This window comes from Deinococcus cellulosilyticus NBRC 106333 = KACC 11606, from assembly GCF_007990775.1.
In the GTDB taxonomy this organism is placed as follows: Bacteria; Deinococcota; Deinococci; order Deinococcales; family Deinococcaceae; genus Deinococcus_C; species Deinococcus_C cellulosilyticus.
Map to the genome: position 1 here is coordinate 1 of NZ_BJXB01000012.1, position 114,064 is coordinate 114,064.

The 114,064-nt window shown below is 56.8% G+C and carries 117 protein-coding genes and 1 pseudogene (1 of these 118 cut by a window edge); 74 read left to right on the forward strand and 44 right to left on the reverse strand.

Annotation, left to right across the window (positions count from 1 at the left end):
* On the reverse strand, positions 1-424 hold a 424-nt coding region (locus DC3_RS13625; protein ID WP_146885176.1), incomplete at its 3' end, for an ABC transporter substrate-binding protein.
* Positions 425-646: 222 nt separating this feature from the next.
* Here DC3_RS13625 and DC3_RS13630 point away from each other — a divergent pair.
* A complete protein-coding gene (locus DC3_RS13630; protein WP_146885178.1) occupies positions 647-1,657 on the forward strand; it encodes a LacI family DNA-binding transcriptional regulator in 1,011 nt (336 codons plus the stop codon).
* An 84-nt stretch (positions 1,658-1,741) separates the two neighbouring features.
* Here the strand turns inward: DC3_RS13630 and DC3_RS13635 are convergent, their stop codons facing one another.
* Positions 1,742-2,146, reverse strand: a complete 405-nt coding sequence (locus tag DC3_RS13635; protein ID WP_146885180.1) for a winged helix-turn-helix transcriptional regulator — start codon at positions 2,144-2,146, stop codon at positions 1,742-1,744.
* Between the two features lie 155 nt (positions 2,147-2,301).
* Between DC3_RS13635 and DC3_RS13640 the strand changes: the two genes are divergently transcribed.
* The 3 genes from DC3_RS13640 (at position 2,302) to DC3_RS13650 (ending at position 5,498) form a co-directional block, all read left to right on the forward strand.
* Complete coding sequence (locus tag DC3_RS13640) at positions 2,302-3,360, forward strand: zinc-binding alcohol dehydrogenase family protein (protein ID WP_246130666.1); 1,059 nt, start codon at positions 2,302-2,304, stop codon at positions 3,358-3,360.
* Between the two features lie 190 nt (positions 3,361-3,550).
* A complete protein-coding gene (locus DC3_RS13645) occupies positions 3,551-5,206 on the forward strand; it encodes an AfsR/SARP family transcriptional regulator (protein WP_146885182.1) in 1,656 nt (551 codons plus the stop codon).
* A 7-nt stretch (positions 5,207-5,213) separates the two neighbouring features.
* Complete coding sequence (locus tag DC3_RS13650; protein ID WP_186816030.1) at positions 5,214-5,498, forward strand: cupin domain-containing protein; 285 nt, start codon at positions 5,214-5,216, stop codon at positions 5,496-5,498.
* Positions 5,499-5,554: 56 nt separating this feature from the next.
* Here the strand turns inward: DC3_RS13650 and DC3_RS13655 are convergent, their stop codons facing one another.
* Entirely contained in the window at positions 5,555-6,013 is a 459-nt protein-coding gene (locus DC3_RS13655; RefSeq protein WP_146885185.1) for a PA2169 family four-helix-bundle protein, read from the reverse strand.
* A 201-nt stretch (positions 6,014-6,214) separates the two neighbouring features.
* Here DC3_RS13655 and DC3_RS13660 point away from each other — a divergent pair, with 201 nt between their 5' ends.
* Positions 6,215-7,417 (forward strand): NAD(P)/FAD-dependent oxidoreductase, encoded by a 1,203-nt coding sequence (locus DC3_RS13660; protein ID WP_146885187.1) that lies wholly within the window; start codon positions 6,215-6,217, stop codon positions 7,415-7,417.
* 26 nt (positions 7,418-7,443) lie between these two features.
* Here the strand turns inward: DC3_RS13660 and DC3_RS13665 are convergent, their stop codons facing one another.
* The 3 genes from DC3_RS13665 to DC3_RS13675 all read right to left on the reverse strand — a co-directional run bounded on the left by DC3_RS13665 (position 7,444) and on the right by DC3_RS13675 (position 10,342).
* Positions 7,444-8,523, reverse strand: a complete 1,080-nt coding sequence (locus DC3_RS13665; RefSeq protein WP_146885189.1) for a hemolysin family protein — start codon at positions 8,521-8,523, stop codon at positions 7,444-7,446.
* On the reverse strand, positions 8,520-9,812 hold the full coding sequence (locus DC3_RS13670; RefSeq protein WP_146885191.1) for a hemolysin family protein: 1,293 nt from the start codon (positions 9,810-9,812) through the stop codon (positions 8,520-8,522). Before DC3_RS13670 ends, DC3_RS13665 begins: the two co-directional genes overlap by 4 nt.
* A 137-nt stretch (positions 9,813-9,949) precedes the next feature.
* Positions 9,950-10,342 (reverse strand): response regulator transcription factor, encoded by a 393-nt coding sequence (locus DC3_RS13675; RefSeq protein ID WP_146885193.1) that lies wholly within the window; start codon positions 10,340-10,342, stop codon positions 9,950-9,952.
* A 315-nt stretch (positions 10,343-10,657) separates the two neighbouring features.
* On the opposite strand from DC3_RS13675, the gene DC3_RS13680 reads away from it, so the two are divergent.
* Positions 10,658-12,427, forward strand: coding sequence for a M23 family metallopeptidase (locus tag DC3_RS13680; protein WP_246130668.1), 1,770 nt, complete (start codon positions 10,658-10,660; stop codon positions 12,425-12,427).
* A gap of 120 nt (positions 12,428-12,547) precedes the next feature.
* Here the strand turns inward: DC3_RS13680 and DC3_RS13685 are convergent, their stop codons facing one another.
* The 8 genes from DC3_RS13685 to DC3_RS13725 all read right to left on the reverse strand — a co-directional run bounded on the left by DC3_RS13685 (position 12,548) and on the right by DC3_RS13725 (position 21,996).
* The gene (locus tag DC3_RS13685) at positions 12,548-14,299 is read right to left on the reverse strand and encodes a M1 family metallopeptidase (RefSeq protein ID WP_146885195.1); all 1,752 of its coding nucleotides are present in this window, start codon (positions 14,297-14,299) and stop codon (positions 12,548-12,550) included.
* Positions 14,300-14,677: 378 nt separating this feature from the next.
* A complete protein-coding gene (locus tag DC3_RS13690; RefSeq protein ID WP_146885196.1) occupies positions 14,678-16,045 on the reverse strand; it encodes an Nramp family divalent metal transporter in 1,368 nt (455 codons plus the stop codon).
* 184 nt (positions 16,046-16,229) lie between these two features.
* Positions 16,230-16,940, reverse strand: a complete 711-nt coding sequence (locus tag DC3_RS13695) for an ABC transporter ATP-binding protein (protein ID WP_146885198.1) — start codon at positions 16,938-16,940, stop codon at positions 16,230-16,232.
* Positions 16,937-17,659, reverse strand: a complete 723-nt coding sequence (locus DC3_RS13700; RefSeq protein ID WP_146885200.1) for an ABC transporter ATP-binding protein — start codon at positions 17,657-17,659, stop codon at positions 16,937-16,939. The genes DC3_RS13695 and DC3_RS13700 overlap by 4 nt, the downstream gene beginning before the upstream one ends.
* Positions 17,656-18,570 (reverse strand): branched-chain amino acid ABC transporter permease, encoded by a 915-nt coding sequence (locus DC3_RS13705; RefSeq protein WP_222594764.1) that lies wholly within the window; start codon positions 18,568-18,570, stop codon positions 17,656-17,658. Before DC3_RS13705 ends, DC3_RS13700 begins: the two co-directional genes overlap by 4 nt.
* A complete protein-coding gene (locus tag DC3_RS13710; RefSeq protein ID WP_146885202.1) occupies positions 18,567-19,427 on the reverse strand; it encodes a branched-chain amino acid ABC transporter permease in 861 nt (286 codons plus the stop codon). Before DC3_RS13710 ends, DC3_RS13705 begins: the two co-directional genes overlap by 4 nt.
* 337 nt (positions 19,428-19,764) lie before the next feature.
* Positions 19,765-20,928 carry an amino acid ABC transporter substrate-binding protein gene (locus DC3_RS13720; protein ID WP_146885206.1) on the reverse strand — a complete coding sequence of 388 codons (1,164 nt, stop codon included), beginning with the start codon at positions 20,926-20,928 and terminating at the stop codon, positions 19,765-19,767.
* A 24-nt stretch (positions 20,929-20,952) separates the two neighbouring features.
* A complete protein-coding gene (locus DC3_RS13725) occupies positions 20,953-21,996 on the reverse strand; it encodes an alpha/beta hydrolase (protein WP_146885207.1) in 1,044 nt (347 codons plus the stop codon).
* A gap of 298 nt (positions 21,997-22,294) precedes the next feature.
* Here DC3_RS13725 and DC3_RS13730 point away from each other — a divergent pair, with 298 nt between their 5' ends.
* Positions 22,295-23,272, forward strand: coding sequence for an alpha/beta fold hydrolase (locus tag DC3_RS13730; RefSeq protein WP_146885209.1), 978 nt, complete (start codon positions 22,295-22,297; stop codon positions 23,270-23,272).
* Between the two features lie 144 nt (positions 23,273-23,416).
* Complete coding sequence (locus tag DC3_RS13735) at positions 23,417-24,676, forward strand: hypothetical protein (RefSeq protein WP_146885210.1); 1,260 nt, start codon at positions 23,417-23,419, stop codon at positions 24,674-24,676.
* 22 nt (positions 24,677-24,698) lie between these two features.
* On the opposite strand, the gene DC3_RS13740 is transcribed toward DC3_RS13735, so the two are convergent.
* Entirely contained in the window at positions 24,699-26,366 is a 1,668-nt protein-coding gene (locus DC3_RS13740) for a glycoside hydrolase family 9 protein (protein WP_146885212.1), read from the reverse strand.
* Between the two features lie 99 nt (positions 26,367-26,465).
* Here DC3_RS13740 and DC3_RS13745 point away from each other — a divergent pair, with 99 nt between their 5' ends.
* The 7 genes from DC3_RS13745 (at position 26,466) to DC3_RS13775 (ending at position 33,763) form a co-directional block, all read left to right on the forward strand.
* Complete coding sequence (locus DC3_RS13745; RefSeq protein WP_186816031.1) at positions 26,466-27,383, forward strand: carbohydrate kinase family protein; 918 nt, start codon at positions 26,466-26,468, stop codon at positions 27,381-27,383.
* Positions 27,384-27,605: 222 nt separating this feature from the next.
* Positions 27,606-28,943 carry an ABC transporter substrate-binding protein gene (locus DC3_RS13750; RefSeq protein ID WP_146885215.1) on the forward strand — a complete coding sequence of 446 codons (1,338 nt, stop codon included), beginning with the start codon at positions 27,606-27,608 and terminating at the stop codon, positions 28,941-28,943.
* 9 nt (positions 28,944-28,952) lie between these two features.
* Positions 28,953-29,843: a carbohydrate ABC transporter permease gene (locus DC3_RS13755; protein ID WP_146885217.1), complete on the forward strand. Its 891-nt coding sequence runs from the start codon at positions 28,953-28,955 to the stop codon at positions 29,841-29,843.
* Positions 29,843-30,913, forward strand: coding sequence for a carbohydrate ABC transporter permease (locus tag DC3_RS13760; protein ID WP_146885218.1), 1,071 nt, complete (start codon positions 29,843-29,845; stop codon positions 30,911-30,913). The genes DC3_RS13755 and DC3_RS13760 overlap by 1 nt, the downstream gene beginning before the upstream one ends.
* Positions 30,910-32,454, forward strand: a complete 1,545-nt coding sequence (locus tag DC3_RS13765; protein ID WP_146885220.1) for a beta-N-acetylhexosaminidase — start codon at positions 30,910-30,912, stop codon at positions 32,452-32,454. The genes DC3_RS13760 and DC3_RS13765 overlap by 4 nt, the downstream gene beginning before the upstream one ends.
* A gap of 132 nt (positions 32,455-32,586) precedes the next feature.
* Positions 32,587-33,594: an ROK family transcriptional regulator gene (locus DC3_RS13770; RefSeq protein ID WP_146885222.1), complete on the forward strand. Its 1,008-nt coding sequence runs from the start codon at positions 32,587-32,589 to the stop codon at positions 33,592-33,594.
* A gap of 25 nt (positions 33,595-33,619) precedes the next feature.
* On the forward strand, positions 33,620-33,763 hold the full coding sequence (locus DC3_RS13775; RefSeq protein ID WP_146885223.1) for a DUF1697 domain-containing protein: 144 nt from the start codon (positions 33,620-33,622) through the stop codon (positions 33,761-33,763).
* Between the two features lie 62 nt (positions 33,764-33,825).
* Here the strand turns inward: DC3_RS13775 and DC3_RS13780 are convergent, their stop codons facing one another.
* The 5 genes and pseudogenes from DC3_RS13780 to DC3_RS30140 all read right to left on the reverse strand — a co-directional run.
* Positions 33,826-34,998: a tyrosine-type recombinase/integrase gene (locus DC3_RS13780; protein ID WP_146885225.1), complete on the reverse strand. Its 1,173-nt coding sequence runs from the start codon at positions 34,996-34,998 to the stop codon at positions 33,826-33,828.
* Between the two features lie 172 nt (positions 34,999-35,170).
* Positions 35,171-36,160: a DUF3800 domain-containing protein gene (locus tag DC3_RS13785; protein WP_146885227.1), complete on the reverse strand. Its 990-nt coding sequence runs from the start codon at positions 36,158-36,160 to the stop codon at positions 35,171-35,173.
* 9 nt (positions 36,161-36,169) lie between these two features.
* The gene (locus DC3_RS13790) at positions 36,170-36,625 is read right to left on the reverse strand and encodes a LexA family protein (RefSeq protein WP_146885229.1); all 456 of its coding nucleotides are present in this window, start codon (positions 36,623-36,625) and stop codon (positions 36,170-36,172) included.
* 14 nt (positions 36,626-36,639) lie between these two features.
* Complete coding sequence (locus DC3_RS29775; protein ID WP_246130670.1) at positions 36,640-36,942, reverse strand: hypothetical protein; 303 nt, start codon at positions 36,940-36,942, stop codon at positions 36,640-36,642.
* A 141-nt stretch (positions 36,943-37,083) separates the two neighbouring features.
* Positions 37,084-37,320: pseudogene (locus DC3_RS30140) on the reverse strand (helix-turn-helix domain-containing protein); the annotation flags it as partial.
* A gap of 105 nt (positions 37,321-37,425) precedes the next feature.
* Between DC3_RS30140 and DC3_RS13800 the strand changes: the two are divergent.
* The 47 genes from DC3_RS13800 (at position 37,426) to DC3_RS14015 (ending at position 70,057) form a co-directional block, all read left to right on the forward strand.
* Entirely contained in the window at positions 37,426-37,662 is a 237-nt protein-coding gene (locus DC3_RS13800) for a helix-turn-helix domain-containing protein (protein WP_146885232.1), read from the forward strand.
* The gene (locus DC3_RS13805; protein WP_146885234.1) at positions 37,659-37,976 is read left to right on the forward strand and encodes a helix-turn-helix domain-containing protein; all 318 of its coding nucleotides are present in this window, start codon (positions 37,659-37,661) and stop codon (positions 37,974-37,976) included. The genes DC3_RS13800 and DC3_RS13805 overlap by 4 nt, the downstream gene beginning before the upstream one ends.
* A gap of 110 nt (positions 37,977-38,086) precedes the next feature.
* The gene (locus DC3_RS13810) at positions 38,087-38,317 is read left to right on the forward strand and encodes a hypothetical protein (RefSeq protein WP_146885236.1); all 231 of its coding nucleotides are present in this window, start codon (positions 38,087-38,089) and stop codon (positions 38,315-38,317) included.
* Positions 38,317-38,664, forward strand: coding sequence for a hypothetical protein (locus DC3_RS13815; protein ID WP_146885238.1), 348 nt, complete (start codon positions 38,317-38,319; stop codon positions 38,662-38,664). Before DC3_RS13810 ends, DC3_RS13815 begins: the two co-directional genes overlap by 1 nt.
* Positions 38,661-38,843 carry a hypothetical protein gene (locus DC3_RS13820; protein ID WP_146885240.1) on the forward strand — a complete coding sequence of 61 codons (183 nt, stop codon included), beginning with the start codon at positions 38,661-38,663 and terminating at the stop codon, positions 38,841-38,843. The genes DC3_RS13815 and DC3_RS13820 overlap by 4 nt, the downstream gene beginning before the upstream one ends.
* Positions 38,840-38,998 carry a hypothetical protein gene (locus tag DC3_RS29165; RefSeq protein ID WP_186816033.1) on the forward strand — a complete coding sequence of 53 codons (159 nt, stop codon included), beginning with the start codon at positions 38,840-38,842 and terminating at the stop codon, positions 38,996-38,998. Before DC3_RS13820 ends, DC3_RS29165 begins: the two co-directional genes overlap by 4 nt.
* A complete protein-coding gene (locus DC3_RS13825; protein WP_222594765.1) occupies positions 38,998-39,633 on the forward strand; it encodes an ASCH domain-containing protein in 636 nt (211 codons plus the stop codon). The genes DC3_RS29165 and DC3_RS13825 overlap by 1 nt, the downstream gene beginning before the upstream one ends.
* Complete coding sequence (locus DC3_RS13830) at positions 39,630-39,902, forward strand: hypothetical protein (protein WP_146885244.1); 273 nt, start codon at positions 39,630-39,632, stop codon at positions 39,900-39,902. The genes DC3_RS13825 and DC3_RS13830 overlap by 4 nt, the downstream gene beginning before the upstream one ends.
* Before the next feature lie 49 nt (positions 39,903-39,951).
* Positions 39,952-40,581, forward strand: a complete 630-nt coding sequence (locus DC3_RS13835) for a hypothetical protein (RefSeq protein WP_146885246.1) — start codon at positions 39,952-39,954, stop codon at positions 40,579-40,581.
* Positions 40,578-40,871: a hypothetical protein gene (locus DC3_RS13840; RefSeq protein WP_146885248.1), complete on the forward strand. Its 294-nt coding sequence runs from the start codon at positions 40,578-40,580 to the stop codon at positions 40,869-40,871. The genes DC3_RS13835 and DC3_RS13840 overlap by 4 nt, the downstream gene beginning before the upstream one ends.
* Positions 40,868-41,824 carry a helix-turn-helix domain-containing protein gene (locus DC3_RS13845; RefSeq protein WP_146885250.1) on the forward strand — a complete coding sequence of 319 codons (957 nt, stop codon included), beginning with the start codon at positions 40,868-40,870 and terminating at the stop codon, positions 41,822-41,824. Before DC3_RS13840 ends, DC3_RS13845 begins: the two co-directional genes overlap by 4 nt.
* A 7-nt stretch (positions 41,825-41,831) precedes the next feature.
* Positions 41,832-42,263, forward strand: coding sequence for a hypothetical protein (locus DC3_RS13850; RefSeq protein ID WP_146885251.1), 432 nt, complete (start codon positions 41,832-41,834; stop codon positions 42,261-42,263).
* Entirely contained in the window at positions 42,260-42,751 is a 492-nt protein-coding gene (locus tag DC3_RS13855; RefSeq protein ID WP_146885253.1) for a hypothetical protein, read from the forward strand. Before DC3_RS13850 ends, DC3_RS13855 begins: the two co-directional genes overlap by 4 nt.
* Entirely contained in the window at positions 42,748-43,065 is a 318-nt protein-coding gene (locus DC3_RS13860) for a hypothetical protein (RefSeq protein ID WP_146885255.1), read from the forward strand. The genes DC3_RS13855 and DC3_RS13860 overlap by 4 nt, the downstream gene beginning before the upstream one ends.
* On the forward strand, positions 43,062-43,442 hold the full coding sequence (locus tag DC3_RS13865) for a hypothetical protein (protein WP_146885257.1): 381 nt from the start codon (positions 43,062-43,064) through the stop codon (positions 43,440-43,442). The genes DC3_RS13860 and DC3_RS13865 overlap by 4 nt, the downstream gene beginning before the upstream one ends.
* Complete coding sequence (locus tag DC3_RS13870) at positions 43,439-43,765, forward strand: hypothetical protein (protein WP_146885259.1); 327 nt, start codon at positions 43,439-43,441, stop codon at positions 43,763-43,765. The genes DC3_RS13865 and DC3_RS13870 overlap by 4 nt, the downstream gene beginning before the upstream one ends.
* Positions 43,762-44,046 carry a hypothetical protein gene (locus DC3_RS13875; protein ID WP_146885261.1) on the forward strand — a complete coding sequence of 95 codons (285 nt, stop codon included), beginning with the start codon at positions 43,762-43,764 and terminating at the stop codon, positions 44,044-44,046. Before DC3_RS13870 ends, DC3_RS13875 begins: the two co-directional genes overlap by 4 nt.
* On the forward strand, positions 44,043-44,345 hold the full coding sequence (locus tag DC3_RS13880) for a hypothetical protein (RefSeq protein WP_146885262.1): 303 nt from the start codon (positions 44,043-44,045) through the stop codon (positions 44,343-44,345). Before DC3_RS13875 ends, DC3_RS13880 begins: the two co-directional genes overlap by 4 nt.
* On the forward strand, positions 44,342-44,527 hold the full coding sequence (locus tag DC3_RS13885) for a hypothetical protein (protein WP_146885264.1): 186 nt from the start codon (positions 44,342-44,344) through the stop codon (positions 44,525-44,527). Before DC3_RS13880 ends, DC3_RS13885 begins: the two co-directional genes overlap by 4 nt.
* 391 nt (positions 44,528-44,918) lie before the next feature.
* Positions 44,919-45,332 (forward strand): hypothetical protein, encoded by a 414-nt coding sequence (locus DC3_RS13890; RefSeq protein WP_146885265.1) that lies wholly within the window; start codon positions 44,919-44,921, stop codon positions 45,330-45,332.
* Positions 45,313-46,086: a terminase small subunit gene (locus tag DC3_RS13895; protein ID WP_146885267.1), complete on the forward strand. Its 774-nt coding sequence runs from the start codon at positions 45,313-45,315 to the stop codon at positions 46,084-46,086. The genes DC3_RS13890 and DC3_RS13895 overlap by 20 nt, the downstream gene beginning before the upstream one ends.
* A gap of 9 nt (positions 46,087-46,095) precedes the next feature.
* The gene (locus DC3_RS13900) at positions 46,096-46,428 is read left to right on the forward strand and encodes a hypothetical protein (protein WP_146885269.1); all 333 of its coding nucleotides are present in this window, start codon (positions 46,096-46,098) and stop codon (positions 46,426-46,428) included.
* 63 nt (positions 46,429-46,491) lie between these two features.
* Positions 46,492-47,856 carry a phage terminase large subunit gene (gene terL, locus DC3_RS13905; protein ID WP_146885270.1) on the forward strand — a complete coding sequence of 455 codons (1,365 nt, stop codon included), beginning with the start codon at positions 46,492-46,494 and terminating at the stop codon, positions 47,854-47,856.
* The gene (locus tag DC3_RS13910) at positions 47,853-49,250 is read left to right on the forward strand and encodes a phage portal protein (RefSeq protein WP_146885272.1); all 1,398 of its coding nucleotides are present in this window, start codon (positions 47,853-47,855) and stop codon (positions 49,248-49,250) included. Before terL ends, DC3_RS13910 begins: the two co-directional genes overlap by 4 nt.
* A 2-nt stretch (positions 49,251-49,252) precedes the next feature.
* Positions 49,253-50,932, forward strand: coding sequence for a putative phage head morphogenesis protein (locus DC3_RS13915; protein ID WP_146885274.1), 1,680 nt, complete (start codon positions 49,253-49,255; stop codon positions 50,930-50,932).
* Positions 50,914-51,075, forward strand: coding sequence for a hypothetical protein (locus tag DC3_RS29170; RefSeq protein WP_186816034.1), 162 nt, complete (start codon positions 50,914-50,916; stop codon positions 51,073-51,075). Before DC3_RS13915 ends, DC3_RS29170 begins: the two co-directional genes overlap by 19 nt.
* Positions 51,076-51,534: 459 nt before the next feature.
* Positions 51,535-52,014: a hypothetical protein gene (locus tag DC3_RS13920; protein ID WP_146885275.1), complete on the forward strand. Its 480-nt coding sequence runs from the start codon at positions 51,535-51,537 to the stop codon at positions 52,012-52,014.
* Position 52,015: 1 nt separating this feature from the next.
* Entirely contained in the window at positions 52,016-52,741 is a 726-nt protein-coding gene (locus tag DC3_RS13925) for a hypothetical protein (RefSeq protein WP_146885277.1), read from the forward strand.
* Positions 52,738-53,031 carry a hypothetical protein gene (locus tag DC3_RS13930; RefSeq protein ID WP_146885279.1) on the forward strand — a complete coding sequence of 98 codons (294 nt, stop codon included), beginning with the start codon at positions 52,738-52,740 and terminating at the stop codon, positions 53,029-53,031. The genes DC3_RS13925 and DC3_RS13930 overlap by 4 nt, the downstream gene beginning before the upstream one ends.
* A 67-nt stretch (positions 53,032-53,098) precedes the next feature.
* Entirely contained in the window at positions 53,099-55,426 is a 2,328-nt protein-coding gene (locus tag DC3_RS13935; protein ID WP_146885280.1) for a hypothetical protein, read from the forward strand.
* 60 nt (positions 55,427-55,486) lie between these two features.
* Positions 55,487-56,098, forward strand: coding sequence for a hypothetical protein (locus DC3_RS13940; RefSeq protein WP_146885282.1), 612 nt, complete (start codon positions 55,487-55,489; stop codon positions 56,096-56,098).
* On the forward strand, positions 56,098-56,640 hold the full coding sequence (locus tag DC3_RS13945) for a hypothetical protein (protein WP_146885284.1): 543 nt from the start codon (positions 56,098-56,100) through the stop codon (positions 56,638-56,640). The genes DC3_RS13940 and DC3_RS13945 overlap by 1 nt, the downstream gene beginning before the upstream one ends.
* A complete protein-coding gene (locus tag DC3_RS13950; protein ID WP_146885286.1) occupies positions 56,634-56,948 on the forward strand; it encodes a hypothetical protein in 315 nt (104 codons plus the stop codon). The genes DC3_RS13945 and DC3_RS13950 overlap by 7 nt, the downstream gene beginning before the upstream one ends.
* Complete coding sequence (locus DC3_RS13955) at positions 56,945-57,520, forward strand: hypothetical protein (protein ID WP_146885288.1); 576 nt, start codon at positions 56,945-56,947, stop codon at positions 57,518-57,520. The genes DC3_RS13950 and DC3_RS13955 overlap by 4 nt, the downstream gene beginning before the upstream one ends.
* Positions 57,510-57,950: a DUF1795 domain-containing protein gene (locus DC3_RS13960; protein WP_146885290.1), complete on the forward strand. Its 441-nt coding sequence runs from the start codon at positions 57,510-57,512 to the stop codon at positions 57,948-57,950. The genes DC3_RS13955 and DC3_RS13960 overlap by 11 nt, the downstream gene beginning before the upstream one ends.
* 16 nt (positions 57,951-57,966) lie before the next feature.
* The gene (locus DC3_RS13965; RefSeq protein WP_146885292.1) at positions 57,967-58,764 is read left to right on the forward strand and encodes a hypothetical protein; all 798 of its coding nucleotides are present in this window, start codon (positions 57,967-57,969) and stop codon (positions 58,762-58,764) included.
* Positions 58,754-59,098 carry a hypothetical protein gene (locus DC3_RS13970; protein ID WP_146885294.1) on the forward strand — a complete coding sequence of 115 codons (345 nt, stop codon included), beginning with the start codon at positions 58,754-58,756 and terminating at the stop codon, positions 59,096-59,098. The genes DC3_RS13965 and DC3_RS13970 overlap by 11 nt, the downstream gene beginning before the upstream one ends.
* A gap of 22 nt (positions 59,099-59,120) precedes the next feature.
* A complete protein-coding gene (locus DC3_RS13975; protein ID WP_146885296.1) occupies positions 59,121-59,312 on the forward strand; it encodes a hypothetical protein in 192 nt (63 codons plus the stop codon).
* Positions 59,313-59,385: 73 nt separating this feature from the next.
* A complete protein-coding gene (locus DC3_RS29575) occupies positions 59,386-59,589 on the forward strand; it encodes an excalibur calcium-binding domain-containing protein (RefSeq protein ID WP_222594766.1) in 204 nt (67 codons plus the stop codon).
* Between the two features lie 39 nt (positions 59,590-59,628).
* Positions 59,629-59,787, forward strand: a complete 159-nt coding sequence (locus DC3_RS29175; RefSeq protein ID WP_186816035.1) for a hypothetical protein — start codon at positions 59,629-59,631, stop codon at positions 59,785-59,787.
* A gap of 65 nt (positions 59,788-59,852) precedes the next feature.
* Entirely contained in the window at positions 59,853-64,877 is a 5,025-nt protein-coding gene (locus tag DC3_RS13985; RefSeq protein WP_146885298.1) for a phage tail tape measure protein, read from the forward strand.
* Positions 64,874-65,281 carry a hypothetical protein gene (locus tag DC3_RS13990; protein ID WP_146885300.1) on the forward strand — a complete coding sequence of 136 codons (408 nt, stop codon included), beginning with the start codon at positions 64,874-64,876 and terminating at the stop codon, positions 65,279-65,281. Before DC3_RS13985 ends, DC3_RS13990 begins: the two co-directional genes overlap by 4 nt.
* Positions 65,278-66,858 carry a hypothetical protein gene (locus DC3_RS13995; protein ID WP_146885302.1) on the forward strand — a complete coding sequence of 527 codons (1,581 nt, stop codon included), beginning with the start codon at positions 65,278-65,280 and terminating at the stop codon, positions 66,856-66,858. Before DC3_RS13990 ends, DC3_RS13995 begins: the two co-directional genes overlap by 4 nt.
* Complete coding sequence (locus tag DC3_RS14000) at positions 66,855-67,637, forward strand: hypothetical protein (protein WP_146885303.1); 783 nt, start codon at positions 66,855-66,857, stop codon at positions 67,635-67,637. The genes DC3_RS13995 and DC3_RS14000 overlap by 4 nt, the downstream gene beginning before the upstream one ends.
* Positions 67,638-67,713: 76 nt before the next feature.
* Entirely contained in the window at positions 67,714-69,117 is a 1,404-nt protein-coding gene (locus DC3_RS14005; protein ID WP_146885305.1) for a hypothetical protein, read from the forward strand.
* A gap of 116 nt (positions 69,118-69,233) precedes the next feature.
* Positions 69,234-69,611: a hypothetical protein gene (locus DC3_RS14010; RefSeq protein ID WP_146885307.1), complete on the forward strand. Its 378-nt coding sequence runs from the start codon at positions 69,234-69,236 to the stop codon at positions 69,609-69,611.
* Positions 69,608-70,057 (forward strand): M15 family metallopeptidase, encoded by a 450-nt coding sequence (locus DC3_RS14015; protein WP_146885309.1) that lies wholly within the window; start codon positions 69,608-69,610, stop codon positions 70,055-70,057. Before DC3_RS14010 ends, DC3_RS14015 begins: the two co-directional genes overlap by 4 nt.
* Before the next feature lie 110 nt (positions 70,058-70,167).
* Here the strand turns inward: DC3_RS14015 and DC3_RS29180 are convergent, their stop codons facing one another.
* The 3 genes from DC3_RS29180 to DC3_RS29185 form a co-directional block, all read right to left on the reverse strand.
* Entirely contained in the window at positions 70,168-70,308 is a 141-nt protein-coding gene (locus DC3_RS29180) for a hypothetical protein (RefSeq protein ID WP_186816036.1), read from the reverse strand.
* A 234-nt stretch (positions 70,309-70,542) separates the two neighbouring features.
* Positions 70,543-70,941, reverse strand: coding sequence for a hypothetical protein (locus tag DC3_RS14020; protein WP_146885310.1), 399 nt, complete (start codon positions 70,939-70,941; stop codon positions 70,543-70,545).
* A 113-nt stretch (positions 70,942-71,054) separates the two neighbouring features.
* A complete protein-coding gene (locus DC3_RS29185; RefSeq protein ID WP_186816037.1) occupies positions 71,055-71,210 on the reverse strand; it encodes a hypothetical protein in 156 nt (51 codons plus the stop codon).
* A gap of 121 nt (positions 71,211-71,331) precedes the next feature.
* Between DC3_RS29185 and DC3_RS14025 the strand changes: the two genes are divergently transcribed.
* The 3 genes from DC3_RS14025 to DC3_RS14035 are packed head-to-tail and all read left to right on the forward strand — an operon-like array spanning position 71,332 to position 73,838.
* On the forward strand, positions 71,332-71,796 hold the full coding sequence (locus DC3_RS14025) for a DUF1697 domain-containing protein (protein WP_186816038.1): 465 nt from the start codon (positions 71,332-71,334) through the stop codon (positions 71,794-71,796).
* A gap of 57 nt (positions 71,797-71,853) precedes the next feature.
* Positions 71,854-72,804 (forward strand): hypothetical protein, encoded by a 951-nt coding sequence (locus DC3_RS14030; RefSeq protein ID WP_146885314.1) that lies wholly within the window; start codon positions 71,854-71,856, stop codon positions 72,802-72,804.
* Between the two features lie 38 nt (positions 72,805-72,842).
* Positions 72,843-73,838, forward strand: coding sequence for an HD-GYP domain-containing protein (locus DC3_RS14035; RefSeq protein WP_146885316.1), 996 nt, complete (start codon positions 72,843-72,845; stop codon positions 73,836-73,838).
* Between the two features lie 48 nt (positions 73,839-73,886).
* On the opposite strand, the gene DC3_RS14040 is transcribed toward DC3_RS14035, so the two are convergent.
* Both DC3_RS14040 and DC3_RS14045 read right to left on the reverse strand, forming a co-directional pair.
* A complete protein-coding gene (locus tag DC3_RS14040) occupies positions 73,887-76,181 on the reverse strand; it encodes a WD40/YVTN/BNR-like repeat-containing protein (protein WP_146885317.1) in 2,295 nt (764 codons plus the stop codon).
* Positions 76,182-76,898: 717 nt separating this feature from the next.
* Positions 76,899-77,924 carry an NAD(P)-dependent alcohol dehydrogenase gene (locus DC3_RS14045; protein WP_222594767.1) on the reverse strand — a complete coding sequence of 342 codons (1,026 nt, stop codon included), beginning with the start codon at positions 77,922-77,924 and terminating at the stop codon, positions 76,899-76,901.
* 82 nt (positions 77,925-78,006) lie between these two features.
* Here DC3_RS14045 and DC3_RS14050 point away from each other — a divergent pair, with 82 nt between their 5' ends.
* Positions 78,007-78,702 (forward strand): TetR/AcrR family transcriptional regulator, encoded by a 696-nt coding sequence (locus DC3_RS14050; protein ID WP_146885319.1) that lies wholly within the window; start codon positions 78,007-78,009, stop codon positions 78,700-78,702.
* Between the two features lie 11 nt (positions 78,703-78,713).
* Here DC3_RS14050 and otnC read toward each other — a convergent pair whose 3' ends face one another.
* Genes otnC through DC3_RS14130 form a run of 16 tightly spaced genes read right to left on the reverse strand, consistent with a single transcriptional unit; the run spans position 78,714 to position 100,560 of the window.
* Positions 78,714-79,340, reverse strand: coding sequence for a 3-oxo-tetronate 4-phosphate decarboxylase (otnC, locus tag DC3_RS14055; protein WP_146885321.1), 627 nt, complete (start codon positions 79,338-79,340; stop codon positions 78,714-78,716).
* Positions 79,337-80,566: a 3-oxo-tetronate kinase gene (gene otnK / locus DC3_RS14060; protein WP_146885323.1), complete on the reverse strand. Its 1,230-nt coding sequence runs from the start codon at positions 80,564-80,566 to the stop codon at positions 79,337-79,339. Before otnK ends, otnC begins: the two co-directional genes overlap by 4 nt.
* Positions 80,567-80,569: 3 nt before the next feature.
* Complete coding sequence (locus DC3_RS14065) at positions 80,570-81,214, reverse strand: ThuA domain-containing protein (protein WP_146885324.1); 645 nt, start codon at positions 81,212-81,214, stop codon at positions 80,570-80,572.
* On the reverse strand, positions 81,199-82,083 hold the full coding sequence (locus tag DC3_RS14070; RefSeq protein ID WP_146885326.1) for a carbohydrate kinase family protein: 885 nt from the start codon (positions 82,081-82,083) through the stop codon (positions 81,199-81,201). The genes DC3_RS14065 and DC3_RS14070 overlap by 16 nt, the downstream gene beginning before the upstream one ends.
* On the reverse strand, positions 82,080-83,378 hold the full coding sequence (locus tag DC3_RS14075; protein WP_146885329.1) for an amylo-alpha-1,6-glucosidase: 1,299 nt from the start codon (positions 83,376-83,378) through the stop codon (positions 82,080-82,082). The genes DC3_RS14070 and DC3_RS14075 overlap by 4 nt, the downstream gene beginning before the upstream one ends.
* The gene (locus DC3_RS14080) at positions 83,375-84,727 is read right to left on the reverse strand and encodes a protein O-GlcNAcase (RefSeq protein WP_146885331.1); all 1,353 of its coding nucleotides are present in this window, start codon (positions 84,725-84,727) and stop codon (positions 83,375-83,377) included. Before DC3_RS14080 ends, DC3_RS14075 begins: the two co-directional genes overlap by 4 nt.
* A complete protein-coding gene (locus DC3_RS14085; protein ID WP_146885333.1) occupies positions 84,720-86,171 on the reverse strand; it encodes an MBL fold metallo-hydrolase in 1,452 nt (483 codons plus the stop codon). The genes DC3_RS14080 and DC3_RS14085 overlap by 8 nt, the downstream gene beginning before the upstream one ends.
* A 2-nt stretch (positions 86,172-86,173) precedes the next feature.
* Positions 86,174-87,244 (reverse strand): Gfo/Idh/MocA family protein, encoded by a 1,071-nt coding sequence (locus tag DC3_RS14090; protein ID WP_222594768.1) that lies wholly within the window; start codon positions 87,242-87,244, stop codon positions 86,174-86,176.
* Positions 87,241-88,041 (reverse strand): sugar phosphate isomerase/epimerase family protein, encoded by an 801-nt coding sequence (locus tag DC3_RS14095; protein WP_146885334.1) that lies wholly within the window; start codon positions 88,039-88,041, stop codon positions 87,241-87,243. The genes DC3_RS14090 and DC3_RS14095 overlap by 4 nt, the downstream gene beginning before the upstream one ends.
* Positions 88,038-91,385, reverse strand: coding sequence for a glycoside hydrolase family 38 N-terminal domain-containing protein (locus DC3_RS14100; RefSeq protein WP_146885336.1), 3,348 nt, complete (start codon positions 91,383-91,385; stop codon positions 88,038-88,040). The genes DC3_RS14095 and DC3_RS14100 overlap by 4 nt, the downstream gene beginning before the upstream one ends.
* Positions 91,351-92,007: a DUF624 domain-containing protein gene (locus tag DC3_RS14105; RefSeq protein WP_146885338.1), complete on the reverse strand. Its 657-nt coding sequence runs from the start codon at positions 92,005-92,007 to the stop codon at positions 91,351-91,353. Before DC3_RS14105 ends, DC3_RS14100 begins: the two co-directional genes overlap by 35 nt.
* Positions 92,000-94,420 (reverse strand): glycoside hydrolase family 2 protein, encoded by a 2,421-nt coding sequence (locus DC3_RS14110; RefSeq protein WP_146885340.1) that lies wholly within the window; start codon positions 94,418-94,420, stop codon positions 92,000-92,002. The genes DC3_RS14105 and DC3_RS14110 overlap by 8 nt, the downstream gene beginning before the upstream one ends.
* Positions 94,402-95,313, reverse strand: a complete 912-nt coding sequence (locus tag DC3_RS14115) for a class II fructose-bisphosphate aldolase (protein ID WP_146885342.1) — start codon at positions 95,311-95,313, stop codon at positions 94,402-94,404. Before DC3_RS14115 ends, DC3_RS14110 begins: the two co-directional genes overlap by 19 nt.
* Positions 95,310-95,945, reverse strand: a complete 636-nt coding sequence (locus tag DC3_RS14120; protein ID WP_146885344.1) for an aspartate/glutamate racemase family protein — start codon at positions 95,943-95,945, stop codon at positions 95,310-95,312. Before DC3_RS14120 ends, DC3_RS14115 begins: the two co-directional genes overlap by 4 nt.
* A complete protein-coding gene (locus DC3_RS14125) occupies positions 95,942-98,794 on the reverse strand; it encodes an alpha-mannosidase (RefSeq protein ID WP_146885345.1) in 2,853 nt (950 codons plus the stop codon). The genes DC3_RS14120 and DC3_RS14125 overlap by 4 nt, the downstream gene beginning before the upstream one ends.
* On the reverse strand, positions 98,791-100,560 hold the full coding sequence (locus DC3_RS14130; protein WP_146885347.1) for an alpha-amylase family protein: 1,770 nt from the start codon (positions 100,558-100,560) through the stop codon (positions 98,791-98,793). The genes DC3_RS14125 and DC3_RS14130 overlap by 4 nt, the downstream gene beginning before the upstream one ends.
* 99 nt (positions 100,561-100,659) lie before the next feature.
* Between DC3_RS14130 and DC3_RS14135 the strand changes: the two genes are divergently transcribed.
* From DC3_RS14135 to DC3_RS14170, 8 genes are all read left to right on the forward strand, one after another.
* Positions 100,660-103,158, forward strand: coding sequence for an alpha-mannosidase (locus DC3_RS14135; protein WP_146885349.1), 2,499 nt, complete (start codon positions 100,660-100,662; stop codon positions 103,156-103,158).
* Positions 103,151-104,929, forward strand: a complete 1,779-nt coding sequence (locus DC3_RS14140; RefSeq protein ID WP_146885351.1) for a glycoside hydrolase family 2 protein — start codon at positions 103,151-103,153, stop codon at positions 104,927-104,929. Before DC3_RS14135 ends, DC3_RS14140 begins: the two co-directional genes overlap by 8 nt.
* A 100-nt stretch (positions 104,930-105,029) precedes the next feature.
* Positions 105,030-106,433, forward strand: coding sequence for a family 4 glycosyl hydrolase (locus tag DC3_RS14145; protein ID WP_281292535.1), 1,404 nt, complete (start codon positions 105,030-105,032; stop codon positions 106,431-106,433).
* 55 nt (positions 106,434-106,488) lie between these two features.
* The gene (locus DC3_RS14150; RefSeq protein ID WP_146885355.1) at positions 106,489-107,679 is read left to right on the forward strand and encodes an ROK family transcriptional regulator; all 1,191 of its coding nucleotides are present in this window, start codon (positions 106,489-106,491) and stop codon (positions 107,677-107,679) included.
* A gap of 148 nt (positions 107,680-107,827) precedes the next feature.
* Positions 107,828-108,928, forward strand: a complete 1,101-nt coding sequence (locus DC3_RS14155) for an XRE family transcriptional regulator (RefSeq protein ID WP_146885357.1) — start codon at positions 107,828-107,830, stop codon at positions 108,926-108,928.
* Positions 108,925-109,677: a molybdate ABC transporter substrate-binding protein gene (gene modA, locus DC3_RS14160; RefSeq protein ID WP_146885359.1), complete on the forward strand. Its 753-nt coding sequence runs from the start codon at positions 108,925-108,927 to the stop codon at positions 109,675-109,677. Before DC3_RS14155 ends, modA begins: the two co-directional genes overlap by 4 nt.
* Positions 109,678-109,702: 25 nt before the next feature.
* Positions 109,703-110,497, forward strand: a complete 795-nt coding sequence (locus DC3_RS14165) for an ABC transporter permease (RefSeq protein WP_146885361.1) — start codon at positions 109,703-109,705, stop codon at positions 110,495-110,497.
* A complete protein-coding gene (locus tag DC3_RS14170; RefSeq protein WP_146885363.1) occupies positions 110,494-110,976 on the forward strand; it encodes a hypothetical protein in 483 nt (160 codons plus the stop codon). Before DC3_RS14165 ends, DC3_RS14170 begins: the two co-directional genes overlap by 4 nt.
* Positions 110,977-111,140: 164 nt before the next feature.
* Here DC3_RS14170 and DC3_RS14175 read toward each other — a convergent pair whose 3' ends face one another.
* The 3 genes from DC3_RS14175 to DC3_RS14185 all read right to left on the reverse strand — a co-directional run.
* A complete protein-coding gene (locus tag DC3_RS14175) occupies positions 111,141-111,536 on the reverse strand; it encodes a GNAT family N-acetyltransferase (protein ID WP_146885364.1) in 396 nt (131 codons plus the stop codon).
* Between the two features lie 27 nt (positions 111,537-111,563).
* Complete coding sequence (locus tag DC3_RS14180; RefSeq protein WP_146885366.1) at positions 111,564-113,516, reverse strand: acetoacetate--CoA ligase; 1,953 nt, start codon at positions 113,514-113,516, stop codon at positions 111,564-111,566.
* A gap of 312 nt (positions 113,517-113,828) precedes the next feature.
* Positions 113,829-114,064, reverse strand: the 3' portion of a protein-coding gene (locus DC3_RS14185) for a GntR family transcriptional regulator (RefSeq protein WP_146885368.1). 436 nt of this gene lie beyond the right edge of the window; the window shows 236 of its 672 coding nt (coding positions 437-672); its start codon lies beyond the right edge, outside the window — the gene reads right to left on this strand; the stop codon is at positions 113,829-113,831.

Sequence of the window (114,064 nt, forward strand, 5' to 3'; positions counted from 1 at the left end):
TCGATTCTGCATAAAAAGGCAGGGCATAAAGTTTCTTGTTGTAGGAAAGGCCAATGCGCACAGGTTCCAGAACGTCGTTCAGGTCGTAGGATTTTGCAATGTCCTGGTTTTTGCTGAAGAGGTTTGAGAGGTCTTCCAGCCAGCCGTTCTTGGACCAGATGGGGACTTCGTAGGCTCCGACGGTGGCGATGTCAAATGTCCCTGCACCAGAAGCGACATCCAGGGTAATCTTTTGACGGAGCTCGTTTTCAGGGAGCACCACCCATTTCACCTTGATGTCCGGGTTTGCTTTTTCGAACTCGGGGGTGAGTTTCTGCATGGTCACCATGTCCGGGTTGTTCACGGTGGCGATGGTGATGGTGGTGGCGGCAAAAGCGGATGATCCCAAACCCAGCATCAGGCTGAGTGCGGCAAACTTCTTCATATTTTCCTCCCGAACCTTTTGGCGAGACGGCAGCATACAGGCAGAACAAGGACTTTGTTCTGATGACGAATATTCTGTGCTGTATGCTTATGGTCTCGTGTCCATAGTTAAGCACAAAGCCTGAGGCTTGTCTAGTGGGTGGACACGTGTCCAAATTTTATACCGGGCACACTTGATGTGTCTGGCCTCGGAATTGCACAATGAAACCCGCAGGAGACGAATGTGGCCACCATCAACGATGTTGCAAAACTTGCCGGAGTATCCCCCACCACCGCCAAACGGGCCATCAATGAACCCCACAAGTTGCAACCCCAGACGCTTGAAAAAGTGCAGTGGGCCATCCAGCAACTCGATTACGAGCCTGACCTCACCGCAGGGGCACTCCGCAGAGGGCGCAACCTGACGGTGGGTCTGCTCGTGGCAGACATCGTGGAGCCCTTCTTTGCAGAACTTGCCCGTGAAATCGGGGTGAGGCTGCGCAACTCCAACTACGGTCTCCTGCTGGCAGACAACGAATACCAGACGGAAATCGAACTGCACAACCTCAGGCACCTGGCAGGTCAACGGGTGAGTGCCCTGATCATGCGTCCGTCTTACGGCCCAGGAAACCGGGAGTACCTGCTGAAAATGCAGGACAAGGGCACCTACATCATCGAGGTGGACCACCACATGCCAGACAGCCCTTTTGATTACCTCATGCTGGACCATGAGCAGTGCATCAGGATGGGCCTGGAGCACCTGTGGAAGCTCGGCCACACCCGCATTGCAGGCCTGGGCACCCACCACCCGGAACTCTACCCCGAGTGGCGTGCCCATCATTTTGACCGCATCATGCGGGAACATGGTCATCCGGTGCTCTCAGCGTACCGGGAAATCATCCGGTACAACGAGCAGGACGCCTACGAGTTCACCCGCTACCTTTTAAACCTCCAGGAACGTCCCACTGCCCTTTTTGCCTTCAACGGCACGGAAGCCATCGGAGCGTACCGCGCCATTCAGGAAGCAGGGCTCTCCATCCCTGAGGACATTTCCCTGCTGGCCTTTGACAACCTCCCCTGGACCGCTCTGGTGAAGCCAGGAATTGATGTGATTGAGCAACCCATCCAGCAAATGGGAGAACTGCTGGTGCATCAGGTCCTGAAAAACATGGACGGCCCCAGAACGCCCCTGCACAAACTGCTTCCAGGCAAATTGATTGTGCGTGGAAGTTGTGGTGGGCCTTCCGGGAAGTGACCCGACGAAAAGCACCAGGGCAGGTCTGGAACCGCTTCAAAGGCTGGCCCCATCACTGGATGGGGCTTTGTGCTGTCGGTTTCCTCAGCTTGCCGTGTTTCTCCCCCGCAGGCCATACACATAGTCCTGATGCTCGATCCCCCACTCCAGCATCGCGTGAATGATCGGCTGTAAGGTGCGCCCGACATCACTGAGGGCATACTCCACCCGGGGAGGAACCTCCGGATAAACGGTGCGGTCCACCAGACCGTCGGCTTCAAGTTCACGCAGTTGCAAGGTCAGCATGCGCTGGGTGATGCCAGGAATCAGGCGTTTCAGTTGCCCAAACCGCAGGGTGCCTTTGGTGAGGTGGTACATGATCACCCCTTTCCAGCGGCCTCCGATCACTTCCAGAGTGAGTTCCACAGGACAGCCCAGCTTGCAGTCCCACTTGCGGTCCAGGGCTTTGCGTTCTGCTTCAGTCAGCACAGGGTTTTGCTGGTCACTCATGACATCCTCTTGCTGGACGCAATGGTTACATTCTTGTGGCTACGTTTCATTTTTGTAAGTACTTGTGACAGCTGCATAAATGCACGATACTGCAACTCAGGAGCGGGGGCAAGGTCCAGCAGACCCCACGCTGCATCTGAAACTGGAGGATTTCCATGACCAGCACCCACACCCAGAACCCTGAAAGCACCGTCAAAAGCACCATGAAAGCCGTGGTCATCAAAGCCCACCATCCGATTGAACATCCTGAGAGCTTTCTGGATCTGGAGCTCGCCACCCCTGTTGCCACCGGGCATGACCTGCTGATTGCCGTGAAAGCCGTCTCGGTGAACCCGGTGGACTTCAAAGTGCGTGCTTCCAGACCGGGCGTCGAGCTTCCCGAGCCCAGAACCCTGGGCTTTGACGGTGCAGGCGTGGTGGTGGCCGTTGGGGAAAACGTGACCCTGTTCCAGCCTGGAGATGAGGTGTACTGGTCCGGTTCCATCGTCCGGGCAGGCTCCAACGCCGAATACCAGCTTGTGGACGAAAGAATCGTCGGGAAGAAACCCACAACACTGGACTTTGCGGAGGCTGCTGCCCTGCCCCTGACTGCAATCACCGCCTGGGAAAGCCTGTTTGATCGACTGCGCATCTCTCAACGGGACCAGGGGAAGAGCATCCTGATCATTGGCGGAGCAGGAGGGGTGGGCTCCATTGCCATTCAACTGGCGAAACATGCTGGACTGAAAGTGATTGCCACGGCATCACGACCTGAAACCCAGACCTGGGTGAAAGAGCAGGGCGCAGATGTGGTGATCAGCCACAGCAACCCCCTGGATGAGAAACTCACTGCAGTGGGCCTCCCTGAAGTGGATTTCATTTTCAACACGGTCAACACCGTGCAGTACTGGGAGGTCAGTGCGAAGGTCATCAAACCCCAGGGGAGCATCGTGGCGATCAATGGCACCCCGGAGAAACTGCCCATTGGAATCCTTTTCTCCAAGAGCGTGAGCTTCCACTGGGAACTGATGTTCACCCGCAGCACCCATCAGACCCCAGACATGATCGAGCAGCACCACCTGCTGAACAAAGTGGCCGACCAGATCGATGCAGGCACCCTGAAAACCACCCTCAAAGAAAATGTGGGAACCATCAACGCAGAGAACCTGAAAAAGGCCCATGCTCGCCTGGAATCAGGCCAGGCCATTGGCAAGGTTGTGCTGAGCGGCTGGTGAATTTTTGAATGCAGACTGCCCTGAAGATCAGGGCGGTTTTTTGTTGGAGCGGGGCCGTCTCACATGAACACAGCCTCTTTGTAAAAATTTCTGAACATCCTCTGTAAGAATTTGTCCCTGACAGAAAATTTATAATTGATGTACAGTGATTTCCAACCATGTTCTGCCCTTCCCGGTCCCAGGAGCTGATGTGAATACACCCGCCGTACAATCCGTGCTTCAATCCCTCAGCTGGGCCACCGGAAGGTTGCTGCAGACCCCGGAGCATTTCTTTCAGATTTTGAAGGTTTTTCTTTCCGACCTGCGGCAACACACCAACATGGATTCGGCGGAACTCTTTCTGGCAAGCCCACAGCAGACCCACCTGCTCCTCACCTCCTATGACGGCAAGCACCGCAGTGCTTTTCTGGAGAAACTGGTGTTCCGTTTTGGGATGGGGTATCCGGGCATCGTGGCCGAAACCCGGGCACCCCTCAAAACCAGTGAAGTGCAGCAGGACCAGCGTTACCTGCGGGACGAGGTGAAAAAACTCGGGTACCAGAGTTACGTCTGTTACCCTCTGGTGCTGCCCCACAAGGTCATCGGGGTGATCAATCTGGCAAGCCGCAGCACCCACATTCCTGCGGAAGCCGAGCGCATCCTCAGCCATGTGGCCCCTTTGCTGGCGTCCAGCCTGTACTCGGTGCTCACCTCACTCAGTGAGGGGGCGTTTCAGCAGATCACCGATTCGGTGCACAGTGGCACCAACACCGAAGGAATGTCCACCTTGCTTGAACAGGGCATCCGCATCTCTGGTGGGCAGTGCGGGGTGATTCACCTGCTGAACGGTCAGCGCATTGAGTCCCACCCGGAGCAGCTTCCGGCCTGCAGTCACATCTGCCATTGCCCTGCCGTGAAGGGCCGCATCCTGATCAACTCGATTCCGGGCATGAACTGCGAACACCAGTCCAAAGTGACCCGCACGGTGTGCCTGCCCCTGTGGTCTGGCAATGAGGTTTCTGGCGTGCAGACCATGCATTTTTCCAAAGGCTGGGCTCCCTCCACCCAGGCCGTTGCCCCACTTTTGTGGTTCAACCGTCTGGCCTGGCAGGCCCTTGCCCCCAGAAGCGAAGCCGCCCAGAAAACAGCAGATGTGCCGTGGCTGGAGATCGAAACCTTTGGGGCCTTCCGGGTGAAGAAGCAGGGCCAGATGATGGGGCCCACCGAGTTCGGACGCAGACAGGCGTACCTCCTCTTGAAAATTCTGGTGTCCCGCTGGGGAAGACCCATCACCACCGAAGAACTGCTGGACGTCCTGTGGCCCGAAGAAGACCCGGACAGAGCCCTTCCCCGTTTGCATGTGGTCCTGAACGCCCTTCGCAAGGCCATCGAGCCTGATCCGGCAAAACCCTCGGTGATCCTGCGGGACGGAAATACCTACCGCTTTGCCCCTGAAGGGGCCCATCATCTGGATGTGGAACGGTTCGAGCAACTGGTGGGTCAGGCCGACCAGATGCAGGGCCAGGAAGCGATTCAGCAGTACCGCATCGCCCTGAAACTCTACAAGGGAGACTTCATGGCCGATGAGGCATACGCAGACTGGTGCGCTCTGGAAAGGAATTACCTGAAGGAGCAGGCCGTGAGGGTGATGTTCCGCATGGCCGACCTGTTGCAGGAACTGGACCAGCAGGCCGACGCGCAGGAGATGTATTACCGCATCCTCTCCATTGACCCCTACCAGTTTGATGCCTACGAGTCACTGATCGACCTCCTGAACAGCGTCAACCGTGTCCAGGATGCACAGCTCTGCTGGGAGCAATACCGCACACAGTACGGCGAGCATCCCCCCATTCCCCGGCCTGCCTGAGGACTGCATGCTGCAAACCATTGATAAAACAGGCGTCGTGTACCAGAACCCCAGCTGCAAACTGGTGCGCAAGAAACTTTCAAAAGGGCAGGCCCTGCCCACCCACAACCACCCCGGTGAGGACGTTCTGATCAGTGTGGTCTCTGGAAGTGTTTCTGGAAAACTGGCAGGAGAGGCTTTTGCGCTGACTGCAGGAGACCTTGTGCGCTTCGATGGAGCGTTGATGGTGGACCTTGAAGCCACCTCAGATGGCACAGAGTTTCTGGTTTATGTGGTGAAGAAAAACGGTTGAAAAGCAGGCAAAAACCCCCGAGGACTTCACGCTCGGGGGTCTTTTTTTGAGACAGATCAGGAACGGGATGCCTGAAGGGCATGCTTCAGGTCACGCACCCGGTCGTGGGCCGCTTTCACTTCGGTGTACTGCTTCTCGATCAGGGCGCGGATGTCGCTGGGGAGCTCTTCTTTCAGCACGTCCTGGTAGTTCTGGATGGCGGCATCTTCACCACGTTCGGCCTCGGCGATCACGGCGTAATCGTCTTTGCCGGTGATGGCATCACGCACGTTGATCCAGGCACGGTGCAGGGCTGCACCGACGCTGCTGTGCTCTCTGGGCTTGTCGCCGAGACGACTGATGGCCTGTTCGATCTCACCAATCAGGCGGGCGCGCTGGGCAGCGTATTCGTTGAACATTTGTTTGTATTCTGCGCTGGTGGCTTCATCGGCAGACTCGCGGTAGCCTTTTTCGCCGTCCTTAAGGGTGCCCAGAATGAATTGCAGTTTATCGAGTACCTGTTCATTGTTTAACATGATGTTCCTCCTGCCCCTCAAGGGGGGTGAATTACCCGTAGGCTATTCAGTTTGCAGGTGAATTTAAGGCACAATTGACACATTCTTAAGAACATGATGGTCTCTTCGAGATCCAGATGAGAAGGCAAAGGACAAGATCACAATGTAAAATCGATGCAGCATGCAGTTTCTGTAAATGACCTGTGTTCATAATAAAGACATATGGACCTTCGATCAGGCAAGGCCTTCTGGCCCATTCAAAACGGACTCATTCGACCCTATCCCCCTTTGCAGGAACACCAGACCACCGACGTGGTGGTGCTTGGAGGGGGCATCACCGGAGCCCTTGTCGCGTGGCACCTGACCCGGGCAGGCATCGACTGCGTGGTGCTGGACCGGCGTGATGTGGCTTTCGGGAGCACCAGTGCATCCACAGCCATCCTGCAGTACGAGATTGACACGCCCCTGACCCAGCTCAGCCGCCTGCTGGGAGAAGAACATGCAGCGCGGGCCTACCTGCTGTGCCTGAAAGCCATTCGGGACATCGAAACCCTGTGCCACGAACTTGGCGAGGATGTGGGCTTCCAGCCCAAGCACAGCCTGTATTTCGCTTCTAAACCTGCAGATGTACGGGGGTTGCAAAGAGAGCACGCCCTGAGAAGAAAACATGGCATCCAGGTGGACTTCTGGGACGAGGAGGAGATCTCCAGACATTTCCCTTTCCGCAAAAGTGCCGCTCTGTATTCCCAGACCGCAGCCGAGGTTGACCCATACCGTCTGTGCCATGCCCTCCTGAAGGCGGCCACAAAGAAGGGCCTGAGGGTGTTTGACCGCACAGAGGCCCAGTCATGGGACACTGATGATTCGGGAGTGACCGTCAGAACCGACCGTGGCTTTGATATCCGGGCCAGCAAGATGGTCTTTGCCACCGGATACGAGGCCCAGAGCCTCCTCAGGCAGAAAGTGGTGCGCCTGCGCAACTCCTACGCCCTGGTCAGTGAACCCGTCACCGAATTCACCGGATGGCATGAGAAGGCCCTGATCTGGGAAACGGCACGTCCCTACCTGTACGCCCGCACCACCCAGGATGGCCGCATCATGATGGGTGGAGAGGATGAGACCTTCAGGACCCTTCCCATCCGGGAGAGGCGCATTCCAGGCAAGCAGGCCCGTCTGGAGGAGAAGTTCAGGGACCTCTTCCCGGAGATTCCCCTGGAAACCGCATTCGCATGGGCCGGAACCTTCGGGGAAACCCGGGATGGTCTGGCCTACATCGGGGAGCACCCTGATTTCCCGAAAGCCTACTTCGCACTGGGTTACGGCGGAAACGGCATCACCTACAGCCTTCTGGCCGCCCAGATGATCCGCGACATGATTCTGAAGGGGCACCATCCAGACTGGGATGTGTTCCGTTTTGACCGGTGACGGACTTGTGGTGTCAGACCGTCCGTTTAGCCCTCGACCCCCGGCTCTCGGCCCTCGGCCTCATCCCGATCATCCGGGGCCAGCACCTCCTCGATGATGTCCTGTAGTGTAATGATCCCTGCAGTTCCCCCCAGTTCATCCTCCACCACCGCCAGATGGGTCTTGCGCTTTTTCATCATCACCAGGGCATCGCTGAGGCGGGTGGAGTCCGGGAAGACAATCACCGGGCGCAGGATGTGCGAGATGCGGATGTCCTGCGGAGACACCGAAAAGGCCCGGATGGCATCTTTGATGTGGATGTAGCCGAGGGGCTGATCCAGGTAGGTGTCCACCACCAGAAATCTGGAGTAGGTGCCTTCGTGGATCAGCTGTTCAAGTTCTTCTGCGGTGGCCCGGATGGTGAGGGCACGGATCTCGGTCCTGGGGGTCATCACCTCATTGACCCAGCGTTCTCCGAAGTCAAAGATGCTTTCGATGAACTGCTGGTCCTGGCGGTCAAATTGGCCTCCCTCTGCACTTTCCTCCACCAGGAATTCGAGTTCTTCGGAGGTGTAGAGGCGGTCTCCTGAACCGGTGTCCTTGATCTTCAGGGCACGGAGCAGGAAAAGAGCGGTGCTGTTGAGCACGAAGATCACAGGACGGAACACAAAGCCAAAGATGCGAATGGCCAGATCCACCCCGTAAACGGTGCTTTCAGGACGTTGCAGGGCAAAGGCTTTGGGGATCATCTCTCCGAAGACCACATGCATGTAGGTGATGAGGGCCAGGGAGATCAGGGTTCCGAAGGTGTGCGCGAGGGCATGGCTGAACCTGAAGGTGTGCTCCAGTGGGCCATACAGCCAGGAGGCAATGGTTTTCTCGCCATACATGCCAAGCAGGATGCTGGCCAGGGTGATGCCCAGCTGACAGACGGCAATGTAACGGTCTTTGCCTGTTGCTGAACGCAGGAGGGTCAGAATCCTCTGGGCCACCCCACTGCCTTTCTCGGCGTCCTGTTGCACCCTGGGGGCTTTGCTGGCCACAATGGCAAACTCAGCAGCCACAAAAAGACCATTGAGCAGGATGAGGACCACAATCACCACAATGGGAAAAACCACGGCCATCATGGGGCACCTCCGGCAGATCCATCCAGTTTCAGGCGCACCAGCATCACCTGTTTGCCCTCCACCGATTCCACCCTGAGGGTGACCCCAGGAAAATTCAGCACGGTGCCCACTTCGGGGACCTGTTCGAATTCAGACCACACCAGACCGCTGATGGTGTAGGCGTCCTCGTCGGGGAGGTTCATGTCAAGCTGGTTGTTGACCGTGTGAATCGAGACATCTCCCCGCACCAGAAAATCATTGCCCTGCCTGCGGATGGCGGTTTCCTCGGCATCGAATTCGTCCTGCAGTTCTCCGAAGACCTCCTCGAAGATGTCTTCTAACGTCAGCAGGCCACTGATTCCGCCGAATTCATCGGTGAGGATCACCAGGTCTTTGCGTTGCTGTTTCATCTGGTCCCAGGCATCCCGCACGTTCAGCACATCTGGAACGAAGTACACCGGGTGCAGCAGGTGCCGGATCGAGTCCTGTGGACCGTTCTGCAGGTCCAGAAACAGATCCCGGACATTCAGAATCCCAATGATGCGGTCAATGTTCTCCTCAAACACCGGAAAGCGGGTGAAAGGGGTCTGGACCACTTCATCCATGACCTCCTGGGTGGAGCGGTTCACGTCCAGGGCCGTCATGCGCACCCTCGGGACCATCACTTCACGCACACTCTTGTCTTCGAGGCTGAAGACCCCACGCAGGAGTTGCTGCTCGTCCTGATCGATGAGGCCGCCACGGGCACTTTCCTGAAACAGGATCTCGAGTTCCTCAGGAGAGTGGACATGCCCGTGCTCCAGGGTGGGCTGCATGCCCATGCGCCTGAGCAGAAATCCAGCAGAACCATTGAACAGGTGAATCAGGGGCGTGAAGAGCCACACCGAAACCTGCATGGGTTTCAGGGTGATGAGGGAAATCTGCTCCGGGTACCGGATGGCAACCGTCTTGGGAAGAAGCTCTCCAAGGACCACCTGAAGCGCGGTCAGCGCGACAAGCACAATCAGGGTGGCAATGGTGGCTGCTGCTGCCACATCCCCAAACAAAGGCGTAAGCACCGGGGTGAGCTGTGCCTGTCCGTAAGCACCCACCACCAGGCTCGACAGGGTGATCCCGATCTGGCAGGCCGCCACATACCGGTCCAGTTCTGCAGGGCTGTTCAGCACATCCAGAAGCTGGGATGCCGGACGGTTTCCGTCATGGACCATTTCCACCAGACGGCTTCTGCGGCTGGACACCAGACCAAACTCGGCGGCAACATAAAGGGCGTTCAGGGCCACCATCAGGACCACCACGACCAGCACCAGCACGGTGTTTATGACGACCACCTCGAAAGAACATCAAAAAAAGACAGCGTCGACCACGGGGGGTCCTCATCTGTCCGGTCAGACCAGAGTTTCATATTAATGTCCAAGTATAGGGATTTCACAGGGTCAGTGCAAGAAAATCAGGATGCAATGGGGGCGTATTTCACAAGGTCGGACTCGACCCGGACGAGCAATTCACGCAGGGAACGGGGCCGCAAGATGATGTCCTCCACCCCGAAACGCCTGATCCATTCGCTGACTTCTTCCTGCCTGAGGCCAGAAACCACAATGACAGGTGTGTTCGGATGGCGTTCCCGGCAGGCTTTGAGGATCTGGAAGGCCCGGTCCAGACGCACCCCCAGGTCCAGCAGGATCACATCAAAGGGCTCTTCCTGTTCCAGGACCGTCTGGGCCTCCTCCGGGTCACTGACCTCATGCACCAGATAGCCCAGCTGGTTCACGAAACGCCTGAGCATCATGGCCTGCACCGCCTCGTTCTGAAACATCAATATGCGTTGGGAAAGATTTTTCATCTCTGGCTCCTCGTTCTGTATGATTTCAGGTGCACTGCACAATCAGGTGATGCCGGGGCAAAACGGACTTCACAAAACATCCCGGGTCAGAGTAGAAAAATAAAGGTCATTTTGAACCCTGGCGGAGAAGAACAAAGTTGTGCGGGGAAAACCATGCTCATTGTCGGTGATTTTGCGTTTTGAGACTGTACCAGATGACAAAAATCGGCCTTCATTTTTCATAAGCTGTGGTTCAGATGGGTCTTGGTCCGGCTTCAGGTGGCCTGTCTGCATGTCGTTGCAACAGCAAACACCTTCCCGTGTTACCCTCCGTGAATGGAGCGGAGCGCAAGGCGTGGGGATGGAGCAAAATTCTCCGTTGGTTTTCGCAGGATCAGGAGGCGCACCTGGGAACCTGTGCCATCCATTCGCGTTTCCCTGCAAAGCATCTCCTTGCTGGTGCTGGCCCTGGGCATGTCTGCAGCGGCCCACAGTGGAACACCCCTGAAAGACAGCCAGTTGCCGAAACCCTCCGGGCTTTTCGGCCTGCCTTTTGCAGGCCCTGCTGGCCCGGACACCTGGATGGTCGGTCAGGTGTATGGGAACACCACCGGAGCCTACCGCATGCGCAACACCGATTACCGTTCTGGTCAGGGCATCCATTTCGGGCTGGACCTTGCAGCACCCTGCGGCACGCCTGTCCTGGCCATCGGAACTGGGGTGGTGCAGGAAGTGGACGGCCCTCACGGATCTCCACCCCACAATCTGGTGATTGACCACGGGAATGGCCTATCGAGCCTGTATGGTCACCTGCTCAAAAAACCCACCCTGAAAGTGGGGCAGCGGGTGAAGAGGGGACAGGTGGTGGCGGTCAGTGGAGACAGTGAGTTGACCTGCCACAGTTCCCAGCATCTGCATCTGGAGATCAGAGACACCAGCCACATGCGTTTCTTCAATCCCACCCAATACATCCAGGCAGATTGGGACACACTTTACCTGCAGGGGGCTTTCTACCGGGGATTTCAGCGGGATCTGGGCAACATGCGCAAATGGCAGTTTCCAGAAGACCAGCCTCAGGTTTTCCGGGGAGGTCCACTGCTGAACCAATTTGACCTCAGCTGGCCTCCCGATCAGGCCCAGCACACACCCCAGCAGGGGGTGTTTGCAGGATACCAGCCTGTGAAGATCGAATGGCCCGGCAAAGAAATCCGTCTGACCTCTGGAGGGTGCTGTGTGCAGCCTGAGTTCACCCCGGACAGCAGTCGGGTGATGTTCATGGACAGACCCGACACAAAAAGCCCACTGGGCTGGTATGCCGTGCAGCCTCAGGGCAAGCCGCAGGCCCTGCTGCCTCTGGGGTGGTACAGCCCGGACCTCCAGCAGCAGGTGTTGCCGGGAGCCCTTTTCATGCATCCCCAGCACCCGGAGCAGGAAGGTCTTGTGCACACGGTTCCCGCAGGGGTGGGTGAGGTGTTCTGGGCTCCAGACGGCAGCAGCTTTGCCTGGAACGAAATTGAAGAGAAAGGAACCAGTGACGTGTGGCCCAGCACCCTTCAGCTCTCCAGTTCCCAATCCAGTTCATTCAAACCTGTCACCCTGTATGGGGGGTACGCTGGTGGGGTCAGAGGCTTTCTGGACAGGGACACCCTGATTGTGGTGGGCCGCAAGGCCCTTCAGCAAAAGCTGCAGACGATGTACACCCTGAACCTGCACACCCAGCAGACCCGCACCCTGGAAACTGCCCAGGAAATCCGTGGTGTGAGCATCAGCAAGAATGGTAAATGGGTTGCCTACTTGCTGTCTTTCAGCCCGCATCACAAAAACGGCCTGTTTGTGGTGAACCGCGAGGGAAGAAGGTTGCAGGTGCCCGGATTTGGCTCCTACCGCTGGAAGGACGAAGACACCCTGCTGCTGGTTCCCATGAAAGACACCCCCCAGAGGCACACGGTGCATCACTGGACGGTGGGAGACCCCGAACTCCGACCTCTGGTGCAACTGTCCGGCAAAATCAGCAATGACCAGTGGGTGGTGTCTCCAGATGGGAAAAATCTGGCTTATGTGCAAAGCCAGGACCACAACATTTACGGTTTGAAGCTTCCAGAGTGAACCAGATCGGTGAGGGGCATGTCCGGTTTCAGGCTGATGGGCTGGCCTCGACAGGTGGGAGCCTGGGCCACCAGAAAAAACCCTGCATTTGCAGGATCTGAGGGTGCAACAGACCAGGGCTCAGCGGTACAGTTCAGGAAAATCCGGGACCAATCGACCATAGATCCAGCTTTCCAGAAAAGCCTTCAGGTCTGTCTTTCCTGAGGCTTTGACCACCGTCTGGATGAAGTCTTCACTGCTGGCATTGCTGAATTTGTAGGTGTTGTAATACACCTTCAGAATGCGACGGAATTCTGCATCTCCCAGACGGTAGCGCAGAGCGTGCAGGACCAGAGCCCCCCTCTGGTAGGCCCGCTGGCTGAACAGTTCCTCCCGTTCTTTGATGTAAGGAGGTTTCATCTGCTGGGTCCTGTTGCGGGTGTGGCGGGTTTTCAGGAAGGCTTTCAGGTCGGCTTCCCTGGGATACTGGTAGAGGTCCTGAAAGAAGGTGGCGAAGCCTTCATTGAGCCACAGGTCCGACCAGGTTTTGGGGGTGATGCTGTTCCCGAACCACTGGTGGGAAAATTCATGCAGAAATCCCCAGTCTTTGAGGGGCCTGTTCGGGAAGGTGGAGAGGGTCTGGGTTTCCAGGGCGTAAGGGGTGGGATGCTCCGTGAAAATCACCCCGTATTCCTTGAAGGGGTAAGGTCCAGCCCAGCTTTCCATGAAACGCATCATGTCGGGCAGTTTGGCAAGTTCTGCTGCCTGAAAGGTTTTCGAGATGCCCACTGGACGGTAATTCCGGACCTGCACTCCGCCATTCAGGGTGGAGCGTTCAACATTGTACTGGTTGATGTGCACGGTGGTCAGGTAGGTGGCCATCGGCTCAATACTCTGGTAGGTGTAGGTGGTCTGGTTGCCCGTGTTCCTGCTGCCCTGAGCTGTGCCATTGAAGACGGCCAGGTACTTCGAGGGCACGGTGATGCTGACCTTGAAGGTGGCCTTGTCACTGGGGTGGTCGTTCCCAGGGAACCAGGTCATGGCCCCATTTGGCTCGTTCAGCACGAAAATGCCATTTTTGTGCTTTTTCCAGCCAATCCCATCTTCATAGGTTTCACCCGGTTCCAGCACAGGTCTGGGCACCCCACTGTAGGCAATGTCCAGGGTAATGGAAGTGTTTCTGGGCACCGTCTTTCCAAGCTGGATGGTCACTTTGCGGCTCTGCTGATCGAATTTGAGAGAGGTGTTCCCCTGTTTGACACTGCTGATCTTCAGGCCATAGAAGGCCAGATGGATGCGGCTGACCGTCTGGGTGGTTTTCAGCTGAATGCTGGCGGTGGCGTCCAGCTGATTCTGCTCTGGCTTCACCCGCAAATCCAGGGTGTAGTTCTGCACATCGATGTTGGGATCAAGCGAATCGGGATAGAGGGTTTCCGGGTTGGGATTGCCTGAAGCCTGCTGGGGTGCCGTGGATTGAGGTTCAGAAGGCTGCGGAGATTCCACCCTGGGTTCTGTGGTGGGGTTGCTGGGAACGGCACTGCCAGATCCCTCTTTCGGCAGGTCCACAATCAGGCGGGCTGCCATGCCACCACTGGCAGGCAGATATGAGACCATCGGCATCTGGGTGTAGGTGGGCGCAAAAACCAGTTGCAGGGTGGTGGAGGTGCTGGAGTAATTTTGAATGAAGGGCAAACCCAGGCTGCGGTTTTCCACAGGCAGCACGGCCTTCTGAAATTCAATGGTCAGGCTGCCTTGCGCATTTTTCACCTGATAGGTGCTGTCCGTTCCCAGATCGAAAACCAGACGGTATTTGTCAGGGTGTTCTCCGATGCGGGGAGCCGCCTGACTGACCGCCAGGGTCAGGGCTGCAATCAGTGCAAAAGGTTTAAACATTCCTTCTCCTTCAGTGGGCAGCCTGAGGTGAGGTACGAACACACCTGGAGGCCACCATCAGCAGAGTGTAACATCAGGTTTACATTCGGAAGGCAGGATGTCTGGGCCATCCCCAGGGTGAACGCAAAGCCGCTGATGGGTCGGTGTCCTTGCGGAAAGCCGTCAGCCCTCAGCTTTCAGCCGTCAGCAACACAACTTCGCTTTCACTTCAGCCAGACCAGACGAAAATTTGACCTTCCAACACAGTGAAAATCTTTCTGTGGCCTGTTGCGAAAGCATCAAGACCTCTTTTGCTGATCGCTGAAAGCTGACCGCTGAGCGCTCTACACCAACTGCATGGCCAGACTTTGGGCTGACCCTGATGGCTGTTGAGGGGGTTCAGCCCCCGCTTTTGACGACCCCGAAAGTCACCAGCAACAGGTAGATGTTGAGAGCGGCAATGATCACTCCAGCGGTCCAGCCGAGGACTTTCAGCCAGGTGGGACTCACAAAAATGCCCATTTTGCGGCGGTCCGAGGTGAAGATCAACAGGGGGAAGACTGCAAAGGACAGTTGCAGGCTCAGGATGACCTGGGAGAGCACCAGCAGGTCTGTCACCCCTTTGGCCCCGTACAGGTAGGTGACAATCACTGCAGGTGTCACAGCGATGAGTCGGGTGATCAGCCTGCGAATCCAGGGTTTGATCCTGAAGTTCAGGAAGCCTTCCATCACGATCTGGCCGCTGAGGGTTCCGGTGATGGTGGCGTTCTGTCCACAGGCAAGCAGGGCCACCCCGAACAGGGTGCTGGCAACCGCAGTGCCCAGCATGGGCGAGAGGAGTTCATAGACCTGGGTGATTTCAACGATGTTGGTGCGGCCACTCCTGTAGAAGACACTGGCTGCCAGGATCAGCATGGCCGAGTTCACCAGCAGGGCCAGCATCAGGGAAATCACGGTGTCCAGGGTGGCAAACTTGATGGCTTCTTTTTTTCCGGATTCAGTGCGCTTGAAGGCACGGGTCTGGACCAGACTGGAATGCAGGTACAGGTTGTGGGGCATGACCGTGGCCCCCAGAATGCCAATGGCGATGTAGAGCATTTCAGGGTTGGTGAGGATCTGGGCACTCGGGACGTAACCTTTCAGCACCGCACTCCACTCGGGTTTCGCCAGCAACATCTCAATGCCGAAACACAGAAAGATGGTGACCATCAGGGTGATGACAAAAGCCTCCAGCCAGCGGAACCCCCTGTTCTGCAGGGCAAGCAGCAACAGCACATCGAATGCCGTGAGGATCAGGCCCCACATCAGGGGAAGACCAAAGAGCAGGTTCAGGGCCACTGCTGCCCCGATCAGTTCTGCCAGATCGGTGGCCGCAATGGCAATCTCGGCAAGTATCCACAGGAAAATGGAAACGGGCTTCGAGTAATGGTCGCGGCAGGCCTGCGCAAGGTCCCGCCCAGTCGCGATGCCCAGCCTGACTGAGAGGGTCTGCAAAAGGATGGCCATCAGGTTGGAAATCAGGATCACACTCAGCAGGGCAAAGGCGAACTTTGATCCTCCTGCGAGGTTGGTGGCCCAGTTTCCAGGGTCCATGTAACCCACAGCAACCAGTGCACCCGGTCCCACGTAAGCCAGGAATTTCCTCCAGGGTGGGCGGTGGTCATGCACGGGAATGGTGCTGTGTGCCTCTGAAAGGGAAGCTGTGGAGTTCTCCTGTTTCCATCCAGAGTCTGGTGGGTTCTGCTGCGAATTGGAATTGGTGCGCATGACGTTCCTCAATTTCTGCACCTGCACAGGACCACTTTCCGTAGCCTTGCAGGATTCCAGTGGTATTATTAGGCGTGCCTAAATTTTTTTCAATACGCACTAAAGATTAGCCTCGACTGAAACCACAGAGAGGCCCATTATGGCCTCCCTGTGGGTGTGTTTCAGTGTCAAAAATACAAAAGGTTCAGAATGCCAGATAGGCCTGCTGCACCTCAGGATCATCCAGCAGGGCCTGTCCAGAACCGCTGCGAACAACCTGACCGTTTTCCAGGACGTAAGCCTGATCGGCAAGCTGCAGGCTCTGGCGCACGTTCTGTTCAACAAGCAGCACCCCCACCCCCTGCCTGTTGATCTCTTTGAGGGCCGAAAAAACCACCTTGGTCAGCAGTGGGCTCAGGCCCAGCGAGGGTTCATCCACCAGCAGCACCTTTGGCAGGGCCATCATGGCCCGTGCGATGGCCACCATCTGCTGCTCCCCTCCTGAAAGGGTTCCCGAAAGCTGGCTCTTGCGTTCTTCCAGCCTGGGAAAGAGGTCATACACCCTGCGCAGGGTCTGGTCTTTCACCTGCCATGCTGCAGTGCGCACCTGGGCACCCAGTTCCAGGTTCTCCTGCACCGTCATGCCAGGAAAAAGCTGTCTGCCTTCTGGCACATGCCCGAGGCCCTGCTGGACCCGCTGGGCACTGGGCATTCTGGAGATGTCCTGGCCCTCCAGCAGCATTTGCCCGCCCTTCAGGGGGATCAGGCCACTCACCGCACGGAGGGTGGTGGTCTTCCCTGCCCCGTTTGCACCAATCAGGGCCACAAACTGACCCGCTTCAACGGTGAGGGTCACATCCCAGAGCACCTGGATTTTGCCGTAGGCTGCCTGCAGGCTGCGAAGTTCCAGCTTCATGCGCCCTCCTCTCCCAGGTAGGCTGCAACGACCCTGGGATCACGCACCACACTCTGGTACGTCCCTTCTGCAAGCTTTGACCCGTACTCCATCACCACCACCCGATCTGCCAGGTCGCGCACGACAGGCATCACATGCTCGATGAACAGCACACTCACCCCACTGTCTCTGACGCTTTTGACCAGTTGCACGGCGTCCTGGGCCTCATTCGGACGCAGCCCTGCCATCACCTCGTCAAGCAGCAGCACACTGGGACGGGTGGCCAGCGCACGGGCCACCTCCAGACGTTTGTCTTGCATCAGGGTCAGGTCGTGGGCGTTCTTGTGGGCATGCTGCTCAAGTCCTGTCAGGTGCAGCACCTGCTCCGTGTGCTTCCAGGCCTCTGCCTTGCTCACCCCATGCTTGCCGAACATCGCCCCGACCATCACGTTCTCGAACACCGTCATTTCCAGAAAAGGCCGCACCACCTGAAACGCCCGGCCAATTCCCAGATGACAGCGCCTTTCGGGTGTCGCACGGGTGATGTCGTGACCAGCAAGGGTGATCTGGCCCGCATCTGGCAGAAAAAGACCAGAGAGCAAATTCAGCAGTGTGGTCTTCCCTGCCCCGTTCGGACCGATCACGGCCAGGATCTCTCCCTGATCGAGGTGCAAACCCATGTCCTTCACAGCCATCAAACCCCCGAAGGACTTCTGAAGGCCCCTCACTTCCAGAATCATGATTTCTTCCTTTCCAAGAGGCCCATGATGCCTCTGGGCAGGTACAGGATGGTCAGGACCAGCATGATGCCGTAGACCACCAGGTACCCATTGGGGATTCTGAGGCGCAGCAGTTCTTCCAGCGTGGTCAGGATCACCGATCCGATCACCGGGCCGAGGGTGGTGTAAAGGCCCCCGAATATGGCAGTGGTCAGGCTGCTCACGCTGACAGACAGGCTGAAGGTCTCACCAGGAATGATGAAAAAAGTCTTGCTGGCGTACAGCACGCCGGCAAGCCCTGCCAGCACACTGCTGATGAAAAAAGCCGTCAGTTTGTACCTGCTGGCAGAAACCCCGAGCACACGCGCCACCTGCTCCCCCTGCCGGATGGCCGTGAACGCATAATGCATCTTGCTGTTTCTGACCCAGATGCTCACCAGCAAAGTCACTGCCAGCAGCACCACCGCAGCGTAATACTGGGCGTTGGCCTGACCATTGAACAGGGCAGGAACCAGCATCCCGGTGGACCCCCCCGCAAAAGCATCTGGCAGGTTCTGGATGACGGTCTTGATCACCTCGGCAAAGGCCAGGGTCGCAATGGCAAAATACATGCCCTGCAGGCGCAAAGTCACTGCACCCAGAATCAGGCTGAGCAGGCCAGCAATCAGGCCCGACAGCAGAATGGCAAGCCACCAGGGTGTGGCGTGGGCCATCAGGATGGTGTAGCTGTACGCCCCGATGCCATAAAACGCCGCGTGGGCCAGAGAAAGCTGACCGGTGCGGGCCAGAATGTCCCAGCTCAGGGACAGGACTGCAGTGATCACCGTGAAGTTGGCAATCTGCAGGATGAAAGCGGCCCTGTCTCCCAGGGGCAAGAAAGGAAACACCACCGCAAGCACAGCCAGCACGACGGAAAGGACCTTGCGAATCACTTCGCACCCCTGTAAGCCCGGAACACCAGGGTGCCGAAGATCAGCAGGAAGAACACCGCTTCACTGAGGCGGCCCCCGTTGGGCACGTAAGTCTGCACGTAAGCTTCAGAGAGGGCCAGCAGCAGGCTCGCCCACAACACGCCTGTCATGTTACCCAGTCCGGCCATCACAATGATCGCAAAGGCCTTGAGGGTGTACACCAGACCCACCGTGGGGCTTGCAAACAGCAGCACACTCACCAGCACCCCTGCCACCCCTGCCAGGGCAGAGGCAATTCCAAAAGCAATCAGGTAGATCCGGTGCACATCCAGCCCAATGATCTGCGCCCCCAGACGGTTCTGTGCCACAGCCCGCATGCTGCGACCCAGACCAGAACGGTAAAGCATCAGATACAGGCCAATCAGCAGCACCAGGGCCAGCCCAAAGGCCATCAGTTTGGTGAGACCCACCGACAGGCCCAGCACTGCCACAGCCTCCCCCTGATAGGGGGTGTTGACCAGACGGGTGTTCCCCCCAAAAATCAACAGGGCAAGGTTCTGCAAAATGATGCTGATCCCAAATGTCAGCAGCATCTGGTTCAGTTCAGGGGCCAGCAGCACATGCTTGATCGTGGTCCGGTAGGTGAGGGCCCCACCCGCAAACATGGCAATGGCCGCCACAACAGCAGACAGCAAAGGGTCCATCCCCAGCCAGGTGAAAAGCCCCCAGGACAGGAATGCACCCACCATCAGGAATTCCCCGTGGGCAAAGTTCACAATGTGAATCACCCCCACAGAGAGCGCAAGTCCAGAAGCGACCAGCGCATAGATTCCGCTCTGCAGCAGACCTGCAAGGAAGGTTTCAAAAAAGAGGTTCAAGGTGGGTTCTCCGTGTGGGAATGAAATGGTTTCGAAGGGTTGGCCAGGCCGAGAGCCGAGAGCCGGCGGCCCAGTGCGACCCAGCCGCCTGGGGAGCACGTATTCAGGGCCAAGACAGAGCCGAGAGCCGAGAGCCGAGAGCCGAGAGCCGAGAGCCGAGAGCCGAGAGCCGAGAGCCGAGAGCCGAGAGCATAGTGATTCAGTGACACTGGACTGTCAACCCATCAAACAGCCTTGCAAGCCGTTCTTCCTGGCCTTCCATCCCTTGCTTTTCAGCTCAAAGCTGAAGCATTGGCTTTTCTGTTTGCCCTCGGCCCTCGGCTCTGGGCCCTCGGCCTTATGGCATCGGATACAGCACAGTCTTCTTCGCCACCTTCAGGGGAAAGATGGGAATGCGTTTCTCATCCCGGAACTGGAAGGTAACCCAGTTGGAGCCCTTGAAGCCCTGGTATTTGATTTTCTGGCTGGGGGTGAAGGACAATTTGCCCAGTGGGGTGTCGAAGGTGGTTTTCGCCATCACTTCGGCAACCTTGTCCTTGTTGGTGCTTCCAGCCTTGTTGATGGCCTCTGCCAGGGTTTTGAGGTTCAGGTAGGCCAGAGGGGCAAAGTATTCATCGGTGATGCTGCCGTATTTGGCCTTGTAGGCCTTCACGAAGTTTTTGGAAGCCGTGGAGGGAAGCTCCGGGGTCCACATGGTCAGGCTTGCCACGCCCTGTGAGAGCTTGTTCTTCTCGAAGCCGATGGGCCAGCTTGGGGGTGCACCGTACACCAGACCAACATCCAGATTCGATTCTTTCATCTGCTGCACGAGGGGCAGGGCGTCCACGTCGTAGCCGATCCAGTAGAAGATGTCCACTTTCTGGGTTTTGGCCTTGTTGATGAGGGGGGCAAAGTTGCCGCTCCCTGCCTTGAAGGCCTCCGTGAGGACCACATTGAATCCCGCTTTTTTGAATGCAGCGACAGTGTCCTGCAGACCCGTGGACCCGAATGGACCGTCTTCGTAGGCGATGGCGATGTTTTTGGCTTTCTTGTTCCCTTTGAGGTTCTTGAAGAAGGCCAGAATGGCTTCAAAGTTGTAGTAGGCCCAGGGGTGGTAGTGGAAGAAGTAGGGGTAGTCTTTCATGGCGTCTTCCACCAGTGGGGACGCTGCACCAGACCAGGCCATGAAGGTGTTGTACTGCTTGGCGGCCCCGGTGATGGCCAGGGTGGTGCTTGAACCCAGCCCTCCAACCATGAAATCCACACGGTCCACCGTCACCAGTTTGGTGAAGGCAGGCACGGCTTTTGCCGGGTTGCTCTGGTCGTCCTCGATGATCAGTTCGATTGGCTGACCGAGCACACCACCCGCTTTGTTGATTTCATCCACAGCAAGCAGCAGGCCGTTTTTCTGGGCCTGACCGGACACACTGGACGCCCCACTGAGGGGGATGAGGGCTCCTACTTTCACGGCACTGGCAGAGGACACCAGGGTCAGAAGGGTCAGCATTGCGATTTTTTTCATGGGGACTCCTGTGGATTTTGAAGCTCAGGATTGAGCTGGAGAGGTTTCGAGCTGGGTGCTTTTCAGGTGGGCCACGAATTCAGCCATGAATTCATCGGGCTTTTCGATGTAGGGGGTGTGCCCCACATCCTGAAAGACCACCTCTTTGAAAGGGCCATATGCTTCAAGCACATGGCGGGTCTGGGAAACCATGGGTTGTGGAGGATACGCGTCCTGTCCAGGGTATCCGGGCACTGCACCCAGAAGTCCAAGCGTGCCGAGTTCAAAGAGGCTCTGGTCTGAGACTATCTGGTCGCTGTCCCCCCGAATCCACAACACTGGAGGCTTGTGGGTCTGGGCCAGCAGGCGCTGAACGGTGTCACCCACGTACTTTGCAGAGATCGCATTGATGGGACCGTGGATGCCAGGGGCCATTCCAGGCCAGTTTTCTGAGGCCACGAAATCACCGGGGTAACGGTCAGGCCCGGTTTTCTCCCTGAGCAGACCTTCGAGCAGTGCATCTTCCCTGGCCGCCCGGAAAGGAGGCTTCCAGTAAAAGCGGTTCATGATGTCCCTGGGAGAACCCCCCTCATCACTGGTGTCCTGGCGGGCAATGCGGGCCGGGAAGTCGGGGTTCACGGTGCCACCACCCGAACCTGCAAAGTCTGGAGTGGTGGGGTTGCCCTCTGCATCTCTGGTCCCACCAAAGCCAAAGGGAGATCCCGGTGCAGCCAGGGTCACACTGAGAATGCGGGGGGCATCTGCGGCAAGCAGGCCCCAGATCACAGCACCCCCCAGGCTGTGTCCCACCACGTGGTAGCGGTCCACATTCAGTTCTTTCAGCAAGGCCAGCAGGTCATCCACCCAGTCCATCACACCCCGGGTGGCATCAATCAGCACATCCTCGGTCTGCCCGTACCCCCGCAGGTCTGGAGCGATGGCCCGGTACCCCTCAGGCAGAGCCAGCATCACCTCTTCCCAGTACACAGAATCACTGGCGTTCCCGTGGATGAACAGCACCGCTGTTCCCTCTCCATGTTGTCTGACCCACTGCCGGAGTCTTGAAGTCTGAACCGCGAATTCTTGCATACGGCTCCTTTCCAGTTTGTTGGTGACTCTACCTTATCGGGTGGGCGTCACAGTGGTGTTACAGGAAGGGGCAGAAGGTCAAAGGCAGAAGGCAGAAGGCTAAACTCTGCACAAGGGGTTGCTGACACAGATCAGAAAAATCCGCTCTCAACCAGTTCAAACCCTGGCATGTCATTTTCTTCATCAGAAACACCAACAGCCAGGGCAACAGCTTTCTGATGCAGTTGGCCCTCTGCCCTCTGCCTTCTGCCTTCTGCGGTGTAACAGCACCGTGATGCCCCCCTTCTAAGCTGAACCCATGCAAACAGGACAGGGCGTCCTCAGGGTGGTGCACACCTTTGAGGCAGGCAGCACATTACCTCTTTCGCTGGGGTATGAGACCTACGGCGAACTCCGGCCAGAGCGCGACAACGCCATCCTGGTGTGCCATTATTACACCGGAACCATGCATGCAGCAGGAGCCTATCCGGAAGATGGCCTGACCGGGTGGTGGGACCCCCTGATTGGAGACGGAAAGTCCATCGACACCCGGAAATTCTTTGTGGTGTGCATGAACGCTCCTGCGAATGTGCAGGTGAAAGATCCACGAATCATTGCATCGGGTCCAGAAACGGAACCAGATTTCCCCACGGTGGACCTCAAAGACATCACCCGCCTGCAGTTCCAGTTGATGCAGAAACTGGGCATTTCCAGGTGGCATGCTGTGCTGGGTCCCAGTTACGGGGCCATGCAGACGTTGATGTGGGGAGCACTGTATCCGCAGCATCTTCAGAGGCTCGGGGTGATTGCAGGGTCCCCTCAGGCTGGGATTGCCCTCAGGCACTTTTTCACCCCTGTTCTGAAGCATCTGGCTCGCACCGAAGAGGGCTTGCATGAGGCCCTCAGGCTGATCACCTTCTGTGGTCTGGGGTCAGATGGGATGGAAGTGCAGTTTGATCAGGTGGATGTGGACGCCTACATCTCGGGGCGCAAGCACTTTGCCAGCCTGAAACACATCCTTTCGGTGGGAGAAACCGTGAGCAGGTACGACATCTTCAAACACTGCCCATTGGACCGGATCACCCGAAACTGGCTGGAGCAGGGCATCAGGGTGCTCAGTGTCAACATCCTGGGAGACCAGTTCTTTCCCAGCCGTCCCATGAAGGTGTTCGCAGGTCACATGCAGGAGGCAGGGGTGAACCACCAGCACCTGGAAATCGAATGCCAGCTCGGGCACCTGGGCTGTGTGTATGAGACAGAGAAATTTGAGAGGGCCATCAGGGAACTGCTGGACTAACAGTTCAATGGTCCCAGCATCAGGGTCACAATCATCCTGCTGAGCAGGACAGGAACCAGAACCCAGCCATTTTGCTGTCGCGTTCGTTACTGGTTTTTGCCACACTCTGGTGATGCAACAAAATATCATCCTACAGGACATGTTTTGACCTTAAAACCTCCATCGTTTGCTGTGGCCCTGAAAAGAGGCCTGGGAAGGGCCCTGGTTCATCTGGAGCACCATCAGGATGAATCCACACGCAAGGTTGTCTGGGATGCCTTGCTCCATTGCCAGAGACATGACCCACAGGTTGAAGGGCTGGGCATCTGGTACCTCCTGGAAGCTGCCCGGCGCACTGGAATCTTGCAGGAACTGGCCCCCAGACTCATTCAACTTCTTGACGAAGAAGACAGCTGGGACACGATTCAGCATGTCCTCTTGCTGGGGGCACTGGGTGGAGCAGGCGACCCACTGGCAGTGAAGCGCCTCAGAGAACACTTTGTGGTGTGTCTACAGGGCCAGGGCCAGTTGCTGAACTGGTTGATCCAGGCTCTGGTTGAAGCCCAGGGAGAAGAAGGACTGCGCTTTGCCCTGTCAAAGCTGGGCTGGGCCCATCAGCAAGGCCTGAAAGCTGCTCAAAATGCCTTTTCCCTGAATGAGGCAGCATTCCTTATGGACTGTGATATGCAACCTGTCATTGAAGCCTGGGCCAGAGAAGACCCCCTCATACAACAATTTCTGAATGATTGCTTGCTGGCAAAAACAGTGCACAAACCTATCGGGGCGCTGGATACCAGTTATGAAAACATCAGCAAGCGGCTTGAGGACACACGGGCAGGTCTGATGCAGCTTGCCCGTCATGCCACAGAGCAGACCCTCCGGCGTCTGGCAGAGGATCTTCTTCAGGAAACCGACGCAAGACGTCTTGAGAGGTATTTGCTCCTCTTCCAGAGGCAGCCTTTTCCAATGGGACCTCTGCCTCTGCTGCCCCTGGCCAGACATGATGATCCAGAGGTGAGATACAGGGCTCAGAGAGGATTGAAGCATTTTCAAAGCTCTGAGGTCAGAAAGCTGGCCCTGGAGCTTCTGCAGGACCCTCAGAATGCTTCAGTGGGCATGGAGCTTCTGACTCTGAACTTCCAGTCCGGTGATGAACGGATGTTTCGAGATGTTCTGAACCAGCTGGTTTTGCAAGAGGATGAAGATCATCTGTGGTCCTTTCTTTTTGAACTGAGACAGGTGGCCCATCAACACCCCACCCCTGCTTTGCTCGACCTGATGGCTCAGGGTTTTGAGCATCTGCCCTGCTCCCACTGTCGCCACCAGATGGTCTTGTTGTTGAAGGCACATCAGAAGTTGCCTCAATGGCTGGAGGAGGAGGCCAGACTGGACCTGAATGAGGATTTGAGAGAAGAATTCCTGTGATCCGAATGCAGCAAGGGAGACTTCACCCGTTCATGCAGATCGCCAGAAAAAACCATGATGCGTGGGGAATCCATTGTTCTCCCCACCGCCAGGAGTGCTCTGGCCCGATGTCTGGTGCCTGCAGGAAGTCAATGTCGTCCTCATCGTGCAGGCCGGAGGTGATGCCGTTGCAGATGCCTCCCGGTGCATTGTCCATGCCAGGTTCGTAGTGGGGGTTGTTGTGCCCGAATCCTTGCAGCATGCAGGTATCAAAAGGGTTGAAGCCCAGAATCCAGTCCAGAGGGGCCTGGGCAAGTTTTTGCAAACCTTCCAGATCTGGCATGTATTCTGATGCCCATTGTGCTGCGACAGAAAGGGAGGCCAGTCTGGCGTTTTCACCCTGCCACCAGTATCCCGAGTCGTTCTGGTGGGGAATGAAGAACTGGGTCCGGTCCTGACCGGGCATGAGAATGTACTGTCTGGGATAACAAAAAGGGTTGTTCACTGCTGTGTCCAATTTCAACTGGTGGACCAGGGAGGCTCGTACAGTTTGTAGTGTTTTGTGTTTTGCGTCTGGGTCAGGAAAAACCGTGATGTACCTGAGCAGGGCAACCACTGGAAGACCCGCTTCTGCAGCGTGCCAGAAGGACCTTTCTCCATTTTCGTCTGCACGCCACCAGCCTGCACCTGTCATGCGATTTCTGAGGTTTTGAGCCCGCCTGTGGGCTGCTCCTGCAAAGACTTCCTGATGGGTGGCAGCATAAAGCTCTGTTGCGGCCAGCAGAGCACAATAGTCATCAATGATGTTTTCAGTGCCGTCTGGAAGATATTCATGGTTGCGCACTTCAAGATGCTCGAAGCCTTTGATGGCTTTTGCGAGGTAATTGTCTGGCGTGAAGGCACCTTGCTGCCTCAAGGTGGATGCCCGTGCCAGTGCAGCAATGGCCATCCCTCCCCCCTGCCTGTACGCCGCCTGAAATTGGTCGCTCTTGATGCCCTGCTGGGTGCTGTAGGCACAGACGGTGCGTTCTTCAGGATCTTTGGACCAGCGGTCAAAGACCGTCTGGTAGAAACATCCTTCGGGGGACTGCATGCGCACCAGAAAGTCCGCCCCGTGCAGAATTTCATCGGTCAGGCGTTCCCGAAACACCTGGGACTGGGTGTCTCCGAGCCTGTGATGGGCTTCCAGGAAATTCCAGACCACCATCGGGGTCTGCTGTGGATTCAGGAAGTTGGCATAACTCAGGTGGGAGAGGTATTTGCTGACATCTCCCGAGGCGTCGTACCATCCACCTGATGCGTCCATGGTCTGGTCGGTGCCATGAATGGGGATGTTCAGGTCCCGTTTTTCCTGTATGCCCGAGTTGCGCTGGGATTTGAAGTAATGCAGGATGTCCGAGCGCATGCGGTCCCGGTAAATCTCTGCTGAAATCTGAAATTCATGGCTGATCAGCAGGCCAGTTTCCAGAGGCACCAGAATCCAGTAATGGCCTGGGCTGGACAGGGTTGAAAAGTCACCTCTCAGGTAATGCCTGTTCTGCCATCCTGTCACCATTCCTGCATCCTGCAAAACACCCTGATGCACCACTTTGTGCTGTCGGTCCACAATCTGGAAGGTTTGCGGAGGATGGTTCCACGGGTCCGGGGACTGGACCAGGAAGACTTTTTCACCGACAGGCACGTGACCGACGTGGTTGATCAGGATGTTCATGGTTTCAGTGTAACACAATCGGTCTTGAATTCATTAATAAAGTTTGTTAATGTAAGAACACAGCACAACATCTCCTCTCTCCTCAAAGGCGGTAAGCAAATGGGCACCCTCCATGTGGTGGGCAATGTCAACATTGATGTGATTCTCGGGCCACAAACCCCCTGGCCTGAACCCGGAACGGAAGTGCAGGTGCCTCACCGTGACCTGCGGGCAGGAGGCTCCACAGGAAACACTGCCCTAGCACTGCAGGCCCTCGGGGCAACCATCAACATGGTCTGCAATTGCGGCACTGACCCTCCGGGGCAGTGGCTCAGGGAAGAGTTCGGTTCTCTGTCTCGAACCTGGGCCAGCAGCACTGCACCCACCGCCCTGACCCTGGGCATCACCCACCCGAATGGTGAACGCACCTTCTTCTCCCACCTCGGGCATCTGGCTGAATTTTCCCTTGCACACGCCCTGTCCGGGCTTCAACACCTTGTCCCTGGCGAATGGGTGCTGTTGAGCGGAGTGTACCAGACCCCGGAACTCCAGCAGGATTACCTTCAGCTGCTGCACTGGCTGAAAAACCGGAAGGCCAGAATCGCCATCGATCCAGGCTGGCCCCCGCAAGGCTTCACCCCGGAACTCAGAACACAGGCCCTGGCATGGTTTTCTCTCTGTGATGACGTGCTGGTGAATGAAATCGAAGCCATATCCCTCACCGAAGCCCCTGATGTGCAAACTGCCCTCCTGACCCTTGCAGAGCAGCTGCCAGACACCACTGTGATTGTGAAATGCGGTCCGCATGGGGTCAGGGCCAGATCCAGACATCTGGAACACCACGTTTCGGCTCCACAGGTGCAGGTCATCGACACCGTTGGGGCCGGAGACACTTTCAATGCCGCCTACCTGCTGGCAAAGTCCCAGGGGAAAACCCTGCTGTCCTGCCTGGAACAGGGCGTGCATTGTGCCAGTGCCGCCATTTCCACCTTCCCACGCATGTATCAGGCCAGAGACCAGACACAGACGGTGTTGTAGGTCGGTTTTCTGTCCATCAGGGCGAGCCAACAGCCCACCCCTACAGGTATCGTCTCAAAGGTCTTTCGATGCTTCAGGTGACCCTCCACCCTCACAGCTGCCCTCGGCCCTCTGCCCCCGGCTTCTCAAACCCCACCCAAAAGCGGCCTTTCTTTCCCTCTTCCTGCCGCAAACCCAGACCCCATCCGTCCCAAAGACCCTTTTGTCGCAGGAGGAACACCCATGAAAACCCTGAAAGCAGGTCTGCTGGTCACTTTCGCCCTCTTTTCTGGCGCCGTTGCCCAGAAGAAGGTTCAGATTCGCTGGTACATCGGTCTGGGAACCGGGTCGGATGCCCAGCAACAGCCTGCCACCAGAAAGGTGGTGGAACGGTTCAACAAGAGCCAGAACAAGATTGAACTCGTGCCCGAATTCGTGAATTACAACAATGCCAGAGATCAGCTTGCCACTCGAATTGCCGCTGGAAACGTGCCGGATCTGGTGGGACCTGTGGGAATTCTGGGGGCAGCCAGTTTTCAGGACCAGTGGCTGGACCTGCAACCCCTGATCAAGAAATACAAAGTGGACCTCTCACATGTCAACAAGAAAGTGGTGGACTTCTACAGATCTCAGGACCCCAATGGGATTCCCTATGCCATCTATCCGTCTTTCCTGTTCATCAACAAGGACCTGTTCGATGAGGCCGGTCTGCCCTATCCTCCCCAGAAATTTGGAGAGAAGTACCAGGGGAAAACCTGGGATCATGGTGCACTGAGAAGGATCGGCATGCTCCTGACCGTGGACAGAAACGGCTCAGATGCCACCATGAGCGACTTTGACAGCAAGAACATTGTGCAATACGGGTACTTTCCGCAATACACGCTGGAACCCCAGTCCCTGGGTTCCATGTTTGGAGCAGGGATTCTGGCAAAGGGCAAGACCGCCCAGATCCCGCAGCAGTGGATTCCTGCGTGGCAGTGGTTCTACGACGGCATGTGGAAGGACCACTTCATTCCCACCGATGCCGTCCAGAAAAGCGACGCGTTTGGCAAAGACAATGTGTTCAACTCCGGGAAACTGGCAATCGCCTATTCGCACCTGTGGTACACCTGCTGCCTGGACACTGCCAAAGATGGCGGGAAGGTCAAAAACTGGGATCTGGCTGTGGTGCCTTCCTACAACGGGAAATACACTGCAAAACTCAATGCAGACACCTTCCGCATCATGAAGGGCTCGAAACACAAAGAAGAAGCCTTCCAGGTCCTGATGTACCTGCGGGAACAGCCTGAACTCCTCGAAGTGTACGGGGCCTTTCCTGCAGACACCCGACTGCAACCCAAATTCCTCAAGATCCTGCAGGACAAGTATGCTCCACTCAAAATCAACTGGCAGGTGGCGATGGATTCCCTGAATTACGTGGACATCCCCTCTCACGAGGCAGGGCTTCCCAACCACAACAAGGCACTGGATGCGGTCAATGCCTTCACCCTGAAACTGATGACCAGGTCAGGCCTGAACATCAAACAGGAAGCCGAAACCCTGAGAAAGCAGCTTCAGGGCATCTTCAACGAGAAAAAGTGAGGTGAGGACATGCTCAGAAACCATGACCGCATGTGGGGACTGGTCTTCCTCTCCCCATGGATGGTGGGGTTCCTGCTTTTCACCGCAGGTCCGATGCTGACCTCCCTGTGGTTCTCCCTGACCGATTACAACCTGGCGAAACCCGATTCTGTGCAGTTCATCGGACTGAGGAACTGGGGACACATGCTGCAGGACCCTCTGGTGGGACAGTCTTTGCTGGTCACCCTGAAATTTCTGCTGTGGTCTGTGCCCATTGGACTGGTGTTCCCACTGGGTCTGGCTGTGCTGCTGCACTCCGAGCACCTGATGGGGAAGGCCCTTTTCAGAACCCTGTTTTATGCGCCTCAGATGATTCCCGGGGTGGCAGCAGCCCTGATTTACACGGCGATGTTCAATCCCCAGGGCCCAATCAATGCTTTTCTGAACGCCATCGGGATCGGTGCGCAGGACGGGTTCTCAGATGCCCGTCTGGTGATGCCGGCCCTGACCATCGTGGGGCTTGCAGGCATCGGGAACACCATGATCCTGATGCTCTCCGGGCTGCAGTCCGTGCCCAGGGAACTGTACGAATCTGCGACCATTGATGGAGCAAATGGCTGGACTTCGTTCTGGCGCATCTCGGTCCCGATGATCTCTCCGGTGATTTTCTACAATCTGGTTCTGGCGGTGATTGGTTCTTTTCAGTATTTCACCACCGCATACCTGCTCTATGAAGGGCAGGGAGGGCCAGAGAACTCAGCCCTGTTCTACATGCTGAACCTGTACAAGGAAGGCTTTGTGTTTTTCAACATGGGATACGCCTCAACGCTGGCCTGGGCGATGTTCGTGCTGTGCATGATCGTGACGGCGGTGCTGTTTGGCACTTCAAAACGCTGGGTGTACTACGCAGGAGGAGACTGATGCTGAAATCTGCAACCACACCCAGAGCTTCCGCTGGCTCGGCACTGTCAAGGCAGACCCGCAAATTGCTGGCCGCCGGAACCCTCACCCTGTTTGCCTCCATGCTGTTGCTGGTTTACCTGATGCCCCTCTTCTACAGTTTCTCTGCATCCCTGAAGGGTCCGGGGAGCAATCTGGATTCCATGTTTGTTCCCACGTCAGCGCAGAGCGTGACCCTCAAAGGGAACACGTACGAGCTGTACGAGGTGCCTTTTCAGAACCAGACCAGAACCCTGGCCCTGATCGAGAAACGCCGGGCTTTCAGCACCTTCATTGATCCAGGGAAGCCAGAAGAGAAAATCCGCTGGGAAGGAAACTGGCGCAAACTCACCCGTGCAACCCACTTTGATCCCCAGTGGGGCAACTACCCGGAAGCCTGGAAAGCCATTCACTTCGGAAGGCTGTTCCTGAATTCCTTCCTGATTGCCCTGATCGGGATGATCGCCACGGTGGCCTCCTCCACCCTGGTGGCTTACGGATTCTCCAGATTTGACATTCCGGGCAAACCCATCCTGTTTCTGGTCCTGATGGGCACCATCATCCTGCCCGGAGAGGTGACCCTGATCCCGCTTTACACGGTGTATTACCGTCTGGGATGGGTGGGAACATGGCTGCCACTCCTGGTTCCCCTGTTTTTTGCCAGTGCCTACAACGTCTTTCTCTTGCGCCAGTTCTTCATGAGCATCCCCCGGGATGTGGATGAGGCCGCCATGATGGACGGAGCAGGACCTTTCAGGATTCTGGTCTCGATCATTGTGCCTCAATCCTGGCCTGCACTGACCGCCACAGCGCTTTTTCACTTCTTTTATGCCTGGAATGATTTTTTTGCCCCATTTCTGTACCTCACCGGCAAACCCGAGCTTGCAACGCTGCCCATCGGTCTGGCAAGCTTCAGTACAGTGCACGGCCCCAATCAGTCCCAGCTGACCCAGGCGGCGTCCATCATGGCCACCCTGCTGCCCCTGGTGATCTTCTTTCTGGCCCAGCGTGTGTTCATGCGGGGTGTGGTGGTCACCTCACTGGAGAAATGATGATTCTTCCTCTGCCCCAGCGTCTTGTTCCGCAGTCCGGTTTTTTCACACTTGATTCCAGCACCAGCATCCAGGCAACCGCTTTTGCCACCCAGACCGCCACCATTCTGGCCGAAAAACTGCGTGCCTCCACAGGATTCTCCTTGCCCATCACCAATCAGCCCGGGGGAAAAGGCATCGTTTTCCAGCAATCTGAAGAGGACCTGGGCCCAGAAGGATACAGGTTGGAGGTCACTGAGCATCAGGTGGTCCTGGGTGCCTCAGACGAGGCAGGACTTTTCTACGCGGCCATCAGCCTGCTTCAGTTGCTTCCTCCCGCAATTTTCAGCCAGAGCCAGGAGACCGCAGATTGGCACATCCCAGCCCAGCAGATTGAGGACCACCCCAGATTCGGCTGGAGGGGATTCATGCTGGATGTGTCCCGTCACTTCATGCCTGTGGAATTCATCAAGACCGTGCTGGACCTGCTGGCCCTGCACAAACTGAATGTCTTCCACTGGCACCTGACCGACGACCAGGGGTGGCGAATCGAAATCAAGAGGTACCCCAGGCTCACCGAAGTGGGGGCGTGGCGCAAGAACACCCTGATCGGGCATGGGCACACCGAGAACAAAGTGTTCGATGATGTCCCACATGGGGGCTTTTACACTCAGGCTGAGATTCGGGAGGTGGTGGAGTATGCCAGACAGCGACACATCACTGTGATCCCAGAAGTGGACCTTCCAGGACACATGCAGGCCGCCATCGCTGCCTACCCGGAACTCGGGAACACCGGACAGCAGCTTGAGGTGTGCAATTTCTGGGGTGTGATTGAGCATGTGCTCAACCCCAGCGAGGAAACCCTCAAATTTCTGGAAGACGTGCTGACCGAAGTGATGGACCTCTTCCCCTCGAAATACATCTGCATCGGGGGGGATGAGTGCGTCAAGAAAGAGTGGCGTGAAAGTGAATTCGCCCAGCAGCGCATTCGGGAACTGGGCCTCAAAAACGAAGAAGAACTGCAGAGTTACATCATTGGTCGCATGGACACCTTCCTGCACAGTCGCGGACGCAAACTCCTGGGGTGGGATGAAATTCTGGAAGGTGGACTGGCCCCCCATGCCACAGTGCTCTCCTGGAGAGGCGAAAAAGGTGGCATTCAGGCCGCAAGAGCAGGCCACGACGTGGTGATGGTCCCACAGGGATACCTGTACCTGGACCACTACCAGAGCGAGGACCAGAGCAAGGAACCACTGGCCATCGGGGGGTGCAACACCCTGGAAAAGGTCTACCATTACAACCCGGTGGGCTGGGCAGCAGGACCTGAAGAGTCCAGATACGTGCTGGGCACCCAGGCCAACCTGTGGACCGAATATGTCAATACCCCGGAACACGCCCAGTACATGATGTTCCCAAGGCTCTGTGCCCTCAGTGAAATGGCCTGGACTGCCCCCCAAAAGCACGATTACCCTGCATTTCTGGAACGCCTGAACGTCCATCTGAAGAGGCTGGACGTGCTGGGGATAAATTACAGACCGCTGGATGAAGTTGTAGAGGTGTAATTGAAGGGGCAGGCCAGTGGTCTGCCCCTTCAAGAATTGATGACCCCCATCAGATGATCTCCAGCACCTGTGCTGACAGCTGATGGCTGACTGCTGACCGCTGCTGTACAATCATTCCCTGAAAGAGGTGACATGGGACGTCCTGCCGCACTGAGGGCCATCAACCGGGCACAGATCCTGAAACGGGTGCTGCGTGAGGGTGCACTGTCTCGCAGTGAACTGGCCGAACGCACCGAAATCTCCAGTGTGACTGTCACGTACATCGTGAACGACCTGCTTGAAGAAGGCGTCCTCAGCGAGATGGGCCGCACCGAAGGCAGCAGCGGACGCCCCGCCCAGAAGGTGGACCTGAATCCCAGAGGGGGCAGCATTCTGGGGATGGACCTGCAGCCGGAACGGGTGCTGTACGGGGTGACAAACGCCAGGCGGGACCGGATCTCCTATCAGGTGCGCAATCTCATGAATGCAAAGGACATCACCCAGACTGTGTTGGAGATTGTTGAGCAGCACATGCAACAACCTCCAGAGACCGGACCTGTGCGTTACCTGTGCCTTGCCGTACCTGCGCCTGTCAATGCTGCAGGAGAGGTGGGATCGCCCAACAGCCTGCCCGAGCTGCAACTGGCAGACATCCAGCACCTCTGTCAGCAGGCAGGCATTCTGTTGAAGCTGGACAATGATGCCAACCTGGGTGCACAGGCAGAGCAGCTTCTGGGTGCGGTCAGAAACGAACAGCATTTTGCCTTCCTGCTGGAAAGGCCCACCGGAATTGGTCTGGGATTGTACCTGGATGGGCAGCTGTACCGTGGGCAGAGGGGCCTTGCTGGAGAACTGGCCCTGGTGCGCTGGCCCAGCAACCGCAAGGCTGTTCCCATGGAGGAGCTGTCAGGGGCAGCTCAGGAAACCGCTCTGGCTTACATGGTGGCAGGTCTGGCCCTCACCCTGGACCTCAGTGCTGTGGTGATTCATCAGGATCAGGCTCCTGAGCAGAGCAGGCTGCAGGAACGCCTCCAGGGTCTGGTGACCGGAAACCTGCGGGTGGTGAACAGCACCCTGGGCCAGAACGCCGTGGTGCTCGGTGCGCTGGTTCAGGGATCAGAATTGTTCGAGCAGGCGCTTCTGGCATTGCCAGAGTTTTGAGGGCCAGAGTTTTGAGGGAGCAATCATGAAATGGGTGGCATTGCTGCGCGGAATCAACGTGGGCGGGAACAGGAAAGTGCCGATGGCAGACCTGAGATCTGCTCTGGAAGCAGCAGGATTTGAGGAGATCAGGACCTACATCCAGAGTGGGAAGATCATTCCCACTTAAAAACAAAATCCAGCACAACAAAAAACCATGCAGCAACGTAGGTCTTGCCCCCACACTGCCCCCTAAAGGGCTTTTTTGCCCTCTGTTTTGGGCACCAGGTCAGCCGCTTTCACCACGGCCTTGCGCCGCCCAGCCTCAGCGGAGTGCGTGTAAATCCTGAGGGTGATCCCAGGATTCGAGTGCCCCAGAATATCTGCTGCGGTCTTCGGGTCAGCCCCCTGCACGGTGATCAGGTAACTGGCGAAAGAGTGCCTGAGGTCATGAATGCGGTAGTTCTCGGTGATGCCGGACACCCGCATGGCCTTCTTGAACCTCTGGCGCACATTGTCGGGGTAAAGCATGGTCCCGTATTGGCTGCAGAAAACCCACCCATCGGGGTTAAACCCTGGGTCTTTCTGCTGCTTTCGTTCCTGTTCCTGCTTGTGTTCCTTGAGGAGTTTGACCAGTGCCGGGTGCAGTGCGAGGGTGCGGCGACTGCTGCGGGTTTTCAGACCGGTCACCCACGCTTTGCCGTTCACAGCAGTGACCGCCCGCTCCAGGCTCACAGTCTCCTGCTGCCAGTCGATGTCACTCCACTTGAGGCCCAGCCCCTCCCCGAACCTGAGCCCCAGACTGAGGATGGTGTAGAAGATGGGGTAGTAACTGCTGGTCTCCTGCAGGTAAGAGAAGATGGTTTCCAGGTGCTCTGGTGGGATCACCTGGGCCACCCGCTTGCCTTCCATGCGAGGCAAGGTGGTTTCAGTGTTGGGGTTGAACGAGATGTGCCGGTAAGTCACCGCAAGCTTCAAAGCACTGCCAATGAAACTGCGGGCGTGAGCGGTGGTGTCCAGGCTGTACCCAGCAGAAATCAACTCCCGGTACAAATGGTCCAGCATCTGGGTGGAGACCTTGCTGAGCGGTGTGGAGTGCAGTGGGGCAGCGTAGCGCACGAAGAGTTGATGGCAATACTGCGTGGTGGGCCTGACCTCCATGCTCTTGTGCCCTGCATAGTAGACAAGCCACTCCCCGAAAGTGATCTGGGTAGTGGTGAGACTGCCCCCTTTCACGTACTCCAGGTACTTGGCTCTGGATTTTTCCAGCAGTTCATCAAACGTGCGGGCACAGATGCTGAGCCGAACCTTCTCGCCTGTTCTGGGGTCCTGCACCCACGGCCTGTACTCCAGCCTGCCGTCATGCCGGGTTCTGGGTTCTCCCCCCCAGGGCAGGCTGGGCGGTTGCTTGCTTTTCCTTGCCATTGATTCCTCCTTTCTAAAACCATGAAATCGTCTCTATCGGTCTACATAATTCACCTCCTCCAGGCTGGAAATAACAGAATTCACTAGACTGATTTGTTGATCTCATCCAAGGGTGATAAGATGAGTCATCGGCGGTGAGTTCGCGCATCGGTCCTTTAACTGGTGCCAACCCTTAGGGGGTCTCATCGCCTTTTTCTTTTCGACCCTTAAATTTAAAATTTTCAAAAAGTAGCTTCCCAAATTTATACAATATGTCTTCAAAATAAACATCCTCGTCACGAACAGGAAACATCTCTCGAATAATTTTATATGTCGTGTCATAAAATAATCCCATTGACAAATTTTTCATAATATCATTTCCTTTTCCATCAGCCTCTAGATATCTGTTAATCCAATCAATGATGATTTCGGGTTTTACATTTCTACCATTCAGGTGCGACACTTCAGCACGTCCAAGCAAATATGAAATTATATCAGATACCTGTATGGGTATATGTAAATGACTAGAAATGTAAGCAGGCGCAGACAAAACATTAGATAATGTATTAAATTCCAGTCGTGATTCAGCATAGGCATGAAGATTTGCAATCCTTTTATACTGAGTGTGTTCATCCATTAAAACAATACCCTTTTCATTATAGTGCTTTAGGACCTCGTTAATTGTCATCAGCATCATCGAAAACATAATGATGTATGGAGTAAACCTTTCCCGCACGGAATACATAAATCTGCCCGCAATTCTATGTGATTCCTGTTTATCCACATGAAAAGAATTACTTAACATCTCTTCGGCCATTTTAAAAGCCATGTGTATCGTGTTCTTATTCAAATGAAGATTTGCAGATTCAATATTGTACTTTTGCTTCAATTTTAAAATATCCTCAATGCATTTTAAACGTGCTGGAAAGTCCAAGAATCTGAAGACTCCAGAGCCCCTTATCAGCTCAACACCATGAAATTCAAATTTGTCGTCAGGATTGAATTCTGGATTTCGAATTTTAATATTTTCTATAGTCTCTCGTTTCAAGAGGATGAGATCTCTCTCAAAGTCACTCCAAACGTTTTGATGCACAAACAAAGCAGTCATTCCAAATATTGGCTCGTCAGGATTATCCAAGCGACCACCTGAAGTTCCGAATTCATCAATGTAGATCAGATACATGTCTCACCTCTATCGGTATTCGATCCAGCCCGCAGGCTGCAGTACACCCACGAAACGCCCCAGAGGTCTGGAGCCGTCTTCTGGAACAAAGGGTTTGTGGGCTGGGTTCAGACTGGTGAGCATCAGCTCCCCATCGATGTGGTCCAGTTTCTTCAGGCAAGGACCCACAGAGGGGTGCTCCCACATGTAGATCTTGCCCACACGGGCATCCCGATCAGCGGTGTTGATCACCACGATATCCCCGTCTTTGATCGCGTGGTCTGATCCATCGTCCATGCTGTGTCCGGCCACCTTGATGTACAGGTATTCATTCTTGCAGTAGTCTGCCCGGACCTTCACCCACCCGACACGCTCCAGGCTTAACTCTCCAATCGGCTCCCCTGCTGAGATGACAGCGTATAAATACTCTGAGACTAAGGGGATAACAGAATCGAAGGGTATGGAAGACCTGGAGAACTTGTGCATGGTGGATAAACCTCCTAATTGACCTGTGTGGTGGGGGTGAAAGTGATTCGGGTTTCAAGCAGTTGCCCCAGCACTTTGGCCTCCTTGAGGGGAACCAGTTGCTGGGTCGGTCCAATGAAAACCCCCTGATCACCGAAGGCTTTGTAGTCGCAGATCAGAGGTTGATTGTGGTGGAGGATCAGGTAGCGGTGGTCAGCCGTGGGCTTGCGCTCCTGGGTTTCCACGAAGTGCAATGTCCGGTCCCCTTCCAGGAAGATCCTGAGCCCCTGGGTGAATTCCTTTTTGGGGACATCCACCGTCTGATCCAACTCTTTCATGTTGGGCCAGTTGGCTGCTTCCTGCAGAGGGTATACAGGACACATCACCAGAATGAATTCATCTGGAATAACTGCAACGTTACTCTCCCATTTCCCAATCCCCAAATCCACGCCCGTGGCTTCCTGCAACTCAAAAAGAGACCAGTTAAGCGCCCGTGCTAAAGCAGATATCTTATTGATCGCAACATTCTCAAGGTTGACCTTACCCCGTTCAATGTCAGACAAATATGCCTGTGACATTACATCTCCGATCTGTCCGATTAATTCTTCCTGAGTCAGACCCAGCAGAGCACGGCGTGATCGGAGAACGAGCGCCCAACCTGGCACTTTATTTTTGGGAGTAGGTCCTCTGCTCATAAGTATCGGGGCTACTAGCATCTTGAGTAGTAGTATGTCCAGTATCACTTAATCGTTCCCATAATCCTAAAGGTGTATCAGAGAACTAGTATTGCTAATACTATGATCTAGTGATATTATTTGACTATGACCAAACTTCTCCAGGGTTTACAGCCCCTCCGGCAAGCCAGAAAGCTCACTCAAGAAGAGCTGGCAAAGAAGGCCGGTGTCAGTGTGGAAACCATCCGAAAGCACGAACAGGGTGCATACGATGGGATTTCTGGAGACACCCTAAACAAACTTGCAGGTGCTCTGGGTTGCCCATCAGCATTCCTTTTTTTACCTTATAACTCTGATGTATCAGAGAATCAGGAATCCGCATGATCGTTCTTCAATCCAGAGAAGAGTTCTTCGCCCTGCTAGATGAGTGGGCCAAAAGCAGGGGTTTCCAGATCCAAAGTCCTGTGAACCCAGACGAGATCCTAACCGTGGCAGAGATGGCCGCAGAGGTGAAAGCACCCCAGAGCACCATCTCCGAATACTGCCGCACTGGTCGCATCCCCAACGCCCGCAAGGTCGGGAAGGAATGGCGGGTCCAACGGGCTGACTTCGAAGCTTTCAAACGGGGGGATTCCCCCCGTGGTCTGATCACCAAAGGCAAACCCCCGAAGCTGCGTCTTTCCAACCGAGTGGGGTAACCCCCAGCGCTTTGCCTCCAGTGGGCGCATTCATCCAGGAGGAACCAGAGCCCTGAAAAGGGCAGCCCCCAGAGAGGCCTAATTCTCTGGGGGCGAAAGGACAAACTGATATGACCCATCTTACCACACGCACCCACCGCATGCCCGCCCCACGGTACGGCTTTTCCACTGCTGCCGTAACCCTTCGCGCCCTGGAAGAACTGGCCGATGGCCCGGGCCTGAGCGCTGAGCAGGTTGCCCTGATGATCCTCTGCAAAGAGCAGCTGGGGCTGCCCATCGCCTACAGCACCTACACCAAGGACGTGCTGAACGTGCTCAGTCAAATGAAAGCAGGTGCTTGATGCCCTACATCTCTGAACAAGGTTGGAACCAGATCATGGCAGCAGTGGAGAAAGACATGCCCTCTGCAAAGCAAGAGGCAGGCCTTCCCCTTCACACCCTGCATTCCCGTTGCGAGATGGTCACCGAGCATCTGCACCACGGCTGCACCCTGCAGGTGGATGCTGGGACAGTCACTGTCTTCGAAGACGGGGAGCCCCTGTTCACTGTGCCTGAAGTCTTCATGGAGGATGTGGACACTGCCATTCAGGTGGTGAACAGCATGATCACCGTGTACTTCGAGGCATGGAGTGACGCCTATCAGGAGGGGTACACCGCTGCCATTGAAGACCGGGATGGTGCAGCATGATCGCCTTGTGGACCCTGCTCTGGCTGTTCGGTCTGACCGTCATTTGCGCTGTCCGTGAACGCCGTCAGGAGTGGCTGGAGCAGCAGCAGCAGATTGAAGCAGCAGCTGCCCGCAACACCAGCACCCTGCCCACCGTGCCCTGGTCCAGAGGCCTGCAATTCAGGCGGTGGCGCAGATGACCTGGGCCATTGGAGTCATCTTTTTCTTCATTGCCTTCGGGATCGTGGGCATCTGGATCTGCTGCCTGGAAACCCAGGAGCAGGCCATCACTCCAGAGCAGTACGCCCAGTTGCCCGATCAGGACCGCATGGACCAGTTGGAGAGGTGGCGCTGATGAAAAGCAGACCCATCCTCTTCAGTGCTCCCATGGTCAAAGCCATTCTGGAAGGCCGCAAGACCCAGACCAGACGCCTGATCAAGTTTGTGGCCCCCTCAGGCAACATCAGTTACCGCAGGCCTGCTGGAGATCCCCTGATCACAGAAACCCAGAACACCCAGGGCTACACCACCCGCACCGTACCGGAAGGCCTGATGCTCCAGTGCCCCTATCAGGTGGGGGATCAACTGTGGGTCAGAGAAAACCTTCGACTGGATGCGGCAGGCTTCTGGGTGTATGCCGCTGATCGTGCCCTGGTAGAGTTTGATCCAGAACATGAGGCAGCTGCCCTGGTGTGGGCAGACCACAAGGACAAAGAACATTGCCCTTCCATCCACATGCCCAGGTGGGCGTCCAGAATTCTGCTGGAAATCACAGAGGTCAGAGCGCAACAACTGCGAAAGATCTCTGAAGAGGATGCCCTTCAGGAAGGCATCCATGAGGACCTGCTTCCTGCTCACCTCAGGTACGGCAAGGAACTGCCCAGCCCTCAACACGCCTTCGGGCACCTGTGGGAATCCATCAATGGCAAAGGCAGCTGGGATGCCAACCCCTGGGTGTGGGCCATCACCTTCAAGCGGGTGAAGCCATGAGCCCCCTCGCATGGATTCTGCACCAGTACACCCAGGCCCAGCGCGATGAGTGGGTTCTCAATGCTCTGGCTCTGGGTGTGGAGCCCATGGACCTGCTGACCGCTGAGGAAATGCAGGTCCTGGAGATTCGCCTGCATCCCGATCTGCCTGCTGCCATCACTGCAGAGGAAGAGTTCTGGCAGGAGCTGGACCAGATCCACGATCAGCCTGTCCCCTCTGACCTGCCCCTGCCCTACTCCCGTGACGCCCTGATGGGCACTGCTGCCTGACCTCTCCCCCTCCCCAGGCTCGGGGAGGGATCACCTGTTGGAGTACACCATGACTGAAACCAAGCTCCTGCCATACGTCATTTTCGGCATCGCCATCACCCAGGTGACCATTCAGGAAACCAAGAAGCTGGGCTGGGTTCTGGTCTGCAAGACCAAACCCCGACAGCACAACACCGAAGACATGGTGTTCGATGGCAGTGCCTTGATCACCATGCTCCGCGCCAAGTTCGAGGCAGGCCTGAAGCTGTCCGTGAAAACCGTCTGGTCACAGGACCGCATCATGATCCCCTGCACACTGAAGGGGAACACCACCATCAGTGAGGACGCGCTGACCCAGTGGAACATCCTGATCCGGGAAGATGACTTCAACAAAACCGGAGTGGACCCGATGGAACTTCGGGACCTGAGCACCATCTGCCACCTGGAATGCACCCTGAAGCAGGCACCACTGGAGATGAAAGAGACAGAGGAAGTGAAGCCTGCTGTCCCGGTGAAACGTCCCTGGAAGTCTGCTGTGCCGGTGGCTGAAGTGGACACCAAGTTGCAGCTGGAGATGGACCGCTTCATGGATGAGGGCTGCCCGAATGACCCTGAAGGATTCTGGGAACGGCAACTGGACGCCTTCTTTGAGAGCCTGGAGCAGGCCTACCCCACCGGGGAAGGTGGCGAATCTGCATGAGCCTGCAAGGAATCCTCAGCAAGGCCATCAAGGACGCCCGCTCCACCGGGTACACCCAGCAGGTGAACCTGCAGAACGGACTGAAGATCCGGGTGCGGGTGCAAGCCACGCTGCTGCAGTTCTGCCTTTACCGCAAGGACCAGAACCCCAGTGAGTTGGAAGGCAAGACCGTGGCGAAACACGCTGGGCTGGCAGAGGGAACCTACTCCCTCTCCTGGTCCCACAGCAATGACGGCAAACGTCAGTTTCTGGTGATCGATCAGACCATGCCGGGGCTGGTGCAACCATGAGCATCCAGATCATGACCGAAGTGTGGTCTGAATCCAAACACAAAGGGTCTGAACTGCTGACCCTGATTGCCATTGCTGACATGGCGAACGAGCACGGTGAAGCTTATCCCTCTGTGGGCTACATTGCCCGCAAGATCCGCATGACCCCCAGGAACACCCAGAAGATCCTGCAGAAGCTGGAAGCCAGTGGTGAACTGGTTACCCGTGAAGGTGCTGGGAGGAACGGCACCAATCTTTACCGGGTGATCACCAAGAACACCCTGAAGTTCCTGACCCCTGAGGAAGTGGCGCTGCTGGATGCTGCCCGCAAGGGGGGCGAAAAGAATTCAGGGGTGAACGCTGGGACAGGGGCGAAAAAAATTCAGGGGGGTGAACCCGGTGACAGGGGGGGGATGAACCCCAGTTCAGGGGAGGGGGTGAACGCTGGGACAGGGGAGGGGGCGAACCCCAGTTCACCCAAAACGTCAGTTGAATCATCAGTTGAATCGTCAGTAGAAGCAGAAGAGGAAACCACTGCTGCTGCCCCTCAAGTTCAGAAAGTTCAAACACCCCAAAACAGTCAAGCCCCTGCTCTCCCCTCTCAGGGACCAGAGGGCAAACCTGCAAGTGCTGGGATTCAGACCAACGCAGTTCAGGAAATTCCGGGGGCCGCGCCCGCCGGTGAAGTGGACCCTGAGACCACCGTGCAGCTGAACAAACTCTTCGGGTCCATGTTGCAGGACATGCTGGATGATCCTGCTGCTCTGGTCACCAGAACCGACTGGTTCAAGATCCCGGTGGCCCGCTTTCAGGAGCTACTGGAGGAAGTGAAACGCACCTGCCGCGCTTCCAACGGGCTCAAGAAACCCAGAACCGAAATGAAGTTTGTGCTGGATGCAGAGGTGGGTCGCATCACCAAACCTGAGCCCGCGAAGTCTTCCCGTGCTGCTGCCCTGTCCGGGCTGAAACTGTGAGGCCGTCATGCAAACCCTGAAACAATCCCTCCAGCAGGTCACCCGAACCCTTCGCATTCAGAAACCCCAGGCTCCCCTGCCTCAGGTGGTGGGTCAACCCCTCACCGAATGCCCGCACTGTGGTGCTCCCAGGGTCACCATCGAAGTGGAGGGTGTGGGTTCCTTCCAGATTCTGCAGGATGCTTGCTGCAACCCCAGAGCGTTCGAGGTGGTGCAGGGGAAACTCCAGACTGCCTTCGACATCCTGACCAGTGTGGAGGATCAAAACACCCTGATCGAGCATGCCCGTGGTCTGATGGAGCACCTGACTCCAGAACAGCGCACCCAGGTGAATGAGCACCTGATCCCCACGCTGGAAGCCCAGCTGCGCACTGCAGAGGAGCGGCAGAAGCAGCAGCCGAATGCCAGAGGCCCACGCTCTGGGGAGGTGGCAGGGTGACCCATGCCGAACTCGTTCAGTATGCAGAAAAGTGGTTGTCCAGCCGGGTGGGATTCTCATTCAATGATCGCATGAGGGCTTACACCCAGGAGTTCCCTGACGTGATTGGGTTCAGGCAGTGGTGGACTGTGATTATTGAATGCAAGATCAGTCGCGCAGACTTCCTTGCTGATGCCAAGAAACCTCACCGTGTCAGAGTTCAACAGGGAATTCGCAAGGGGATGGGCAATTACCGCCTGTATGCCTGCCCCACCGGGTTGATCAAGCCTGAGGAACTGCCTGAAAAATGGGGGTTGCTTTACTTCAGTGAAGGCGGCAGGTGCAAAGCAATCATCAACCCACTGGACATGCAGGGTGCGGTTTTACGTGCACCTTATGTTTTTGACGCTGACCGTCAGGAAGAGATGAACATGATGTACAGCGCTCTGAGACGCCTGCATTTGAGGGGGCGCATCCCGGAAATTTATGGACCTGGGTGGCAAGAATGAGCACCACCCAGCCCCTGTTGTTTGCTCCTGCTGTCACTGCTGATCAGGTCTTTCAGCACCTGCAAGCTCACACAGCATGGTGGGCAGTGTGGACCTTTGTTGAAGTGCTCCAGAAGAATTCCCCCACCCCGCTGAAAAGCAAGAAGGCTGCCACTCTGTGGGTTCTGAAGCACTACACCGAAGATGTGATCAGGAATTTGCAGAAGGGTGCAACGCTTCCTTCCCTGATTGAGGCCTGTGAGGACAGGCATGTGCTGGATCTGGCTGCCTACATCAGTGAGCATTGGGACGTGCTGAAGGCAGGTGGGGAGTGACCCTCTCCACTGTCCCCAGCACTCCCCTTTATCCCTTTCTCCAGATCAACCTCCTGCCTTTTCCAGGGCAGGGGGTGTCTGGCAAGACCCTCACCAAACCCAACCTGCAGAGGTGGGAGCAGCAGCGGCAGCAGCAGGCCTGGGAATCCCTGCAGAAGACCACCCGCATGGTGATCACTGGACTCCAGCGGGCTGGGCTTCTGGTCCGGGAAGACGGGTGGCGGCATGTGATGACCGCAAGCCTGACCAATTCCCGCACCTGCGAAACGGTCACCATCTACAAAGCCTTCTTCTTTCTGGAAGGCGTTGCTGCCTTCCAGACCGTGGGCGGCACAGGCCTGCCGGACCCCATCATCGGAAAGGACTGGTCCAAATGATCCAGGGCAACGTGCGCAACAAGATTCAGGAAGAAATCAAAGAACTCATCCGCTTTGCAAGCAACTTCGAGCAGGTCACTTTCCAATACAGCAAAACCCTGGAGCCCGATGAGACCATGTTCGGGGGTTTCTTCACCATCAAAACCGCTGACCCCCTGATGTCCATCCTGTCCTACCAGAAGATCAGTGAGGTGGTGGGCAAGTTCCCCATGTACCTGGGGATTGACCTTGCCAAGAACCTGGAGGGTGATCAGGAAGTGTCGATCATCATCAAGGAAACCCAGGGCTTCTTCATTCCTCAGAGCACCACCAACAAGGCATGAACATGAAGAGACGTTACTGGGTGCGGTTTCTGGCAGACGGCAGCAAGCCTATGATGCCCACCGCTGGCTTCTACTTCGAGGTCATTCGGGAACTGCCTGATGGTCGGGTGGTTCTGGTGGCATGGGTGGAAGCCTTCAATGAACTGTGGTGCAGGAATCTGATCACAAGCCCTTACCTGTTCCCAGAGGCAGAGTTTGAATTCTGCTTGGAGGTGGGAGAGGACTGGACACCTGAGAGCAGACACCCAGGTCTGGAATTGCTTGTGGTGGAGGTTGCATGAAGAACTTACAAGATGCAGTGGACAGGGTTCTTATTCATGGGGACGCCTTCAATGCACAGGAAGTCAGCCAGATTGCCAAGTGGCTTCAGCCCCCTATCCAGGATCTGGAAGATCTGGGGTATGACCGCTGCAAGATTTACGACTACTGCAGGCAACGGGATGTCACTGTGGGCCACGTTCACCACCTGATCACCAGTGGTAAGAACCGCCTCAGGTCCCTCAAGAAATCCCAGGCAGTTGCCCCCACCCCGAAGCAGAAGTTCAAGAAACCCGGACACCCCAACAGGAGGAAACGGTGAAACCGAAGCGCATCGCGTACACCTTTGATGAGCGGTCCTACACAGACTCGCTGGCTGATCACCACAACCAACAGCAAGAATCCACTGTGGTGATCAAGAACCCGCAGACTGGTGAAGAAAGAACGGTCACCATCCCCCACCTGGGCAAGCGTTGCCCTCACTGTGGGCGGGTGATCAAGTGAAACGCATGACTGAAGGGGAGTGGCAGCAGTGGCAGAGAGCTTGTCTGCAGTCTGCCCGCGCTTTTGGGAGATCCATCAGCACCACAGAAATGGAGCAACTGGCAGAACGCATGGGGTGCATCCCACCCCATTACCCTCCCACCCCAGAAGAGATGACTGCTCAGATGTTGCGCAACCAACAAAGCACCTATCACGTCAGAAAGAAAGGGAAGCGTAAGTTTTTCCGTTCATGATTGAAGGTACAGGCTCGTACCTTCTGTAGCATCTCCAGCCCTCTCACACTCCAGGGAAGAAGAGTGATATGACAGCAACCGCCGCACCCCGCAAACGTCAGATCCCAGTTGCTAGAATGGAATCAACGCGCCTCCAGGCCGATCTCAAAGGAGAAAGCATGGGGCGCATTGTCATACCGGGAAGACCACAAAGCAGACCCGACACCAGTAAGGGCATGGAGTACAAGGAACAGATCCAGCGCTTGATGGCTGAGCAGCTGGGTGGAATCCTCCTGTTCCCAGAAGCCATGCTCACCCTCTCTGCCACCCTGTACTACTCTGTGCCGGATGGGGCCCCTGATGACCTGCCCAGCATGCCCAGGCGCTGGCCTGAGTTCTCAATCCCCAGGCCTGACCACGCCATGTGCATCATCCTCTCAGCCCTCAAAGGCAGCCTGTACAGCAGCAGTGAGCAGGTCTCCCCCATGAGTGTGAACCGGATTGTGCAACCGGGCCACCTGCTGGAAGCCACCTGGGGATACGACTGCAGGAGAGGACTCGCGGTGATCGAGTATGGACCAGCCACCCACTGACCCCACCCCAGTTGAAACCTACGAAGAAGCAGCAGCAACCCTCAAACCCCGGCAAAGGAAGTTTGTGGAGGCCTACCTGCAGCACTTCAATGGGAGTCGGGCAGCCAGAGAAGTGGGGGTGAGTGAAGCCAGTTGCCGGGTGCAGGCCCACGACTGGCTTACAAACCCTAACATCCAGCGGGTGGTGGAACTGGGCATGCAGCGTCACGGCATGGGGAAATATGAGGTTCTGGCGCGGCAGCAGGCCATTGCCAGAGCGACCATTGAGGACTTCATTTCCATTCGGAAGTTCATTGGGTTTGAAGAGAAACTTCTCCCTGCTGTTGAGGCTCTGGACGCCATCCGCGATGAGATGGCAATCCTGATGGATGAGCTGGATTCTGCCTCAGAAGAGAGGGCCGAAGAGATCAAACAGGAACTCAAACACTACCGGCGTGAGGAACTGAAGGCAGACCGGGCCTGCAAGCGGGACCCCAGCACAAAGATCAGGGTGGGTCTGGAGCGGGTGGAGACCTGGGCTCAGGAGATTGATTTGAAGAAAGCAGAAGAACGGGGCGTCCTGCACCTGCTGAAGAGTGCCAAGAAGACCGCAGATGGTGGCCTGCAGATCACCCTTTATGACAGCCAGAAGGCACTGGAATGGTTCGGGGACCATTACGGGCTGACCTCCAAGAGCGTGAAGCTGGGAGACCCAGACGGGAAACCACTGGCACCCGGCACGGTCCTGATCCTCCCCAGCAACGGCAGAGACTAGGAGACGAACATGCCCTACCGAAAGAGCGAATACAGACAACTGACTGCAGCAGAGGCCCGTGAAAGATTTTCCCTTGCCAAGCAAGAACGGGAGCATCTGAACACTGCTCGAATTCTTGATGAAATCATGGAGCGCATCCACAATGTCACAGGGCTGGAAACAGCAGGCTCCATTGCTGGGCCACGACTGCAGATCATCGTCAAAGAAATGGCTCCAGCAGTGAGGCAGAAGCTGGAAGACTTGGGTTACCAGATCATTGAACATGAGTTCGTTCGGGAAGACCCTGACACCCAGGAGGAAACAGATCGGTTCGGGCATTGGGTTATCAGTTGGGAGAACTGACGTAAACTGAAACCATCTGATCCCCTCAGGGAAGCGCACCGCACTGGTGCACCTGAGGGGATCATGCCTGTAGAGATACGCCCACAACCCGGACCCCAGACACTCTTCTTCCAGAGTGCCGCTGACATTGTGATTTACGGTGGGGCAGCAGGTGGGGGCAAGAGCTGGGCGCTGCTGGCTGAACCCCTCAGGCACATCCACAACCCGCACTTCGGGGCCACCCTCTTCAGGCGTCTGGATGCAGACGTTTACTCAGAGGGTGGCTTGTGGGATGAGGCCATGAAGATCTACCCCATGTTCGGTGGGGTTCCCAACGGGGATGGTTACTTCAAGTTCCCCAGCGGGGCAACGGTGTCTTTCGGGCACCTGCAGCATGAGAACACCAAGTACCGCTATCAGGGAGCACAGATCCCCCTGATCGAGCTGGATGAGCTGACCCACTTCACCCGCGATCAGTTCTGGTACATGCTCTCCCGGAACCGGTCCACGTGCGGGGTCAGGCCTTACGTGCGGGCATCCACCAACCCAGACGCTGACAGCTGGGTGGCGGAGTTCATTCACTGGTGGATCGATGAGGAAGGCTTTGCCATTCCTGACCGGTCTGGAGTGGTGCGGTACCTCCTGAAAGATGGGGACCACATGAACTGGGGCAGCACCCCAGAGGAAGTGCTGTCGCGTGTGCCGGACTCTGACCCGGAAGACGTTCTGTCTGTCACCTTCATCAGTGCCAAGCTGGAAGACAACAAGATCCTGATGGAGAAAGACCCCAAATACCGGGGCAGGTTGAAAGCCCAGTCCTTTGTGGAGCGGGCCAGACTGCTGGGTGGGAACTGGAAGGTCAGGTTCACTGCAGGCAACGTCTTCCGGCGTGACTGGTTCACCATCATCAGCCCAGCCCAGGTCCCCAAAGGCCTGCGCATGATCCGGTACTGGGATCTTGCAGCCACAGAGAAAAAAGCGGGCAACGATCCCGACTGGACCACCGGCACCCTTATGGGTGTGGATGAGCACGGCATCTATTACGTGCTGGATGTGGTCAGACTCAGAGGCACCCCGCTGGAAGTGGAAACCGCCATCATCGAAACCGCCCACGATGACGGCAAGCGGGTGGAGATCCACATCACCCAGGAGCCTGGAAGCTCAGGGAAGTTCGTGCTGTCCCACTTCACCCGCCACCCTGAACTGAAGGGGTACATCGTCAAAGGGGACCGGGAGACCGGCAGCAAGCTTGAGCGGGCCAAGCCCTTCAGTGCCCAGTGCGAAGCCGGGAACGTGAAGGTGCTCAGGGGGTTGTGGAATGAGGCATGGCTGAACGAACTTCAAGGGTTCCCGGATGGGACACATGACGACATGGTGGACAGCGCATCAGGGGCGTTCAGGAAACTGCCCCGTGCAGGCCGCATCAAAACCAAGGGAGAAGCAGCATGAGACGAATTGCAGGAGAGGCAGTGGCAGCAGCAGTGGGCAGCAGAGAGCTGGAGTTCCGTGTTGAAGGCATGACCATCAGCCCGGAGACAGAGCAGAGTCGGGCAGCAAGCACCGCAAATTACACCCTGATCCCGTGGCCTCTGGACCCAGAGAAGCTGATCGATTACTGGTATGGGAACCCATGGCTGGCAGCGGTGGGCAACCTGATTGCAGATGCACTGGCAGGGGCAAGCATCGAGCTTTCTGCCAGAGAGAGCAGCACAGACGGCACCCCCCTCTCAGAACCCAGTCAGGACGAATACAGACGGGGCATCCAGTGGCTGACCCGCTCAAACTTCGCCATGGATGGGGTCTCTCCCCTGGACGTGCACGGGTTCATCCGCAGCGTGTTCACTGCCCTGGACCAGACCGGCAATGCTTTCGTGGAAACCCTCAGGAACATGGCCGCCAACGAATTCCACGGGCTCAGTGTGCTGCTGCCCCAGTTCGTCCGGTATGAGGTCACCAAGGCAGGACAGCAGACCACCATCAACCTCTACCAGATGGACCCTTACCTGGGTGAATTCAGGTATGTGCAGTTCGGGCGCAGAGACAAGGGCAACGCAGAGACCCGGGAATTTCTGCATGTCCGGCACACCAACACCGTCAGCAGCTTCTATGGCCTGCCCGCATGGTTGCCTGCCAGAGACAGCGTGGCCGTGGACAACTCGCACAGAACCTACCTGAAGGGCTTCTTCACCAACCATGCAGCACCCCGCTGGATGATCACCATCACCGAAGAGATCCCAGAAGGTGGATCGAGCAGCGCCACAGAGGATGATCTGGAGAAGATCTACCAACTGGTGAAGAACTACCTGGGAGCCAACAAAGGGGACATGGCAGGCAGGAACCTGGTGCTGCAATACCCAGGTGGCATCAAAGTGGAAGCCACTCCGCTGGACATCAAGATCGAGGACCCCACCTTCAAGGAAACCTCCAGAAACGCACGGGATGAAATTTTGGCAGTACGCCATGTGTCCCTGATTGATCTGGGTCTGCCAGAGGGGGGTTACCGGGCCACCGCTGAAACCCAGTCAGGCAACTTCAGACAGCAGGTGCTGGAGCCATCCCTTGCACCCATCCTGCGCTTGCTGAATGAAGTCTTGCATGCTCCAGCCCCATACGGACTGGGCATCACCCAGTGGGATGTCACCGCCAAGTTCGAGCGGGTGGAAGACCTGCTGAAGAAATTCGAGGCACTGTTTAAGGCCACGGGTGTGCCCTTCCTCAAACCCAATGAGGCCAGACAGATCATCGGGTATGAAGCCGTGGATGGTGGGGATGATGTTTACATTCCCAGCAGCAGCACCCCCATGAGCGTGAACATCCCAGAGAGCCCCATCGACGGGAACTGATCATGCCTGTTCTGCAGCGCAGGGCAAAGTTCATTTCAGAAGCAGAGTTGCAGCGGGCCAGTCGGGTGCATATCGCCCGTCTGGAAGCCGCCGTGCAGAAGTATGCCCCCAGACTCTGGGAGCTTGCATCTGCCCACCTGATCAGGTGGCTCAGGTATGTCCTCTCCAGACTGGCTGCCCGCTACCCACAGTACCGTGCGGATGGGGATGAGATGCTGACCGCCATCCTCTCCCAGCTCTCCAAGGGATTTTCAGATCCAGATCTGTCCCCTGCCCTCAGGGACATGTGGCGCAGCAGCATTGAAGGGTACTTTCTGGCCACAGACCCACGGGCCCAGGAGATCGAAGAGTACACCAGACGCATGATCGAAAATGACCTGGGAGAATACTGGAAGAACCTCACAGACCCTGGCACTCTGGCCCGCAAGATCACCAAGTGGAGGGAACAGGGCAAAGGGTATGAGGATGTCAGCAGGCAGCTGGGCATGGAGGTGATGGCCCAGGATCTGGAGAAGCAGTACCGCACCGGGTATTACACGGCTGAACGGTTGGTACGCACCACTTACAATGCCAGTGCCAACTTTGTGGCAATGAAGCAGCTGCAGCAGCAGGGTTACACCCACAAGCAATGGATCACCGCACGGGATGCCCGGGTGCGTGGGGCAGGGAAAGTCAAAAGTCCGTACAGCCATGTTTTCATGGAGGGCAAGACGGTTCCCATTGATGACCCTTTTGTGACCAGAGAGAACTTCAGAATGATGTTCCCAGGGGACCGCTCCAAAGGTGCACCCATCGGGCACGTCATTCATTGTCGCTGCACTGTGATAGGGATCATTCAAGAAGGGGCCAGACCTTCCAGACCCACTGCGCAGCAGCCCATCCAGACCCCTGCACCCAGACCCAGCAGGCCCACACCTGCACCACCGGCACCCACCCCGGTACCGCAACCTGTCTTCACCCCTCCCCCACCACCCAGGCCTGCACCACCCCAGAGACCCACGCCCGCACCTGCCACTCCTGCTGCCACTGGTCCCAGCATCAGGTCAGCCATCCAGAACAAAGAGCGGGGCAACAAAACCGCTCAGGCCATCGAAACGGCCATGTCCCGCATTGACCAGGTGCACACCTTCAAGAGTGGATCGCGCCCCATCCCCATCAGGCGGGCCAGTCTCGGAGGCAGCAGGCAAGGGGCATTCTCTTACACCAACAAAGGCAGACCGGTGGAAATCCGCATTGACCCCAAAGCCCAGCACCCTGATCTGACTGCAGTGCATGAGATCGGGCACTACCTTGATCTGGAAGGCTTTGGATCTGGCAGGAAAGTTGCCGCGTCAGATCCACGCCTGAAGGAATTCCGGGATGCTGCCATGGACAGCGAAGCCGTGCGGGAACTCAGGCAAATGCGCTACAGCCCATGGCTGGAGGTGGATGGAGAGCAGTACGAAACCCCAGTCCGGCACCTGACTTATCTGCTGGACATGGATGAGATCTGGGCACGGGCGTATGCTCAATTCATCGCAGAGGAAACCGGTGATCCCACTCTGCTCATGCAGATTCGGGATGTGATCACCGATGACTTCGGGCCTGTGCGTTACACCCAGTGGACAGAAGCTGATTTTGCACCCATTCGCGCTGCCATACGAAAATACCTGGAGGTGATGGGATGGCTGAAAAAATCCTGACCGAACAAATGTTAAAGCGCTGGAGCATCAAACGCATCCAGAAGGAATTCCCTGGGTTACGTCTGGAAACCATCCAGAAGATGAAAAAGGTTGCCATCAGCAAACCTGATCAGGTGGAAGTGAAAGATATTCTACGCAAGTAAAAAGTGGCCCGTACGGGCCACTTCAAATTTATAGCATTCAGGATTTGGTGCAGGACCACCAGTTTCTGAGAACTGTAGTGGAATATCGGTCACCCTCTGTGCAGATTTCCTTGAATCGTTCGATGGTTTCATAATGTGTGCAGGTGTACTTGTACCCACCGGAGTATGAAACACTGGTTTCGATGACATAAGTTCGGGTGCCCAGGCTGATTGGGCCTCCGCTGCAGACAGCAAAAGCAGTGGGTGTAAGAAGGGCCAAAATACAGATCAACTTTTTCATAATTTCACCTCCACGAAATCGTAACACAATTGAAATATTTACTATTCCAGGATTTCCCTTACTTGAAAACGTGGATTTCCCTGATGAATAAACTGCCATGCTAGACTGGAATCAATCACCCCAGCAGGGGCACACCAGACAGGTGCTGCACTGTGGGGTTTTCTTTTGGGAGGATCAGCATGACAGTTCTACCACGCGATGAGAACGGCGAGCCCATCCAGGTCAACGCATTCACTGATGGAGCTGGGGCCGTTGCGAAAGTCACCCCCACATCAGGCCTGCCCGTAACCCATGTACAGGCGGCCCCCACGATCTACACCATCAGTTTCGATGCTGCAGGCACCGTGTCGACTGCTGCCACATATGTATTTCTGAATGGCCTGGTGCCTGTGCGGTTGGTGGTCCCGTCTGGCTGGACCAGTGCTGACATCACGATTCAGTGCAGCGCTGACGGGGCCACCTCCTGGCGTGATTATTACGACAGCACCGGGAATGTCATCGTGCTGAAGGCAGGCGCGGGGAACCGCAGCATTGCCCTCAACCCACAAGATTTTCTGGGCCTGATGCACATCCGTCTCAGGTCGGGTCTGCCGGGCAGCACAGTGGCTCAGGTCAATGCGGTCAGTCTGACCCTCTACGCCGCGCCCATCGGGGCGTAACATGAACCCCGCACTTTTCCGCAGGACAGAGCCCACATATACCCTGCCTGCAGGGGCTGTAGCCATCTACGATTTTGTTTACGACCCTGCAAATCCCCAGCGCCTGACCGACATCAGCGGAAACGGCAACCACGGCCAGTTGGGGAGCACGTCGGGGGCAGACACTGATGATCCTGCGCCAGGACCAGATGGGTATGGGCTGATTTTTGACGCTGTGGACGATTTTGTTTCGCTGCCACTGGCACTTGGCAACCTGAGCACCTACACGTACATTTGCGCGGTGGAGCAGCTGTCCTTTCTCTCCCGCCGTCTGGTCATCGGGGGGTCCCGGACAGATGGGTCCGTGCGAAACGGGCTCTCGGTCATCACCGGCGGCATGCTGGAGCTGGACAATTATCTGCCGTCCGGTGGAGCCCTGTCCACCCCTCGGACTCTGGTGCAAAACGGAAACCAGTGCGTGGTGGCTGCCCGTCAGAACGCGGGGGTATCCCGGGCCATTTTTTGGAACAGACTGAAAATGGCAGAGGATTCCAGCCCGGAAACCTACGGTGGAGGGGCGATCGATGCGTTCCGTCTGGGCCGCAGATCAGGCAGCACAGCTGACAAGTTCCACGCCAGATACGATTACACCGTCATCTATAACCGTGCCCTGACGGATGAGGAGTACCTGCAAGCCTACCTGTACATCAGGCAGGTGTTGTGGCAGCGAGGCAGGAGGTTACCATGATTGCCGCCTTCAAACTTGAAAAATTTGAACAGCTCAGCCTCACTCAGAAAATGCGTTTTCAGCAGTGCTGCCCGGATGTTGCTTTCGGGCAGCCTGTGATCTGGCCCATCCCTGTGGGTGGCGCGGACTGGATGATGATGTCTGACCCCAGAATCACTGCTGAGGCCTGTCAGCAGATGGAGCAGGTGGCGCTGGATGTGGGATGGACCATCCCAGAGGATGCGACGTGGTTTGAGCAGATTCCCTCCTCCTGGTATCCACAGGGAGAAGAAGCTCCCGAAGACGGTTAAACCTGCTACACTGAATCCAGATGACCCCTCCAGGGGAACGCACAGAGATGTGCACCTGGAGGGGCTTATGTTTTTCAGGCGAATTCACAACCGAACACAGGTCAACACGGACCGCCACACCATCCAGCTGGAAATTCGCAGCGTGAGAGATGGCGTGGTGGTTTGTCGTGGTTCAAACGACACGGTGCGAGACAGCTTCGGCACTGTGATCACCGTGGAATCCCTGATCGGGGACTGGCTGCCTGGATTCCGGCAGCACAACACGGTCAGCCTGCAGCACAACATCCCCGTGCTCAGGGGCATCAAAGGCTCACCCCAGATCGGGGTTGCCCTGCGTGTGGACTTCAACCCCCAGTTGGAAGTGACCATCAAGGTTACCGATCCAGAAACCTTGCGCCTACTGGAAGCGGGCAAGATCGGTGGGGCTTCCCTGGAATTCCTGCCTCTCCCTGAGGGCACCCGCACCAGAGTGGCAGCAGATGGCAGCAGTGAGGAAGTGTACTACCGCCTCAGCTCTGACCCTGAGTTTTGCGGCATCTCCCTGGTGGATCTCCCCTCTGTCCCACGGGCTGACCTTCTGGCCTTCCGGGCTGACCTCCCCAACTGGGCGTTCGCCGTCATCGATCCCCGGGTTTTAAACGGGGAAATCACCGACCCCGAAATGATGAACCGCCTCAGGTGGTTTCCCCATCACGACATCCGAGCCCCCACCAGAGACGTGGACATGCGCGCCGTTGCCGAAACACTGCGCGTCCTGAATCAACCTGACAGCATCCAGATCCCACCCGAAGCATCTCTCACCAGAGAGCAAATCATCTCACAGGCAGCGGCGCACCTGTCCCGGCACACCCAGCACGGGATCGGCACCCGGACCCAGGAGGAAGTTATGGATTACAAGAAGTGGATCAAGTACCGTGTGCAGCAACTCGTGCTGGAAGGCATGAGTGCAGCCGATGCCCTGAAGAAAGCCCAGGGGGAATATGTCACCCAGCGACCCCAGCAACGGGCAGAAGTGGAAGCCCTCACTGTGGATGGCCTGGAGCTGGAAGCAGCACAACCTCAGACAGTGGTGGAGGTTCGCACCACCCAACCTGTCGCTCCTGCACAACCTGCAGAGCAACCCGCTGCCCCTGCACAGCCTGCCGCTGCTGCCACTCCTGTGGTGCACACCCCTCAGGTTGTTGCCCCCAACATCGATGTGCGCGCCCAGGTCACCGATGAGCAACTGACCCGCGCACTGTCTGCTCTGGCTGCACAGCCTGAAAACCCCATGGCTGCTATTGCTGCTGGGTTCCATGCCCGGGCCCGCCAGAATGACTTGACCCCAGAGCAGATTCTGCATGAGGCCATTGCTGCCACTGTGCTGCCTGGACTTCAGCAGCGGGAACGTGATGCTCAGGCTGTGCAGCGTGTGTACAACATCATGCAGCAGCACGGCATCCAGCAGCGCGCCCTGACCCTGGAGGCGAACGGCGCTGTGATGTATGAAGACATGGCCCGTCAGTTCATCATCCGTCCAGAGAACGACATTTACGCCCGCAACTGGTTCGGCACCCTGCCGATGGGTGGCGTGGTCACCCGTGAATTCCCCCGCATGGACCGTGGCGGCATGGCCTTCACCTGGGGCCGCAACACCAACACCACCGCCATTGCAGATGCCGGTAACCCCAACAATGACACCTTCAGCATCACCGTCCAGAACCTGGATGGTTATGTGAACATCGATGACAGCTTCGCGCTGTTCAACGCCCAGGGCACCAGTTACGTTTCCAGCAACCTGCTGCCTGCCATGCGTGGCACTGCACAGGAACAGGAAGATGCTGCGTTCTTCATGAGCACCGGGATCGCCCCATACCCCACTGCTTTCACTGGACTCCACCAGGTGGCCGGGGCCACCACCGTGACCCCCAGCACCAACGGGGACGCCTTCACCCTGGATGTGCTGGACAGCATCGTGACAGCCATGCCCACCCGCTTCCGCAAGAACCCCAGCCGCCTGAAGATCCTGCTGCCTGTGGAGCTTGCAGATGACTTCGCAAAACTGGTGCGCAACCGTGCCACCGGTGCAGGGGATGCTTACCTCGGGGCCACCCCCGCAGGGCAGGCCACCGTACCTGTGGGGCCCACCCCCATCGGGTACTACCGTCAAATCCCTGTGTATGCCGTGTACCACCTGACCATGGGTGAAACCCAGGGCACCGCCGTAGGCATTTGCGGCACTATCATGTGCATCCATCAGGACATCCCCATGATTGGGGACGCTGTGCAACTCCGCATGGAAGTGGTGCGGGAACGGGGCTTCAAGTCCATCCTGCAACTGCAGGAGTATGTCGGTCTGGGTTACCAGTTCCCGTCTGCCATCGTGCGCAGACGTGGCGTGAAACGCGCAGCTTAACCTTCCACTCTGGAGGGCAGCATGGACCTGCCCTCCACCCCCTGAATCCCTGAGGGACCCATGACCAAACTGAGCAAAGCACAACTCATTGAACGGCTGACTGCCCTGGGTGTGGCCCATGACCCTGAGCAGTCCAACAAAGTTCTGCAGGCACTGCTGGATGAAGCGCTGGAGAAGCAGGCTGCCACGGCAACCGAAACCCAGCCCGCTCACCCAGAAGTTCCACAGGAACAAACCCTCACTGTGGACACCGTTGAAGGCACCCCCCTCCCCCCTGTTGAGGAAGGCAATCCTGAACGGGTGGCTGACCCTGTGGAGGAACCTGATGCACAGACCCTCACCCAGCAGGACAGTGACGGGCAGACTGAAACTCAGCCCGATGCCAAACCAGAAGACCCTGAGCAAGAACAGGATCAGGATTCCACCGGGCAGCAGGGTGGAGATTCACCCAGCGACACGCCTGCAGCCTCTGAGGGTCAAGGTGATTCCAAGACGGAAGATCCTGCCCCTCTCTCTGAATATGTGCGTGTGCGCCTTGGTGCTGATTCTCCTGTGGGCCGCCTGGTCATCCCTGGGTTTTCTGGGTTTGACCGTCACACGTCTGCCGTGATCAGCCGTTCTGCCTTCGATGATCACAAGGTGGAATACCACATCGAGGAAGTGACCGACTGATGCCCTGGCTGTCTGCTACCACCATCCTCCCCATGGCCGGGTATCCTGCTGCACACGCCCGTGCTGCAGAGGCTATCAGCTTTGCAGAAACCTGCATTGAGGCTTACACCCGTGCCAAGTGGGGAGCAGTGGTGGCAGACAGCATCATTCTGATTCAGGACGCCAGAAGCTACTTTCTGCTGCTGCCCTTGGACGTTCAGACCGTGACCAGTGTCTCCCCTATCGCATCCACCTACACCACCACCCTGAAAGGATGCGAGCTGTGGAAGAAAGATTCTGGTGGGTACATTGGTCTCTGGGACGCTGGGACCTACCAGATTGAGATCACAAGGGGTTACACCACCATCCCTCAGGACGTGATCAAAGCTGCATCCCTTCTGGCAGGGTATTACCTCAGCCTCTCTGACCCTGAGAAGTCCCGGTATGACTCTCTGTCCATTGGGGACTGGTCCAGTGGCCGCATGTCTGGCAGTGATCTGCCTGTCCCAGAAGCTCAGGCCATCCTCAGGCGGTACCGCACACGGGTGGGTGCAACATGCTGAACTGCACCGTGAAACTGTACAGCACCCAGGAAACCCTGACCGCTGGGCACCGCTCCAGTGAAACCCACACCCTGCTGTATGAGGGACCTGCCCGTTTCTCTGCACCAAAAACCTCATGGCAACAGGTGGCCGCGCTGGAGGGTGCACTGTCTGGCAGTCTGCAGGTCACCACCGGAACTGTTCTGCAAGCCACCACACGTGCTGAGGTGACCGATTGGAAGACTGGCACCACCACCACCTATGAAGTCAGCAATGTGGGGCACGCTCCTGATGGTGGGTGGGGCATAAACCTGGGGGCACGGGTATGAGCAGCAGTGGCAGCAGCGGCATGACCCCGCAGGAGAAAGCCAAGTTTCGCAGGCGCATGCAGGCCGGTCTGGTTGCTGTGGCGGTGGAACTCACCCAGCTGGCAAAGGTGCGGGCCACCCAGCATGTGAACAACGGCACCCTTAGAAACAGCATCACCCACGCTGTTCAGGGGGATGGCTGGGTTTACTGGGGTGTGGCCGTCAGTGCTGCCCCTCACGCTGTGTCTCTGGAGCTGGGCTTCAAACCCCACTGGGTCCCGGTCAACAAGATCAGCGACTGGATGCGCCGCAATGGGGTGGGGATCATCTCTGTGAAAGGGAACCGTGGGCGGGCCAGAAAGTTTCTGGCTGCAGGTGTTTTTGTGGGTGGGCCAAAGTCCACACTGGATGGGAACGGCACCATCACCGCCAAGTTTGGCAAAGCTGGGACCAAATCCTACACCCTTCCCCACCGCTCTGCCTTCCTTCGCCCAGGCACAGTGGGCTTCTCTGTCCTGCGTCACACGGTGGAAACCAAAGGCAAGAGTGTCGCCCCAGCAGCATTTTTGAGGGGGTTCCAGAGTGCCCACTAAACGCAGTGATGTGCTGATCACCCTGTACCAGATTCTGGAAGGCTCACCAGAACTGTGCGCCCTGGTGGGTCACACCCCAGGGGCAAACACCATTGAAGATGGAGCCCGAATCCTCGCTGACAGCGTGCGGATTCAGGGCATCGAGGACCACACCATGCTGATCCTCTCGTTCTCCGATGAGCCCCCCAGCAACCGCAACCGCGACACCCTGCTCTGGAATCTGGAGCTGTGGGTGTACGCCCCTGACATCTTTGCCCACGCTGACATTCTGGATGCCCTCCAGCGGGTTTGCGATGAGTACCAGATGGACTCCAGTCACCCTGCCACCATCAACCGCCTGCAATGGGGAGGGCACCAGAGGATCACCCCTCAGGACATCCCCACGCGCCTGCTCGTGACCCGGGCAGTGATCACCACCACCTACATCTGACCCTTAGGAGGGACTTATGCCTGTAGTTTCTGGAAACCGCGTCACTTTCCCCAAAAGCACCAAGTTTTACGCAGGTGAGTATGGCACCGCTGAGGGAGCCCTCACCCACATGGGTCTGCTGGGGGACAACACCAGCCTGACTCTGAACCGCCAGATGCGCCGCAAGATGGACCGCTACCCTGAAGTGGTTGTGGCTGAAACCATTCAGAGTGAAGATGTGTCTGGCAACGTCACCGTGCGCGAATGGACCCGTCAGAACCTGACGTGGATGTTCGGGCTCCACAACAGCGACACCACCGAAGTGGCTGGGGGGGACACTGCTGTCACCGATGAAGCCATCACCCTGAACACCAACGGTGTGGGCTACCTGAAAAACCCCTTCAAGTCTGGCACCACCCCCACGGTGTCGAATGCTGCAGGGGGTGGAGCCACCAACTATGTGGCAAACACTGATTACGTGCTGATCCCCAGGGACGCCGAAGGCCGCAGCATGATCTACCGTCTGTCCGGTGGGGCCATTGCCAGTGGGGCCACCGTGTACGTGGATTACACCTGGACCGCACCCCAATACCGTGAGATCGTGATCGGGAACCAGGCAGCCCCCAGGTACTTCACCTGCAAGTTTGAAGAGACCGCCACCAACGGCACCAAAACGGTCACTGTGATCCACAAGTGCCGCCTGGGGATGAACGGGGCAATGACCCTGAACGCCCCCGAAGGCAAGGACATCCCCTTCGCGATCAACGGCATTTACGATGACACCGCCAACGGCGGCACTGGTGCGCTCATGACCGTGAGGGAGTATGAAGCCTAAGAATACCATCCGCGTGGGTGGGGAGGAAGTGGCCTTGAAGCCACTTCCTCCTGTTGAGTGGGCCCGGGCCACCCAGGAGCTGCCCGAATTCCTGCTGAGGTTTGCCGTCAGCCAGACCACCCCCAGGGAGGACATCTCTGTGGAGCAGTTGGAAGAGATCTGCGAGAAAGCCAAACGCTGGGTGCAGGTTTGCGCGAAAGAGGAAGGGGTGAAGGTTGAGGACATGACTGTTCCTGAGGCGCTTGAAGCTGTTGCTGTGATCGCCCAGATGAACGGCTTGGACGCCCAACTGATGACCTTTTTTCGACAACGATTCCAACATCAGCCAAATTGACACTGTTGCCAGACGGTACGGGGTGCTGCCGTCTGCCCTGCTGAAACTGCCCAGCGATGAATTCATGATCAACATGGGCGTAGGCCTCAGGGCTGACCGGATGGATTACGAGAACGGACAGGGGGAATACTGGTGGATCTCGATCCTGAAGGCCTTTGGTTTCAAGATGCAGGACCCGAATGAACTGCCACCGGATGGCGTGACATGGATGTGAACACCCCTGAGCGAAATGACTCAGGGGTTTCCCTTACTGCACATTTATTACACCAAGGAATTACAGTGAACTTATGAAACAACTTCTGTTTGTAGGCATCTTGCTGGGGCTTGTGGCATGTGGGCAACCAAGAACTGTTGGTGGAGGAGATACTTCTGGGGTTTACTACGCAAACTGTGATGAAGTGCGAGCCGCAGGGAAAGCCCCTCTTTATAGGGGACAACCAGGGTACCGGGCAGGGCTTGATCGTGACAATGATGGTATCGCATGTGAGTAAAACGAAAACCTGCTGAGAGGAAAGTGCTACCGTAGGTTTATGGAAGAGCGTAAAGATCAGGCCCGGCAAACCAAAATGATCGGTACTGCCCTGATTGTTTTGGGCATTCTGGTGATGTTCTTCACCTTCACGTGGGGAGCCATCCTCCTGATCATTGGACTGATTGTTTTTATGGCTGCCAGAGCACAAGAGAACTGATAGTATACTGAACCTAGAGACCCCCCAGGGCAGCGCATCGGAAGGTGCACCTCTGGGGGGATTTTATGTCAACAGGCAGCAGCGGCAGTCTTTCTCTGGGCGACCTGATTTACCGTCTGGGATTTGCAAACGAAACAGAATTCATTGATGAAATGGAACGCCTCATGCGTCGCACCGAAGACACGGTGGAAGATGCAGCAGCAGAGGCAGGAGAGAGCGGGGGCAATCGCTTTGGTCAGGAGTTCCGAGAGTCCGCCCTGGGGAACTTGAAGGATCTGACCATCGGGTCTTTCCTAGGAGACACCCTCAGTAACGCCTTCCAGGGGGCCATTGATGCAGCAAAGCAATTTGCCGATGACTCTGTTCAGGAGTTTGCACGATACGAGCAGGGTGTGGTGCAAATGCAACTGGCAGGTACCCAGAACATTGCCCTGATGGAAGAGAAACTGCATCAACTATCAGAGGAATTTAAAGTCTTCTCTGACACTGATTTCAGCCTTGCCACCGGAGAAATGATCAAGGCGGGTTACAGCACCGAACAGGCCATGAACCTGGTGCGGGGTGGGGCGAAGCTTGCCAAGAGTGAAATTGACCCCTTGAAGGGCAGCTTCCTGGACTTAGGCGAACAGGTGAAGGCTGTTTCAGACATCACATCTGGCTTCCACATGGATTTGAACGATGCCTCCAAAGCCACAGACATCCTTGCCAAGACTGTGGACTTGCTGTCCAAAGGATCTCAGGATTCAAAGCTTTCACTGGCTGAACTCGTGCCCGCTGTAACTGAAAATGCAGCCACCTTCTATGCTGCCCACATCAACCTGACCCAGCTGACCGCCACCCTTGCCACAGCAAAACAAAACGGGTTGGATATGGCGGAGGCATCCAACCTGCTGGGGTCGGTCATTGGAACAATGATGTCCCCTCCCAAAGAACTGAAAGAGCACTTTGATCGGCTGGGAATCTCGATCATCAAGAGTGATGGAACATTCCGCAGCTATACCGAGGTGCTAAAGAACTTGGCTGGAGTTCTCCAGCAGGGCGGCAAAGGGGCGCAGGCAATCGGTGACGCCTTCGATTCCTCCCAGCAAAAATTGGTTCTGGCTCTAGGCCAATCTGTGGACACCATTGAAGCTTTTGAAAAGTCCCTGTCTGAAGCAGATGGCACCGCTGACAAACTGGGAGCCACCTTACAGAACACTGTGATCGGCCACATGAAGGAAACGGAAGCCCAGACTGCGAATGCCCGACGCGAACTGGGCGAACAGCTTGCTCCTGTCATTCTGGACTTGCACCAGAGTGTGCTGCCCCCACTGGTGGCTGTTCTCAAAGAAATCATTGGGCTCTGGAAAGACTGGCAATTTCTGATCACAGGAACAAATGCACTCCTGAAACAAATGGATGCAGACTCCATCAACAGTTTGAAGCCACGCTTTGGGGACAATGCCGAGCGTGTCAACAACATGACAAACGACATCATCAAGCAGAAAGAAAACCTGCAAAAATTGGAGCAGGCCTATAAAGATGCAGACAAAGCAGCCCAGATCACCCGGCTGCGCATGCGCACCAGTGGCAAATGGGAAGACTCCGCAGATTACAAGAACATGGTGGAGACCCGTCGTCAGTTGGAAGAGGCCCGATTCAAACTCCAGCAGACCCAGGAGGAATTCAAAAAACTGGTTTCCTCTGTCCCTGCACCAAAAAAAGATGCCCCTCCAAAAGCCAACACCACGCCTCCCCCACCCGTGAGCACTGATGAGGGGGATAATTTGAAGTACACCAATGCTCAGGTGCAAGCCCTCTTGCCCAGAGCAAAAGAACTGGTGGCAATTCTCAAATCTGCCAAATCAGCAGAGGGTATCGCCGCTGCTTCCACTGCCATTGATGTCTTCACCCACAAAAATGAGGCTGCAAAGGTTGCCATCGAAGCTGCCACCAAGGCCTGGGAAATCCAGCATAGAGGGGTCAAAGAAGGGGCATCTGCCCTGGAAGTCCTGACTTTGCAGTACAAAAACAACCTGATCACTGTGACACAGTACCGCGCAGGCCTGGAATCCATCAGGGATGCCAACGAACGGGTAGCCAAGAGCAATACCCAGGGGACAGAAAAATGGGTGAAGGCCCAGGAGACCATCAGCAGGGTAAACACTGCCCTGAAAGACTTGGAGCAGAAGAAGCAGCGGAGTGTGCTGGATGAGTACAGCACCCGTGTGGATCAGTTGGCCCAGCGTTTTGCCAGTGGGAAAATCACCTTCGAAGAGTACGCCGGTGGCATTGCCAGTCTGGAAAAACAACTGTCTGCCTTCCTGAAGGGGCAACCTGCAGACAGTGACTTTGCAAAGGGCATCAAAGCCCTGCTTTCCAAACTCGATCAGGGCAAACAGGACATCAAGCAATTCGTGGCAGACAGTGACAGGGCTGTGCAAGACCTGATCAAGCAGGCAGGGGACCTGGATGAAGCGTGGTACAAAAGCAGAACCCAGGATTCAAGCAAAGCCCTCATGCTCAGTGAAATCCAGTCTGCCCTGGATGCGTTTGAGCAAAGCCGTGGCCCGCAGTACGTCATTGATCTGGTGAATTACCTGGTTTCCCACAATGAGCTGAAGGCTGATGAGGGGGTGACTGCTTATCTTGCTGCCCTCAAAACCCGCATGGATGAGGCTGCCACTGCTGCTTCCAACCTGCAACAGGCCCTGGAGAACATGGACCAGAGGGCAGCCGATCAGGCCCTCGATGAGTGGGCGGCTGGACTGAAAGACAGGTCCCTGGAAGACCTGATTTCTCTCAGGGACAGCCTGAATGCAGAGTGGCTGGACGCAGAATCTCCTGCTCTGCAGGCCCAGCTGGACCGTGAGTTGTCTGCCGTCAATGATGTGATTGCTGGGAAGCAAAAGGAACAACTGGAGATTTACCAGAAAGCCCTCGAGGGGTTGAAGAAATTCTATGCTGATCGGCAGAAAGCAGCAGAGGATGCCCAGAAATCTCTGGCTGAATCCCTGGATTTTCAGGACCAGAGGGAGCTTGGTGCTGCTCTGGAAGACTGGAGGGCAGGGCTTCAAACGAAAACACTGGATGAACTGCTTGCCGTCCGGGCAGACTGGCAAGACCAGATCACCCAGGCGGCACTGGGTGGGGACAAACCTCTGGCAGAACAACTGACCAGAGAGCTCGATGTGGTCAATCAGGTAATTGGAGACACCCAGAAAAGCATCATTGACATCTACCAGAAAGGTCTGGATGGAGTCAAAAAATTCTATGCTGACCGCAAAAAGGCCCGTGAGGACGCACAAAAAGATCAGGAAGCTGCAGACAAAAAAGCACAAGACGCCCTGGAACGGTCCCTGTCTATCATCGATGACAGCGATGCAGCTGCTGCCCTGGAAGATTGGAAGAACCTGTTGGGCAAGGAAACCATTGAGGAACTGAACCAGCGTAAAATCGATCTGGCAACCCAGTTCCGTGAAGCTGCGCTCTCAGGAGATGGGGAGCTTGCCAACATCCTGAGGTCAGAAATTGCCGCACTGGATCAGGTGATTTCCGACAAGCAGAAACAGATCATGGCTGATCTGAACAGCATTGTGGATGGGTACAGAAAGATTGCCCCCCAGATGATGCAGACTCGCAAGGCGCTGGCCGACATCCCTAAATTTATTGAGGGGGATGGGCAGGGGTCCCCGCTTGGTGGAGATGCGCTGGAGAACAATGAAGAACTGCTCACCCAGTTGCAACTGCTGAAAGACGAATACAGCGACACAGGGGACCTGCAGGCCTACCTGGACAAACTGAACGCCCTGACCACCAAAGCCCGTGAGGGAACCGAGGCCTTCCGGGAAATCCAGGGTGCACTGGGAGATGCGTTCAAAGAATCCCTGACATCAGGAGGGCAGGAGAAACTGGCCCAATCCTATCTGAATGGTCTGTTCGGGCCGGACTTCCAGTTCAGTGAGCAGAGCGAAGCCAACCTGGGCAAGGCCTTCAATGGCCTGATTGAAAGGGGTCTAGGGGGCACCCAGGTTGCAGCCACAGTGCAGGCCGCCTGGGAGAAAGCCTTCAGTGATGATGCCGCTACTGACCTGATCAGGGATTTTTGGACCAAAGTGAATGGGGCTGTCACCCAGGGGCATGATGGCCTGATGGCGAACCTCACAGACCGTGAGGGCATCCAGGCACTGGATGAAGAAATCGAGGGTATCATTGAACAGCTAACCGCTCTGGGTGTGCCGGTGGAAGCCCTCACCAGTTTGTGGCGCATTTACAAAAAAACCCTGGATGATGCGGCCACCAGTTCAGAGAATTTCTGGGAACGGCAATCCAACATTCGGGACACCCAGTTGGAAATTGCCAGAACCCAATATGAACTGGGAACCCTCAGTAAGGAGGGCTATGCTGCCCAGCTGGAAGAGGCCAAACGCTACTGGCAGTATCAACTTGCCATGGCCCTGTTCACCCTAAATACCATCACAGACAAGACCAGTGAGGCCTATGCCAAGCAACTTGCCGTCGTGAAGAATGCCCAGGACGCCATTGCAGGTATCTCCAGTCAGTTGAATGACCTGGACGGCAAGCATGCTGGGTTTGACCCTGAATCCTTCAAGGCAGGCCTGGAGAACGTCATCATGGATTTCGGTTCAGCTCTGGTGAAAGGGATCAACCATGGGGATCTTGCTGGAGCATTAAAAGATGCAATTGGGTCAGCCACCGACTTCTTTATGAATGAAATGATGAAGGCCATCCTGGGGCCAATTGCGCAATCTCTCGCCAGTTCAGTCACCAGTGCACTGACCCCCATCATCTCAGGGAACCCCCTTGCAGCTCTTGGCATTGCGCTGGGGGTGGGTTTGCTGGGCAGTCTGCTGGGGGGGCTCTTCGGGGGCGGCATCCAGCGCCCACCGAAAACCGGACGTGAAGCAGCAGCAGAAGGGACTGCCCGCACACCCAGTGGCAGTGCACCAAACATCCACTATGAAGCAAACACCCACGTGACGTTCCCATTGAATGGTAGCCTGTCCGATCCGGCCACCCGTGCGGAGATTCGGACTCTGGCATCGGATGTCACCGTGGACACCTTGAAACGATTGGGGCTGATCAAATGATTCAGACACTCACCCTGGAGACATGGGCGGCAGGCTGGACCGGACTCATCTCTCTGCCTGCGCCGGACAGCATCAGTGTGGACCAGTCTGGCAACATCACCTGGACCATCAGTGACCCCACCGAGGATGTTCGGGCAGCGGTCTCTGCGTTCCTGTCCCGGAATGTGAACCAGCAACGTACCCGGGCGGGGACGTATGTGTGCATCGCTGACCCCACCCCGCAACTGGTGCGGGCCACATGGCAGGAGGTGGTACAGTTGGGAGCCGATCAGAATACTGTGACTGCCACGGGTGCACTGGTGATGCCGTCTTATACTGTGGCTCGCACCAGAGAGGACATCACCCTGGTGCTGTACATATGCGGCACAGTCATCACCAGGGGCAGTGGGGTGGTGATCCCATGACCAATGACCCGGTGAGTGTGACCCTCAGTGAGTCCATCAGTGGATTGTACGTGGATCACCAGATCAGTTTGACGTTCCCCACCACCGAAGAGGTCAGCACTGCCACACCCAGAACTGTCAGTCTGGAAGTGGACCCTGATCCCCTGTACACCTACCATCCGGTGACCACCCGCAAGGAGGGGGACCTGGTGCAGGTGCAGGGGGAAACCTTGCTCAGCAGGTTAACCCGCATCTACCCGGGGTTGAGGCCCAGTGACAATGGAGGGGCAGGGTTCACTCCACGGGAGGCACTGGCTGAAATCATCGGGCAGTGGCAGCAGCAGTTCCCGTGGATTTCCCTGTCCCCTGCAGCCACCACCGTGGAGTTCTACTTCCGCACCTCAAGCCCGGATGACCCTCTGGATTTCTTTTTGCCATCCATCCGCATGCTGGCCCTGGACCCTGACGATCAGGATTCCCTGAGTGCTTATGACATCCTGTCCCAGTTCTTTGAGTGCTTCCCTGGTTATGTGTTCCGGGTGAACAGCCTGAATGAGCTGGACATTGTGGCCCCCAGTTTCCTGAACATCTACCCTGCACTCCTGCTCACGGACAGCGACCTGACCCCGGAACAAAGTGAGGATGTGGATGCCAGTGGGGTGTTCAATGCCTGCAGTGTGGAATCACAGGGCTACACCTTTGTGGAGGATCAGGACGTCATGCCGCCCGCGTTTCTGACCACCGATGAGGACGTGTGGGAACCCCCAGGGGACAAGCAGAATCTGGGTGGTGGGGTGATGTGGAATGTGGACCCTGACGTCATCATTGGGGGCAGCAGCATCCAGATTCACACGGTCAACACCATCTATTACGAGTACAACGGTTTTGGGAGCGGCAGCCAGACCCAGGAGCACACCGATGAATTCACCTTGCCCCTTGATGGGAGTGTGGTGACCTGGGAGTTTGAGTGGGTGATCAGCGGCCCCTTTGGTTTCCCTGTGCGGCAGTATGCGCATTTGTCTTTCCGTGCTGTCCTGGATGGAGGGAAACTGAAAGGCATTGCCGTGAACATCCTGGATTACGTGGGGTTGTGGCCGGATGCCATCACATACAGGTATCTCGCATGGAAGTGGGCACTGACCGCCACAGGCACACGGTATTTGAAGAACAATGTCACCCGCACAGGGTCCTACCTGGAAGACAAAACGGACTTGCCGGGAATCGCGGAGTCCAGGGAGGCGTATGGCCTCAGGAAGAAAACCCTGAACACTGGGGTGTTCTTCATTGATGACCAGGAGACCCTGAACAACATGGCGTTGTCCTTTGTGATGACGCACATGAACCCCCTGAGGAAGGTTTCTCTGGGGCAGGTTGCACCATATGTGGTCAGGCCTGACCACATCGGGAAACCTGTGGTTTTACCAGACGGCAGAACAGGCACAGTGCTGGACTGGTCTTACAGCGAAGCGCACTCACCAGGTGGCAGCAGTGGCAGCAGCACCATCACCGTGCAGATGGTGGATGTTTCTGCGCTGGATCAGACAGCAGCGTTCGGTGAGGCCCGGTATGGTCTCGCAGTGTACGGAGGTACCCCATGATCCTGACCAAGAAAATGAACACCCTGACCACCACACCCAGCGGGCAGCGCATCCTGCAATTGCACCACCTGGATGACAACAACAGCATGCTGGAAATGTTCTTCAGTGTGCTGATCAAAGGCGTTTACCTGTCAGGTGGAGTGATCCTGCCTGGGGTCATCACGGCAGGCACCACCACCCTCAGGGTGCAATCCTATGCAGGGGTCACCATGGATGGGGAGAGCGTGGTGCGCATCATCGATGAAACCAAGTCTGTCACTGGAGTACCAGTAGGAGAGAAAGCCCTCCTGCTGTGTGACACCACACCTGTCACTGTCAATCGAACGTATGTGGACCCCGTGTCTGCCACCACCATCACCGATGCCATGCTACAAAGTGTGGGCACCCTGCAAATCCTGAAGGCATCAGATCCAGGGGTGACCCTGGACAGTGACGGGTACCCCGTGCTCTCTGGCCCAGGTGCACCCATCCTAAAGTTCTATCGGGACACTGCGAGTCACATCACCCTGGAAGGAAGTGTGCCCAGTCCTGTGTTGAACCAGTCGTATTCGTTCCCTTATGAATGGCAAGCCGATGGGAACAGGTATTTTCTGGCAGACCGGACGTACACCCTGACTGCCCTGGAGGGTGGGACCGGCACTCTGACCGTGGAGAAAAGCACCGATGGTGGGGGAAGCTTCTCTGCTGCCACTGCCCCCTACGTTTTGGCAGCTGGAGACATCCTGAGGCTCTCTGTTTCTGGACTGGCAGGTTTCAAGACGGTCACCCTGAAACAGTAGTACACTGAAACCAACGATCCCCCCGGGATGCTGCCAGACACGGCACATCCTGGGGGTTTTCGTTTGGAGCCAACCGATGCCCATTGCAGATTCCAGCAGCATCACTTTCTCTGCCCGCACCCGTGTCTTCATCGGGGAGTACGGCACAGCCCAGGCCAACCTCACCCACGTGGGGCTGCTGGGCGGTCCAGCATCCCTCACGGTGGACATCCAGTACAGGCAGAAACGGGACCAGTACCCACGCAGACCTGTGGCTGCTGCCATCAAATCGATTGACGCCACCCTGCAAGCCCAGTTGGAGGAATGGCAGGCCCAGAACCTGATGTGGGCGATGGGGTTCTGGCAGGAGGATGTCACCGATCATGGCAGCAGGGAGCAGGAGGTCACCTGCCTGCTGCGGTTCAACACTCAGGGCATTGCTGTGCTGCCCCACCCGGTGAAACTGGGCACCAGTGTCACCCTCTCTGGTCTGGTGGAAGCCCAGGATTTTGTGACCATCCCCAGGGACCTGGAGGGGCGCACCCTGCTGTACCGCCTGGACCCGGACCTCATCACGGCCACCGCCACCTACACCTCCCACACCCCGGATTACCGGGAACTGATCATCGGGAACAGCCCTTCTCGCTTCTTCACGGTGCGCCTGGAGGAAGAAGACACCACTGGGCACCTGACCGTGCTGATCCTGCACCGTGCCCGCATCACGCTCAGGCCCACAGAAGGGAAGAGTTTCCCACTCACCTTCCACGCCATTCTCGACACGGACCTGCAGCGCCTGCTGACAATCCGTGCGCACTACACGGGGGATACCATGTGTGACCTGACCGAAGTATGGGACGCCATCGCTGCGATCCAGGCCCAACTGTCTGAGGGCGCAGCGCATTACGGCCCGCAAAACCATGTGCCCCTCTCAGACATCGCCACCAGTTACGTCCCATCTGCCGGGGCACTCACAGACAACGGAGGGTCAGGAAACGGGTATGCCTTCTACCGATTCACGGTGACCACCCAGCAGGTGATCAACCGCTTCGGGTTCCCGGCCACCACAGCCATGACTGCAGGAGTGGCAACCCTGACCCTGAAGAACATCACAGAAAACCTCACTCTCTATGAGGAAGAGGTCACCGGCACAGATCTGCAGGGCAGCACCCACTGGGTGCAAACCTCCCCGATGGCGCAGGAACTCTTGACGGGTGTCACCTATGAGATCCGCATGGATTTCACAGGCACGGATTTCCACAGCACCCGCACCTTCCCGTACACCCTCACCGGGATTTTTTCCCGTGTGGACAGTTGGTTCACCGGTTCTGGGGCAGGCGGGGGGCTCTACCCTGCGTGGCGCATCCAGGCTGGGAAATTCCAGGGGGTGGAAGGGAACCTGCTGCTGGAAAACATGCCAGTGGAAGGCCTGACCACCACATTCACTGTGGGGGGTGTGACCCTGACGTTCACCAATGGGGTGCTGACTGGCAAGACACCGTAAAAGTTTTACCCCAGGTGGTGAGACCTGGGGATGCCGCTGGGCACAGGCTCATTGTCCCAGATGCAGAGTTGCGAAAAGGTTGTCACAAACGCTGGAGTACAGAAAGCAGGGAAGACATGAACCCCACCAAAGACGTTACCGGCATCACGCAGAACATTGACTCTCTCGCCCACACCGCTGCTCAAACCGGGATCACTCCCCTTGTGGTGGCTTTCATGGTGGTGCTTGTGGTGCTGATCATCTTCGCTTTCATTTGGATGGTCAAGAAAGCCCAGGATGGTCAGGAAAAAATGATGGCCCGTCAACAGGCCACTCAGGAACAGATGATCGGGGTGTATCAGGACAGCCTGAAAACCTTGACCTCCACCCACAAGGAAGGCATGAGTTCAATTGCTGAGGAGTTGAAGACCCAAGGGAAAGCCATTCACACCCTTGCCAATCGCATGTCTCGGATTGAGGGTCGGTTGGAGTTGGAGGAAAAGGAGAAAGCATGAAACTCAACACAGGCATCACGTTGGACACTTTGAACCCGCAGTTCAGAGAGAACGTGAAGAGGTGGGCAGCAGCAGTGGAAGCAGCTTACCCGCAGTTTGAGGTGCGGGTGACCAGTGCCCGTCGCACAGCCCAGCAGCAGAACGCCCTGTTCCGGCAAAACTCACCCCAGCGCTGGGTCACAAACTGTGACGGGGTGAGAGACCTCAGCATGCACCAGTACGGTCTGGCTGTGGACATCGTTCTGGTCAGGCGTTCCACTGGGACGCTGGATTGGAAACAGCAAACCTACCGCACGGTGTATGCTCACGTGCAACCTGGTCAATTCGGTCTGGAGACCATTCCCCAGGAGATGGTGCACCTGCAGATGGCTGGGAGTCAGGCCCGGTATTCCGGTGGGCGTCTCTCCCCTGCTTACTGCAGGCAATTGAAACTGGTGGTGTCATGAAGCGGGTTGCCACTGCTCTGTTGCTGCTTCTCTGTGCCTGCAACCCACTGGAGAAGTGTTCTGCCATGTACACCCCAGATGGTGGGACCGTGCTGGAGTGCAAAAGGTGATCAGGGAATTTTGCCTTTGATCAGCAGACCCCAGATGCACAATCCCAGGATCATCATCAGGATCAGCAGCACCGTGTCGTTTCTGGCTCCAGCAAAGACCACAACCCCCATGGCAAGCACACAAAAATGTCCAAAGTTCATGGACCAGATGGTATGTGGGGAAGGGTTACCTGAAGGTCACCAAGAGGGAATGGTGTGCAATCGCTCAGTTTTCAGGGGAGGGTCAGGCTCACTCCAGTTGTTTTTCAGGCTGTGTCAATAGGATAATCCCGTACTTCAACGGTAAAACTTTCTTCCCTGTTCCATCCCCGCGCCTGAGCCACGCGGGGTATCGCTTTTGGGATTCCAGCTGACTGCTTGATACGTATCAATCAGTCATTCTGTGATGTAAAACTTACCATCCGTCTCCCTCCAGTACAGGTAGGTGGGTTCATCTGCCTGATGCTCTGGGCGTAGCTCTCTGTCCCCATCATCAAAGGGTTCAGTGAGCAGCACCCGACCATCTCTGAACTGCAAGTGGTCTGGAAACTTCAGGAAGTAAATCCGGTGAATGTAAATATCCCTGTCAAAGTAGGGGAATGATTCTTCATACGGCAGTCTTTTGGGATCTTCATGCAATGCCTGACAGATCCAGTAGCCGTCTTCAGGGGTGGCTTCTTCGCAGTTGTGTGCACCCAGTTCCATGCACTCGCTGAAAGAATCCCAGTCTTCCATTGTGCTTAGACCACTGATGATTTTCTCTGTTACGTCTTTGATTTGAAGTTCTTCATTCATAATTTACTGAAGTAGCATACGATTTAAATTCTGTCAATCTTAATGAAAAACTCAGGAGATGATTTCTCCTGAGTGGTATTGTATTTTTCATGTGATCGATTTGATTTGTTCGATCAGTCTTGCACACTGATCATGGACTTCTTGCGCAGACGCCTGGGGAGCTTGACCTTCAGGGCTTCCAGCAGCAGGCGCAACTCTGCATTCTCTTCTTCGAGCTCCTTGCACCGTTTGATCAGGAGTTCGGTCAAGTCCTCTTTCTTCTGAGCCATATCTCAGGGTAACAGTTTTGTCTTGGGCGTAAAGCCCTTTGCCCCCAGTCTGCCCCCCAAAGTGTCCAGCTTTGCCCCCCATAACCAGTGATCACCATTTTTTATCCAGCAATACACATGCGTGGGACACGACAAAAAAAGAAAAGACTGGGGCCACCAGTGGCAACCCCAGCGTCAGAGTGGCAACGTCACGCTGAAGCATTCTGGAACAGCTGAAGCACTGGTCCAGCAGGTGCGGCAGGTCATTGAGGCACATTTCGGCTTTGAAGTGGGTGTGGTGGTCAGGGATGCAGGGGACTGGCAGCAGGTGGTCCAGCAGAACCCTTTTCTGGACCAGACAGAGCACCTGCATGTGGCTTTCCTGGGAAACACACCTTCAGACAGCCAGTTGAAAGCCTTGCAGGAGGCCCCGATCGGAGAGGACCGCTGGGGGCTGAAAGGGGACAACCTCTACCTGTTCTACCCAGATGGAACCGCAGGTGCCCTGCTCACCCATGCGGTGCTGGAAAAGAAACTGAAGGTCTCTGCCACCGTCCGCAACTGGCGCACGGTCCTGAAGATCAGGGACATGCTGCTGGAAAGTTGAAACCTGCTTAGGTCAAATGGGTGATCCAGAGTCCATTTTAGACAACTACACTGGGTCATGGCCGATTCTCTCCTGCAGCGCATTGAAGACGAACTGGGCGTGCCTGATCCTGTGGGCCTGCTGTCCCGGCTTTCCCTGACCGACCTGACCTCCCTGCTGCTGGAGGTTTACCGTCAGAAAGCAGACCAGCGCACGCCTGCACAGGTGCTGGAGGAGTACCAGCAGAGCCGTTTTGTGCGTCCCGCGAAAGTCCATCCGGTCCGCATGCTGGAATGGGAAAAAACCGTGCTGTCCAGTTTGCCTTCGGAGGTGGAACCTCTGGTGCTCTCCCCTGTGGCCCCTCTGGGCACCTGTTCGGTGGTTGCAGCGGTGGACCAGAACTGGTCGGTGTCCACCGTGCGCGGGAATGAAGTGGTGTCGGATGCAACCAATGTTCTGGCCCTTGAAGCATGTATCAGGCGCAAAACATTGCTGAAGGAGAACCCAAAATCCAGTGAAGTGGTGCATCTGGCCACCAGCCAACGCATGCTGAGGCCCCAGTTTTACAACCAGCCTGGGCAGATTCCCCACTTCAACCTGTTTTGCATGGTCAGTGCTGGACGGGATCAGGGAAACTCAACATTTGAACACCAGGCCTTGCTGTTGCACCTCAGAACCATGCTGCAGGCCCTGAGGCGTCACTGGACTGAACTTCACCCACTGAAACTGACGGTGAGTGATTTTTCAGGAAAAACCAGAGCCCTGCTCACCGAAGAACGCATTTTTCAGCCCCTGCTGCAGGAATTTTCGGCACTGGAGTGCCAGCATGATCCAGACCGCACCCACGCACGGAATTACTACACAGGATTGTGTTTTCACCTCTATGCCCTGCCAGATGGTGCAGATCAGGTCTTCCTGGCCGATGGTGGCGAGGTGAAGTGGAGCCAGACCCTGCTCAGCAACAGCAAAGAGCGCATGCTGATCAGTGGTCTGGGAGGAGATCGGGTGGTCAGGCTGGCGCAACTGTAACACAGGCACTCGAATAGGGTTCTGGACTACAATGGAGTATGGAAAGCCTGCAGTTGCCGAAATTGCCTGCTGAGGTCGCGCAAGCACGGATTCTGCTGTATGGTTCGTCTGATTCAGGGACCCTGAGCCTGCAGGCCCTGCTGCAAGAGGAAGGTTTTCAGAAGGTGCAGTTGACCCTGGATCTGGATGAACTGGAAGCTCCGCCTCTGGTGGATTATCCTGCCCTGATCATTGCTGCCCCCTCTTTTCGGCACACTGCTCGATTGCGGGAACTCTGGGTGCAGCTCCGGTATCCTCCAGGGCTTCTGATCGTGGATGACCTGAGCACGTCTGAGCAGGTGTTTTCCACCGTTCTGCCAGCACAGGTGCAGGGGCAGTTGCGGCACCGCCAGCTGCAGCACACCTACAGCCAGCTTGGGATCATCTCAGTTCCGGAGTGTGTTTTCCTGCATGAGGTCAGTGGACTGGTGGAGGCCCTGCTGCAGTTCAATCCGCCTGCAGAACATGAAGTGCATGCGGCAGACCGGGTGGGACGCATTGCGGAGCACCTCGCCCTTTGCTGTGGTTTTTCTGCATCAGAAGCCAGCCTGCTGTCTAAAGCTGCCCTGCTGCATGATTTTGGCAAGGTGTTTGTTCCTGCTTCGATCCTGAAGAAACCTGGAATGTTGAGCGTGGGTGAATTTGAAGTGATCAAAGGGCACACCCTGCTGGGCCATCAGGTGCTGAAAAGACAGCCTGGACAGGTGTTTCAGGATGCGGCCACCATTGCCCTTTCCCACCATGAGAGGTGGGACGGCAGAGGCTACCCCCAGGGGCTCTGTGGTCAAGACATTCCATTGATGGCCCGTCTGGTCACCCTGGCAGACGTGATGGATGCCCTGCTGTCCGAGAGAAGCTACAAACCCGCATGGTCGGTGCAGGATGCCCTGAGTTTCATGCAAATGCAAAGTGGGAGTGCCTTTGATCCTGATCTGGTGATCCATTTGCTGCATCTGCCCACAGAGGTGTTCGCCGAAGATGTGCAAGTTCACTGAGGCCTCAACGAAAAGGGACCCCGAAGGGTCCCCTGTTGCAGCCTGCTCTTATTTGATGTCGCCGTACACGATGCCGTACCCGTTGGTCCCGATGTACACACGCCCATAGACCCTGGGGTCTCCGGTGATGGCACTGTTGGTGGAGCCAAACTGGTGCTGGGCATCGTTGATGTGCACCCAGGTCTGGCCTCCATCGTCTGAGCGGTAGAAGCCCTGCTTGCCGTCCACTGCTCCGGTGATGTAAATGGCCATGTCATCTTTTCCAGGTGCAGCTTTGCCAAAACCAATCACGTTGGCGGTATCGACCAGATCCAGTTTCTTGAAGCTGGCGCCACCATCGGTGGAGTGGAAAAGGCCACGCTTGCCAGCCGCAATCCACAGGTCTTTTTCTTGCCCGGGGACGGTCTGGATGTAGACCGATTCGTCCTTGCGGGTTCCCAGACCGTGCGGCAGGTTCTGGGCTTCAGGGATGGTGAAGGTCTTGCCTCCATCGATGCTCACGTAGAGTTCTCCTTTTGAAAATGCATAGAACCGCTGGTCATTTTCACGGTCAGAGACCACTGTTGCACTGCCTTCAGGCAGACCTGCTGAGGCGGTCCAGGTGTCGCCATTGTTGGTGGAATAAGAGACTTTTGCACCACCAGGGGACCAGAGCACGGTTTTGCCTTCTGCAGACAGGGCCAGATTGCCTCCCCCATTGGTTCCAGCCGGAGTGGTCTTGCCGTTGGTCCAGGTCTCGCCCCCATCGGCGCTGTAAGCAAAGAAAGCACCACCGTTGCCCACCCGCACCATCAGGTCAGGGTTCTTCTCGGCGTAATCCAGACTGGTGTTGCTGCCAGGGAGGGGGTTGGCGATCATCTTCTGGGGCACTTTGGTCAGATCGTCATGTTTGAAACCTGCAATGTCTCCGAGGGCAGAGTACAGGTTGGCCCCTTTTGGCGGGCTGATCAGGTCCAGCACAGCGGTTTCTTCAATGCCCTGCGCCATCACTTTCAGGTCAATTTTGTTCCCTTTGTCCCATTCGGTCAGGTTGGTTGACCCAAAAACCGTTGCCCCCGTCCCGTACATCATCCGGTTGGAGTCAAAGGGGTCGATTTCCAGGTCATCCACCATCCAGCCCACCTTGACCATCGGTTCTGGATCTTTGGGCACAGTGGCCCCGAAGTTCAGCCAGGGTGCGCCACTGCTGTCCATGTTGTAACGGAAAGTGCGTTCAGGATAATTTCCCCAGTCCCAGATGCGGGTCCAGGTCTTGCCGTAATCGGTGGAACGGAAAAGGATGGTGTCTGGCCACCAGGCATTCAGTGCGGCGACCATCAGGGTTCCAGGCTTCTGGCGATCAAGGGCAAGCCCACCATATCCCCAGTTCTTGTCCGTGACCGTGGCAGGGAAGGGGTTGATGTTGGTCCATTCACCGGTTCTGGTGTTCAGTTTCCAGACGTCTCCCTTTTCACCGTCATAAGGGCCTGCCCCGTCACTGTAGGTGATATACAGGTTGCCCTCGCTGTCGAGTTCTCCGTGGTGGGGCAGGAATCCGGTGGGTTGACCGGGAACCTCCTGCCAGGTGGCTCCACCGTCCTTGCTCTGGTACAGGGGATGGGCCTTGTCTGCCACACCCACATAAAGGGTTTTGGTGGCGTTTCCGGCGGTGCTGCTGGATTTGTCGAAGGTGATCCACACCACCCCGATTTTGTCACCAGAGTAAGGGTTGCCGGGCTCTGGAATGTAGTCCCCTGTCACAGGGAAGCTGTCCACCTTGCTCCAGGTGACGCCATAATCGGTGCTGCGCCACAAACCATTGCCACTTCTGGCCCCCAGGTACAGGATGCTGTTCTTGTTGGGGTCGATGGAAAGGCGCTCTCCCATGCCGCGACCCGGCATGTTGCCCCCCATCTTGAAGGGCAGGTCGGTTTTCTGCCAGGTGTCGCCCCGGTCACTCGACCTCAGGATCGCCCCATTGTTGGGGTCCCAGTCATTGGTGTAGGTCCCGACGGCAAGGTACACCCGGTTAGGGTCTACGGGGTCGGTGGCAAGACTGTCCACACCAGAAAGGCCCCAGTTGTCTGCCCCGACCCAGTTGAGGAGCTGAATCCAGCGTCCTGACGCTTTGTCCCAGCGGTACGCTCCACCAATGTCGGTTCTGGCGTAGATCAGGTCCTTCTCGCTCTGGTTGAAGATGATTCCAGGGACGTAGCCTCCACCAACAATTTCCACATTGCGCCAGTTGTAGGCCTGGGTGGTCACTTTTGCAGGGGGAACGGTCAGGTTCGCACAACCGACAGTTCCGGTCAGCAGGCTCAGGGCGATCAGGGAAAATCGAACACTCCGGGTCAATTTCAGCATGGTCAACTCCTTACAGAAGACAAAAAGACATGGACGCACCCACCAGATGCAAAATCTGGCAGCTGTTCCAGGATTTCAAGGCATGAGAACCCTCTCAGACAGCAATCACAGGTCTGATGAAGCAAGGTGTGAATGTGGAGATCAATCCAGAGATTGGGTCAGGCGTACCTCCAGTAGGGTTGGGCTGCCAGGGGTCCAGCAGTAGAGATCCAGGGCGTGATGGGTTGTGGGCAGGTTGATGGATTTATCTTATGGTCGAATCGATTCGAATGTCAAGGGGAGGGTTACACACTTGACTGGCAACCATGTGGCCATGCCCTGCACAACAAAACACCCCCCAGAAAACCGGAGGGTGCCTGTGTGGAGTGGAGATGGAACCCTGAACGCTCAGGGAGAGTGGGTAACAGGTGGATCGGTGAAGGTCCCTGTCCAGGTGTAACCTGCCAGAGCAGAACCCCCAAATACAAACAACAGCAGAACAACGATGCGTTTCTTCAAATCAACCTCCCCAGGTCTGGTAACTTGCCAGCGCAGGGTTTGCAGCCAGGGCTGCAACAGCAAGCAAAAGCAACGTGATTTTCTGTTTCATGGTGACCTCCTTCATCAGGAAAAGAATTCCCTCCCAGAGCGCTGTGAGGCCACTCTGACAGGGATGTCCTGATCCTAGACGGACTGACGGTGAAATGGCAGGCCAGATTTCACTGTTGCCAGACAGGCTCAGCTGGAATGGCTGACCGTGACCACCACACTCCCACGTTTGCGTCCGGTGTCCGCGTAATGGTGGGCCGCTGCAATCTGGTCCAGGGAATACTGGCGGTCGATCACAGGTTTCAGCTTGCCTTCCTGTGCGAGCTTTGCCAGCAACTGCACGTCCTCCTGACGTTCAGTGGTCGGTCCAGCAATCACCTTGATGCCACTGGTCATCCCCTGCCAGGGGCCTGACAGCATCTGGGCAAGGGTCGCAAGCACCAGGAGCAGACGGCCCCCTTTGCGAAGTGCAGGTTTGCTGCGGGCAAAAGGGGCTGTGCCCACCGTGTCCATGATCAGATCGTAGGTTTCTCCAGTGGAAGCGAAGTCTGCTCTGGTGTAATCGATCACCCTGTGGGCACCCAGCGAACGGACCAGATTTGCATTTGCACCGCTGCACACTGCTGTCACCTCTGCACCGAAGTGATGCGCCAGTTGCACTGCAGCCACACCCACTGCACCAGAAGCTCCGTTGATCAGCACCCTGTCTCCTGCTTTAAGCTTGCCCCGTCTGAAGAAATCCAGTGCTGTGGTGCCACCAAAAGGGAGAGAAGCAGCCTGTTCATGGGTCAGGTTTGAGGCGATGTGGGCAAGGGCTCCAGTCTCTGGCAGGCACCTGTACTGGGCGTGACAGCCCATTCCCATTCCAGTCATCCCAAAAACCCGGTCTCCTGCCCGAAATCGGGTGACATTTTTGCCCACCTTTTCGATTTCACCTGCAAACTCAACCCCCAGCACAGGCTGTCTTGGCCGATTCACCCCTGAAACCAGACGCATGATCAGGCCAAAACCCGCAGGGGTTTTGAGGGCACGCATCCTGCAATCTGCAGAGGTGACTGTGGTGGCGTGAATCTTGATCAGAACCTCATTGTCCTCTGGCTCCGGTCTGGGAACATCGGTCAATCGAAGAACGTCGGGAGGACCATACTCCTCGCGCACGACGGCTTTCATGGTCCTGGCACTGGTGCTGATGCTGGGGTTCTGTGTGGTGGTCATGGCCTCTCCTCATTGCCTTACGTTGTAAGGTTATAGCATCAGCGTAGCCTTACGTTGTAAGATTGTCAAGAGAAACGGACACATGCCCCCAAGAAAATCCACCACATCCCCATCAGAAATCCGTTCAGAAACCGAAACACGCCCCAGACTCAGCCGGGAACGTGTGCTTCAAAAAGCCATTGAGATTGCAGATCAGGAGGGCATTCAGGCCCTCACCATGCGCAAACTTGCCCAGGAGATGGGCGTGGAAGCCATGTCCCTGTACCACCACTTTGCCAACAAGGATCGGCTGCTCGATGGCATGATCGATCTGGTGTTCGCAGAGATTGAATTGCCCACCGAGGGTCCCTGGAAAAGCCGCATCCAGACCCGCTCCCTCTCTGCCCGAACAGCACTGACCCGACACAGGTGGGCACTGGGTCTGATGGAGTCCCGCACTTCACCTGGCCCGGAAACCCTGCGCCACCACAATGCCGTGATTGAGTGCCTGCGCAGCAGTGGTTTCTCGGTGGCTGCAACTGCACATGCTTATTCTCTTCTGGACAGCTACATCTATGGTTTTGCATTGCAGCAGATCAATCTGCCCTTCACCAGATTTGAGGAGGGGGATGCCGCTGCAGAAAGCATCATGATGGAGGTGGCTGCAGGAGCATATCCCCATCTGACCGAGCTGGCCGTGGAGCATGTCTTAAAGCCCGGTTACGACTACACCAGAGAGTTTGAGATCGGACTGGAAATTGTGCTGGAGGGCCTTGAAAAACTGCGGGACCGGGGGTAAGCCCGCCCTCCTCACATTCTGCGCAGGGCTTCAACCTGCTCAGGGGTGAGCAGCATGGGCTTTTTGTCCTGCAGGAGAAAATAAACTTTGAGGCCCTCCTCAAGTTCTTCTGCATTGTTGACCGCTTCATCCAGCGTTTTCCCTGAAACCACAGGACCGTGATTTGCCAGCAGCACAGCCACATGGTTTGCGGCTCTGGAGGCAATTTCCTCACCAAGGCGGGCATCGCCCGGACGCAGGTAAGGCACCACAGGCAGGTCACCAATCCGCATCACAAAATACGGCGTGATGAAGGGCACACAGGAATCTGCATTCAGATCTTGCAAACAGGACACAGCCACGGCATAAGTCGAGTGCAGGTGCACCACTGCTCTGGCCTCAGGACGGTGCTGGTAATAGGCCAGATGCATGAAAGACTCCTTGGAAGGCTTCTTGCCTGAAAGGTGATTGCCCTCGAAATCCAGCAGTGAAATGTCCCTGGGCAGCAACTCTCCCAGACAGGAATTGGTGGGGGTCAGCAGCCATGTGTCTTCCAATCTGGCACTGAGGTTTCCAGAGGTGCCAGGGCAGAGTCCCCTCTGGTACAGCCTTCTTCCCACTTCACACAGCCGTTCTCTGAGTTGACTTTCGGTGCTCACAGGGCCTCCCAGGCGTCTTCAAAAAAGGTTCTGGAACCAAAGTTGCCACTTTTCAGGGCCAGATTGTGGGTGGGCGTGGCGGTCCAGGGCACGCCCGGACAGATCTCAGGACCGATCAGCAGGTGACCGGGGTTGAGTTTCTGCACCACTGCACCAGAAGTCTCCCCTCCTGCAACGATGATCTGGCTGAATCCCTGTTCTGACAGGCGCACGGCCAGTGTGGACAGGGCCCTTTCCAACAGAGCCCCTGAATGTTCCCTTCCCAGAGCCTGTTGTGCACTTTTCACTTCTTCTGGAGCGCTGCTGGCATAAATCAGCACGGGGAGCTTTTCAGACCGATTCAGGCTCCAGTCCAGTGCCTGTTGCAGCACATCATCAAAATGCTCTGCAAGCTGTTCAGGATGGAGTTTGAGGTGTGGATACAGACTTTTTGCATGCTCAAGCTGTTCCAGCGTTGCCCTGGAGCAACTTCCAGCCAGGATCAACCTGCGACCCATCAAGCGCGGGAAGGGTTGCCCAGCAGCAGAAGATTCAGGCGCAGTGAGTCCCAGAGCAAGCCCACTGCCTCCAGTGACCAGTTTCAGGTGGGCTGTGCCCTCTGCAAGCACCTTCAGATCGCTGTTGTTCAGGGCATCGGCAACGATCAGGCGTTTGCCTTTTGCATGCAGATCCTCCAGGGTCTTTTTGACCTCTGCTGCACCTTGCTGCACCACCTGATGTTTCAGCAATCCCACCTTGTGCACGGTCTGGAGCTGCAGAAACCGCACCAGATCCGGGTCGGTCATGGGGGTCAGGGGGTGGTTCTGCATGCCACTTTCACTCAGAAGTCTGTCCCAGACGAAGAGATGCCCCTGGTACACTGTTCTGCCATTGTCCGGGAAAGCCGGGCACATCACGGTGTAGGGTTCTTTCAAGGCATCCAGCAAAGCATCCGTGACTGGCCCGATGTTCCCTTCCGGGGTGGAATCGAAGGTCGAGCAGTATTTGAAGTAGAATCTCACACATCCTGCACCTTGCAGGTAAGCCAGCGCATCCAGCGAGTCCTGCACAGCCTCCTGCACAGGTGCCGTTCTGGATTTCAGGGCCACCACAATGGCGTCCACATCTGGCAGGGGGTGCGAGGGCACCCCCGTGGTGAGCACGGTTCGGAAACCGGACTTCACCAGATTGCTGGCGAGGTCGGTTCCACCCGTGAAATCATCTGCAATGCAGCCCAGAATCGGCATGGGTCACTCGATTCTGGCGGCCCACAGGAGACCCCGCACGGTCATGGTCTCCACCTGTGGGGTGTCCATGTCGGTCAGGGCGTGCCCGAGGGAGTGGTAGAACACCCGTCCTTTTCCATGCATGCGGGTCCAGGCCACAGGCACCACGGCACCTTCAATCCACGGCGCGTACTGACCGTCAAAGGTGGTGGTGGCCAGTACGTGGTTGATGGGGTCCACATGCATGTAGTACTGCTCGGTCACCACATCGAAATCCGTTAAGTCCTGGGTGATGGGGTGGTTCTGGTCCCTGAACTGGACGCTGTATGGCCGGATGTTTCCGGGGTGACTGACGAACTGTCCGCCCACCATGAATTGAAACTCGGTGTCCTCCCGGAAGGCGTCTCCTGCCCCTCCGTGAATGCCTGCCAGTCCGGTGCCGTTCAGGACGGCCTCGCGAATCAGATTGCTTTTCTCACCAGGGATTTTGCCCATGGTCCAGTGGGGCACGATCAGGTCCACCTGCACAGACTCAGGTGTGAGGTCTTCCAGGTTGTCCAGGCTCTGCACTTCAAAGCCATTCTGTTCCAGACGGTCTTTAAACCAGGTGTTGAATCCTGTGGGGTTGTGGCCATCCCAGCCACCGTAGATGATCAGTGCTTTTGGCATGTCTTGTCCTCCGTGATGTGGTGTACTTCTTGAAGAGAGGGGGCGTAGGCTCCAGGATGCATGCAGGCAACGGCACCACACCCCAGGGCAAAAGAGAGCCGTTCTGCAGGTGGGGCGTCAGGGAAAGCCAGCAGATGGTGAAGAAATCCAGCGATGCTGGCGTCTCCTGCTCCCACGGTGTCCCTGACGTCTACAGTGTACCCAGCGTGCATGAAAACGCCGTCATTTGTATGCAGTTCTGCCCCTTCATTGCCTCTTGTCAGCAAGACGGTGAGGTCGGGATTCAGTCTTCTGATCTGCTCCAGACGCATGTCCAGCCCTGCAAGATCCTCATCAGAAACCTTCAGGTATTTCAGATACGGGAGGATCATCGGGAACAGCACCCGGTAGGCTGCGGCCTCCTGTGCCCGGAAGTTGGGGTCGTAGGCAACAGAAATGCCTCTGGCATGAAGGTCCCGCACAAAAGCAGGAATCTGTTCCAGCAGAGGACTGCGAACCACACTGATCCCACCGATATAGACCAGACTCGCCCCTGTGCACAGGTTCACATCGGGGACAAGTTGCCTGTCACTGCCGTTTTCTGCCCGAAATGCGTAGGTGGCCGGGTGGCTCTGGAACACAAAAGACAGGCTGGTGGGGTGGTCGGTGCGCTGAACCAGGGCAGGATCGATGCCTGCATCGTGGGTGGCCCCCAGGAGTTCTTCTCCAAACGGATCGGTGCTGATGACCCCCAGAAATTTCGTGGGGGTGCCCAGTCGAACGTTCACGCGGGCCACGTTCCAGGCACTGCCTCCAGGGCGGGTCAGCCAGCTTCCATCCGGTTGCCTGAGGAAATCCATCAGGACCCCACCCACCGCAACCAGGGTCACCAGCCACCTCCTGCATTGAAGACCGGGCACTCCCCGCGTTTCACACACTCATGGGCATAGATGTACATGGCGGTGCTCCAGCTTTGCCCTCTGAAACCGCTGGGCTTCCCGCTGCGCCCATGAAACCATTCGTTGAAGTCCCATTCCTGATCCGGGTTTCTTGCCATGCGGTTCATTTCGGTGAGGCGGTCCAGTTGATGTTCGGCTTCCCGCAGGCATCCAGCCTTGACCAGTGCAGCCACATAAAACCCACCCAGGAAAGGCCATGCTCCGCCGTTGTGGTACTGATCGGGCAGGTTCAGGTTGCGCAGGCGGTAATACTCTCTCCAGTCCGGGTCTCCGGGCATCACCGGAGGATGAATGGCCTTGATGGGGTAGGGTTCATCCACCCCTGCGCTGCGGATGAAATCAAAAATTTTGCCCGTCTGGGTTTCACTCGCAAGACCAAACAGGATGGCTGACAGGTTCCCGAAGGTGTCAAAACGGTCACACCAGTCCCGGAAGGCCATGTAGGGCAGGAAGTAGGGCCGCTCCTGATACAGGGTCTGGGTGGCACGGATGGGGTACAGCCACTCCTTGCGGTTGTTCTCGACCCAGTGCATGTCCTTCTGGACCTCTGCACCCACCCACAGCAGGGTGTTGATCTTGAATTTGATGTCCTCTGCGCGCTCCAGATAAGGTTCTGGGTCTTCACCCATGGCCACTGAAATGGAGGCCATGCATTTCTGAACGGCGTACCAGAGCACATTGGGCCACAGGCTGTTGTAGCGGTTGGCAAACAGATCTGCCCAGTCCATCGCTTCATGCACTTCCAAAAGGCCACACTCGTTGGAGTCCTGGTATTCCAGCCAGGTGTAGGCCCGTTTGATGGCCGTCCAGGCGTTTCTCAGTCGCTCTGTGTCGCCATCTGTTCGGTGGACATAATCGTTTCCGATGATGAACCAAAGGCTGTTGTCGATACACCCTGAGTGCGCGGTGTCCACCACCACTCTGGGTGTGTCATCCCCGACGATGAGGGCTCCCCCGTGGGCAATCAGAGCAGGGTCTGGAATTCCGGTGAATCCGACGTTGTGTGGGATGTTTCCCAGCCTTGTCTGGTAGGCCTGCAGGGTTCTCAGGCTGCGGCGCATGATTTCTGCACCTTCAGGGCTTCCCATCACCATCAGGCCCAGACCACAGATCATGCTGTCTCTGGCCCACACCTGCTTGTATGCCGTGCTGGACCCCAGAAGTCCGATGGGGCTTCCATTGGACAGCAGCACCTTTTCTGCGATTTCTCTGGCTTGATCTCTCATTCCTGCCTCTGTTTCTGGTGGGCGTACCACACGCAGCGCCTTGCAAACTGGTCGATCAGGTCTCCGGCCACCCAGTGAAAATTGGCCCGGACCTCTGGAAGGTCCTCAAAAATCACCTCTCTGAGCCTTGCATCCTGCGGGTTGTCGATGACGGCAAGTGCAAGTTTCAGAATGCGCACCTGCCCTCCCAGCTTCTGGGTCCAGGGATGCAGGTCTGCCAGCAGTTTGCGGTTTTTGAGGTGTTCCAGACGGAACACGGCCAGTTCAAGCTCCCTTGCTGCTTCACGCAGGGTGCCTGAAGCAGGTTTTCTGGCGGGACGGTTCTGGAGTTCTGGGCCTGCAACTTCCGGAGCCCCTCCCAGTTCCTCCCAGAAGGCATCCATCAGGGGATAGAGGTGGTTGTCCAGAGTTCCTTTGGGGTCAAGGGGGTCCCGGCGGGCAAGGTCTGCCAGAAGCTCCAATGCACGGGCATCTTCGGCATTGCCTGTGACCTCAATCAGGGCTTCTTGCCATGCAGCATCAGGCTGATACTGCTCCCCATCCTGCACAAATCGTGCAAAGGTGATGAGGGGAATTTTGCTGGCCTCAGGCTGCAGGGCGAGGTTCAGCAGGATGCCCCCACTTTCCTCCAGCACCCCTGCTTCTCTGTTGCGGTAGGGCAGCAGGTGAGGATCAAAACGCATTTCCAGATCGTTCACAGGGTAATTGTCCCAGTAGACCACCTTGCGCTTCAGGGTTTTGGAGACGGTGCGGGTGTGCTCTGTTGTGATGCTCGGACTGCACACGTCCCGGCCTGTCCAGAAAATCTCGATGTTTTCAGGGAGGCGTTCCCCGAGTTCTCGCAGGTAAGGGGAATCTCCTTTTCCGTGGTACTCGGTGGGGACAAAGGAGAACACTCCAGGAGTGCGTTCCCTCAACTGCTCACAGAGCCAGGACTGGGCATGGGCCAGGGTCCCGAATTTCTCTGCATCGTCTTCGTACCGGAAACGCTCGGGCATGTCATCAAGCAGCAGGGAAAAAGAGGTGACCCCGATCTCCAGAAACTGCTGCTGCTTGAAAAGCAGGGTGTCGAGGTCTTGCGAACTGGAGTAGTGGAATTCCAGGGGACTCAGGCCCACCACAAAGTCCACCCCGGCATCACGGGCATGCTGGACCAGTGCTGAAAACAGGGCAAGTTCTTCTGGAGTGTACGGTTCCCTCCAGCGGTTGCGGTGCTGCGTGTCGTTCTTGGGGCCATACAGGTAGGTGTTCAGGCCCCATTTTCCCATCAGGGAGATCAGGGAGTGGCATTCAGAGAAGCTGTACGGTCTGCCGTAGAAGCCCTCGATCACGCCGGTGTATCTAGTCATGGTGCGTCTCCTGTTCGGGCATGATCTGGGTGTGGAGATCCAGAAGTTGCTGTGCGCGCTCTTTCAGGGCAGATGTCCACTCCGGGGTGACCCGCACGGGTTCCCAGTGTCCGCCCATCAGCAAGGTGGGCTGTTCCTGTTCGATCAGGTGGGCCACCTGCACAAAGTCTGCAGGATCAAACCCGTTCTCGTAGATGTAATTCAGGCCCAGACCATCGTCTGCCAGCACATCCCCCTGAAAGAGCAGGCGTTCACCATCCACCTCCAGGAAAATGCCCACAGCATGAGGGGTGTGACCGGGCATCGGAAGGATTCTGAAGTGAAACTCCTCCCAGTCAAAAGAGGACCCAAGGGTCTCATCGGGTTCAATGGCGTCAAACCACTGGCAGGGCAGGTCATGGGCTTCAGGGTGCAGCAGAACTTCTGCAAACCCTGCTGGCACCAGAACCTTTGCTCCGTGCACCCTCCTCAGCACGTTGATTCCGGCCACATGGTCATCATGGATGTGGGTCGGAACCACGGCACTGATTTCTTTGACCCCGAAATCCTTCAGGCAGGGCAGGTTGTAGAGCCAGGGTCTGCGGGCATGGCGCTCGGTGATGTCGGTCAGGCCAAACATGAAGTCATACCCGAAATCAATGAACAGGGCCTTTCCAGACTGTGAAACCACCACATAATGGTGGGCAAAGCTGGTCCGGTTCATCAGGACGTGTTTCGTCACCTGCACGAAAGGCTCTTCCCTGAATTTGAGGAGTCTGGGGTTGTGACACCGCAGTCGCACCAGGGCCCACAACCGCTCCAGCGTCAGGCTGAACGCATGGGCAGGTTGCCGCATGATCTGTCCGTGTGCAGGGAGCAGCACATCCAGATTTCTTTTCTCCAGATCCAACAAAGACAGGATGCTGCCTGCCAGACCCTCTCCTCCACCGTAGGTCCACTGGGTGTAGGACAGGTCATGTACGGTTCCAGGACCACTGAGCAGGTCGCCAACAAAAGCAAAGCGTTTGCCTTCATGGTCCAGGATCAGGGTGATGCTGCCTGGCGTGTGGCCTGGTGTGGGCACCACTTCCCAGCGGTCCAGCAGTTCAAAAGTGTCGTAATCCAGCAGCTTTCCAGCTTCGTGACCGTGGGCTGGAAGGTCATGGTCTTTTAAGACCTCATAGCGGTTCAGCCGTTGCCTTCCAGCCCGGATGTCCTCAGGGTGCGTCATCAACCTGTGTTCTGCTTCAGGGACATCCACAGGAAGACCCGAAGGCACCTCTGCGTTGTGCCCATGCACGTGGGTCAGCAGAACCCGCAGCACTTCTGAGACGCCAAAGGCTTCGAGTTGCAGGTGGGCCTCATGGTCATACTCGATCAGGACCGCCTGATGCCCCCGGACCAGTGCATAGCAGTTGCACGCTCCGGTGAAGGCATAAAGCTGTCCATGAAGGTGTTGCCACACGTTCAGTCCTCCATGGGCGGGGCAGGGGTGAAGGTGGAGGTGAGTTCCACGGGTCCTCCCTGTTCGATGGAACGGTGGGCGGCATCAAGCAGATCCACGATGTGTGCCGCCTGCTCTCCACTGGCCCGGTGGGGTCTGTTCTCCCGGATCGCTGCTGCCATCTCACTCAGGCCAAGGGCATACCGGAAGGGCTTTTCTGTGGGAGTGTAATCTGGGAGGGACTCGTAGGCCTTGCCAAACTGACCCACTTCAAGCTTTGCGGAGGGCTCGACCCAGCTGGAGAGGTAAAGCTGCCCGGTGTCCCCGTGGAACTCGATTCCGACCTGTTTGCTGGTGTGGGTCACATAAAAGGAGCAGGTGAGGCGCACCACCGGACCGCTCGCCAGTTCGATCACCACCACGTACCAGTCTGGAGCGTTCACCTCAAAGGGCACATCCCGCTTGCTGATGCGGTCTTTCCTGAGGACACTCCCGTAGGCCCATACCCTTTTTGCAGGCCCAAAAATGCTGGTGATCACCGTCAGGGGGTAAACCCCCACATCCCGCAAAGGCCCGATGTCATAAAAGCTGAACGGGGTGGGATGCCAGGTCTCGATGCGTCCGTGGTTGGTTTCCGCATAGATGGCCCGCACCTGCCCGATGGTTCCTACATGAAGCTCCCTCAGGGCCCTCTGCTGTGCATCTCCCAGGAAGGTGATGGGGGCACAACCCAGACGCACTCCATTGGCTTTTGCAGTGTTCACCAGATCTCTGGCCTCTTCACTGGTGGCCGCCAGGGGTTTTTCACTGAAGACGTGCTTCCCTGCTTCAAGAGCAGCTTTTGAGATTTCAAAGTGGGCTGGAAGGATGGTCAGGTTCAGGACCACCTCGACTTCGGGATCGGCAAGCAGGGCCCCATAGGTGTCAAAGGTTTTGCCTCCAAAGTCATCGGCCAGTTTTTTGCTCTTTTCTGGATCAATGTCAAAGCATCCATACAGCTCCAAATTGTCGTAACTCTGCATTTCCCTGGCGTACACGGCAGCAATCACACCGCATCCGACCACGGCCACTTTCACAGCATGGTTCGCGCTCACAGCAGTTCCTCCGCGTATGTTTTTGAGCGGGCAATGTCCTCGTTCGGGTTGTGGGTGTGGGGTTCATGCTCCAGGCTGATCTCTCCGGTGTACCCGATGTCTTTGAGGGCCTCGATGCAGTCTGCAATGTCCACCACCCCGTCCTGAAAAGCACAGGTCTCGTGGGTTCCCACCCTGAGCACGTCTTTGAGGTGGACGTGCACCAGACGGTCTTTCAGTTCACGGATCGCCTGCCCGGCAGGGTAATTCTGGGTGCCAAACCAGCCTGTGTCGATGGTGGTTCCAATCACGTCCGCATCGGTGTCCCCGATTTTGTTCAGCACGTCCTGGGGGGTCTTTTCGGGGTGGTTTTCGTAGGCGAGGATCAGGCCATATTCCCGGAGTTTCTCCACCAGAAAGGGACGGTTGTTGAAAAGAAGGGGGGTCGCTCCAGCAAGAATCCGGATGTTCAGGCGTTTTACCAGTTCGCAGGTTTTCAGAAATTCCTCTTCGGTGTCCCCAAAGCCACCACAGTAAGCAAAAACCGACATGTTGCGTGCAGCGAGCAGGTCTTTGAGGACCTGAACGTGCTCCTCGGTCCACCACTTCTGGTTGAGGTGGAAGTGCCAGAGTTCCAGTTTCTTGAATCCCAGACCCTCAATTTCAGCGAGCAGGTCGTCCATGCGCTCTTTGAAGGTCTCGATGGGTGAAAAATACAGCCTGCTGGTGCGGCAGGCAATGCCCCAGTCTTCTTCACTGGAATAGAAAGCCTGTCTGTAAGCGTAATTTGCGGTGTTGAACGCCAGTTCGCGGTTCATCTCTTCCTCCGGAGGTGGATCTTCAGGGTCACGAGGTCCAGTGCGGGCAGTGAAACAGCAATGCGAGGTGAATGGGTGGGAATCTCCTGCAGAAAACCTCCGTGCAGATCGGTGAGATGGACGGTCTGGGGCACATCTGGCAGTTCGATGTGGGCGGTCTGGGGGTGTGAAGTGATGCTCTGAAGCCGGAGGGTGAGCAGGTCGTCTTGCACCTGCATGGTTCGCACGTGCACGTCTCCGGTGACTTTGAGCAGGTAGCCCTGCCGGGGGTCCTGGTAAACCGGAAGCTCCTCACGGAAATCCTGAAAGCTGATGCGATGGGCATACAGGGGTCGGCGGGTGGCCCATCCGATCCTGTGGGCTTCTGCTTCAGTCAGGTGGTTTCCGCTGGCGATCAGGTAACGGAAGTGAAAATTCCCGCCCTGTTTCCCGAGGTAATTGGTGTGCCAGTAGTTGTTCAGCAGGTAGGAACAAACGGGGCCAGTTCGCTGGTCCTTTTTCACGGGCCAGTGGCCCCGCACCACATCCCCGATGCAGAACAGGGGGATGTCTGGACTGGCAATCAGGGTAGGAATTCCGCCCGTCTTGAGGATGCCGGTCTGCAAGGGGAGCCATTCCTGGCAGGCTCCAGGGAGGGTGTCTGTTTCCCAGTCCACCCATCCGATCTGGGCGTCTGATTTGATTGTTTCGATGTCTGCCAGATCAAACTGAACATAGGCCGATTCACGGGAAAGGGTCGGAGTTTTGCTGTACTGGTAATCCAGCAGCACTGCTTTCTGGTTCTCAGGCAGGTGGAGGGTGAAGGTCAGTGGACCACTGAAATGCTGCCCTTTGAGGGTCAATGTGCTTCCCAGGGCGTCCTGCACAAGGAGCCCTTCATGAAGCTGAAATCCATCATGGAGTGTCAGTTCAGCGTCTGGGAGGTCCGCCTGATTGCTGGTGATGCGTGAGCCTTCCCCTCCTGTCACATAAACCAGGCTGCCTGCACCCTGGCTGGAAAGCAGGGATTGACCGGATTCAAGGTCTGTGATCTGCAGGATTCTGGCCCGGTCTGCATCCACGTGCACCTGATAATGGGGGGTCTCCAACATCACCAGACCACGGATCTGTGCAGGGAAGGGCTTCTGGGGCTCAGGTGCAGGGCGCAACTGGAACCTGCGGTAACTGAATCCCTCCAGGGTGGTGCTGAACTGGATGACTTTCTGGGTGGCCGTTCTGGACACTTCACGGAAAGGGACACGGGTGTCTCCATCAAAAATTCCCTCATGCAAGGCTATTTCAACGTTGCAATCACTGGTCATGGTGAAGTTGTGCGGGTTGTAGACCACCACCTCGCGGGCCCGGGTGTTCCACTGCAGGCTGTTGCGGCTTGCGGCAGCGTGAAGCAGCTGTTTTGCTTTTTGCTGCGCCGTCGCAGCAAAGGCCTTTTTCACGTCCCACTGGTCTTTTTGCAGGATCGCATCGCTGTCGGTCACGCTGAGGAAAGCCCCCCAGGTGTGCTCGTCATAGAGCAGCAGTTCATGCCACGCCTGATCGTAAAATCCGGCAGGGGTTTGCAAGGTGGCATCATGCAGGGCGGCCAGGGCATCGAGTTGTTCTGCGGCAGGGAGGTCTGCCTGGGCCTGTCTGGCCTGCAGGGTTTCCTGCAAACTGGTGATGACTCCATCTTCCCAGTACGCTCCACCATCTCCGGTCACGGTTTCCAGCTGTTCTCCCCAGCGTTCCTCGATGTGCTCGAAGAAATGGGTCGGATCGGTGGGCAGCAGTTTGGGGTAGACGTAGGTGTCGTTCCAGAGCTGCACAAACCGGTTGGGCTGGGGGTCGATGTCGGTGTTGTCCGCCTCCTGCCCGTACAGCAAAACGGCATCTGGCAGGTAATCATCCCGCTCGTATTCGGAAAGCCAGGTGTTCAGTCCCCGCTCTGCACTGCTGAGCACCGGAGGGCTGCCGCAGACCTTGCGCAGCTCGCAGTACATTTTTGCCAGCCAGTACAGCACTTTCCCACCTGCCGGACCCTGCCACCAGAAAGGGCACCGGGTGTTCAGCCTGCCGTTCAGCCGGAAAGGCCCGTGGTCCTGGTTGTTGGCATGAATCAGGTAACGCACGCCCGCTCTGGACAGCACATCCGGCAGGGCCTGCGTGATGCTGGCGACATCCACCACTGCAGCGAGTTTGCTGGACACCCCGTACATGGAAAGCATCTTCTGCCCAAGGGTCTGGTTGTGAATCAGGTCTTCCAGCGCTGCAAAATGGGTCAGCAGGTCGGCATAATTCTGGGCGGCATGGATGTGTCCAGCCTGCATCTGTTCCGAGAGCTGTTTCCTCTGGGTCTGTGAGCGGGATTCCGTGTAGGATTCCAGAGGCCACACGCTGTCCAGGTGGTAGGAGAACAGGTCTCCTGCCGCTATAAACTTCAGAGCACTGTCCAGATTGCGGTTCTGGCGTTCAGCCACTTCAATTTGCCTGTGGGTGTACCCGATGTCCGTGTGGGAGTGGGTCGCCATGTAAACGGTCCATTTGCGGGCACGTTTCATCCGACCTGTGAAACCCAGCACCTGGCACTCAAAAACCTCGTCTTTGACCGAAGTCCACACGCTGAAGCGGGACTGCCCCCAGTGGGTGGGTTCTGGTTCGATTTCGTAAGATACGCCATCGATCAGGACGGTGAAAGGGGCAGACCCCCGGTTCCAGTTCACGATGCCATCAATGCGGTTCAGGAGCTCACCCTTTTCTTCCCGGTACAATACTGTCGGCACGATCTGCACAGAAACTTCAATCGATTCAGCTTCTGTCAGGCGAATGCTCTGGTAAATCAAACCGGCCCCGTTTGCCATGCGGTCCAGACGGGTAATGCGATCCAGGTTGTCGATGAAAAGCACCTCTTCCCCGTCCACTGCAGTGAGGGTCAGGCGGTTGATGCCTTCATGGACACATCCCGGAGGCAGCACGGTCCTGAGGGTCCCATCGGCATAGATGGTGGTGTGCAGGCCGCTGAGCAGGCGGATTTCACCCGACTGGCTTGCTCTGGGGTTCAAATACAGGTCGGTTTCGAAGCCATTGATGCTTGCCCGCAGGTGGGGATATCTGGGGGCAATGACGAGATATTCGATCTCCAGCAGATAACCGCTGGGATGCAGGTCTGCGGGCAGCTCAAAAAGAATCTCACGGGGATAAAGCTGGTATCCCGCTTCAGGGTCTGCTTCACTGGCCTGATAGATCGGCCAGGATGCCCCTGAACCTGCCAGATAGGGAGTTTCTGGCGTGATGCGGGGGTGCTTGTAATTGTCCAGCAGGTCACCTGCACCAATCTCAAAGACCAGCATGGGAGGGGTCCTCGTTGTCATTCAGGTGCTCTTCCTGGGGTTCGGGCATCTGGTGGGCCGCTTTGACCCGTGCAGCAGCAAACATCAGGCCCACCGATGTGAAGACGATCAGGGGCAGGGTCATCCACTTCAGGCTGATCAGCAGCAAGGTGATGGGCACCAGGGTGTGAAAGTGCGATGCAATGGGTTCACGAATGAGGTCCTGCAATGCAGCAGGCAAAGCTTTCAGGTAAGGCAGGCGGTGCACAGTGAGGCGCTCCAGCAGATAAGGCTGCAAAGCCAGAGCAAACACCAGAATGTAGCCCACCAGCACCATCAGGATGGCCTGTCCAAAGGCCGGGAGCACCTGTGCCCAGAACACCAGGTTGGTGTACAGGAGGCCCAGCAGCAAAATCCAGCCCAGCAGGTACAGCACGCCATTCAGGAGGTGAGACCGGACCCAGGCAGGCAACTCTTCCAGCCGGTGTTTCTCTTCATCCCGGAAGGTGCGGGCGATGTATTCATAGACGGCAAGCAGGGCAGGACCGAGAAGAACCACCGTCCAGCCCAGAAGGAGCAAAATCAGGTTCAGCAAAACCAGTTGCAAAAGGTTCTGCCAGGCGAGCACCCCTCCTTCTCGAATGCCACGCCAGAAACTAAGCATGGACTTCCTCTGGTGTGGCCAGGTTGAAGGCTTTCACTGTGATCTGTGGGCGTTCTACAGGATCTCCAGATGGGGTGGTCAGTTTCACTTGCACGGCACGGGTTTCTCCGGGGAGCAGGGTCATCACCCCTTCAGAGAACCACTCGATGCATCCAGCATCTGCCTCCAGCGTCACAAAATGGGCCGTCACCGTTCCGGTGTTCCTGACCCTGAGGACTTCACCTTGCAGGTGCAGAGCCACAGGGGTGGCCTCAAGGTCCAGCAGGGATTTGAAGGGCTGATGGGTCTGACTGGAAAAATAATATTCACCTGTTGATGTTCGAGATGCAGTTCTGAGGGACAGCCGGACATGGATCACACTTGCCACGGACAGTTCAACCTGATCTCCTGCCTTCAGATCAAACGTCTGCAGAGGATGTCCTGCAAGGTCAAAAGTTTCCAGGCGGATGTCATGGTTGGCAGGGGTCTGGCGGGTGGTCAACACGTCGGCTTTGAGCACACCCTCTGGGGCAACAGGACTCTGGTATCTGAGGAAGGCAGCTTCAGGCTGAAAGGCATCCTTCAGCGCATAAAAGGCTGCTTTCTGCTTCAGGTTGTGGTCCAGCACGTTGGTGCAGTGGGCATTGGGCCAGGGTTCATTCAGCTGCCAGACCAGAGCCCCGCTGCATTCAGGTCTGACGCGGTTGCTCAGGACGGCATAACGCAGGACGTCGTGCTGGACAAACTGGGTCAATTTCACATAAGTGTCCAGATCAGTCACTGGACCAAAGACCTCTTCAATGCGGTGTCCCATCAGCCACCACGACCCGTGGTGGACCACCATTTCGTTGCTGTCGTTCATGGGCCACAGGTGGCTTTCTGGAAGGAAACTTTTGAGGGTTTCCATCCTGGGGGCAGCCTGACAGCCAAACTCGCTGTGCAGCAGGGCACGGGAGCGGTAAAAAGGCAGGTAGGTGTCCACACACCCCCGGTAATGCCAGGGACCATGCACATCGTGCTGATCGGCTGCAGACTGTTCAGAGAGGTCATAGCTGGGACCACTGGGGGAGGTGGGCAGGAAGGGACGGGTGGGGTCCAGGTCCTGAAGCATCTGATGAATGCGGTGAATGGTGGGATGGTCCAGTCCTGCAGGGTTGCGGTGTTCGTCGGTCAGTTCGTTTCCGGCGTCATAAAGCACCACACTGGGATGGTTGCGCAACTTCGAGACCAGATGAGGCAGGTCCCGATCCAGGTTTTGCAGGAACACCTCAGAGGTTGGGGGCACGTTGTCGGTTCCGCTGGAACTGAGGGGCATCTCCTGCCAGACCATGAGACCCAGACGGTCACAGGCCTCCAGTGTGGCTTTCGAGGCAATCGGGCACACCCCGTTGAACCGGAGCATGTTGGCCCCGGTGTGCCGGGCGAGTTCCATCAGGGTGCGCTCGGTGTCTGCAATGCCCTGCCTTGCCAGCAGGTGGTCTGCAGAGACCACATTGAAACCCCGCATCTCAATGGCCTGACCATTCACCACCAGGGTGTAGGGCAGTGCACCACGATTGCGTGAGGCTTCATTGTGTTCCAATGTCACACTGCGGATGCCGTGCCGGAATTCCAGGGTCTGGTGGTCATCCTCCACCAGAACGGTGTAAAGCTTCTGATCACCGAATTCGTGGGGCCACCACAGTTCAGGATGCAGAACCTCGATGGTGGCTGAACCCGTGCCCTCGGTCTTCAGAACCTGACCCGATGGGGTGGTGACCCTGACCCTGGCTGCAACACCTGCGTCCCACTGGATGGTGACGGTGGCTTTCTCTCCGTCAAGCTTGCTGGTGGCCCAGGCGTCCCAGATGGGTGTTTCTGCGGTTTCCTCTAGAAAGACATCTTTCCAGATGCCTGCATGAATGAGCCTTGTCCCAAAATCCCACCAGTAACCAAAACGGCCTTTGAGGGTCTGGGTTTCACTGGTTCTGCCCAGTTGCCCGTGTTCTTTTGGAGGCTCTTTCAGGACCACCACCAGCAGATGGTTTCCTGGTTCCAGATGGCTCAGGTCAAAGCGGTGTGGGGTGTGTGCCCCGACGGTGGACCCAATCTGCACACCGTCCACAAAAACATCACTGCTGTCATCGATGCCTTCAAAACACAGCCAGACCTTCGGAGCTTTCCTTTCCTGCAAGGTGAATCGCGTTCGGTACACCCACTGGCGTTCACTGACCCATTCGCAATTCAGGCTGTTCAGGCCGAAAGAAGGATCTTCAATCTGACCTGCACGCAGCAGGTCCTCATGGATGGACCCGGGAACCTGAGCCGGACTCCAGCGGGTGCGGGCAAATGCACCCACCTGCTGCACTTCCTCTATGTGCAGCATTCTGAACCTCCAGTCTTCCGAAATGGAGGGGACCAGTTCCCAGGTTCCGTTCAGTGAGTGTTTTCCCATGCCCGGTTCTCAGATCTGACAAAGTTTCGGATCTTGTCGATGGCAGTGTCCTTCACAGCCTGGCGGCCTTTTGCTCGAAGCTCCGGGTCCAGGGCGTCCAGTTCTGCACTGGTCATGCGCTCAAGTCCACCCATGGCAGCAAGCAGGGCCACTTCCAGATCGGTGGCGATGTTCATCTTGGTGGTGCCCCCCTCAGGAATCTGCATGGCGGTGTGCACGGTTTCGGGAGGCAGGCCTGAACCTCCGTGCAGCACGATAGGAAGGTCTCCCACCCTTTGACGAATGGCACGCAGACGATCAAAGTCAATTTTGGGATTTTTCACTGGGTAGACACCGTGCGCCGTTCCGATGCTGACCGCCAGGGCATCACACCCAGTCAGTTCGACAAAATGCTGGGCTTCCTCGGGATCGGTGTACATTTCCTCGTCGTTCTCGGACTCCATTTTGTCGGTGGTGGTGAGTTTGCCGAGTTCGGCCTCCACACTGACCCCTGCCCTGTGGGCCATGTCCACCACAATGCGGGTCAGGGCCACGTTTTCTGTGAAGGGCCTGGAGGAGGCATCGATCATCACACTGTTGAATCCGGCGTCAATGGCGTCCTGAATAACGTTCAGTTCCCAGCTGTGGTCCAGGTGCAAACAGAAAGGCACCGTCACGTTCAGTTCACGCACCACTTTTGCGAGTTCGTTGCGGAACTGCATGGGCGTCAGCTGAAACCAGCCCAGTTCACGCTGGCTGATTTCCACAATCACCGGAGACTGGAGCTCCTGGGCTGCTTCCATGACAGGCCGGATGCAGGCGAGGTAACGGGCAGAAAAAGCCGCCACACCATAGCCATGCTTCTGGGCGTGGGGCAGGATGTCACTCAGGGTCGAACTTCCAGGGATTTTCATAGGGACTCCAGTGCTTTTTTGAGACCACTTTCAGGACTGCTGAGCACAGGTTTTGCGGGGGCAGGATTGAGGGTGCTGACCACACGGGCCATGCTGGCCTGGGCGAGGACCACCACATCCACCCGGTCCAGAAGCCTGAGCAGGGCGGTGCGGACCAGTTCGTCATGGCGCTCACTGTTGCCGGAGACCAGGGCCTGATAGGCCCCTTCCACCAGCACTTTTTCAACCTCCACATCTCCCTGACGTTCCACCAGTCTGGCAGTGGGTTCCAGGGTGGTGTTGACAGTGGCAATGACCCCGATGCGCTTTCCGAGTCGGGCGGCTTCCTGGGCCATGGGTTCATCCACCCTCAGAAAGGGCACTTTCAGTTCGGGCCTGAGGGCCTCCACCACCTCTCCCACCGAGGAACAGGCACACATCACGGCGTCTGCCCCTGCCACCTGGGCATTGCGGGCGTAGGAGAGCATGCGGTACTGAACTTCTGCAGTGGGTGCACCCGCCTGCATCACGTCTGAGAGCAGGCTGTCGTCCAGGATGTTCACCAGCCTGACTTCGGGTTTGAGTTTTGCGTGCAGGTCCTTCATGGTCTGCACGGTCACGGGGGTGGTGTGCAGGACAGCGAGGGTTTTCATTCGACCTCCAGAAGCACGGTCACAATCTGCCAGGGCTGGATGTCCAGGGTCACGGCGCCTTCCAGCACGGACAGGCTTTCGGTGGGCTGTTCCAGCATGTTGGTGAGAAAGGCCGCTTTCAGGGTTTGCAGGGGTTTGAGGGTCACACTTTCTGCCTTGCTGCTCTGGTTGACCAGACGGACCACCAGGGCTTCCTGATCTTCAGCACGTTTCAGGGCGGTGAGCAGTGCGTTTCCTTCCACTTTCAGGAAACTGCCAGAGTCCGGGAGGGTGGCATTCACGGTCAGGTGCTGGTTTCTGAGGGGCACAATCTGGCTCACACGGGTGTTGGCCACCAGAGGTGCATTGTAGGCATGGGCCACGCGCACCGTCTGGGCTTCTTCCCAGGTTCCAGCGTGAGGATAGATGCTGTACTCGGCCTCGCAGGGTCCCAGGGTCTGGGCGTCGGGGGTGGCACTGGTGGGACCTGCACCTCCTACACGGGTCAGGAAGTCCTCGCGGGACAGGTAGCCCACCGCACGCAGCACGGTCAGGAAGACATTCCCTTCCTCATCGGCACTGAATTCAGGCAGACCACGGTTGAGGATGCTGAGGCCCTTCTCCCCATCTGTCACACTGACGAAAGCCATCTGGGGATGCTCGTGCACGGCAGGTTCGCCGCTGCCCCTCTGGTCTTCAGGGAGTCTTGCAGGGCGGTCCACCACACAGAACTGGCTTTCCGCACTGGATCTCTCAATTTTCCGTCCAAGAGGAAACACGGCTCTGAGCCTGTGGTCTTTTGCGGTGTTCACAAAATGGGTTCGGATGTCCACCCGCTTCACACCGGCATGGAGGGTGATGTCACTGTGCAGCTCGAAATCGGTGTAACTGTCGCTGCGGTTCTGGCGGTTTTCACTGATGGAGGCAGGCAGTTTCAGTTTCCAGGTGACACGCAGGGTGGAACTTGCTGCTCCAGCTTCCAGCACCTGAATGTGGGGTCTCAGGTCACGGGTGCTGAATTCCAGATCGCCCAGAGGCCAGCCGTAGTTGTAGGTGTCTCCGTTGTCGCCCCCATCCACAAACTGGTTGAGGCCCTCGTAAACATGGCCCGTTTCCCGGTCTTCAAGGGTCAGGCTGCCGTCTTTTTCGTTCACAGTGACTTTCAGAAAGCGGTTTTCAAGAACCCTGGGACCCACGGCCAGATCCGTGATGGCCTCGTTTCCCTTGTGCAGGGCCACATTCCCGAGAATGGTGTAGGGCCGGATGCGGTGGGAAGGTCTGGGGTCAGCAAGCTTGCGCAGGGCATAGGTGCGGTAACCCACTCCAGGCAGGTCCTCTGCCACGAAGTACAGCTCTGTAACGCTGTCCATGTCATGCTGCTGCGGGTCCTTGATCCCGAGCCAGGGGAAGGACTCCGCTTTTTCATACGGACTGCGAGCCTGACGAACCTGAAAGGGAATCTCCTGCCCATTCTCACCAATGAGTGCCCACTCTTCGGGCCTGACCTCCAGATGGGGGTTGAGGGTGAGCACCACCTGATCGGTGCGGTTCCAGTTCAGCGGATTGAACACCACAAAGACCAGATCATCTGGCTCACTGAAGGTGGCACGGACCCGGTTTGCCAGGACCTGCAGGCTGTCTTCTTTCAGCAGTTGCCCGATCTGCAGGGCTTCTTCAAATCTGGGAATCATTTCCCGGTGTACAGCGTCAATGCTGCAGCCACAGATGCTGTCGTGGGGGTGGTTCTGGATCAGCCTGTCCCAGGCGAGCCACAGGTAGTCCTGCTCGTAACGCTCCCCGAGGGTCCAGGTGATGGCCTGAAGGGGCTCTGCATAGCGCTCCAGTTCGGTCTGGGTTTTGTAATTGTACTGTTTGAGGTAGAGGCGGGCACTGAACACCCCGGGCAGGATGTGCGCCTTGCGACCAAATGCACGCCCTTCACCTTTCCAGACCACGGAAATGCGGTCCTGCTGGGTTTTCACATTCTGGATGAACTGGTCCAGGCTGGTCTGCTCGTACCTGAAACCTGCCTTGCCAATTTCAGCGTTGATGGTTTTCAGCAGTCTGGGCAGTCTGGGGTCCACATTGAGGTGGTCTCCGCCCATCGGTTCCAGAATGTAGTCGGTGGCTGCAAAAGCCTTCAGATGGTTGAGGGTTCGCATGGCCCGGCCCACCGTCTGGTCGTGGGTCCACTCTGGGTTTTCAGGGTCCTCTTTGAAATGGCTGCGGTAGTATTCCAGGGGCAGGAAAATCCCCAGCACGCGAGTTCCGTTGGGTGCCTCCCACCAGAATTCGTTCTGCATTCTCCCGGGGAACACGTCGCTGTTGCGGGCTTTGGGGAACAGGTAATAGTCCTTGCCCTGGTCTCCGGTCCCATCCTCCTGGCCCAGAGGAGGGGCACCAAATCCGCGCCACACAATGGCATTGTCCACCCCGAACCCCTGCAGGATCTGGGGCATCTGAGCAATGTGACCAAACTGGTCAGGTAGGTAACCGACCATGCTCTTCTTGATGCCCAGGCTCCGCACGGTGCGCTCTCCGAGCCACAGGTTGCGGATGGTGGCCTCACCAGACACCAGAAACTCATCAGGGAGGATGTGCCAGGGGCCCACAAAGAGTTTCCCGGAATTGATGTGGGTCTTTAAGCGCTCCAGTTGCTGAGGACGCACCTCCAGGTAGTCTTTGAGCACGATGGTCTGACCGTCCAGCACAAAATTCGTGAAATCCTCGTTCTGCTCCACGGTGTCCAGAATCCGGTCAATGGTGTGCACCAGACGGAAACGGAAGCGTTGCAGGGTGCTCCACCACTCGCGGTCCCAGTGGGTGTGGTGGTACATGTGGACGGTGTAGGTTTTCTGTTCGGTGGTCACAGCAGGGTCCTCTTTTCAGCGTGTTTCTTCCAGGCCCTGCGGATCAGGGCATAGTCCTCTTCCAGCAGGGGTTCTTTTGTGCCGTCCACGTTGGTGACGAAATACAGGCTCGGGACGCCGAGATCGGGCTGCAGCGCCACGTATTCCCTCCAGGCCTGCTTGCTGGGCATCGGCCAGTTGTCGGTGTCGATGACGTGGTGGGGCAGTGCGGCCTGGGCCACCCGGAAGCGGTGCTGCATCTGTTCGATCACGGGCTGTCCGGTGTTCACGTCGTTCAGGCGAATCATGTCGGTCACGTCATGGAAGTAGGGGTTGGGGGTGTGGGTCATCACCAGTGCGTCTGCTTTGACCTTTTTGGCCTCGTCCCGCAAGATCCACAGAAGCTGGTGCAGGAGTTCCACCCCCCACTTGTTGCCGTGCACCTTCAGGCCAGGACCGCTGGGGGTGCGGGCAGAAAAGTCCACCTTGAAGCCATCTGCACCGTAGTCCAGCAGCATTTTTTGCACGGCATTCCGCAGGATCTCTTCATAAACAGGGCTGGTCGGGTCGGCAGCAATGGGCTCGCCCAGATCGTTCAGCACACAGGCATCCAGGGGCAGGCCTTCAGGGTCCCAGGCTTTCCACCACAAGAGCACTTTCTGGCCTCTGTTGTGGGCCTCCTCAATCCACTGTTCCAGGTTGGGCCATTTTTTGCGGTCCACCTCACAGGTGCCATAAGTGCTGGACCATTTGTCATCCAGCACCAGAATTCCAGGTTCAATCTTGTTTGCGGTCAGGACCTTCAGGTAACCGTTGTAGTTCTCTTCGGTGCATTCTTCGGGAGCACGGGTGCCTCTGGTCTGGGCAGTGTAGCACTGGGCACCCCAACCACACTGGATGGGGGTGAACCACCAGTCGGACTGTTGAGGCCTGCTTTGCCTGCCCAGACTCCTGACGTATTCCTCCAGACCTCTGTACGGCTCTGTGGTGAAAGACAGGCGCAAGGTGGGCAGGGTCACGGTGCCTGAGATCCGGGTGTAGCCTTCATAACTCAGGCTGAGGGAGTAGGCCCCTTCTGTTCCGTGGTAATGAAATCCAGTGAAGTTGTGCTCACCATCCTGCACTTTCAGGCCTGCGGTCATCCACAAGTCGCTCTTTCCTGATTCCTGCACTTCCAGAGGGGTGCCTCCCTGGTCTGCACCGAGATTCAGAGCAGGTGCATTCTGATCCTGCGTGAAGGCGTAATAGTACGGGGCGGGTGTAAAAAACCAGTGGGCCTTGCCGGGAATGCTGGTGCCCATCACGTCGATGGTGGTGCTCTCCCCTGCCGGAATGGTGCGGCGTTCCTGTCCGTGGGGTTCAGGGTTGAACACCCGACCAAAGCGGTACCCACTCTGGAAGAACCCGCTGCCCCACCTGAGGTGCCCGCTGTAATAGCCACCCAGGTAATGCAGATCCGTCAGGTTTCCCTCTCCAGTGATTTGTGGTGTGATTTCGATGCTGTCCTCCAGAAAGGTGAAGGTCAGGCGCTTCTCCTGCCAGATGCCCCCTTGCAGTTTCAGGATCAGGGAATTCCCCAGGACTTCCTGCTCAATGCGTGCCGTGCGGTCCTGTCCGGTCAGCGTGTGGGCCGAAAATGCCAGAAAGAGTTCGGTCCACAGGGTCCCATTTTTGTCGCGCAGTTGTGCATAAGGACGGTCTGAGGGAACCAGGATCGAATAGTGACTGGTCTGCAGTGAGAGGTGGCCCTCGGGTGTGCGGCTGAAGTTCTGTGCACTTTGGGTCATCGTGCCCCCTTGTGTTGAGTGTTGGTTCAAGGTTACTCTATTTTTTAATCAATTTAAATAACTTGAGCAAGCCCCCTGGACCCAGAAGAGGAGACCCCGATGAACCCCAGAAGCAAAGACATCACCATCACCCTGATCGGCCATGCCCACATTGACCCCGTGTGGCTCTGGGACTGGCGTGAAGGCTACGAAACCGTGAAAGCCACCTTCAGAAGCGCACTGGACAGACTCCAAGAAAACCAGGACATGGTTTTCGTGCATTCCAGTGTGGCCCAGTACGCCTGGATGGAAAACCACCCCCGTCTGCTGCAGGAAATCCGGGACGCAGTGCAGCGTGGACAGTGGGAACCTGTGGGCGGCTGGTGGGTGGAACCCGATGTCAACCTGCCTCATGGTGAGGCCCTCGCCAGACAGGGGGTGTATGGCCAGCGTGAACTCGAAAGGCTGGTCGGACGCAAGGCAAAAGTCGCTTTCCTGCCAGACTCCTTCGGTCACCCCTCCACCCTGCCCCAGCTTTTTGAGCAGTCAGGTCTGGCTTCTTTCGTGTTCATGCGGCCCAGCGCAGGGGAAATTGACCTGCCCAGCAACCTGTTTCGCTGGAAAGGATCAGACGGCACCGAAATCCTCAGCTGGCATGTGGAGTGCTACAACACCAACCCCAAATTCATCGACTCCAGTCTGGAGCGCAACCTGCACTGGCGACCCGAATACCTGCAGGAATGGGCAGGTCTCTTTGGAGTGGGCAACCACGGAGGAGGCCCCACCAGAAAGGCCATCGAGAGCATCCGGCAACTGAACAACACCGAATTCTGGCCCACCCTGAAACTCGGCAGTCTTGAAGGCTTCATGGACCGCATGGGGCAGGTGGAGCACCCCACTTTTGACGGAGAACTCCAGCACCATGCCAGAGGATGTTACGCAGCAGACAGCGAGATCAAACGCTTAAACCGCAAAGCAGAACACGCCCTGATGACCGCAGAAAAGCTGTGCAGCATGGCAGTCCAGTATGGTCTGACCTATCCGAAAGCAGAGCTCACAAAAGCCTGGAAACGCCTGCTTTTCAACCAGTTCCATGACATCCTGGCTGGAAGCAGCATCGAAAGCGCCTATCAGGACGCCAGAATCGAGATGGGCGAGGCCCTTGCCATTGCAAGCCAGTGGGGATTCACGGCCATGCAAACCATTGCCGATCAGGTGGACACCCGACTGCGTGGAACCGAAGTGGAGGAGGTCATCCGCTCCACACGCTGGGATTTTTCCGGCTGGGTCACGGATTACGGGGATGGGGTTCCAGTTATTGTTTTCAACCCCAGCAGCCATGAGCGCAGCGAGACCATCCACGTCGAACTCAACGACTGGCACACCGACGATGTGCACGTGATGGATGAGGCCGGAAACAGCATCTACCACCAGCTGACCACCCCGGAAAGTGCCTCTGGAGGCCGTCCCAGAATCCTCTTTCATGTGACGGTTCCTCCGATGGGTTACCGCATGTACCGGGTGATTGACCGCCCGGGTGAAGTGGTGCCCGAAACCGCCCCCATGCTGAACGTCACCGACACCGTGCTGGAAAACCAGTGGTGGCGTCTGGAATTCAACCCCAGAACCGGAACCCTGCAGTCCCTCAGGGACAAAACCCACGATGTGGAACTGCTGGCCGGGGCAGGGGCACAATATCTCATCATCGACGAACCCACCGACACCTGGGGACACGGCATCAAGAGCATGCGGCACCTTGCGGGGGTTCTCACCTGCGAGCGCCTGGCAGTGCTGGAACGGGGCCCGGTGCGGGCCACCATGCGGGCCCACCTGCGTTACGGGAATTCCACTGGGCATCAGGACATCTCAATCTACCGGGAAAGCCCCCAGATCGATGGCACAGGAAACATCGAGTGGCACGAAAAACACATGGCCCTGCAACTGGCATTTCCGCTCACCCTCACCGACACCACCGCCACTTATGAGGTGCCTTATGGCTCCATGGTTCGTCCTGCAGATGGGGAAGAAGAACCTGTGCAATCCTGGCTGGATGTTTCAGGAACTTTAAGGGACCACAGGGGCATCCAGAAAAAAGCGGGAGTCGCCCTGCTGAACGACAGCAAGTATTCTGCAAGTGTGCTCGGAGGGGACATCAGGCTGTCTGTGCTGCGCAGTCCAGTCTACGCCCACCACGACCCTGCGAAACTCAGTCCAGACATCAAATACGCTTACCAGGACCAGGGGCAGCAAAGCTTCAGGTGGAGCCTCGTGCCACACGCAGGAGACTGGAAGGCTGCGCAGGTGCCCCAGAAAGCCCACGCCCTGAATGTTCCCCTGCCTTTCGTGCGGGAATACGTGCACGGTGGAGATGCCCCTGCACAGCAGTCTTTCCTGTCCGTCGAGGCCTCAAACGTGGTGGTCTCTGCCTGGAAACAGGCCGAAGACAGCACAGACGCCATTGTGCGCCTGCACGAAACCAGCGGTCAGGACACCGAAACCACCCTTCAATTTCAGGGCAGAACCCTGCCCGTCAAACTTCGTGCCCATCAGGTGCTGGGCCTGAAAATCACCCCCGATGGGGTGAGCACCGTGAACTTCCTGGAGGAGGACCATGCCTGACTTCTACCCCAGACCCCTGCTGAAAAGAAACCTCTGGCACAGCCTGAACGGCCCCTGGCAATTTGCGTTCAGTGCGGAGAAACACCTGAAGAATGTAGGGTTTGATCGGGTCATTCAGGTGCCCTACGCCCCCGAAACCCCCAGCAGTGGCATTCACGATGAGTCGTACCACCCGAGCCTGTGGTACCAGCGTGAAGTGCAGGTGCCACAGGACCTGCAGCCCGGTGAAAATGAGCGTCTGGTCCTGCATTTCGGGGCTGTGGATGAAACTGCCCATGTGTTTGTAAATGGCATTTCTCTGGGAAAGCACGAAGGAGGGTACACCCCTTTCTCCTTCGACATCACAGATCATGTTTCTGAGGGTAGATTTACCCTGTCCGTGCACGCTGTGGACGACCCTCTGAACCTGAATGTGCCCAGGGGCAAACAGGACTGGCAGGAGGCCCCCCACGCCATCTGGTACCCCAGAACCTCAGGTATCTGGCAGACCGTCTGGCTGGAAAAAGTGCCTGCAGTGCACATCACCCGCATCCAGTGGACCCCGGATGTCTCAAAATTCACCCTGAAACTCAAAGTGGAATTCAGTGAACCCGTGGTGGGTGACCTCAGGATTGAGGTTGAGGACCTGATTGCAGACACGTATCAGGTCAGAGGAAAAGTGCTGGAACGCACCTTGCACTTTCCCGATCCCGGTCTGGATGATCCCAGAGACGACCTGCTGTGGTTTCCAGAACACCCCAGGCTGCTGCATGCCCTGCTCACCCTCACCACCAGAACAGGAACAGATGCTGTTGCGTCTTACACCGCCATGCGCTCTTTTGGCACAAAGGGCCGCAGGTTCATGCTGAATGGTCGGCCTTACGGGCTGCGTCTGGTGCTCGATCAGGGGTACTGGAAAGGCGGGGGCATGACCGCCACCAGTGAACAGCTTCGGCTGGATGTGGAACTTTCCCGCAGACTGGGATTCAACGGGGTGCGCAAACACCAGAAGATCGAGAGCCCGGAATTCCTGCGCTGGTGCGACGAACTGGGTCTGCTCGTCTGGGAAGAACTCCCCAGCCATTACGCTTTCAGCGATCAGGCAGTGAAAAAAGCCACGCAGACCTGGACCGAGGCCATTGAACGGGACATCTCCCACCCTTGCATCGTGGTGTGGGTGCCCTTCAATGAGTCCTGGGGCCTTCCAGAACTGGCCGAAAATCCTGTCACACGCCACTACCAGCATGCCCTGTACCACCTCACCCACACACTGGACGGCACCCGTCCGGTCAGTGCCAATGATGGCTGGGAGCAGGTCACAGGGGACCTGTACAGCATCCATGATTACGAGAGCAATCCCGAGAACATCTTTGCCCGCTACCAGTCTCCGGAAAGCATCGAAAAAACCAGCTGGCAACTGTGGCCCGGAGGAAGGCAGCAACGCCTGGAGACCTTCAATGCAGACCACAAACCGGTGATGCTGACCGAATTCGGAGGCATCGCCTTCATGACCGAAGGGGGATGGGGCTACTCCAAAGCCACCACTCCAGAAGAATTCCACAGGCAGTACGACGCCCTGCTGAAAGCTGTGCGCAAGGCGATGGACCTCAAGGGCCTGCATGGTTTCTGTTATACGCAACTCACCGACACCTACCAGGAACAGAATGGACTCCTCACCATGGCCCGCGAGCCCAAAATTCCCTTTGAAGACCTGCACCTGAGCACCAGAGGCGAATTTGATGCACAAAATCCACTGGGGTACTCCAGAAGGTGGCTGAACCGTGGCCGCTGAGTTCAACAGTGAACTGGGAAGATTCGGCCGAATCTTCCCAGTTCAAGAAACCTCCACACAGGAGACAACCTTTGATGCTTCTGTCAAAGGCTCTAAAATCGTGATCATCGGGGCAGGAGGGATGGTTTTTCCCCTGACCCTGGCTGCAGACCTGCTGGCCACACCCGAGCTGCACCATTGTGAACTCGTCCTGATGGACTTGAGTCTAAAACGGGCAGAGCGCACTTTAAATGCCGTGCAGGAGCTCTGTGAGCACCACCAGATCCAGTTGCAGGTCTCTGCAACCGACAACCAGAAAGAAGCCCTGCAAGGTGCGAAATACATCTTTCTGACCTTTCAGGTGGGAGGCATCGAGGCCTACAGAATGGACATTGAGATTCCCCGCGCTTACGGGATTGACTGCGTGGCCGGAGACACCATGAATCCGGGCGGCATCATGCGGTTCCTGCGCAGTATGAATGCCTTTGACCAGATCGCAGCAGATGTGCTGGAGATCTGCCCGGATGCACTTGTGCTCAATTACGCCAACCCGATGGCCATGAACGTGATGTACCTGTCCCACCTGGGGCTGGATGTGGTGGGGCTCTGTCACTCCATTCCCGGAACAGCACAGGTGATCGCTGATTTTCTGGGGATGGATGCACAGCTTCTGGCGTATCAGGCTGCAGGCATCAACCACCAGGCCTTTTTCCTGAAACTGGAAGTGGAGGGCAGAGACATGCAGGACGATCTCAGAGAGGTCCTCAGAAAGCAGTTTCTGCCTTCTTATGGAGGAACCACCCCCTGGACGGAAGGAGGACCGACGTATGTTGGAGGTCAGGAAAGGGTGCGGGCCGAACTGATGGAGACTTTTGGGTACTTCATCAGTGAATCCAGCCACCATGTTTCGGAATACGTGCCCTATTTCCGCCAGGAAGTGTTTGAGCTAAAATCCCATCTGGTGCGCCGCTGGGATTACCTGAAAGGGTCTTTGCAGGTGGCTGGCAAAGAACAGGAGATGACCCGTGGGGCACTCGAAAACCTGAAGCAGAACCTGTGCCCCTCCCACGAGTATGGCATCAAGATCATCGCAGCAATGGAGTCTGGCACGGAAACCACCGTCTATGCCAACGTCATGAACGACGGCCTGATCCCCAACCTCCCCGATGATGCTTGCGTGGAGGTCCCCTGCAAGGTGACTTCTGGAGGCCTGCTGCCTGTTGCCGTGGGCAAAATCCCTCCGCAGTGTGCAGGCCTGAACCTCACCAACATTGCCCTGCAAAGGACGATTGTGGATGCCGTGATTGAGCAGGATGCAAGGGCCGTTCGGGCAGGATTTGCCCTGGACCCCCTCACCGCTTCTGTGCTAGATTTACCTGCCATCCGGCAACTGGCTGAGGACTTGCTTCACGCACAGGGGAAGTGGTTGCCAGGGTGGTTGCAGGAAAGCCGAAGGCTGAGGGCACCGCATTTGCCTGGCCCTCGGCAGTACAAATCCTTCTGCCTTCTGCCTTCTTCAAAATAGGCAAGTCAAGAAACCTGTGAGAAGAATTAGTTAAAATAAAAAAATAAGAGGTGCCATGACCACACGCCTGGAAGTCAAAAAAGGAAGCAACCTTCCCAAAGTCAAAGCCGAAAACCTCAGTGTTGTGCTGGACGCCCTGAGAAAGCTGCAACCCATTTCCAGAAGCGATCTGGCAGAGGCGACAGGCCTCACGGCGGCCACCATCACCCACCTGGTGGATGAATTGAACGAGCTCAAGATCCTGATTGAAACCCGTTCGGACAGCAAACAGGTGGGCAGAAGACCCACCCTGCTCACCCTCAATCCGGAGCGTGGCCAGATTGTGGGGGTCGAAATCTCGCGTTCAACCCTGCATGTGGTGCGAACGGACTTCTGTGGCCGGGTGCTGGACCGCCTGAATGTTCCCCATGATCCGAACCTGGGTCTGGATTACACGCTGGCCCTGCTCTATGAAAACATCACCAGCATGATCGATTCCAGGCTTGAACTGCTGGGCATTGGCATCGGGGTTCCCGGTCCTGTGAATTCCAGAGAGGGCATCGTGCTTGGGCCTCCCAATTTTGGTGGGTGGCGCAATGTGCATCTGGCCCAGATGGTCTCGGAGAAATTCGGGGTTCCGTGCTGGCTCGATGACGACGCTAAAACTGCGGCGCTCGGTGAGCGCTGGTTTGGCTCTGGAAAGAATGGCACGGGCACATTGCTTTATGTGTCCTTCCGTGCCGGGGTGGGAGCAGGTCTGATTGTGAAAGACCACATCTTCCGTGGCGCGCATGAACTTGCCGGAGAAATCGGGCACACCACCATCCACGTGGATGGCCCCCTGTGCGAGTGCGGAAACCGGGGGTGTGTGGAGACCCTGGTCAGCGTTCCAGCGATCATGCTGGAAGCTGCCCGTCTGGGCCTGAAGTGCAAAAATGCCCGGGAGCTTGAGGCCCTGGCCCAGGAAGGCAGCCAGACTGCGAAAAACATCAAGGAACGCACCTACCAGTACATTGCTGCCACTGTGGTGAACGCCATCAACCACTACGACCCGGACATGATTGTGCTGGGAGGAACGCTGGTCCGTGCATGGCCCGATTTCATCGAGTGCGTGACCGAGAAGGTCAGGGGCCGCTCTTTTGGTTTCCTCTCCAAGGATGTGAACATCGTGCGGGCACTGCTGGGTTCAGATGCCAGTGCGGTGGGGGCTGCCGCTCTGGTGGTGGAGCAGATTTTTCAGGAGCCCCAGGCCCAGTTGCAGCGGTAAAAACAGGTGTTTCTTCAGCCCTCTGCAAACAAAGCAGAGGGTTTTTGCTGTCTGATGGCTCGGAGAAGAGGTCAGCATTCCAGCAGGCATACCCCATGATGTCACCTATCCTTGACGGATTGTCCCTTATTCTTTACAGTCAGGTCAGATGGCAGACCTGATCAACCACCTGCAGCAGAAACGGGAAGCCCTGGGCATTTCCAGATCCGCACTGGCCGAACGCACAGGGCTCAGCAGGCAGGCCATTCACAGCATCGAACAGGGAAAATACATCCCAAACACCCTGGTGGCCCTGCAACTGGCAAAAGTGCTGAAGTGTCAGGTGGAGGACCTGTTCCAGATCCCTGCTCCTGAAGCGCCTGTTGCCAGATGGCTCGGGAATGAAGCTCAGGAGGGAGACCGGGTGCTGCTGGCACGGGTGGGAAGCCTGCTCTGTGCCGTCCCGATTGCCGACCCTGATCGATTTTCAGTTGCAGCAGACGCCGTGATCACCCGTGTTGAGGGCACGAACCTCAGCCTTGAACCCCTCACCGAACCAGAACTCTGGGACAGCACTCTGCTGATCTCAGGATGTGATCCTGCCCTGAAGATGGTGGCCCGTCAGGTGAAAGACCACCGGGTTCTGGTGGTGCACCAGACCAGCCTGGACAGCCTTGCCTTGCTGGCAGAAGGACAGGTGCATGCTGCAGGGATTCACCTGTATGACCGGACAGGCCAGACCTTCAATGTGCCCTTCGTCGAGCATGCCCAGATTGAAGCCTGCACCCTTTACACCCTCTGGCACTGGTGGCAGGGGCTGCTGGTCCAGCACGGAAACCCCAAAAACATCTCTGGACTGGCTGACCTGTTGCGCCCCGAGGTCACCCTCATCAACAGGCAAAGCAGTGCAGGAAGCAGAATTCTGCTGGACAGCCTGCTGGCAGAGCACCAGATCGATCCGAAATCCATTCAGGAATGCGGAAATGTGGCCTTCAGCCATCAGGAAGTTGCACAGGCCATTTCAGAAGGTCAGGCAGATGTGGGCCTGGCGATTCAGGCGGTTGCCCAGAACGGTCTGGAATTCATTCCCCTTGCTCAGGAACGGTTTGATCTGGTGGTCCCGGAGCCGTTCCAGAAGCATCCGGCCATGGTGGCCCTCCTGCAGACCCTCAAGACCCCACAGATCCGCAACAACATCCGCCTGCTCGGAGGATACGATCCAGAACAGGCTGGAGAAGTCGTGGCTGTGATTTCAGGGAGCCGAAAATGAAAAAACCATTGCTGTTTGCCCTCATGCTGTTTTCCCCTTTGGCCCATGCACAGTCCATCACGGTGTTTGCAGCAGCTTCCCTGACCGATGCCTTCAAGGAAATCGGTTCAGCGTTTCAAAACAAAACGGGGGTTGAAGTCACGTTCCAGTTTGCGGGTTCTCAGGTCCTGCGCACCCAGCTTGAACAGGGAGCAAAAGCAGATGTGTACGCCAGTGCCAGCGACGCCCAGTTCGATCCACTGGTCAAATCGGGTCTGGTGAACGGCAAGCAGACCTTCACCCGGAACCAGTTGGTGGTCATTGTGCCCCTGAAAAACCCTGCAGGCATCCGCTCCCTGTCGGATCTGGCAAAACCAGGGGTCAAAGTGGTGGTGGCCCAGTCCAGTGTTCCGGTGGGCCAGTACACCAGACAGGTCTTTGAGAACCTGTCCAGAACTTCCAAAACCAGCTTCTCCCAGAAAGCCCTGAAGAACGTGGTCAGCGAAGAGACCAACGTCAGGCAGGTTGCCCTGAAAGTGCAATTCGGAGAGGCGGATGCAGGGGTGGTCTACACCACCGACCTCACGCCCGGAGTGCGTGCACAGGTCAAAACCATCCCCATTGCTGGCAAATACAATGTGGTCGCCACCTACCCGATGGGAACGGTCAAAGGTGGGAACCCCAATGCTGCAGGTCAATTCGTGAAGTTCGTCCTGTCAAAAGAAGGTCAGAACATCCTCAAGAAATGGGGTTTTCTGAAGGTCAAATGATTCACTTCCTTCTGGAACCCCGACCATGACACGTCCTTCTCTGCCCCTGGTGCCCCTGCTGATGGGGGTCATGCTGGTTGTTTTTCTGCTGCTGCCCACCCTGGTGATCCTGCTGCATGGCCTGTCCGGTGGGTTCTTCCCTGCCCTGCTTCAGCCTGTGGTGCTTGATGCTTTGAAAGTCAGTCTGGTGACCACCACCATCACCCTCCTGCTGACGGTGGGGCTCGGAACCCCCATTGCCTACTTGCTGGCCCGGTACCGGTTCAGGGGGAAAATTCTCCTGGACACGCTCCTGGACCTGCCCATTGTGCTGCCTCCGGTGGTGGCAGGTGTGGGTCTGCTGCTGACCTTCGGAAGAAATGGCCTGCTGGGTCCAGCCCTGACCCTGGCCGGAATCAGCATTGCCTTCAGTCCTGCGGCGGTGGTTCTGGCCCAGCTTTTCACCTCTGCGCCCTTTTTCATCCGGGCCTCCAAAGGGGGGTTCCTGGCCATTGACCGGGACATTGAAGCTGCAGCACGGGTGGATGGGGCCAGCAATGGGCAGGTGTTCCGCTTCATCACCTGGCCCCTGGCCTTCCCTTTTTTGCTGGAAGGCATGGTCCTTGCGTGGGCCAGAGCCCTCGGAGAATTCGGGGCAACCATCCTGTTTGCAGGTTCCTTGCAGGGCAGGACCCAGACCATCACCCTGTCCATCTATGCTGCTCTGGAATCGGACCTGAAACCTGCACTGGTGCTCTCTGCGGTGATGGTGGTGGTCGCTTTCACCATGCTGGGGGTGGTGCGAAGGATCACGGCAAGGAGAAGCAGGGGAGAAAGTTGAAAGTGCTTGCACTGTCACCTGCCAACCTTGCCAGAAAACCTGAGCATTGTACATTGTCAGGCCCATCTCCCGGGTTTCAGGGTTCACGAATATGGTGTTGTTTTACAATAACCATGATGCTTTTTCTGGAAGCATCAACAGGTGACAACATGCGTAGAATGTTCCTTCCTCTTGTCCTGTCCTCATTTCTGGGTGCAATTGCTTTTGCCCAGAACAATCCCATGGAGCCCACCGTTGTGGAAATGGAACGTGAAGACATCAAAAAAATCTGCCTGGTGGCTGTGAGTTATGCTTTGCTGGGTGATGTCTTTGAACCGGATCTTGAGCGCAATGAGTTGTATTATGTTCCTGCCATCAAGAAATGGAAGATGGTGGTCACCAACAAAATGATTACACCCCAGGGAGATATCAAGCAAACCGTGGTTTGTTATGTGTCAGGCTCTCCTTTCAAGATGGTGGTGGAAACAGTGATCAAGTGAAGCGAAATCGGGAAATCCCGAACCGGCATGCCTTGTTTTGCTGCTGTATGGATCTGAGCAACCCAGAAGGCCACCAAAGAACGTTTTGGTGGCCTTCTGGGTTGAAAGGAACCAGGGAACAAATCAGCAAGAACACACTTTCGATTTTCTGCTGAGGCTCTGCTCTACCTGCTGTCCCGACGCAGAATCATTTTGGGCTGGCTGGACCGTTCAAATCCCAGTGCACCATAAAACGACACCAGTTCCTCCACACAACCCAGCTGAATTTCCTCCACGTCTTTCAGATGATCCACCAGTCGGCTCATGAGCTCGGAGCCCACACCTGCATGGCGGTGCTTTTCATCCACCACGATGTCCTCGATGAAGGCCCGGTACACATGGTCTGTGACCGCCCGACCAAAGCCCACCAGCTGGTCTCCTGACCACACGGAGACCACCACGGAATCCTGCAGCATGCGCTGAACCCCCTCCGGGGTGCGGTTTCCCATCCAGGTGGTCTGCTGCATCAGGAGGCGAAGGTCTTCAAAGCGGATGGGACGGGTGAAGGAGTAGTCCAGCATGTTCTGATCCTCTCTGGGGAGTGTGTTTCAGGAAAACAGGGTCTGAATGGCTTCCAGTGCTTCTGGATTGGCGACTGCAGTCACATTGCGCACCGGGCGACCATTGGCAAGGTCTGTGACGGCCAGTTCCAGCAGTTTGCCGTTTTTGGTTCTGGGCAGGTCTGCCACGGCCTCAATGCGTCCCGGGACGTGCCGGGGCGTGCAGGCCTGACGGATGCGGCTCTGGATCTGTTTGCGCAGGTCATCGGTGAGGGAGACCTCTTCTTTCATGCGGACCAGCAGGACCACCTGATCTTCTCCCTGTGCACTGCGCATGAAAACCAGAGCCTCCAGGATCTCCGGGAAGGATTCCACCTGACGGTAGATTTCGGCGGTCCCGATGCGCACCCCTCCAGGGTTCAGGGTGGCGTCGCTGCGGCCCAGCACCTTGAATCCGGTCTCTGTGCGTTGCACGAAATCTCCGTGGTGCCACACGCCAGGGAAACGCTCAAAATAAGCGGCCTGATACTTCTTATTTTCAGGATCATTCCAGAATTTCAGCGGCTGGGAGGGGAAAGGCCGGGTGCAGACCAGTTCTCCGGTGGTGGGGCCTAACAGGGCCTCTCCTTCTTCAGGGTAAATCTCAATGGACATGCCAAGCATGGGCACCTGAAGCTCTGCCGGGTGCACTTCGGCCAGCGGATTTCCTCCCAGGAAGCATCCGCAGAGGTCGGTCCCTCCCGAGATGGAACTCAGGTGCAGGTCTCTCTTGATGTGGTCGTAAACGTACTGAAAGCCCTCCTCTGACAGGGGTGAACCTGTGGAGGCCATCGTCCTGAGGGCAGAGAGGGGGTATGTGCTTTTTGGGGAAAGCTCCAGTTTCCTCAAGGATTCAATCCATTTTGCAGACACCCCCAGAAAAGTCAGCTGTTCCTGCTCTGCAATTTTGAACAATCGCTCCGGTCCAGGCTGGAAGGGAGATCCGTCGTACAGCACGATGGTGGCCTTGCTGGCGAGGGCTGTGACCAGCCAGTTCCACATCATCCATCCGGTGGTGGTGTAGTACATCACCCGGTCCCCGGCCTGAATGTCGCAGTGCAACTGGTGTTCTTTCAGGTGGTTCAGCAAAATGCCCCCGGCCCGGTGCACGATGCACTTTGGCTTCCCGGTGGTTCCACTGGAATACAGGATGTACAGCGGATGGTTGAATTCAAAGGCCTGTGCTTCTGGAATGTCCAGGTCGTTTTCCAGTGCAGCAGAAAAGAGCTTTGCCCGGTCCAGGCCAGAGAGGTCCGGGGTTTCAGACTGGTATCCAATCACCAGCACTTCCCGCACGGTGGGAAGCCCGGCCACAATCTCAGCCAGTTTGCCCATGCACTGCTGGGGCTTGCCGTTGTAGGTGTACCCATCTGCAGCCACCAGAACCACAGGTTCAATCTGTCCGAAACGGTCCAGAACCCCATCCACCCCAAAATCAGGGGAGGTGGAGGAATAAATGGCCCCGATTCGTGCAGCCGCAAGCGAAGTGATCACGGCCTCGATGCAGTTGGGAATCCAGGCCGCCACCCGGTCTCCTGGCTTCACACCTGCATGCCTCAGGTATGCAGAGAGTTTCTCCACCTGTTTTCGCAGGTCATCCCAGCTGAGGCTTCTTCTGCGCCCGGATTCCGCATGTTCCACGATGGCCTCGCCGGGACCGCTGTGGCGCAGGACATTCTCGGTGAAATTCAATCTGGCATCGGGGAAAAAGCGGGACAGCATCATGCCTTCCGTTTCATCCAGCACCCTCTCTCCCCGGGTCTCGGCCTGGATCTGCACAAAATTCCACAGGAAAGGCCAGAACACCTCTGCACGCTCCAGTGCGAAACGGTTCAGGTCGGTGTAAGTCTGGAAATGCACTCCTGCTTCCTGCTCCAGCTGCTTCCAGAACGTGTGAAGCAGCGTTTTTTGAATGCGCTCGGGTCCGGGCACCCAGAGCGCGTGGCTCGATTGTGTTGTCATGCCCTCAATATAACCTGCCCATGTTCCAAAAAGGGAACAGGAAGAAGAGCCGTCACGGTGAACGCAAAGTCGCTGAGGGGTCGATGTCCTTGCAGAAAGCGGTCAGCCATCAGCTTTCAGCCGTCAGCACCCGAACACGACTGCGCTCACTTCAGCGAGAAAAATCAACTGATTTCTCCTCCAGTACAGGGCAAATCTTTGTGTGGCCTGTTGAGAAAGCATCAAACAATATTTTGCCGATCGCTGATCGCTGACGGCTGAAAGCTTTCTGGAGTGACATGTGCCTCCAGCAATAGAGGTCTACCCTGTCCTTCAGGGCTCCGGAAGGTTCATCAGTCGGGCCACACTGCTGGTCCAGTTGGCGGCCAGTGCGGTTCGGGCTTCTGCCAGATCGGGTGTTTTCAGGGCGTCCAGCAGGTGGTGGTGCTCTGTCACACTCGGGGCCGAGCTTCCCTGAGTGCGGTAATAGTACCATTCCAGACGCATCAGTCGGGTTTTCAGCTCGGTGACGATCTTGCGCAATTCCGGGTTGCCACTTCTTTCCAGAA

Coding starts and splice junctions, on each gene's coding strand:
- DC3_RS14000 (WP_146885303.1), top strand. CDS start 66,855: ATGATCCTGACCAAGAAAATGAACACCCTGACCACCACACCCAGCGGG.
- DC3_RS13895 (WP_146885267.1), top strand. CDS start 45,313: ATGGACCAGCCACCCACTGACCCCACCCCAGTTGAAACCTACGAAGAA.
- DC3_RS13760 (WP_146885218.1), top strand. CDS start 29,843: ATGCTGAAATCTGCAACCACACCCAGAGCTTCCGCTGGCTCGGCACTG.
- modA (WP_146885359.1), top strand. CDS start 108,925: ATGAAAAAACCATTGCTGTTTGCCCTCATGCTGTTTTCCCCTTTGGCC.
- DC3_RS13690 (WP_146885196.1), bottom strand. CDS start 16,045: ATGCGCACCAATTCCAATTCGCAGCAGAACCCACCAGACTCTGGATGG.
- DC3_RS13660 (WP_146885187.1), top strand. CDS start 6,215: ATGGACCTTCGATCAGGCAAGGCCTTCTGGCCCATTCAAAACGGACTC.
- DC3_RS14040 (WP_146885317.1), bottom strand. CDS start 76,181: ATGCTGAAATTGACCCGGAGTGTTCGATTTTCCCTGATCGCCCTGAGC.
- DC3_RS14035 (WP_146885316.1), top strand. CDS start 72,843: ATGGAAAGCCTGCAGTTGCCGAAATTGCCTGCTGAGGTCGCGCAAGCA.
- DC3_RS13970 (WP_146885294.1), top strand. CDS start 58,754: ATGAAGCCTAAGAATACCATCCGCGTGGGTGGGGAGGAAGTGGCCTTG.
- DC3_RS13830 (WP_146885244.1), top strand. CDS start 39,630: ATGAGCCCCCTCGCATGGATTCTGCACCAGTACACCCAGGCCCAGCGC.
- DC3_RS13775 (WP_146885223.1), top strand. CDS start 33,620: ATGAAATGGGTGGCATTGCTGCGCGGAATCAACGTGGGCGGGAACAGG.
- DC3_RS13675 (WP_146885193.1), bottom strand. CDS start 10,342: ATGAAAAATCTTTCCCAACGCATATTGATGTTTCAGAACGAGGCGGTG.
- DC3_RS13750 (WP_146885215.1), top strand. CDS start 27,606: ATGAAAACCCTGAAAGCAGGTCTGCTGGTCACTTTCGCCCTCTTTTCT.
- DC3_RS13785 (WP_146885227.1), bottom strand. CDS start 36,160: ATGTATCTGATCTACATTGATGAATTCGGAACTTCAGGTGGTCGCTTG.
- DC3_RS14095 (WP_146885334.1), bottom strand. CDS start 88,041: ATGAACCGCGAACTGGCGTTCAACACCGCAAATTACGCTTACAGACAG.
- DC3_RS13720 (WP_146885206.1), bottom strand. CDS start 20,928: ATGAAAAAAATCGCAATGCTGACCCTTCTGACCCTGGTGTCCTCTGCC.
- DC3_RS13820 (WP_146885240.1), top strand. CDS start 38,661: ATGATCGCCTTGTGGACCCTGCTCTGGCTGTTCGGTCTGACCGTCATT.
- DC3_RS29175 (WP_186816035.1), top strand. CDS start 59,629: ATGGAAGAGCGTAAAGATCAGGCCCGGCAAACCAAAATGATCGGTACT.
- DC3_RS14110 (WP_146885340.1), bottom strand. CDS start 94,420: ATGGGAAAACACTCACTGAACGGAACCTGGGAACTGGTCCCCTCCATT.
- DC3_RS14050 (WP_146885319.1), top strand. CDS start 78,007: ATGCCCCCAAGAAAATCCACCACATCCCCATCAGAAATCCGTTCAGAA.
- DC3_RS14080 (WP_146885331.1), bottom strand. CDS start 84,727: ATGACTAGATACACCGGCGTGATCGAGGGCTTCTACGGCAGACCGTAC.
- DC3_RS13910 (WP_146885272.1), top strand. CDS start 47,853: ATGAGACGAATTGCAGGAGAGGCAGTGGCAGCAGCAGTGGGCAGCAGA.
- DC3_RS13930 (WP_146885279.1), top strand. CDS start 52,738: ATGATTGCCGCCTTCAAACTTGAAAAATTTGAACAGCTCAGCCTCACT.
- DC3_RS14150 (WP_146885355.1), top strand. CDS start 106,489: ATGACCACACGCCTGGAAGTCAAAAAAGGAAGCAACCTTCCCAAAGTC.
- DC3_RS14020 (WP_146885310.1), bottom strand. CDS start 70,941: ATGAATGAAGAACTTCAAATCAAAGACGTAACAGAGAAAATCATCAGT.
- DC3_RS13770 (WP_146885222.1), top strand. CDS start 32,587: ATGGGACGTCCTGCCGCACTGAGGGCCATCAACCGGGCACAGATCCTG.
- DC3_RS14030 (WP_146885314.1), top strand. CDS start 71,854: ATGGCCGATTCTCTCCTGCAGCGCATTGAAGACGAACTGGGCGTGCCT.
- DC3_RS14165 (WP_146885361.1), top strand. CDS start 109,703: ATGACACGTCCTTCTCTGCCCCTGGTGCCCCTGCTGATGGGGGTCATG.
- DC3_RS13725 (WP_146885207.1), bottom strand. CDS start 21,996: ATGCAAGAATTCGCGGTTCAGACTTCAAGACTCCGGCAGTGGGTCAGA.
- DC3_RS13860 (WP_146885255.1), top strand. CDS start 42,748: ATGAGCACCACCCAGCCCCTGTTGTTTGCTCCTGCTGTCACTGCTGAT.
- DC3_RS14105 (WP_146885338.1), bottom strand. CDS start 92,007: ATGCTTAGTTTCTGGCGTGGCATTCGAGAAGGAGGGGTGCTCGCCTGG.
- DC3_RS13685 (WP_146885195.1), bottom strand. CDS start 14,299: ATGTTTAAACCTTTTGCACTGATTGCAGCCCTGACCCTGGCGGTCAGT.
- DC3_RS13840 (WP_146885248.1), top strand. CDS start 40,578: ATGAGCCTGCAAGGAATCCTCAGCAAGGCCATCAAGGACGCCCGCTCC.
- DC3_RS13815 (WP_146885238.1), top strand. CDS start 38,317: ATGCCCTACATCTCTGAACAAGGTTGGAACCAGATCATGGCAGCAGTG.
- DC3_RS29170 (WP_186816034.1), top strand. CDS start 50,914: ATGGCTGAAAAAATCCTGACCGAACAAATGTTAAAGCGCTGGAGCATC.
- DC3_RS13740 (WP_146885212.1), bottom strand. CDS start 26,366: ATGAACATCCTGATCAACCACGTCGGTCACGTGCCTGTCGGTGAAAAA.
- DC3_RS13890 (WP_146885265.1), top strand. CDS start 44,919: ATGGGGCGCATTGTCATACCGGGAAGACCACAAAGCAGACCCGACACC.
- DC3_RS14010 (WP_146885307.1), top strand. CDS start 69,234: ATGAACCCCACCAAAGACGTTACCGGCATCACGCAGAACATTGACTCT.
- terL (WP_146885270.1), top strand. CDS start 46,492: ATGCCTGTAGAGATACGCCCACAACCCGGACCCCAGACACTCTTCTTC.
- DC3_RS13845 (WP_146885250.1), top strand. CDS start 40,868: ATGAGCATCCAGATCATGACCGAAGTGTGGTCTGAATCCAAACACAAA.
- DC3_RS14075 (WP_146885329.1), bottom strand. CDS start 83,378: ATGAGAGATCAAGCCAGAGAAATCGCAGAAAAGGTGCTGCTGTCCAAT.
- DC3_RS13870 (WP_146885259.1), top strand. CDS start 43,439: ATGATCCAGGGCAACGTGCGCAACAAGATTCAGGAAGAAATCAAAGAA.
- otnK (WP_146885323.1), bottom strand. CDS start 80,566: ATGCCGATTCTGGGCTGCATTGCAGATGATTTCACGGGTGGAACCGAC.
- DC3_RS13680 (WP_246130668.1), top strand. CDS start 10,658: ATGGAGCGGAGCGCAAGGCGTGGGGATGGAGCAAAATTCTCCGTTGGT.
- DC3_RS13650 (WP_186816030.1), top strand. CDS start 5,214: ATGCTGCAAACCATTGATAAAACAGGCGTCGTGTACCAGAACCCCAGC.
- DC3_RS13755 (WP_146885217.1), top strand. CDS start 28,953: ATGCTCAGAAACCATGACCGCATGTGGGGACTGGTCTTCCTCTCCCCA.
- DC3_RS14155 (WP_146885357.1), top strand. CDS start 107,828: ATGGCAGACCTGATCAACCACCTGCAGCAGAAACGGGAAGCCCTGGGC.
- DC3_RS13730 (WP_146885209.1), top strand. CDS start 22,295: ATGCAAACAGGACAGGGCGTCCTCAGGGTGGTGCACACCTTTGAGGCA.
- DC3_RS14100 (WP_146885336.1), bottom strand. CDS start 91,385: ATGACAACGAGGACCCCTCCCATGCTGGTCTTTGAGATTGGTGCAGGT.
- DC3_RS14065 (WP_146885324.1), bottom strand. CDS start 81,214: ATGCCAAAAGCACTGATCATCTACGGTGGCTGGGATGGCCACAACCCC.
- DC3_RS13925 (WP_146885277.1), top strand. CDS start 52,016: ATGAACCCCGCACTTTTCCGCAGGACAGAGCCCACATATACCCTGCCT.
- DC3_RS14135 (WP_146885349.1), top strand. CDS start 100,660: ATGAACCCCAGAAGCAAAGACATCACCATCACCCTGATCGGCCATGCC.
- DC3_RS13655 (WP_146885185.1), bottom strand. CDS start 6,013: ATGTTAAACAATGAACAGGTACTCGATAAACTGCAATTCATTCTGGGC.
- DC3_RS13790 (WP_146885229.1), bottom strand. CDS start 36,625: ATGCACAAGTTCTCCAGGTCTTCCATACCCTTCGATTCTGTTATCCCC.
- DC3_RS14005 (WP_146885305.1), top strand. CDS start 67,714: ATGCCCATTGCAGATTCCAGCAGCATCACTTTCTCTGCCCGCACCCGT.
- DC3_RS13900 (WP_146885269.1), top strand. CDS start 46,096: ATGCCCTACCGAAAGAGCGAATACAGACAACTGACTGCAGCAGAGGCC.
- DC3_RS13875 (WP_146885261.1), top strand. CDS start 43,762: ATGAACATGAAGAGACGTTACTGGGTGCGGTTTCTGGCAGACGGCAGC.
- DC3_RS14130 (WP_146885347.1), bottom strand. CDS start 100,560: ATGACCCAAAGTGCACAGAACTTCAGCCGCACACCCGAGGGCCACCTC.
- DC3_RS13880 (WP_146885262.1), top strand. CDS start 44,043: ATGAAGAACTTACAAGATGCAGTGGACAGGGTTCTTATTCATGGGGAC.
- DC3_RS29180 (WP_186816036.1), bottom strand. CDS start 70,308: ATGAACTTTGGACATTTTTGTGTGCTTGCCATGGGGGTTGTGGTCTTT.
- DC3_RS13745 (WP_186816031.1), top strand. CDS start 26,466: ATGGGCACCCTCCATGTGGTGGGCAATGTCAACATTGATGTGATTCTC.
- DC3_RS13950 (WP_146885286.1), top strand. CDS start 56,634: ATGCTGAACTGCACCGTGAAACTGTACAGCACCCAGGAAACCCTGACC.
- DC3_RS13990 (WP_146885300.1), top strand. CDS start 64,874: ATGATTCAGACACTCACCCTGGAGACATGGGCGGCAGGCTGGACCGGA.
- DC3_RS13850 (WP_146885251.1), top strand. CDS start 41,832: ATGCAAACCCTGAAACAATCCCTCCAGCAGGTCACCCGAACCCTTCGC.
- DC3_RS13640 (WP_246130666.1), top strand. CDS start 2,302: ATGACCAGCACCCACACCCAGAACCCTGAAAGCACCGTCAAAAGCACC.
- DC3_RS13995 (WP_146885302.1), top strand. CDS start 65,278: ATGACCAATGACCCGGTGAGTGTGACCCTCAGTGAGTCCATCAGTGGA.
- DC3_RS14175 (WP_146885364.1), bottom strand. CDS start 111,536: ATGCTGGACTACTCCTTCACCCGTCCCATCCGCTTTGAAGACCTTCGC.
- DC3_RS13765 (WP_146885220.1), top strand. CDS start 30,910: ATGATGATTCTTCCTCTGCCCCAGCGTCTTGTTCCGCAGTCCGGTTTT.
- DC3_RS13935 (WP_146885280.1), top strand. CDS start 53,099: ATGTTTTTCAGGCGAATTCACAACCGAACACAGGTCAACACGGACCGC.
- DC3_RS13665 (WP_146885189.1), bottom strand. CDS start 8,523: ATGATGGCCGTGGTTTTTCCCATTGTGGTGATTGTGGTCCTCATCCTG.
- DC3_RS13635 (WP_146885180.1), bottom strand. CDS start 2,146: ATGAGTGACCAGCAAAACCCTGTGCTGACTGAAGCAGAACGCAAAGCC.
- DC3_RS29575 (WP_222594766.1), top strand. CDS start 59,386: ATGAAACAACTTCTGTTTGTAGGCATCTTGCTGGGGCTTGTGGCATGT.
- DC3_RS13920 (WP_146885275.1), top strand. CDS start 51,535: ATGACAGTTCTACCACGCGATGAGAACGGCGAGCCCATCCAGGTCAAC.
- DC3_RS13965 (WP_146885292.1), top strand. CDS start 57,967: ATGCCTGTAGTTTCTGGAAACCGCGTCACTTTCCCCAAAAGCACCAAG.
- DC3_RS13945 (WP_146885284.1), top strand. CDS start 56,098: ATGCCCTGGCTGTCTGCTACCACCATCCTCCCCATGGCCGGGTATCCT.
- DC3_RS13800 (WP_146885232.1), top strand. CDS start 37,426: ATGACCAAACTTCTCCAGGGTTTACAGCCCCTCCGGCAAGCCAGAAAG.
- DC3_RS14045 (WP_222594767.1), bottom strand. CDS start 77,924: ATGACCACCACACAGAACCCCAGCATCAGCACCAGTGCCAGGACCATG.
- DC3_RS13955 (WP_146885288.1), top strand. CDS start 56,945: ATGAGCAGCAGTGGCAGCAGCGGCATGACCCCGCAGGAGAAAGCCAAG.
- DC3_RS13695 (WP_146885198.1), bottom strand. CDS start 16,940: ATGAAGCTGGAACTTCGCAGCCTGCAGGCAGCCTACGGCAAAATCCAG.
- DC3_RS13780 (WP_146885225.1), bottom strand. CDS start 34,998: ATGGCAAGGAAAAGCAAGCAACCGCCCAGCCTGCCCTGGGGGGGAGAA.
- DC3_RS14140 (WP_146885351.1), top strand. CDS start 103,151: ATGCCTGACTTCTACCCCAGACCCCTGCTGAAAAGAAACCTCTGGCAC.
- DC3_RS13940 (WP_146885282.1), top strand. CDS start 55,487: ATGACCAAACTGAGCAAAGCACAACTCATTGAACGGCTGACTGCCCTG.
- DC3_RS13985 (WP_146885298.1), top strand. CDS start 59,853: ATGTCAACAGGCAGCAGCGGCAGTCTTTCTCTGGGCGACCTGATTTAC.
- DC3_RS14120 (WP_146885344.1), bottom strand. CDS start 95,945: ATGAAAACCCTCGCTGTCCTGCACACCACCCCCGTGACCGTGCAGACC.
- DC3_RS14180 (WP_146885366.1), bottom strand. CDS start 113,516: ATGACAACACAATCGAGCCACGCGCTCTGGGTGCCCGGACCCGAGCGC.
- DC3_RS13805 (WP_146885234.1), top strand. CDS start 37,659: ATGATCGTTCTTCAATCCAGAGAAGAGTTCTTCGCCCTGCTAGATGAG.
- DC3_RS29775 (WP_246130670.1), bottom strand. CDS start 36,942: ATGAAAGAGTTGGATCAGACGGTGGATGTCCCCAAAAAGGAATTCACC.
- DC3_RS29165 (WP_186816033.1), top strand. CDS start 38,840: ATGACCTGGGCCATTGGAGTCATCTTTTTCTTCATTGCCTTCGGGATC.
- DC3_RS13700 (WP_146885200.1), bottom strand. CDS start 17,659: ATGATTCTGGAAGTGAGGGGCCTTCAGAAGTCCTTCGGGGGTTTGATG.
- DC3_RS29185 (WP_186816037.1), bottom strand. CDS start 71,210: ATGGCTCAGAAGAAAGAGGACTTGACCGAACTCCTGATCAAACGGTGC.
- DC3_RS13825 (WP_222594765.1), top strand. CDS start 38,998: ATGAAAAGCAGACCCATCCTCTTCAGTGCTCCCATGGTCAAAGCCATT.
- DC3_RS13810 (WP_146885236.1), top strand. CDS start 38,087: ATGACCCATCTTACCACACGCACCCACCGCATGCCCGCCCCACGGTAC.
- DC3_RS13835 (WP_146885246.1), top strand. CDS start 39,952: ATGACTGAAACCAAGCTCCTGCCATACGTCATTTTCGGCATCGCCATC.
- DC3_RS14015 (WP_146885309.1), top strand. CDS start 69,608: ATGAAACTCAACACAGGCATCACGTTGGACACTTTGAACCCGCAGTTC.
- DC3_RS13915 (WP_146885274.1), top strand. CDS start 49,253: ATGCCTGTTCTGCAGCGCAGGGCAAAGTTCATTTCAGAAGCAGAGTTG.
- DC3_RS14115 (WP_146885342.1), bottom strand. CDS start 95,313: ATGAAAATCCCTGGAAGTTCGACCCTGAGTGACATCCTGCCCCACGCC.